The organism is Modestobacter sp. VKM Ac-2983 (assembly GCF_026967885.1).
In the GTDB taxonomy this organism is placed as follows: domain Bacteria; phylum Actinomycetota; class Actinomycetes; order Mycobacteriales; family Geodermatophilaceae; genus Modestobacter.
Window position 1 is genome coordinate 55691 of record NZ_JAPVBK010000001.1, and the last position, 113973, is coordinate 169663.

Annotated in this window: 101 protein-coding genes, 1 tRNA gene, 1 pseudogene and 1 riboswitch (3 of these 104 cut by a window edge); of the genes and pseudogenes, 59 read left to right on the top strand and 44 right to left on the bottom strand. The window is 74.2% G+C overall.

The features are described 5' to 3' along the window. Positions 1 to 72, top strand: partial view of an aldehyde dehydrogenase family protein gene (locus O2W18_RS00275; protein ID WP_269185587.1) — the final stretch only. It extends 1395 nt beyond the left edge of the window; only the last 72 of its 1467 coding nucleotides appear in the window; its start codon lies beyond the left edge, outside the window; it ends in the stop codon at positions 70 to 72. Here O2W18_RS00275 and O2W18_RS00280 read toward each other — a convergent pair. From O2W18_RS00280 to O2W18_RS00290, 3 genes are all read right to left on the bottom strand, one after another. Then, positions 1 to 1027, bottom strand: partial view of an NAD(P)-binding domain-containing protein gene (locus O2W18_RS00280; protein ID WP_269185588.1) — the 5' portion only. 8 nt of this gene lie to the left of the window's left edge; 1027 of the gene's 1035 nt are visible here — the first part of the coding sequence; its start codon is at positions 1025 to 1027; its stop codon lies beyond the left edge, outside the window. The genes O2W18_RS00275 and O2W18_RS00280 overlap by 80 nt on opposite strands. 52 nt (positions 1028 to 1079) lie before the next feature. Next, positions 1080 to 1721, bottom strand: a complete 642-nt coding sequence (locus tag O2W18_RS00285; RefSeq protein ID WP_269185589.1) for an O-methyltransferase — start codon at positions 1719 to 1721, stop codon at positions 1080 to 1082. A gap of 109 nt (positions 1722 to 1830) precedes the next feature. Next, positions 1831 to 2421, bottom strand: a complete 591-nt coding sequence (locus tag O2W18_RS00290; RefSeq protein ID WP_269185590.1) for a hypothetical protein — start codon at positions 2419 to 2421, stop codon at positions 1831 to 1833. Positions 2422 to 2600: 179 nt separating this feature from the next. On the opposite strand from O2W18_RS00290, the gene O2W18_RS00295 reads away from it, so the two are divergent. The 13 genes from O2W18_RS00295 (at position 2601) to araA (ending at position 18634) form a co-directional block, all read left to right on the top strand. After that, positions 2601 to 4205 carry an AMP-binding protein gene (locus O2W18_RS00295; RefSeq protein ID WP_269185591.1) on the top strand — a complete coding sequence of 535 codons (1605 nt, stop codon included), beginning with the start codon at positions 2601 to 2603 and terminating at the stop codon, positions 4203 to 4205. Then, positions 4202 to 4729: a PaaI family thioesterase gene (locus tag O2W18_RS00300; RefSeq protein ID WP_269185592.1), complete on the top strand. Its 528-nt coding sequence runs from the start codon at positions 4202 to 4204 to the stop codon at positions 4727 to 4729. The genes O2W18_RS00295 and O2W18_RS00300 overlap by 4 nt, the downstream gene beginning before the upstream one ends. Next, positions 4723 to 6093, top strand: a complete 1371-nt coding sequence (locus O2W18_RS00305; RefSeq protein ID WP_269185593.1) for a condensation domain-containing protein — start codon at positions 4723 to 4725, stop codon at positions 6091 to 6093. Before O2W18_RS00300 ends, O2W18_RS00305 begins: the two co-directional genes overlap by 7 nt. Next, positions 6090 to 7307, top strand: coding sequence for a cytochrome P450 (locus tag O2W18_RS00310; protein ID WP_269185594.1), 1218 nt, complete (start codon positions 6090 to 6092; stop codon positions 7305 to 7307). Before O2W18_RS00305 ends, O2W18_RS00310 begins: the two co-directional genes overlap by 4 nt. A 78-nt stretch (positions 7308 to 7385) precedes the next feature. Then, positions 7386 to 8927, top strand: a complete 1542-nt coding sequence (locus O2W18_RS00315) for a class I adenylate-forming enzyme family protein (protein ID WP_269185595.1) — start codon at positions 7386 to 7388, stop codon at positions 8925 to 8927. Then, entirely contained in the window at positions 8924 to 9175 is a 252-nt protein-coding gene (locus tag O2W18_RS00320; protein WP_269185596.1) for an acyl carrier protein, read from the top strand. Before O2W18_RS00315 ends, O2W18_RS00320 begins: the two co-directional genes overlap by 4 nt. Positions 9176 to 9446: 271 nt before the next feature. Continuing rightward, positions 9447 to 10598: a multiple monosaccharide ABC transporter substrate-binding protein gene (chvE, locus tag O2W18_RS00325; protein WP_269185597.1), complete on the top strand. Its 1152-nt coding sequence runs from the start codon at positions 9447 to 9449 to the stop codon at positions 10596 to 10598. Between the two features lie 163 nt (positions 10599 to 10761). Beyond that, on the top strand, positions 10762 to 12300 hold the full coding sequence (mmsA, locus tag O2W18_RS00330; protein ID WP_269185598.1) for a multiple monosaccharide ABC transporter ATP-binding protein: 1539 nt from the start codon (positions 10762 to 10764) through the stop codon (positions 12298 to 12300). Then, the gene (gene mmsB, locus O2W18_RS00335) at positions 12297 to 13550 is read left to right on the top strand and encodes a multiple monosaccharide ABC transporter permease (RefSeq protein WP_269185599.1); all 1254 of its coding nucleotides are present in this window, start codon (positions 12297 to 12299) and stop codon (positions 13548 to 13550) included. Before mmsA ends, mmsB begins: the two co-directional genes overlap by 4 nt. Before the next feature lie 120 nt (positions 13551 to 13670). Beyond that, on the top strand, positions 13671 to 14675 hold the full coding sequence (locus tag O2W18_RS00340) for a LacI family DNA-binding transcriptional regulator (protein ID WP_269185600.1): 1005 nt from the start codon (positions 13671 to 13673) through the stop codon (positions 14673 to 14675). A 103-nt stretch (positions 14676 to 14778) separates the two neighbouring features. After that, complete coding sequence (locus O2W18_RS00345; RefSeq protein ID WP_269185601.1) at positions 14779 to 16434, top strand: xylulokinase; 1656 nt, start codon at positions 14779 to 14781, stop codon at positions 16432 to 16434. Continuing rightward, the gene (locus tag O2W18_RS00350; RefSeq protein ID WP_269185602.1) at positions 16431 to 17114 is read left to right on the top strand and encodes an L-ribulose-5-phosphate 4-epimerase; all 684 of its coding nucleotides are present in this window, start codon (positions 16431 to 16433) and stop codon (positions 17112 to 17114) included. Before O2W18_RS00345 ends, O2W18_RS00350 begins: the two co-directional genes overlap by 4 nt. Continuing rightward, positions 17111 to 18634 (top strand): L-arabinose isomerase, encoded by a 1524-nt coding sequence (araA, locus tag O2W18_RS00355; RefSeq protein WP_269185603.1) that lies wholly within the window; start codon positions 17111 to 17113, stop codon positions 18632 to 18634. The genes O2W18_RS00350 and araA overlap by 4 nt, the downstream gene beginning before the upstream one ends. 51 nt (positions 18635 to 18685) lie before the next feature. Here araA and O2W18_RS00360 read toward each other — a convergent pair whose 3' ends face one another. The 4 genes from O2W18_RS00360 to O2W18_RS00375 all read right to left on the bottom strand — a co-directional run bounded on the left by O2W18_RS00360 (position 18686) and on the right by O2W18_RS00375 (position 22931). Further along, on the bottom strand, positions 18686 to 19651 hold the full coding sequence (locus O2W18_RS00360; RefSeq protein ID WP_269185604.1) for a hypothetical protein: 966 nt from the start codon (positions 19649 to 19651) through the stop codon (positions 18686 to 18688). Continuing rightward, positions 19648 to 20208 carry a SigE family RNA polymerase sigma factor gene (locus O2W18_RS00365; RefSeq protein WP_269185605.1) on the bottom strand — a complete coding sequence of 187 codons (561 nt, stop codon included), beginning with the start codon at positions 20206 to 20208 and terminating at the stop codon, positions 19648 to 19650. Before O2W18_RS00365 ends, O2W18_RS00360 begins: the two co-directional genes overlap by 4 nt. Before the next feature lie 262 nt (positions 20209 to 20470). Beyond that, positions 20471 to 21235: a LysM peptidoglycan-binding domain-containing protein gene (locus O2W18_RS00370; RefSeq protein WP_269185606.1), complete on the bottom strand. Its 765-nt coding sequence runs from the start codon at positions 21233 to 21235 to the stop codon at positions 20471 to 20473. A 123-nt stretch (positions 21236 to 21358) separates the two neighbouring features. Beyond that, positions 21359 to 21457, bottom strand: a riboswitch (cyclic di-AMP (ydaO/yuaA leader). A 262-nt stretch (positions 21458 to 21719) separates the two neighbouring features. Beyond that, a complete protein-coding gene (locus O2W18_RS00375; protein WP_269185607.1) occupies positions 21720 to 22931 on the bottom strand; it encodes a cytochrome P450 in 1212 nt (403 codons plus the stop codon). Positions 22932 to 23052: 121 nt separating this feature from the next. Between O2W18_RS00375 and O2W18_RS00380 the strand changes: the two genes are divergently transcribed. Together O2W18_RS00380 and O2W18_RS00385 are read left to right on the top strand one after the other, a co-directional pair. Then, positions 23053 to 23988 carry a DUF5926 family protein gene (locus tag O2W18_RS00380; protein ID WP_269185608.1) on the top strand — a complete coding sequence of 312 codons (936 nt, stop codon included), beginning with the start codon at positions 23053 to 23055 and terminating at the stop codon, positions 23986 to 23988. A 91-nt stretch (positions 23989 to 24079) separates the two neighbouring features. Next, positions 24080 to 25066: a cytochrome c oxidase assembly protein gene (locus O2W18_RS00385; protein WP_269185609.1), complete on the top strand. Its 987-nt coding sequence runs from the start codon at positions 24080 to 24082 to the stop codon at positions 25064 to 25066. Between the two features lie 46 nt (positions 25067 to 25112). On the opposite strand, the gene O2W18_RS00390 is transcribed toward O2W18_RS00385, so the two are convergent. Then, positions 25113 to 25667, bottom strand: coding sequence for a sigma-70 family RNA polymerase sigma factor (locus tag O2W18_RS00390; RefSeq protein ID WP_269185610.1), 555 nt, complete (start codon positions 25665 to 25667; stop codon positions 25113 to 25115). A 47-nt stretch (positions 25668 to 25714) separates the two neighbouring features. On the opposite strand from O2W18_RS00390, the gene O2W18_RS00395 reads away from it, so the two are divergent. Both O2W18_RS00395 and O2W18_RS00400 read left to right on the top strand, forming a co-directional pair. Next, the gene (locus O2W18_RS00395; RefSeq protein ID WP_269185611.1) at positions 25715 to 26485 is read left to right on the top strand and encodes a zf-HC2 domain-containing protein; all 771 of its coding nucleotides are present in this window, start codon (positions 25715 to 25717) and stop codon (positions 26483 to 26485) included. A gap of 69 nt (positions 26486 to 26554) precedes the next feature. After that, positions 26555 to 28492, top strand: a complete 1938-nt coding sequence (locus O2W18_RS00400) for an alpha/beta hydrolase (protein WP_269185612.1) — start codon at positions 26555 to 26557, stop codon at positions 28490 to 28492. Positions 28493 to 28518: 26 nt separating this feature from the next. Here O2W18_RS00400 and O2W18_RS00405 read toward each other — a convergent pair whose 3' ends face one another. Then, a complete protein-coding gene (locus tag O2W18_RS00405; RefSeq protein ID WP_269185613.1) occupies positions 28519 to 29745 on the bottom strand; it encodes an arginine deiminase in 1227 nt (408 codons plus the stop codon). Between the two features lie 102 nt (positions 29746 to 29847). On the opposite strand from O2W18_RS00405, the gene O2W18_RS00410 reads away from it, so the two are divergent. Both O2W18_RS00410 and O2W18_RS00415 read left to right on the top strand, forming a co-directional pair. Further along, positions 29848 to 30102, top strand: a complete 255-nt coding sequence (locus tag O2W18_RS00410) for a hypothetical protein (RefSeq protein WP_269185614.1) — start codon at positions 29848 to 29850, stop codon at positions 30100 to 30102. 109 nt (positions 30103 to 30211) lie between these two features. After that, entirely contained in the window at positions 30212 to 30502 is a 291-nt protein-coding gene (locus tag O2W18_RS00415) for a DUF1540 domain-containing protein (RefSeq protein WP_269185615.1), read from the top strand. A 31-nt stretch (positions 30503 to 30533) separates the two neighbouring features. Here the strand turns inward: O2W18_RS00415 and O2W18_RS00420 are convergent, their stop codons facing one another. Continuing rightward, positions 30534 to 30962, bottom strand: a complete 429-nt coding sequence (locus O2W18_RS00420; protein WP_269185616.1) for a hypothetical protein — start codon at positions 30960 to 30962, stop codon at positions 30534 to 30536. A gap of 75 nt (positions 30963 to 31037) precedes the next feature. Continuing rightward, positions 31038 to 31412 (bottom strand): STAS domain-containing protein, encoded by a 375-nt coding sequence (locus O2W18_RS00425; RefSeq protein ID WP_269185617.1) that lies wholly within the window; start codon positions 31410 to 31412, stop codon positions 31038 to 31040. A gap of 142 nt (positions 31413 to 31554) precedes the next feature. Here O2W18_RS00425 and O2W18_RS00430 point away from each other — a divergent pair, with 142 nt between their 5' ends. After that, the gene (locus O2W18_RS00430) at positions 31555 to 32349 is read left to right on the top strand and encodes a methyltransferase domain-containing protein (protein ID WP_269185618.1); all 795 of its coding nucleotides are present in this window, start codon (positions 31555 to 31557) and stop codon (positions 32347 to 32349) included. Positions 32350 to 32365: 16 nt separating this feature from the next. On the opposite strand, the gene O2W18_RS00435 is transcribed toward O2W18_RS00430, so the two are convergent. The 4 genes from O2W18_RS00435 to O2W18_RS00450 form a co-directional block, all read right to left on the bottom strand. Further along, positions 32366 to 33613, bottom strand: coding sequence for an MFS transporter (locus tag O2W18_RS00435; RefSeq protein ID WP_269185619.1), 1248 nt, complete (start codon positions 33611 to 33613; stop codon positions 32366 to 32368). Positions 33614 to 33670: 57 nt separating this feature from the next. Then, complete coding sequence (locus O2W18_RS00440) at positions 33671 to 34762, bottom strand: FUSC family protein (RefSeq protein WP_269185620.1); 1092 nt, start codon at positions 34760 to 34762, stop codon at positions 33671 to 33673. Between the two features lie 512 nt (positions 34763 to 35274). Beyond that, the gene (locus tag O2W18_RS00445) at positions 35275 to 35424 is read right to left on the bottom strand and encodes a hypothetical protein (protein ID WP_269185621.1); all 150 of its coding nucleotides are present in this window, start codon (positions 35422 to 35424) and stop codon (positions 35275 to 35277) included. Between the two features lie 475 nt (positions 35425 to 35899). Next, positions 35900 to 36271 carry a peptidase inhibitor family I36 protein gene (locus O2W18_RS00450; protein ID WP_269185622.1) on the bottom strand — a complete coding sequence of 124 codons (372 nt, stop codon included), beginning with the start codon at positions 36269 to 36271 and terminating at the stop codon, positions 35900 to 35902. A 683-nt stretch (positions 36272 to 36954) separates the two neighbouring features. Here O2W18_RS00450 and O2W18_RS00455 point away from each other — a divergent pair. From O2W18_RS00455 to O2W18_RS00465, 3 genes are all read left to right on the top strand, one after another. Beyond that, positions 36955 to 37494, top strand: coding sequence for an RNA polymerase sigma factor (locus tag O2W18_RS00455; RefSeq protein ID WP_269186723.1), 540 nt, complete (start codon positions 36955 to 36957; stop codon positions 37492 to 37494). Then, positions 37491 to 38531 carry a CU044_5270 family protein gene (locus O2W18_RS00460; protein ID WP_269185623.1) on the top strand — a complete coding sequence of 347 codons (1041 nt, stop codon included), beginning with the start codon at positions 37491 to 37493 and terminating at the stop codon, positions 38529 to 38531. The genes O2W18_RS00455 and O2W18_RS00460 overlap by 4 nt, the downstream gene beginning before the upstream one ends. A 142-nt stretch (positions 38532 to 38673) precedes the next feature. After that, on the top strand, positions 38674 to 39024 hold the full coding sequence (locus O2W18_RS00465) for a hypothetical protein (RefSeq protein ID WP_269185624.1): 351 nt from the start codon (positions 38674 to 38676) through the stop codon (positions 39022 to 39024). A 369-nt stretch (positions 39025 to 39393) separates the two neighbouring features. On the opposite strand, the gene O2W18_RS00470 is transcribed toward O2W18_RS00465, so the two are convergent. After that, positions 39394 to 39714 (bottom strand): hypothetical protein, encoded by a 321-nt coding sequence (locus O2W18_RS00470; RefSeq protein ID WP_269185625.1) that lies wholly within the window; start codon positions 39712 to 39714, stop codon positions 39394 to 39396. 487 nt (positions 39715 to 40201) lie between these two features. Next, entirely contained in the window at positions 40202 to 40960 is a 759-nt protein-coding gene (locus O2W18_RS00475) for a MerR family transcriptional regulator (protein ID WP_269185626.1), read from the bottom strand. A gap of 135 nt (positions 40961 to 41095) precedes the next feature. On the opposite strand from O2W18_RS00475, the gene O2W18_RS00480 reads away from it, so the two are divergent. Beyond that, on the top strand, positions 41096 to 41995 hold the full coding sequence (locus O2W18_RS00480) for a haloalkane dehalogenase (RefSeq protein WP_269185627.1): 900 nt from the start codon (positions 41096 to 41098) through the stop codon (positions 41993 to 41995). A gap of 14 nt (positions 41996 to 42009) precedes the next feature. Here O2W18_RS00480 and O2W18_RS00485 read toward each other — a convergent pair whose 3' ends face one another. Beyond that, a complete protein-coding gene (locus O2W18_RS00485; protein WP_269185628.1) occupies positions 42010 to 42597 on the bottom strand; it encodes a GGDEF domain-containing protein in 588 nt (195 codons plus the stop codon). A 155-nt stretch (positions 42598 to 42752) separates the two neighbouring features. Between O2W18_RS00485 and O2W18_RS00490 the strand changes: the two genes are divergently transcribed. Next, positions 42753 to 42962 (top strand): hypothetical protein, encoded by a 210-nt coding sequence (locus tag O2W18_RS00490; protein WP_269185629.1) that lies wholly within the window; start codon positions 42753 to 42755, stop codon positions 42960 to 42962. Positions 42963 to 42972: 10 nt separating this feature from the next. Here O2W18_RS00490 and O2W18_RS00495 read toward each other — a convergent pair whose 3' ends face one another. The 4 genes from O2W18_RS00495 to O2W18_RS00510 all read right to left on the bottom strand — a co-directional run bounded on the left by O2W18_RS00495 (position 42973) and on the right by O2W18_RS00510 (position 49641). Further along, a complete protein-coding gene (locus tag O2W18_RS00495) occupies positions 42973 to 43572 on the bottom strand; it encodes a TMEM165/GDT1 family protein (protein WP_269185630.1) in 600 nt (199 codons plus the stop codon). Between the two features lie 164 nt (positions 43573 to 43736). Next, complete coding sequence (gene larC, locus O2W18_RS00500; protein WP_269185631.1) at positions 43737 to 44939, bottom strand: nickel pincer cofactor biosynthesis protein LarC; 1203 nt, start codon at positions 44937 to 44939, stop codon at positions 43737 to 43739. 80 nt (positions 44940 to 45019) lie between these two features. Further along, entirely contained in the window at positions 45020 to 47740 is a 2721-nt protein-coding gene (locus O2W18_RS00505; protein WP_269185632.1) for a diguanylate cyclase domain-containing protein, read from the bottom strand. A 122-nt stretch (positions 47741 to 47862) separates the two neighbouring features. Then, positions 47863 to 49641: a GGDEF domain-containing protein gene (locus O2W18_RS00510; protein WP_269185633.1), complete on the bottom strand. Its 1779-nt coding sequence runs from the start codon at positions 49639 to 49641 to the stop codon at positions 47863 to 47865. Positions 49642 to 49766: 125 nt separating this feature from the next. Between O2W18_RS00510 and pheA the strand changes: the two genes are divergently transcribed. The 4 genes from pheA (at position 49767) to O2W18_RS00530 (ending at position 53206) form a co-directional block, all read left to right on the top strand. Next, positions 49767 to 50720 carry a prephenate dehydratase gene (gene pheA / locus O2W18_RS00515; RefSeq protein WP_269185634.1) on the top strand — a complete coding sequence of 318 codons (954 nt, stop codon included), beginning with the start codon at positions 49767 to 49769 and terminating at the stop codon, positions 50718 to 50720. A 143-nt stretch (positions 50721 to 50863) separates the two neighbouring features. Beyond that, on the top strand, positions 50864 to 51892 hold the full coding sequence (locus O2W18_RS00520; protein WP_269185635.1) for an NAD(P)-dependent alcohol dehydrogenase: 1029 nt from the start codon (positions 50864 to 50866) through the stop codon (positions 51890 to 51892). Further along, the gene (locus tag O2W18_RS00525; protein ID WP_269185636.1) at positions 51889 to 52719 is read left to right on the top strand and encodes an SDR family NAD(P)-dependent oxidoreductase; all 831 of its coding nucleotides are present in this window, start codon (positions 51889 to 51891) and stop codon (positions 52717 to 52719) included. The genes O2W18_RS00520 and O2W18_RS00525 overlap by 4 nt, the downstream gene beginning before the upstream one ends. Before the next feature lie 10 nt (positions 52720 to 52729). Beyond that, positions 52730 to 53206, top strand: coding sequence for a MerR family transcriptional regulator (locus O2W18_RS00530; protein ID WP_269172539.1), 477 nt, complete (start codon positions 52730 to 52732; stop codon positions 53204 to 53206). Here O2W18_RS00530 and O2W18_RS00535 read toward each other — a convergent pair. The 7 genes and pseudogenes from O2W18_RS00535 to O2W18_RS00565 form a co-directional block, all read right to left on the bottom strand. Further along, positions 53203 to 53538 (bottom strand): GroES family chaperonin, encoded by a 336-nt coding sequence (locus tag O2W18_RS00535; protein WP_269185637.1) that lies wholly within the window; start codon positions 53536 to 53538, stop codon positions 53203 to 53205. The two genes, O2W18_RS00530 and O2W18_RS00535, sit on opposite strands and share 4 nt — an antisense overlap. 23 nt (positions 53539 to 53561) lie before the next feature. Next, positions 53562 to 53909: a metallopeptidase family protein gene (locus O2W18_RS00540; RefSeq protein ID WP_269185638.1), complete on the bottom strand. Its 348-nt coding sequence runs from the start codon at positions 53907 to 53909 to the stop codon at positions 53562 to 53564. Positions 53910 to 53919: 10 nt separating this feature from the next. Next, a complete protein-coding gene (locus O2W18_RS00545; RefSeq protein ID WP_269185639.1) occupies positions 53920 to 55353 on the bottom strand; it encodes a GuaB1 family IMP dehydrogenase-related protein in 1434 nt (477 codons plus the stop codon). A 56-nt stretch (positions 55354 to 55409) separates the two neighbouring features. After that, positions 55410 to 55586, bottom strand: a pseudogene (locus O2W18_RS00550) (hypothetical protein); the annotation flags it as partial. Between the two features lie 227 nt (positions 55587 to 55813). Further along, complete coding sequence (locus O2W18_RS00555) at positions 55814 to 57289, bottom strand: glycosyltransferase family 2 protein (RefSeq protein WP_269185640.1); 1476 nt, start codon at positions 57287 to 57289, stop codon at positions 55814 to 55816. Next, complete coding sequence (locus O2W18_RS00560; protein WP_269185641.1) at positions 57286 to 58365, bottom strand: HEAT repeat domain-containing protein; 1080 nt, start codon at positions 58363 to 58365, stop codon at positions 57286 to 57288. Before O2W18_RS00560 ends, O2W18_RS00555 begins: the two co-directional genes overlap by 4 nt. Next, positions 58362 to 58748 carry a response regulator transcription factor gene (locus tag O2W18_RS00565; RefSeq protein ID WP_269185642.1) on the bottom strand — a complete coding sequence of 129 codons (387 nt, stop codon included), beginning with the start codon at positions 58746 to 58748 and terminating at the stop codon, positions 58362 to 58364. Before O2W18_RS00565 ends, O2W18_RS00560 begins: the two co-directional genes overlap by 4 nt. Before the next feature lie 159 nt (positions 58749 to 58907). On the opposite strand from O2W18_RS00565, the gene O2W18_RS00570 reads away from it, so the two are divergent. The 7 genes from O2W18_RS00570 (at position 58908) to O2W18_RS00600 (ending at position 68759) form a co-directional block, all read left to right on the top strand. Then, positions 58908 to 61658, top strand: coding sequence for a hybrid sensor histidine kinase/response regulator (locus O2W18_RS00570; protein WP_269185643.1), 2751 nt, complete (start codon positions 58908 to 58910; stop codon positions 61656 to 61658). Between the two features lie 46 nt (positions 61659 to 61704). Next, a complete protein-coding gene (gene serS / locus O2W18_RS00575) occupies positions 61705 to 63009 on the top strand; it encodes a serine--tRNA ligase (RefSeq protein ID WP_269185644.1) in 1305 nt (434 codons plus the stop codon). Beyond that, positions 63006 to 63959, top strand: coding sequence for an HAD family hydrolase (locus O2W18_RS00580; protein WP_269185645.1), 954 nt, complete (start codon positions 63006 to 63008; stop codon positions 63957 to 63959). The genes serS and O2W18_RS00580 overlap by 4 nt, the downstream gene beginning before the upstream one ends. Next, positions 63952 to 64761, top strand: coding sequence for an HAD family hydrolase (locus O2W18_RS00585; protein ID WP_269185646.1), 810 nt, complete (start codon positions 63952 to 63954; stop codon positions 64759 to 64761). The genes O2W18_RS00580 and O2W18_RS00585 overlap by 8 nt, the downstream gene beginning before the upstream one ends. Before the next feature lie 119 nt (positions 64762 to 64880). Beyond that, positions 64881 to 66524, top strand: a complete 1644-nt coding sequence (locus O2W18_RS00590; RefSeq protein ID WP_269185647.1) for a methyl-accepting chemotaxis protein — start codon at positions 64881 to 64883, stop codon at positions 66522 to 66524. Positions 66525 to 66744: 220 nt separating this feature from the next. Further along, entirely contained in the window at positions 66745 to 68337 is a 1593-nt protein-coding gene (locus O2W18_RS00595) for a methyl-accepting chemotaxis protein (protein ID WP_269185648.1), read from the top strand. A gap of 134 nt (positions 68338 to 68471) precedes the next feature. Next, positions 68472 to 68759, top strand: coding sequence for a hypothetical protein (locus tag O2W18_RS00600; protein WP_269185649.1), 288 nt, complete (start codon positions 68472 to 68474; stop codon positions 68757 to 68759). A 64-nt stretch (positions 68760 to 68823) separates the two neighbouring features. Here O2W18_RS00600 and O2W18_RS00605 read toward each other — a convergent pair whose 3' ends face one another. Continuing rightward, positions 68824 to 69354 carry a bacterial proteasome activator family protein gene (locus O2W18_RS00605; protein WP_269181392.1) on the bottom strand — a complete coding sequence of 177 codons (531 nt, stop codon included), beginning with the start codon at positions 69352 to 69354 and terminating at the stop codon, positions 68824 to 68826. Between the two features lie 86 nt (positions 69355 to 69440). Here O2W18_RS00605 and O2W18_RS00610 point away from each other — a divergent pair, with 86 nt between their 5' ends. Next, on the top strand, positions 69441 to 70658 hold the full coding sequence (locus O2W18_RS00610) for a cysteine desulfurase-like protein (RefSeq protein WP_269185650.1): 1218 nt from the start codon (positions 69441 to 69443) through the stop codon (positions 70656 to 70658). A 3-nt stretch (positions 70659 to 70661) separates the two neighbouring features. Here the strand turns inward: O2W18_RS00610 and O2W18_RS00615 are convergent, their stop codons facing one another. The 4 genes from O2W18_RS00615 to folP form a co-directional block, all read right to left on the bottom strand. Next, complete coding sequence (locus O2W18_RS00615; RefSeq protein ID WP_269185651.1) at positions 70662 to 71651, bottom strand: NAD(P)H-quinone oxidoreductase; 990 nt, start codon at positions 71649 to 71651, stop codon at positions 70662 to 70664. 123 nt (positions 71652 to 71774) lie between these two features. Next, positions 71775 to 73370, bottom strand: a complete 1596-nt coding sequence (locus O2W18_RS00620) for a 4-coumarate--CoA ligase family protein (RefSeq protein ID WP_269185652.1) — start codon at positions 73368 to 73370, stop codon at positions 71775 to 71777. A gap of 115 nt (positions 73371 to 73485) precedes the next feature. Then, entirely contained in the window at positions 73486 to 73911 is a 426-nt protein-coding gene (locus O2W18_RS00625) for a PaaI family thioesterase (protein ID WP_269185653.1), read from the bottom strand. A gap of 96 nt (positions 73912 to 74007) precedes the next feature. Continuing rightward, positions 74008 to 74889, bottom strand: a complete 882-nt coding sequence (gene folP, locus O2W18_RS00630) for a dihydropteroate synthase (RefSeq protein ID WP_269185654.1) — start codon at positions 74887 to 74889, stop codon at positions 74008 to 74010. An 11-nt stretch (positions 74890 to 74900) separates the two neighbouring features. Here folP and O2W18_RS00635 point away from each other — a divergent pair, with 11 nt between their 5' ends. After that, on the top strand, positions 74901 to 75446 hold the full coding sequence (locus O2W18_RS00635; protein ID WP_269185655.1) for a DinB family protein: 546 nt from the start codon (positions 74901 to 74903) through the stop codon (positions 75444 to 75446). 21 nt (positions 75447 to 75467) lie between these two features. Next, a complete protein-coding gene (locus tag O2W18_RS00640) occupies positions 75468 to 76007 on the top strand; it encodes a DinB family protein (protein ID WP_269185656.1) in 540 nt (179 codons plus the stop codon). Positions 76008 to 76078: 71 nt separating this feature from the next. Here O2W18_RS00640 and O2W18_RS00645 read toward each other — a convergent pair whose 3' ends face one another. The 3 genes from O2W18_RS00645 to O2W18_RS00655 all read right to left on the bottom strand — a co-directional run bounded on the left by O2W18_RS00645 (position 76079) and on the right by O2W18_RS00655 (position 78747). Continuing rightward, a complete protein-coding gene (locus O2W18_RS00645) occupies positions 76079 to 77032 on the bottom strand; it encodes an acetamidase/formamidase family protein (protein ID WP_269185657.1) in 954 nt (317 codons plus the stop codon). A gap of 47 nt (positions 77033 to 77079) precedes the next feature. Next, on the bottom strand, positions 77080 to 78327 hold the full coding sequence (locus O2W18_RS00650) for a serine hydrolase domain-containing protein (protein ID WP_269185658.1): 1248 nt from the start codon (positions 78325 to 78327) through the stop codon (positions 77080 to 77082). A gap of 132 nt (positions 78328 to 78459) precedes the next feature. Beyond that, positions 78460 to 78747, bottom strand: coding sequence for an HU family DNA-binding protein (locus O2W18_RS00655; protein ID WP_269172508.1), 288 nt, complete (start codon positions 78745 to 78747; stop codon positions 78460 to 78462). A 371-nt stretch (positions 78748 to 79118) separates the two neighbouring features. On the opposite strand from O2W18_RS00655, the gene O2W18_RS00660 reads away from it, so the two are divergent. After that, positions 79119 to 80042 (top strand): aldo/keto reductase, encoded by a 924-nt coding sequence (locus tag O2W18_RS00660; protein ID WP_269185659.1) that lies wholly within the window; start codon positions 79119 to 79121, stop codon positions 80040 to 80042. A gap of 41 nt (positions 80043 to 80083) precedes the next feature. Here O2W18_RS00660 and O2W18_RS00665 read toward each other — a convergent pair whose 3' ends face one another. Together O2W18_RS00665 and O2W18_RS00670 are read right to left on the bottom strand one after the other, a co-directional pair. Next, the gene (locus O2W18_RS00665) at positions 80084 to 80257 is read right to left on the bottom strand and encodes a DUF1059 domain-containing protein (protein ID WP_269185660.1); all 174 of its coding nucleotides are present in this window, start codon (positions 80255 to 80257) and stop codon (positions 80084 to 80086) included. A gap of 91 nt (positions 80258 to 80348) precedes the next feature. Beyond that, positions 80349 to 81437 (bottom strand): EAL domain-containing protein, encoded by a 1089-nt coding sequence (locus tag O2W18_RS00670; protein ID WP_269185661.1) that lies wholly within the window; start codon positions 81435 to 81437, stop codon positions 80349 to 80351. Between the two features lie 193 nt (positions 81438 to 81630). Between O2W18_RS00670 and O2W18_RS00675 the strand changes: the two genes are divergently transcribed. Then, entirely contained in the window at positions 81631 to 84456 is a 2826-nt protein-coding gene (locus O2W18_RS00675; protein WP_269185662.1) for a SpoIIE family protein phosphatase, read from the top strand. Here the strand turns inward: O2W18_RS00675 and O2W18_RS00680 are convergent, their stop codons facing one another. Together O2W18_RS00680 and O2W18_RS00685 are read right to left on the bottom strand one after the other, a co-directional pair. Next, positions 84457 to 86499, bottom strand: coding sequence for an acyl-CoA dehydrogenase family protein (locus O2W18_RS00680; protein ID WP_269185663.1), 2043 nt, complete (start codon positions 86497 to 86499; stop codon positions 84457 to 84459). It abuts the gene before it with no gap. After that, complete coding sequence (locus O2W18_RS00685; protein WP_269186724.1) at positions 86496 to 87170, bottom strand: TetR family transcriptional regulator; 675 nt, start codon at positions 87168 to 87170, stop codon at positions 86496 to 86498. The genes O2W18_RS00680 and O2W18_RS00685 overlap by 4 nt, the downstream gene beginning before the upstream one ends. Positions 87171 to 87275: 105 nt before the next feature. Between O2W18_RS00685 and O2W18_RS00690 the strand changes: the two genes are divergently transcribed. Genes O2W18_RS00690 through O2W18_RS00710 form a run of 5 tightly spaced genes read left to right on the top strand, consistent with a single transcriptional unit; the run spans position 87276 to position 91896 of the window. Continuing rightward, complete coding sequence (locus O2W18_RS00690) at positions 87276 to 88559, top strand: acetyl-CoA C-acetyltransferase (RefSeq protein WP_269185664.1); 1284 nt, start codon at positions 87276 to 87278, stop codon at positions 88557 to 88559. Positions 88560 to 88591: 32 nt separating this feature from the next. After that, positions 88592 to 89947 carry a 3-oxoacyl-ACP reductase gene (locus tag O2W18_RS00695; protein WP_269185665.1) on the top strand — a complete coding sequence of 452 codons (1356 nt, stop codon included), beginning with the start codon at positions 88592 to 88594 and terminating at the stop codon, positions 89945 to 89947. 1 nt (position 89948) lies between these two features. Then, the gene (locus tag O2W18_RS00700; RefSeq protein ID WP_269185666.1) at positions 89949 to 90803 is read left to right on the top strand and encodes a MaoC family dehydratase; all 855 of its coding nucleotides are present in this window, start codon (positions 89949 to 89951) and stop codon (positions 90801 to 90803) included. A 53-nt stretch (positions 90804 to 90856) separates the two neighbouring features. Beyond that, positions 90857 to 91738: a class E sortase gene (locus tag O2W18_RS00705; protein WP_269185667.1), complete on the top strand. Its 882-nt coding sequence runs from the start codon at positions 90857 to 90859 to the stop codon at positions 91736 to 91738. Continuing rightward, entirely contained in the window at positions 91738 to 91896 is a 159-nt protein-coding gene (locus O2W18_RS00710; protein ID WP_269185668.1) for a hypothetical protein, read from the top strand. The genes O2W18_RS00705 and O2W18_RS00710 overlap by 1 nt, the downstream gene beginning before the upstream one ends. Positions 91897 to 92080: 184 nt before the next feature. Here O2W18_RS00710 and O2W18_RS00715 read toward each other — a convergent pair whose 3' ends face one another. After that, the gene (locus tag O2W18_RS00715; protein WP_269185669.1) at positions 92081 to 94732 is read right to left on the bottom strand and encodes a phosphatase domain-containing protein; all 2652 of its coding nucleotides are present in this window, start codon (positions 94730 to 94732) and stop codon (positions 92081 to 92083) included. A gap of 245 nt (positions 94733 to 94977) precedes the next feature. Here O2W18_RS00715 and O2W18_RS00720 point away from each other — a divergent pair, with 245 nt between their 5' ends. Together O2W18_RS00720 and O2W18_RS00725 are read left to right on the top strand one after the other, a co-directional pair. After that, on the top strand, positions 94978 to 96369 hold the full coding sequence (locus O2W18_RS00720) for a hemolysin family protein (RefSeq protein WP_269185670.1): 1392 nt from the start codon (positions 94978 to 94980) through the stop codon (positions 96367 to 96369). Then, positions 96366 to 97421: a hemolysin family protein gene (locus tag O2W18_RS00725; protein WP_269185671.1), complete on the top strand. Its 1056-nt coding sequence runs from the start codon at positions 96366 to 96368 to the stop codon at positions 97419 to 97421. Before O2W18_RS00720 ends, O2W18_RS00725 begins: the two co-directional genes overlap by 4 nt. 14 nt (positions 97422 to 97435) lie before the next feature. On the opposite strand, the gene O2W18_RS00730 is transcribed toward O2W18_RS00725, so the two are convergent. Both O2W18_RS00730 and O2W18_RS00735 read right to left on the bottom strand, forming a co-directional pair. Next, the gene (locus tag O2W18_RS00730) at positions 97436 to 99250 is read right to left on the bottom strand and encodes a helicase-related protein (protein ID WP_269185672.1); all 1815 of its coding nucleotides are present in this window, start codon (positions 99248 to 99250) and stop codon (positions 97436 to 97438) included. Positions 99251 to 99537: 287 nt separating this feature from the next. Then, positions 99538 to 99795 (bottom strand): hypothetical protein, encoded by a 258-nt coding sequence (locus O2W18_RS00735; protein WP_269185673.1) that lies wholly within the window; start codon positions 99793 to 99795, stop codon positions 99538 to 99540. Positions 99796 to 99820: 25 nt separating this feature from the next. On the opposite strand from O2W18_RS00735, the gene O2W18_RS00740 reads away from it, so the two are divergent. From O2W18_RS00740 to O2W18_RS00785, 10 genes are all read left to right on the top strand, one after another. Further along, positions 99821 to 101314, top strand: a complete 1494-nt coding sequence (locus O2W18_RS00740) for a fibronectin type III domain-containing protein (RefSeq protein ID WP_269185674.1) — start codon at positions 99821 to 99823, stop codon at positions 101312 to 101314. An 86-nt stretch (positions 101315 to 101400) separates the two neighbouring features. Further along, a tRNA-Ser gene (locus O2W18_RS00745) sits at positions 101401 to 101488 on the top strand. A gap of 120 nt (positions 101489 to 101608) precedes the next feature. Then, positions 101609 to 102787, top strand: coding sequence for an ROK family transcriptional regulator (locus O2W18_RS00750; protein WP_269185675.1), 1179 nt, complete (start codon positions 101609 to 101611; stop codon positions 102785 to 102787). Between the two features lie 138 nt (positions 102788 to 102925). Continuing rightward, positions 102926 to 104263 carry an extracellular solute-binding protein gene (locus O2W18_RS00755; protein WP_269185676.1) on the top strand — a complete coding sequence of 446 codons (1338 nt, stop codon included), beginning with the start codon at positions 102926 to 102928 and terminating at the stop codon, positions 104261 to 104263. Between the two features lie 310 nt (positions 104264 to 104573). Beyond that, the gene (locus tag O2W18_RS00760; RefSeq protein ID WP_269185677.1) at positions 104574 to 105365 is read left to right on the top strand and encodes a carbohydrate ABC transporter permease; all 792 of its coding nucleotides are present in this window, start codon (positions 104574 to 104576) and stop codon (positions 105363 to 105365) included. Continuing rightward, on the top strand, positions 105362 to 106270 hold the full coding sequence (locus O2W18_RS00765) for a carbohydrate ABC transporter permease (protein WP_269185678.1): 909 nt from the start codon (positions 105362 to 105364) through the stop codon (positions 106268 to 106270). Before O2W18_RS00760 ends, O2W18_RS00765 begins: the two co-directional genes overlap by 4 nt. Continuing rightward, positions 106267 to 107247, top strand: a complete 981-nt coding sequence (locus O2W18_RS00770; RefSeq protein WP_269185679.1) for an ROK family protein — start codon at positions 106267 to 106269, stop codon at positions 107245 to 107247. Before O2W18_RS00765 ends, O2W18_RS00770 begins: the two co-directional genes overlap by 4 nt. 44 nt (positions 107248 to 107291) lie before the next feature. Further along, a complete protein-coding gene (locus O2W18_RS00775) occupies positions 107292 to 108779 on the top strand; it encodes a glycoside hydrolase family 3 protein (RefSeq protein WP_269185680.1) in 1488 nt (495 codons plus the stop codon). A 179-nt stretch (positions 108780 to 108958) separates the two neighbouring features. Next, positions 108959 to 113203 (top strand): ExeM/NucH family extracellular endonuclease, encoded by a 4245-nt coding sequence (locus O2W18_RS00780; RefSeq protein ID WP_269185681.1) that lies wholly within the window; start codon positions 108959 to 108961, stop codon positions 113201 to 113203. Positions 113204 to 113462: 259 nt separating this feature from the next. Next, a protein-coding gene (locus O2W18_RS00785) for a GGDEF domain-containing protein (protein ID WP_269185682.1) crosses the window boundary here: on the top strand, positions 113463 to 113973 show its 5' portion. The gene runs 452 nt beyond the window's last position; 511 of the gene's 963 nt are visible here — the first part of the coding sequence; its start codon is at positions 113463 to 113465; the stop codon falls past the right edge of the window.

The window sequence follows — 113973 nt, forward strand, 5'->3', positions numbered from 1 at the left end:
GCTCGGCTGCTGTACGGCCGGCCACGTCGGGCTCCCCGAGCTCCTTCCGGACCCGCTGCTCAGCGGCCGTGAGCGGGTTGTCGCTGTCGGTGACCGCGTTGATCAGCTCGACGATCGGGTAGCCCTGGGCCTCCTCCTCCTGGAGCTTCTGCGCGAACCCGCCGGACCGGATCTGCGCCAGGACGTCACGGAAGTGGCGCTCCATCCCCTCGGCGTCCTGGCCCATCGTGCCCAGGAAGCCGCCGTACATCGCCACCAGACCGTGCGAGCGGACCGACTCGAAGAACCCCGCGCTCGCCATCGTGCTGATCACCCGCGACATCTCCCCGGACAGGTAGAGCTCGCTGACCAGGGCCTCGGCCGGGAGCCCGGCCTCCAGGCCCAGCCGGAACGCCAGCTGGAAGGTGGTGCCGAGGTAGGAGCCGACGCTCTGCTCGATGAACAGGTCCAGGGTGGCCTCCTGCTCGGCGCTCAGCTGGATCGCACCCCGCCGCAGCGAGCCGATCGCCGAGGCCAGCGCGAGCAGCCGCTCCTGGGCTCGGCCGGTGGCGTCCTGCTCCACGTTGACGTAGCTGAGGAAGCCGCTGCCCTCGACGAACGTCGTCCGGACCTCCTCGCCGAGCATCCGGGGCGCCAGCAGCAGGACGTCGACCCCGGCCGGTGGCTGCACCAGCCCGAAGGCGAGCACGTAGCCCGACGCGAAGCAGATCGCCGACCCGGGGGTGAGCCGAGGCGCGACCTGCTCGCGGAAGACCTGGGGGATCGCCTCGTCGGGCAGCAGCAGGTAGACGACGTCGGCGCCGACCACGGCCTCGCCGAGGTCGAGGACCTCGAACCCCTCGGCGACCGCGCGCCGGCGGTGGTCGTCGTCGATGTTGCCGACGGTCACCGTCAGCCCCCGGTCGCGCAGGTTCAGCGCCACCGACCGGCCCAGGTTGCCGTAGCCGAGCACCGTCACCGCGGCGCCGGCCAGCGCCGCGGGGTCGGCGTCGGCCTCGCGGTAGAACACCGTCTCCTGCTGAGTCATGCGGTCGGCTCCGTCTCTGGTCGTGTCATCTCGGTCGGGCGTCGCCCGGCGGTCACCGCTTGCGGGCCAGGGTGAGGCCGTCGGCCATCGGCAGCACGACCACCTCCACCCGGTCGTCGGCCACCAGCCGGCTGTTGAAGGCCCGGAGCGCCGCGGCGTCCCCGGACGCGGCCGGGTCCAGCACCCGGCCGCCCAGCAGCGTGTTGTCGTACACCAGCAGCCCACCCGGCCGGGTCCGGGGGAGCAGCTCGTCGTGGTAGGCGGCGTAGCCGGCCTTGTCCGCGTCGACGAAGGCCAGCTCGAAGCGCTCCTCCCGGGGGAGCGATCGGAGGGTGTCCGCAGCCGGGCCGAGCCGGAGCTCGATCCGGTCGGTGAGCCCCGCCTCGGCCCAGGCGTGGGCGGCCGTGGTGGTCGCCGCCGCGCTGATGTCGCAGCACAGCAGCCGCCCTCCCGGTGGCAGGGCGCGGGCGATCGAGATCGACGAGTACCCGGTGAACGTGCCGACCTCCACCGCCTGCCGGGCGCCCACCAGGTGGGTCAGCAGGGTGAGCAGCGGGCCCTGCTCGGGGGCGATCTGCATGGTCGCGTGCCGCGGGTACTGCTGGCGGGTCCGCGCGACCAGCCGCTCCTGCACCGGGTGGGCCGGGGTGCTGTGCGCGAGGACGTAGTCGACCACGCCCGGGGTCGGGGCCACCCGGCGTGGCTCCCCGGGGGCCCGGGTCACCGCACCGGCCGTGGCCGGTCCGGACGGCGTCGGGGGCCGGTCGTGGTCCCCGACGCCCCCCGGTGCGCTCACCGGCAGGTCAGCGGCGGAAGCGGGACTTGTGCGACGTCTCCCGCATGTCCTGCTTGAGGTGGGAGAACATCAGCGCCCCGACCGCCGCGGGCACGACGACGTGCCAGGCGTGCCCGATCCGCTCGAGGCGTTCGGCCCGCTCCCTCTCCTCGGGGGTGAGCGTCACCACCGTGCCGGTCGCGGTGCCGGCGGGGCCGCCGACCGCGGTCACCGTCGCGGCGCGCTTCGCATAGATCTTGTTGCCCTTGGTGCGGGCCTTCATGGCGGCCACGGAGGCGCCGAGCGCCACCCCGGTCAGGGTGGCCCGCATCGCGTCCTCGGGGCCGTCGTTGATCCACTTCGGCACGCCGTTGTCGAACGGGGCGCCGTCGTAGCGCACCATGCTGGTGCCCCACACGTAGGCGGTCACGGCGCCGGCCGTCAGGCCGCGGGACGCCTTCCAGCCGGCGTCGAGCACCCGGGCGCGATCGGCCGGGTCGTCGATCGCCCCGCCGACCCCGCGGAGCAGGGAGCCCAGCGCGGCGAGCGAACTGCCCCACCAGGCTGCCAGACCCATGTCCCGGATCGCCCGGTAGTTCCTGTCGGACCTCTCGCTCACGTTTCCTCCTGGGATGGCTGTCGGGTCGGCCGGGGCCTCGTCGGCCGTGGCCTCGTCGGCCGGTGACCCTGGAGCGGACGCCGGGCCGGCTCTGTCTCCGAGTGCGACCGCTACCGGGGCTGGGTACGGTGGGACCTACGGATGTGAGGATCGTCTCAATTCGGGGTGGGGTGCGCATCTTGAGCTCGTCCCGGGACCGGGCCGTCCGCACACCCGGGGGCGAGCGGGCCGTCGCCCTCCGGGGCCTCTACGAGGACGTCCTGGGTGTCGTCGGGGTCGGTGCCGACGACGGGTTCTTCGTGGTCGGCGGGTCGTCCCTGCTCGTCGAGGTGCTGCTGGAGCGGGTGGTGGGCGAGTTCGGCGTGACCGTGCCCGTGGAGGACTTCTACGCCGAGCCGACGCTGGCCGGCCTGCAGACACTGGTGTTCCCCGCGACAGGTGGTGATCCGGGGCGAGGTGAACCCGCCGCGGAGGCGGACCTGCTGGCACTGCTGACCGAGGCGGCCGGCGACGACCCGGCGCGCGCGGCGGTCACCGGCCCGGACGGCACCCTCACCTACGCCGACGTGCTGGCCGTGGTGGCCGAGGCGCGTGCTGCCGCCACGGACCGACCGGCGGGCCCACGGGTGGTCCGGCTGCCGACGACGGCGGCGGGTGCCCGGGTCGCCCTCGCCGCACTGGCCGGGCAGGAGCCGGTGCTGCTGCTGGACCCCGCCGCGACCGGGGCCGAGGAGCAGCAGGCCTGGACGGCGCTGGTCGGTGAGCTCGCCGCGGGGCGCCGGCTGCCGGCGGTCCACGCCGTCACGACGTCCGGGTCCACCGGGCGGGCGAAGGTCGTGCTCACCCCGAACGACGGCACCGTGCGCCTCCGGCTGAGCCAGGCCCGGGACCTCGGCGTGCACCCGGGGGACCGCTACCTGGTGACCGCACCGCTGCACTACGGCTACGGGCTCGGTGCCGGCCTGCTCGCCGGCCTGCTCGGCGGGGCCACCGTGCTGCTCCCGCCGCAGCCGCCGACGCCGGAGGCGCTGCGGACCTGGGCGGAGCAGCACGCGATCACCCTGCTGATGGGCGTCGGGCTGCCCTACCGCTTCCTGCTGGCCGCCGGGGCGTCCCTGCCCTCCCTCCGGCTGGCGATGGTCGGCGGTGAGCCGCTGGCGCCGGCGCTGGCCGACGCGTGGCGGGAGCGCACCGGCGTCCCGCTCGCCGACGCCTACGGCACCAGCGAGACCGGGCACGTCAGCACGAACGTCGCGGGGGTCCCCGGCTCGGTGGGCCGGGCGCTGCCGGGCGTGGAGCTCCGGGTGCTGCCCGAGGGCGGGGTGCCGCAGCCGACGGGCACGGGGGAGCTGCTGGTCCGGTCCCCCGCGCTGGCACTGGGCTACGCCGGTGACCCGGAGCTGACCGCCGACCGGTTCCGGGACGGCTGGTACCACACCGGCGACCTCGCGGAGGTGCGCCCCGACGGGCAGCTGTTCCTGCACGGCCGCCTGGACGACCAGCTCAACGTGGGCGGCGCGAAGGTCGACCCGCGCGAGGTGGAGGCGGCGTGCCGCGAGGCGCTGGAGCTGCGGGACTGCGCCGTCGTCGGGCAGCCGCTCCCGTCGGGCCGCACGGAGATCTGCGCCTACGTCGTCGCCGATCGGCCGGTGAGCCGGGCCGACCTGGTGCAGGCGCTCGGCGACCGGCTCAGCAGCTACAAGATCCCCACGCGGGTGGTGCAGCTGGACGCACTGCCCCGCGGCAGCAACGGCAAGCTCGCCCGCCAGGAGCTGCCCCGATGACCGTCACCGGTGGGCGGCCGGACCCGTCGCCGGCCGGCGATCCCGCGGTGGCGGCCCGGCTGGCCGAGGGCTCGCTGGCCGACGTGCCGCTGGCGGTGCTGCAGGCGGGGCTGCGGCTGCCGCTGCACGACCACCTGGGGCTGGAGCTGACCGGGCTGCGGCCGGTGGTGGTCGAGCTGCCGCTGACCGACCGCTGCCGCACCCAGGCCGGCCCGCTCCACGGCGGTGCGCTCGCCACGCTCGTCGACGTGGCCGGCAACGTCGCGGTCGCCACCAGCGGTGCGGTCGACGTCTCCCGCTACGGCCTGGTCACCGTCCGGGCCGAGATCGACTTCCGGGCCCAGCCGACCGGGGAGCGGGTCCGGGCCGAGGCCGAGGTGGTCGAGGTCGGCCGGCGGTCGGCGCGGACCGAGTGCGTCGTGCGGGACGACGCCGGGCGGGTCGTCGGCCGGGCCACGCTGACCACCCGGATGCTGCCGCGCGCGGGGCTGCCCGGGACCGGCCTCGCGGGCGCCGGGTGCTGACCGCGACGGGGCCGGCGAGTGGACCCACGGCCGGGGGCCCACCGCTGTCCTGGCCGCAGGAGGTGCTGTGGCTGGCCGAGCGGATGCGCCCGGGCACCGTGCTGGACCCGCGCTGCGCGGTGCACCGGGCCTTCTCCTTCCCGAAGCCGCCGGACCTGGAACTGCTCGGGCGGGCGCTCACCGCGGTGGTGGCGCGGCACGACGCCGTCCGCACCGTGCCGGTCCCGGAGGACGACGGGGTGCGCCTGGTGGTGTGCCCCCCCTCGGCGGTGACGGTCGAGATCGCGGCGCTGCCCCCGGGCGCCGGGGACGACGAGGTCCGCCGCGGCGTCCTCGCCGCCGCCACCGCCCCCTACGACCTGGTGGCCGGTCCGCTGCTGCGGGCGGCCTGGCTGCCCCGCGAGCGCGGCGGGATCCTGGTCCTGGCCCTGCACCACTGGGCCGGCGACGTGGCCGCGCTCGACGCGCTGCAGCAGGAGGCCGCCGAGCTGTACGCGTGCCTCCGCGACGGCCGCCCGGCACCCCCGGCGCCACCCGGCTACGCCGCCCTGGCCGCGGCCCGGCGGGCGGCGGACCCGGCCGGGCACGAGGAGCTCGCGGCCTGGTGGCGGACGGAGCTGGCCGGGGCCCGCCGGGGCGCCCTGCCGGGCAGCGGGGCGGGCCGGACCGGCGGTGCGACCGGGATGCTGGCCCGGCCACTCGGCGGCCCGGCGTCGACCGCGCTGCTGGAGCTCACCGCGGCCCACCGGGCCTCGCCGTACATGGTGCTGCTCGCCGCGATCGGCGCGTTGCTGGACGACGGCCGGGGCGACCCGGACCGCCTGGACGCCACCGTCTTCACCGTCGACGGCGGCCGGTCGGGGGCCGAGCGCCGGGTGGTCGGCTTCCTGTCCGAACCGCTGCCGCTGCGGCTGCGGCTGGATCGCACCCAGCCTTTCGGTGTCGCGGTCGCCGCCGCCCGGACCACGGTCCTGGCCGCGATGGGGCACCGCGGCGTCCCGTTCGTCCGGCTGCTGCAGACCGCGCCCCGCCTGGCGGTCGCCCTGCTCCGCGGGCGGCGGCCGGCCACGCTGGTGCAGTACTTCTCGCCGGCCGACCTCGAGCTCGGCGGCCGGCGGGGACACGTCCTGCCGACCTTCCCGGCCACCGGCGCGGTGGAGGCCCACCCGTGGGCGGTGCCGGTGGACCTGGACGTCACCGTGGAGCGGCGGGGCGCCGAGCACAGCGTGGCGATCCTCTTCGACCCCGGGCTCTGGGACCGGGCCGACCTCGAGTCGACCCTGGACCGGCTGGAGGCCGTGCTCACCGGTGGCCTGGCCCACCCGGAACGGCCACTGGCCCGGCTCGCCGACGGGCCACGATGACCACCGGCGAGGCCGCGGTGGCCACCGGCCCGACGGCGCCGGGCCCGGTGGACTGGTTCCCGCTCCAGCTGCCCGGCGTGCCGGCCGGCCCGGCGGCCGCCCGTGCGGCCGCCCTGGCGGGCAAGCGTGCCCGGACCCCCGTCGAGCCGATGGCCGCCTTCGGCGAGGACGGGGCGGTGTGGACGGTCTACCGGTACGACGACGCCGCCGCCGTCCTGGCCGACGACGCCCGGTTCTCCCTCGGGGTGGTCGAGGAGCGGTACGGCGCCGTCCTCGGCCGGTCGGTGCTCACCGTGGCGCCGCGGGCCCGGCGGGCGCTGCGCCGGGTGCTCGCCACGCACCTGCACCCGGACGACCCGGCGGTGGCGGAACTGGTCGAGTCGGTCGTCACCGAGCGGGTCGCGGCGCTGGCGCCGGCCGCGGACGGCCCGGTCGACCTGGTGCCGCTGCTGGCCGCCCAGGTGCCGGCGCGGGTGCTCGTCCGGCTGCTGGGGCTCCCGGGGGAGGAGTGGGCGGCGGTCGCCGGGCTGGCGTCCGCCGCGGCCGGGTTCCTGTCCGATCCGCGGGGCGCGATCCGCGCGGCCCGGGCGCTGCGCCGGTCCTTCGCCGGGCGGCTGCACGCCACCGGCCCCGGAGACGACGTGGTCACCGCCCTGGCGCGGGTCGAGGTCGACGGGGAGCGGCTGGCCGAGGCCGAGGTGGTGGCGTCCCTGCTCCTGCTGGCCTGGGCCGGCACCGAGACCGCGCACCCGGCGGTCCTGACCTGCCTGTACGCCGTCCTGGCCCACCCCGGGGTGGCGTCGGCGGTCCGCGCCGACCCGGCACTGGCCCTGGCGGCGGTCGACGAGGCGCTGCGCTGGGAAGCGCCGGTCCAGGTGACCTCCCGCCGGGCGGAGCGGGCGACCCGGATCGGGGACACCGTCGTCCCGGCGGGCGCCACGGTCCTGGTGCACCTGGGCTCGGCCAACCGGGACGAACGCCGGTTCGCCGACCCGGACCGCTTCGACCTGGCCCGCAGCGGCAGCCCCGGCCACCTGGCCTTCGGCACCGGCGTGCACCGCTGCCTCGGCTGGCAGCTGGCCCGCACCGAGGTCGCGGCGTGCGTCCGGGTCCTGCTCGACCGCTGGCCGGACCTGCGGCTGGCCGAGGACTCTCCGCCCCCGGAGGGCGCGGTGCTGCGCAGCCCCCGCCGGCTGCTCGTGCACCTGCGCTGAGACCGCGCCCCATCCGCCCACCGAGCCCCATCTCCAGCCACCGGAGGACACGTGCGACAGGTCCCGCTCCGTCCCAGCATGACCCTCGGCGAGGTCCTCGCCACGGCCGCCGCAGCGGCCGGGGACGCCCGGCTGGTCGCCGACGGCACGCAGGTGACCCTGCGGGAGCTCGCCGACCGGGCGGCGGACCGGGCGGCGGAGTTGCGCGGCGCCGGCCTCGGGCCGGGGGACGCGGTGGGCCTGCTGCTGCCCAACGGGATCCGGTACGCCGAGGCGTTCTTCGCCACGGTCCTGCTCGGAGGGGTGGTCGTCCCGCTGGACAGCCAGTCGACCGACCGGGAGCTGGCCGAGGTCGGCCAGGCGGTCGACCTGCGGGCGACGGTCGGCGAGCGGGACCGTCCGCCGGCGGCCGGCCGGGTCGACGTCCTCGTCACCGGCGAGGGCTGGCAGGTCCCCGGCGACCCACCGCCGGTGCCCGGGCCGCCGGTGGTGCGCCGGCGGGACGACACCGCCGCCGTCTTCTTCACCTCCGGGACCACCGGGGCCCCCAAACCGGTGCCGCTGACCCACCACGCCGTCGTGCGTCCGCTGATCGCCCTGCAACGGCTGCACGCCGCCTTCTTCGGCGGCTCCCCGGTCACCCGGGTGCGGAAGGTGGCGACGGTGACCGCACGGCACGGGACCAAGCTGCTGAAGGCCAGCGGCCGGCAGACCTGGCTGACCGCCAGCCCGTTCCGGGCGATGGCGGGACACCAGGTGCTGACCGGGTCGCTGCTGCTGGGGCACGACCTGGTGACGACCCCCAGCTTCGTCCCCCGCCGCGTCCTGGAGCTGGTCGACGCACACGGGGTCAACGTGCTGGCCGGGACGCCGGCCATGCTGGAGCTGCTGCTCCGCGTCGAGGACCTCTCGCCCTACGACCTGTCCTCGCTGCTGGTGATCGGGCTGGGCGGCGGGCCGGCGGCCCCCGACCTCGTGGAGCGGGCGCGCAGCCGGTTCGGTTGCGCGGTGACGGTGGGCTACGGCTCCACCGAGCTGGGCGGTGGGGTGCTGGCGACCCGCCTGGAGGACCCGCTCCGGGCCCAGGCGGAGACCGTCGGCCGGCCGTTCCCGGGCACGGAGGTGCGGATCGTCGACGAGTCGGGTGCCGAGGTGCCCGCCGGCACCCCGGGGGAGCTGCTGTGCCGGCCGCCGGGCGCGGCCGGGGACTCACCCTGGCTGCACACCCGTGACCTCGGGGTCCAGGACGACGCCGGCAACATCCGGATCCTCGGGCGGGTCGACGACCTGATCGTGCGTGGCGGGCAGAACGTGCACCCCTCGGAGGTCGAACGGGTGGTCGCCGAGCTGCCGGGCGTGGACCGGTGCGCGGCCGTCGGCGTGCCGGTGCACGGCGACCAGCAGGTGTGGCTGTTCGTCGTCCCCGCCGGGGAGCAGGAGCTGGCTGCCCAGGACGTCCGCCGGCACTGCCGCGCGCAGCTCGCCCCGGCCAAGCAGCCGGACCGGGTCCGTTTCGTGGCAGAGGTCCCGGTGAACGAGTACGGCGAGGTGCGGCGGAACCGACTGCGGGAACAGGCGGTTGCAGAGCTGACGGGCGACCGGGAAGGGGCCACGCAGTGACCGACGGACGACTGTCCCTGGAGGAGTTCCGGGACCGGCTGGCCGAGGAGCTCGAGGTGGACCTCGTCGACGCCGGACCCGGCAGCCGGCTGGGTGACGACCTGGAGCTGGACTCGGTCCAACGACTGGAGGCCCTCGTGGCCGTGGAGGACCTGGGGGTCCACCTCCCCGACGACAGCGTCGGGCCCGAGCAGACCCTCGGGGGCCTGCACGAGCTCTACCTCCGAGGTCGACCCGCCGAGCCCTGAGACGTCGCCCCGGCCCTGCGCCCGCGGCCGGGCCAGGGTGCGCACGCACCGACGGTGACCCGTGGATCGCCCAGCGCAACCGCAGTCCCGCGGTGTGTCGCCGCCGCGTCACCTGGTCGAGCGACGGATGAACGCGTCGTTACGCGACCGTGACGCTCAACTTGGTCGACGGGCTTGACGGACCGGGGTTGTTAACGCTCACACTGTCTCAGCCCGCAGCGGCGGGCCTGCGCCATCAAGGGGGCAGATGTCTCGAAGGAGAGATGTGGCAGTGAACAAGAAGCTCGGTCTGACCGCCCTGGGCGCCTCGCTGGCGCTCACCCTCACCGCATGTGGCGGAGAGGGCGCCGGCAGCACCAACGACACCGAGAACGCAGCTCCTGAGGACCTCACGATCGGCGTCTCGATGCCGACCGAGACCTCCGAGCGCTGGATCGCCGACGGCGCCAACGTCGAGGACCAGCTCGAGGGCGCCGGGTACGACGTCGAGCTGCTGTACGCCGGTGACGACATCCCGACCCAGTCGCAGCAGATCGACCAGATGATCGCCCAGGGCGTCGACGCACTGATCGTCGCGGCGATCGACGGCACCGCGCTCAGCGCGCAGCTGCAGAACGCGGCCGACCAGGGCATCCCGGTGATCAGCTACGACCGGCTGATCCGGGAGACCGAGAACGTCGACTTCTACGTCAGCTTCGACAACTTCAAGGTCGGCGTCGCGCAGGGCACCGCCCTGCTGACCGGCCTGGGCATCACCGACGAAGAGGGCAACCCGACCGGGGCCACCGGGCCGTTCAACATCGAGCTGTTCGCCGGCTCGCTGGACGACAACAACGCCGGGTTCTTCTTCGAAGGCGCGATGTCGGTGCTGCAGCCCTACATCGACAACGGCACGCTCGTCGTCAAGTCCGGCCAGACGAGCATCGAGCAGGCCGCCACGCTGCGCTGGTCGCAGGAGACCGCCCAGCGGCGCATGGAGGACCTGCTCACCTCCAGCTACAACGACGGCTCGGTCGTCAACGGCGTCCTGTCGCCCTACGACGGCATCTCCCGCGGCATCATCACCGCGCTGCAGAACGCCGGGTACGGCCCGACGCAGGACGCGCAGCCCAAGCCGATGCCGGCGATCACCGGCCAGGACGCCGAGATCGCCTCGGTCAAGCTGATCGCCGACAACGTCCAGGACTCCACGGTCTTCAAGGACACCCGGCTGCTGGCCGAGCAGGCCGTCGCCGCCGCCACCGCCTACCTCGAGGGCGAGGAGCCGGAGGCCAACGACACCGAGACCTACGACAACGGTGTCAAGGTCGTCCCGTCCTACCTGCTCCCGATCGAGACGGTCTACCAGGACGACATCCAGTCGGTCCTGATCGACTCCGGCTACTACACCGCCGAAGAGGTCGCCGCAGGTCAGACGGACTGACGTCCACCCACGAGGAAGGCGATCTTCAGCCGGAATGCTGCCGGACCCGGCCGGGTCCACCCCACCTGCCGGACACCGGCCGGTGGGGTGACCGCAACTGCACACCCGAGTGACCCGTACTCGGTCCATCCATCCCTTGTGAGTGACGAGGACGACGGAGTCCATGGACGACAACATCCTGGAGATGCGCTCCATCACCAAGACCTTCCCCGGGGTCAAGGCCCTGGAGGACGTGTCGCTGACCGTGCGACGCGGCGAGGTCCACGCGATCTGTGGTGAGAACGGCGCGGGCAAGTCGACGCTGATGAAGGTGCTCTCCGGCGTCTACCCGGCCGGCAGCTACGACGGCGAGATCGTCTTCGACGGCGACGTGTGCCGGTTCTCCGGCATCCGCGACAGCGAGCACGTGGGGATCGCGATCATCCACCAGGAGCTCGCGCTGGTGCCCTACCTCTCCATCGCGGAGAACATCTTCCTGGGCAACGAGCGCCGCGGCCGCGGCGGCCTGATCAACTGGCACAAGGTCAACGCCGAGGCCAGCGAGCTGCTCGAGTCCGTGGGCCTGCACGAGAACGCGATCACCCCCGTCGGGCAGCTCGGCGTCGGCAAGCAGCAGCTCGTGGAGATCGCGAAGGCGCTGTCCAAGGACGTGAAGCTGCTCATCCTGGACGAGCCCACCGCGGCGCTCAACGACACCGACTCCGCGCACCTGCTCGGTCTGATCCGCAAGCTCCAGGAGCGCGGGATCACCTCGATCATCATCTCGCACAAGCTGAACGAGATCACCGCGATCGCCGACAACGTGACGATCATCCGGGACGGGCAGACCGTCGAGACGCTGAGCCTGCGCGCCGGCGAGGTCACCCAGGACCGGATCATCCGCGGCATGGTCGGCCGCGACCTGGAGTCCTACTACCCCGAGCGCGAGTCGCACCCGGGCGAGGAGGTCCTCCGCGTCGAGGACTGGACGGTCAAGCACCCGACCCAGGATCGTCTGGTGGTCGACCACGCCGACTTCTCGGTGCGCGCCGGTGAGGTCGTCGGGATCGCCGGGCTGATGGGCGCCGGGCGCACCGAGCTCGCGATGAGCATCTTCGGCCGCTCCTACGGCCGGCTGGTCTCCGGCAAGGTCTTCATGCACGGCAAGGAGGTGAAGACGCGCTCGGTCACCGAGGCGATCGACAACGGCATCGCCTACGCGACCGAGGACCGCAAGAAGTACGGCCTCAACCTGATCGAGGACATCCGGCGGAACATCTCCGCCGCCGGCCTCGGCAAGCTCTCCCGCCGTGGCTGGGTGAACAGCAACGAGGAGACGAAGGTCGCCGAGGCCAGCCGGAAGAGCATGAACATCAAGGCGCCCAGCGTCTCGTCGATCGTGGGCAAGCTCTCCGGCGGCAACCAGCAGAAGGTCGTCCTGTCCAAGTGGCTCTACACGGACCCGGACGTGCTCATCCTCGACGAGCCCACCCGCGGCATCGACGTGGGCGCCAAGTACGAGATCTACACGATCATCAACGACCTCGTGGCGGCCGGGAAGGCCGTCGTCGTCATCTCGTCCGAGCTGCCCGAGCTGCTCGGCACCTGCGACCGCGTCTACACGCTGTCCGCCGGCCGGATCACCGGTGAGGTGCCGGTGCGTGAGGCCACCCAGGAGAGCCTGATGGCGCTCATGACCAAGGAGAGGGAGCTCGCAGCATGACCAGGACCGTTCCCCCAGAGGCGGGTCAGACCCCACCGAACGCCGACTTCACGCCCAAGCCCGCCGGGCAGAGCGGTTCGGGCAGCATGCGCGAGTTCCTCCGCAGCAACCTGCGCCAGAGTGGCATCTACGTCGCCTTCATCGCGATCGTCGCGCTCTTCACGTTCCTGACCGACGGCACCCTCCTCAGCGCCGGGAACGTCACCAACCTGGTCCTGCAGTACTCCTACATCCTGGTGCTCGCCATCGGCATGGTCATCGTGATCATCGCCGGGCACATCGACCTCTCCGTGGGGTCGGTCGTCGCGCTCACCGGAGCCGTCTCCGCTGTGCTGGTCATCGACCGGGGCCTGCCGTGGTGGGTCGGCATCCTGGCCGCCATCGCGGTGGGCCTGCTGGTCGGCGCCTGGCACGGCTTCTGGGTCGCCTACGTCGGCATCCCGGCGTTCATCGTGACCCTCGCCGGCATGCTGCTGTTCCGCGGGCTGACGCTGCAGGTGCTGGACAACGTCTCACTGTCCCCGTTCCCGGCGGAGTACCGCGAGGTGGCCAGCGGGTTCCTCAACGGCCTGCTCGGTGGCTACGGCTACGACGCCTTCACCCTGCTGATCGGCGGCGTGGCGGTGGCCGGCTACGCGGTCAGCGGGTGGCGCTCCCGGGCTGCCCGGACGCGCTACGGGCAGCCGGTGGAGTCCCTGGCGCTGTTCATCGTCAAGGTCGTCGCCGTCGGCGCGGTCGTGATGGCCTTCGCCTGGCAGCTGGCCAACGCGCGCGGCCTCCCCATCGTGCTGATCATCCTCGGTGTGCTGGCGATCACCTACGGCCTGATCACCAAGAACACGGTGTTCGGGCGCCAGGTCTACGCCATCGGCGGCAACCTCTCGGCGGCGACGCTGTCCGGCGTCAAGGTCAAGGCCGTCAACTTCTGGATCTTCGTCAACATGGGCTTCCTGTCCGCGGTGGCCGGGGTCATCTACTCCTCCCGGTCCAACGGGGCCCAGCCTGCCGCCGGCGAGATGTTCGAGCTGGACGCCATCGCCGCCGCCTTCATCGGTGGTGCGGCGGTCACCGGCGGTGTCGGCACCGTGGTCGGGGCCATGGTCGGTGGTCTGATCATGGCGGTCATGAGCAACGGCATGTCGCTCCTGGGCGTCGACCAGTCGATCCAGTCGGTGGTCAAGGGCCTCGTCCTGCTGCTGGCCGTCGCCTTCGACGTCTACAACAAGCGGCGCGCCGGAGCCTCCCGCTGACGTAGGTCGCGGAGCCACCAAGTCGAGGGCGGCACCGGCGCCGTCCTCACCTCGAGGACGGCATCGGCGCCGCCCTCTGCTGAAGGGGGAACCGTGCTGCCCGATGGAGCGCCGCGCGCGTTGGCACTCTCCGACGTCGCCGTGCACGCCGGCGTCTCGCACCAGACGGTGTCCCGGGTCGTCAACGGGCACCCGAACGTGGCGCCGGCGACCAGGGAACGCGTCCAGCGGGCCATCACCGAGCTCGGCTACCGGCCGAACGCGGCGGCCCGCGCCCTGGTCACCGGATCCACCCGCTCGTTCGGGCTGGTGGTCTCGCACATCAACCAGTACGGGCCGGCGCAGACGCTGCTCGGGCTCGAGAAGGCCGCCCGCGCGGCCGGCTACTCCCTCGGGGTCGCCATCCTCGACGACGACAGCGAGGCGGCGATGCGCGAGGCGGTCGACCGCTTCGTGGCCCAGTCCGTCGACGCGGTGGTGGCGCTGTCCACCTACGGCCAGGCGGTGGACGCGCTCCGGCGGTTCGAGGCGCCGGTGCCGCTGATCGCGGTGCAGGTGGGCCGCGACGAGTCCCGGCCCACGGTCTGGGTCGCGCAGGAGGTGGGGGCCGAGCTGGCCACCCGGCACCTGCTCGAGCTCGGGCACCGCACGGTCCACCACGTCACCGGGCCACCGGACTCGCTGGAGGCCCGCGGGCGCGTGGTCGGCTGGCGCCGTGCCCTGGAGGACGCCGACGCGCCCGTGCCCGAGCCGCTGCACGGGGACTGGTGGCCGTCCTCGGGGCACGCGGCCGGCCGGGCGCTCGCCGCGCGGGCGCGGGCCGGGGAGGACGTCACTGCCGTGTTCGTGGCCAACGACCAGATGGCGCTGGGCCTGCTCAGCGCCCTGGCCGACGAGGGGCTGTCTGTGCCCGGGGACATCAGCGTGGTGGGCTTCGACGACGTGCCCGAGTGCGGCTACTTCAGCCCGCCGCTCACCACGGTGCGGCAGGACTTCGCCGAGCTGGGCCGCCGGGGCGTCGAGCTGGTGCTCTCCCGGCTGCGCGGGGAACCCCTGGAGTCCCAGCCGGTGCTGCCGCAGTTGATCGTGCGGCGGTCCACCGGACCGGCCCGCCGGACGGTTTGACTGAGGTGTTGTTAACGCTAACAATCGAGCACCGTGCCGCGGCCCACAGCCGTCCGGCTCCTTGCGACCACGCCCGGCACGGTGGGCGGAGAGGGCTCCTGAGATGACGATGGACGCAGGCACCGCGATCACCTCCGGTCGCACCGCCCTGGGGATCGAGTTCGGTTCGACCCGGATCAAGGCCGTGCTGATCGGCCCGGACCACGCGCCGCTCGCCGTCGGCAGCCACGACTGGGAGAACCAGCTGGTCGACCGGCTCTGGACGTACTCCCTGGAGGACGTGTGGTCCGGGGTGCAGCAGAGCGTCGCAGCCCTGGCCGAGGACGTGCGGCGACGCCACGGGGTGGAGCTGGCCGGCGTCGGTGCGCTCGGCGTCTCCGCGATGATGCACGGCTACCTGGCCTTCGACGCCGACGGCGAGCTGCTCGCGCCGTTCCGCACCTGGCGCAACACGAACACCGGTCGCGCAGCCGAGCGGCTCAGCGCCGAGTTCGGGTGCAACATCCCGCACCGGTGGAGCGTCGCGCACCTCTACCAGGCCGTCCTGGACCGCGAGGAGCACGTCAGCCGGGTCGACCACCTGACCACGCTCGCCGGGTACGTGCACTGGCAGCTCACCGGCGAGAAGGTCCTCGGCGTCGGGGACGCCAGCGGCATCTTCCCGATCGGCGCCGACGGCGGGTACGACGCCACGATGCTGGCCCGGTTCGACCAGCTGGCCGCCGAGGCCGGGGTCGAGCTGACCCTGGCCGAGCTGCTGCCGACCATCGCCGTCGCCGGCCAGCCGGCCGGCACGCTCACCGAGGCGGGCGCGCGGCTGCTCGACCCCACCGGCGTGCTGCGCCCCGGCGTGCCGCTCTGCCCCCCGGAGGGTGACGCAGGCACCGGGATGGTCGCCACCAACTCGGTCGCCCCCCGCACCGGCAACGTCTCCGCCGGGACGTCGGTGTTCGCCATGGTGGTGCTCGAGCGCGAGCTCGCCCAGGTGCACCGTGAGCTGGACCTGGTGACCACGCCGGCCGGTGACCCGGTGGCGATGGTGCACTGCAACAACGGGGCCAGCGAGCTCAACGCCTGGGCCGGGCTGTTCGCCGAGTTCGCCCGGGCGCTGGGCGCCGAGGCGGATGCCTCCCAGGTCTTCGAGACCCTCTTCACCGCCGCGCTGGGCGGGGCGAGCGACTGCGGCGGCATGCTCGCCTACAACTACCTCTCCGGCGAGCCGATCACCGAGTTCGAGGAGGGCCGGCCGCTCTTCCTGCGCTCGCCGGACAGCCCGCTGGACCTCGGCACCTTCATGCGGACGCACCTGTTCTCGTCCCTGGCCACGCTGCGGATCGGCATGGACGTCCTGCAGAAGGCGGAGGGCGTGCGGCTGGACCGGATGTTCGCCCACGGCGGCATGTTCAAGACCGAGGGGGTGGCGCAGCGCTTCCTGGCTGCCGCGATCGACACCCCGGTCTCCGTCGGGGACGTCGCCGCGGAGGGGGGCGCCTGGGGCATCGCCGTCCTGGCTGCCTTCGCCACCCGGCGCGAGCCGGACCAGAGCCTGGCGGACTACCTGGACGGGACCGTCTTCACCGACGCCAGCCTGACCACCGCCGAGCCCGACCCCGCCGACGTCGCGGGCTTCGACGCGTTCATGGCGCGGTACGTCGCCGCCCTCCCGGTCGAGCGGGCCGCCGTGGCGCACGTGGCCGTCGGCGACCGGCAGACCGACCCGACCCCGTCCGCCGCCATCACCGAGGAGCAGCCGGCATGACCGCCACCCCCACCCGCACCGAGCAGGGGACGTTGCGCGCGCAGCGCGAGCACGTCGCCCACCTGCACTCCTATCTCACTCGCTACGAGCTGGTCACCTGGACCTCGGGCAACGTCTCCGAGCGGGTCCCCGGCGAGGACCTGTTCGTCATCAAGGGCAGCGGCGTCGAGTACGACGAGCTGACCTGGGAGGGCATCACCGTCTGCGACCTGGACGGCAACGCCGTCGACGGCGTCAAGGCGCCGTCCTCGGACACCGACGCGCACGCCTACGTCTACCGGAACATGCCCGAGGTCAACGGCCAGGTGCACACGCACAGCACCTACGCCGCGGCCTGGGCGGCCCGGCACGAGGAGATCCCCTGCGTGCTCACGGCGATGGCCGACGAGTTCGGCGGGCCCATCCCGGTCGGGCCGTTCGCGCTCATCGGCGACGACTCCATCGGCCAGGGCATCGTCGAGACCCTGCAGGGGCACCGCTCGCCGGCGGTGCTGATGAAGAACCACGGCGTCTTCACCATCGGGGCCTCGGCGAAGGCCGCGGTCAAGGCCGCCGTCATGACCGAGGACGTCGCCCGCACGGTGCACCTCTCCCGGCAGCTCGGTGAGCCGGTCCCGATCGCGCAGGCGGACATCGACTCGCTGTACGCGCGCTACCAGAACGTCTACGGACAACGATGAGCACGAAGGAGCAGCAGGTGGCATTCGAGGGTTCGGAGATCTGGTTCCTCACCGGCAGCCAGGGGCTGTACGGCGAGGAGACCCTCCAGCAGGTCGCCGAGCAGTCGCAGCAGGTCGCCGCGATGCTGGACGGCGCCGACGCCGTGCCGGTCCGGGTGGTCTGGAAGCCGGTGCTCACCGACGCCGGCGCGATCCGCCGGATGATGGGGGAGGCGAACGAGGACCCGAACTGCCTCGGCGTCATCACCTGGATGCACACCTTCTCCCCGGCGAAGATGTGGATCTCCGGGCTGGACGCGCTGCGCAAGCCACTGCTCCACCTGCACACCCAGGCCGACGCCGCCCTGCCGTGGGCGACGATCGACATGGACTTCATGAACCTCAACCAGGCCGCCCACGGCGACCGGGAGTACGGGTTCATGCTGACCCGGTTGCGCACCCCGCGGACCACCGTCTCCGGGTACGCGGGCAACTCCCGGGTGCAGGCCCGGGTGGGCTCCTGGGCCCGCGCCGCCGCCGGTGCCGCTGCCGCCCGCGGCCTGAAGCTGGCCCGGTTCGGCGACAACATGCGGAACGTCGCGGTCACCGAGGGCGACAAGGTCGAGGCGGAGATCCGCTTCGGCATGTCGGTCAACACCTGGGGCGTCAACGACCTGGTCGCGGTCGTCGAGCGGGTGCCCGAGTCGGCCGTCGACGCGGTCGTCGCCGAGTACGGCGACCTCTACGAGATGGACGCCGACCTGCGTCCCGGCGGCGACCGGCACCACAGCGTCCGCTACCAGGCCCGGATCGAGGTGGCCTTGCGCTCGTTCCTGGAGGACGGCGGCTTCGGCGCCTTCACCACCAACTTCGAGGACCTCGGCGGCCTGCGGCAGCTCCCCGGCCTGGCCGTGCAGCGGCTGATGGCCGACGGCTACGGCTTCGGCGGCGAGGGCGACTGGAAGACCTCCGCGCTGCTGCGGGTGCTCAAGGTCGCGGCCCAGGGCCTGCCCGGTGGCACCTCCTTCATGGAGGACTACACCTACGACCTGGCCTCGGAGACCCCGAAGATCCTGGGCGCGCACATGCTCGAGGTGTGCCCGACGATCGCCGGGGACAAGCCGCGGCTGGAGGTGCACCCGCTCGGCATCGGCGGCCGCGAGGACCCGGCCCGGCTGGTGTTCACCGCAGCCCCCGCCGCCGGCATCACGCTGGGCTGGTGCGACCTGGGCGACCGGTTCCGCTGGGTGGCCAACGAGATCGACGTCGTCGACCCGTCCGAGCCGCTGCCGAACCTGCCGGTCGCCCGGGCGGTCTGGGAACCCCGGCCGGACTTCGAGACGGCGACCGAGGGCTGGCTGACGGCCGGCGGGCCGCACCACACGGTGCTGTCGACCCAGCTGGGAGCCGAGGAGCTGACCGACCTGGCCGAGGTCTTCGACACCGAGCTGGTGCTCATCGACGCCGACACCACCCGGCGCAGCCTGGCCAAGGAGCTGCGCTGGAGCGCCGCCTACCACCGGCTCAACCAGCGCCTCTGAACGCCTGACGCGCGACGCCCCGCCCGGTTCTGCGGGCGGGGCGTCGTCGTCTCACCCGTAGTTCCGGGCGACGCCGTCGAGCAGCGCGGTGAACGCCTCGGCGGCGGTGACCTCGCCGTCCTGGTCGGCCGTGGCGTCGAGCACCCAGGTGCCCTTGCCGCGGGCGTCGGGGACGGCCAGCTGGAACGACGCCTGGTCGACCGAGCTGCACCGGATCAGCACGCCGCCGTCGACCACGTCGGCCCGGGGGCAGGGGGTCGGATCGCCCTGGGGCACCCAGTCGAACGCATCGCGGGCGACGTCGGCGGGCGTCGTCCCGTCGCCCAGGAAGCCCACGCGCACCGTGAACGGGTAGTCGATGGTGTCGTACAGCAGCGGTACTGGCGCCCAGGTGCACGCGCCGGGCAGCGTGCCGGTCCAGTAGCTCATCCGGGACCCCAGAGCAGCGGAGAGGCCGTCGGACAGCACCGGACAGGTGGAGAGGTCGTCCGCGGTGTCCCGGCCCGGGTACGGCTTGGGCTCCGGCAGCCACCGGTCCCACTCGGTGGGCGAGGGGAACGCCAGGGACGGCGGCAGGGCGTCGACCACCCGGTCCAGGTCGGCCTGCGCCTCGGCGGTCAGCCGTGCCTTCTCCGCCGCGGACACCGCCGGGATCGGTTCCTTGCCGTAGGCCTCGGTCGCACCGCCGGTGACCGGGCTGTCGTCGGGCACCGGTGTCCCGGACGGCGTGGATTCTCCGGGCGGCGGCGGCGTCGGTGCCGTGGCCGGCGCCGACGACGTGACCGTCGGCCGCGCGGTGCCCCCGGGGAGCGGTGCGGAGGACGGTGGGCCGACGGCGACCACGCCTCCGACGGCCACCGCGGCCACGCCGACGGCGACCGCCGTCAACGTCCGCCGGGTCCGGCGCCGGTGGCGCCAGCGGGCCACCGCGTCGGCGGCATCGCCGCCTCCGCCGGCGGTCAGCTCGTCGGCCAGACCGTGCAGCCGGCCCGCGAGGTCGCGCTCGTGGGGGTTCACGCGTGCCTCCGGGTGGTCCGTGCCGGGTCGGGGGACGGTTCGGGGGAGGGGTGGAAGGACGGCCCGGGGGAACGGTCCAGGACGGTGCGCAGCACGGCGAGGCCGCGGGAGACGTGCTTGCCTACCGTGCTCACCGAGCAGCCCATCAGGCGTGCGGTGTCGGCCTCGCTGAGGTCGTCGAGGTGGCGCAGCACCACCGCGGTGCGCACCCGCGGGCTCAGCTCGCGCAGCGCGGTGCGCAGCTCGTCGGCCTCGGCGTGCAGCGCCTGCAGGTCCACCCGGTCCGGGGAGTCGGGGAACCACTCGACCACCTGTTCGGTGTTGCTGAGCCGGCGCAGCCAGCTCAGGTGGCCGTTGACCAGCATCTTGCGCACGTAGGCGACGGGGTCGTCGGCGCGGCGGACCGTGCTCCACCGGCCGTACGCGCGGGCCAGCGCGGTCTGCAGCAGGTCCTCGCCGCGGCCGCGGTCACCGGTCAGCAGCACGGCGGTGCGCAGCAGCCGTGGGCCGTGCGCACCGACGAAGTCGGTGAACTCCTCGTCCTGCTCCTTCGCCACCGCATCCCTTCCGCTGGTCCCACTGAGGAGACGCATCGGCAGTCCGGCTGGCCCCCAGGTCCCCCGGTCACGATCCGGTAACGGCTCAGCGGGCGCGGTGAGTGGGCCTCTGGCAGGGGCCGGAGGATCTCGTCCGGAACGGACGACGCCCCGGCCGGTTGCCCGGCCGGGGCGTCGTCGTGCCGATGGTCCGGTCGGCCCGGATCACCGGTGCGGGCCGGTCAGCGCGTGACCGCGCCGACCGACCCGTCGCGCTCGTGGATCAGTACCAGTTGTTGGCCTGGGAGTGCGCCCACGCGGCGCACGGGGTGCCGTAGCGGTCGCTGATGTAACCCAGACCCCAGGTGATCTGGGTCGCCGGGTTGGTGCGCCAGTCCGGGCCGGCCGAGGCCATCTTCGAGCCGGGCAGCGCCTGCGGGATGCCGTAGGCGCTGGAGTTCGGGTTGTCGGCCGTGGGGTTCCAGTTGCTCTCCTTGGTCCACAGGCTGTCCAGGCAGGTGAACTCGCCGGCCCCCCAGCCGCGCTCGGCCACCATGGTCCGGCCGATGCTGCGGGGGTCACCGGTGGCGGTCCGGTCGGCGCTGCGGCTGGCGGCCTGCTGGGCCGGCCGGCTGGGCGCCGGGGCCGCGGGTGCTGCCCCGCCGCCGAGGGTGAGGGCCTGCCCGACGCGGAGCACGTTCGGGTTGCCGCCGATGGTGTCGCGATTGGCGGCGTAGATGCTCTGCCAGGTGGTGCCGTGCGCCGCGGCGATCTTGCTCAGCGTGTCGCCGGCGCGGACGACGTAGCTGCCGGAGGCCGCTGCCGGTGCGGCCGCCGGTGCAGCCGCGGGGGCCGAGCCGCCGCCGATGGAGAGCACCTGGCCGACGCGCAGCACGTTCGGGTTGCCGCCGATGGTGCCCTGGTTGGCCGCGTAGACGGTCTGCCAGGTCGTGCCGTGGCTGCTGGCCAGCTTGCTGAGGGTGTCCCCGGGGCTGACGGTGTGGCTGCCGGTGTGGGCCTGGGCGGGCGCGATGACCCCGAAGGACATCGCTGCAGCTGCCGCGACGACCATGGCCGGGCGCGCCGCGGAAGCGAAGGCGGATCGCCCGGAGGAGCGGTCGCGCCGTGCCGTGAAGCGATTGAGCATGGGTGTGTGTGCCTCTCGCCGCCTGCGGAGTTAGCTGTCGGGTTCGGGCGAGAGCTGCCCGGCCGCGTGCTGCGGCTTCACCCCAAGGCCCGGAGGCCTGGTCTTGCGAGGTGGGTCCCCCGCGCCTGCCCGTGGTCTCGTGACGTCCGGGCCGACGGTGGGCAGGTTCGGCGGTGTCGTCGTCCGGAGCCCGCCGTGTGGCGGACGGACCAACGGTAGGCAGGCCGTCGGCCGGCGGAGCCGGTCGGCGGTGAGCTTTCCCGGGCTCCCCGACGCGGTCAGCACGAGCTGTGACGGATCATGGACGCGCCGTGGACTGGTGCCCCCGGGTCGTTTCCCGACGCAACGGCATGTGGTCCGCTGCACCGGGGCCGGGGCTGGGGGCTCAGCGGCCGGTGAGCACGACCGGCAGGTCCTGGAGCCCGCGGATGACGAACTCCGGGCGGCGTCGGGCCGGGCGGGCCAGCTCCAGCCGGGAGGTGCGGCTCAGCAGCGCACCGAAGGAGGCCTGCAGCTCGACCCGCGCCAGCGGGGCGCCGATGCAGAAGTGCACCCCCGCGCCGAAGGAGATGTGCGGGTTGTCGGTGCGCCCCACGTCGAGGGTGTCGGGGTCGGTGAAGACGGCCGGGTCCCGGTTCGCGCTGCCCAGCAGGGCGGCGACCTTCTGCCCCTGGGCGACGGTCACCCCGCCGATCTCGACGTCGGAGGTGGCGGTGCGCTCGAACAGCTGCAGCGGCGAGTCGAAGCGCATCAGCTCCTCGATCGCCGTCGGGAGCAGGTCCGGGTCCGCGCGCAGCCGATCCAGCTGGTCCGGGTGCTCCAGCAGCGCCAGCAGGCCGTTGCCGCTCACGTTGACCGTCGCCTCGTGCCCGGCGTTGAGCAGCAGGATGCAGGTGGTGACCAGCTCGTCCTCGGTGAGCCGGTCGCCCTCGGAGTCGCGCACCGTGACCAGGTGGGTGAGCAGGTCCTCCCCCGGGGCGGTCCGCCGCTCGGCGGCCAGCTCGCGGAGGTAGGCGACGAACTCGGCGGCGGCCCGCTCGGCGTCGGCCTCGACCTCCGTCGTCCGGCCGTACTCGTACATCTTGACGATGGCGTTCGACCACGGGCGCAGCAGCGGCCGGTCGGCTGCCGGCACGCCCAGCAGCTCGGCGATGACGGCGACCGGCAGCTCCTCCGCCATCCCGGACAGCACGTCGACGCCGGTGTCCCCGGCGGAGCGCTCGACGAGGGAGTCGACGAGGGAGTCGGCCAGCTCCTGCACCCAGGGTCGCAGCCGCTCGACGTGTCCGCGGGCGAACGCGGCGCTGATCAGCCGGCGCAGCCGGGTGTGGGTGGGCGGCTCCATCTCCAGGATCGCGTTGCGGTGGATCAGGTTGAAGCTCTCGAACCGCTCCGCCGGCGCCTTGTCCGACCAGATCCGGCCCAGCCGCCGGTCCCGCAGGACGGCGTTGGCCTCGGCGTGGCCGAGGGCCAGCCACATGCCCTGCTGCTCGTTCCACTGCACCGGCGCCGCGGCGCGGGCCACGGCGAAGGCCGGGTAGGGGTCGGCGACCAGAACGGGGTCGGTCAGGTCGAGCGGAGCAGGGGCCGGCGTCACCGGCAGCAGCGTACTGAGGGGAGCGGCGCGGCACGGCAGTGCGGGCGGCCCCCTCGCAGGGTCCCGCCGCGAGCGTGCGAGGGGCGGGGGGCGAGGGGGTCCTTTGACTACCCTCGCATGCATGGCCCGCACTACGACCCGCCGTCCCGCCGCCCCGGCTGCGACAGCCGGTGAGACCAACCCGAAGGCGCCCTGCCCCTGCGGCTCCGGCCGCCGCTACAAGCACTGCCACGGCTCCGGCTACGGCCAGCCGGTGCTCCGCCCGTTCGAGGGCCTGCCCGGCGAGGTCGACTGGGTGGCGCTGCGCGAGCTCGTGCCGGCCGCCACCGCGAAGCTGACCACCACGGACGGCCGGTCGGTCACGCTGGCCAGCGTCCTGCCCGGCGGCACCCCCGCCCTGGTGCGCGCCAACGGGGAGATCCTGCTCGGCGTCCAGCTGCAGACCTCCTCCGACGACGTCAGCCGCGACCTCGGCACCGCGCTCGCCGCCGCGCTCGAGGCCCCGGCCGGCGCTCCCGTCGACCCGGGCCCGATCGGTGCCGCCGGCTCGGCCGGGCCGCGGCTGCAGGAGCTGCTGGACCTCTCGGCGCCGTTCGAGGTCACCGTGCACGACGACTTCGGCTTCTGGCTCGAGGGCGCCGACGTCGACGCGACCGCCCGGGCCAGCCTGCAGCAGGCCAACGAGATGGTGATGCCCACGGTGCGGCTGGCCGGCCTGGAGGCCGCGTACTGGTGCCGGCCGACCACCGAGCGCGGGCACGTGCGCTGGGTGCGCCCCGAGCCGGAGGAGGCGCTGCTGGACGCCCTCGCCCGGCTCGGCGCGGCCGAGCAGCTCAGTCTGGGGGACGGCACCCGCTACGCCGGTGCCTTCCGTGCGCTGGGCCTCGCCGTCCCGGTGTGGGACGTGCCGGGTGAGGTGCCGGGCGCCGAGTGGGCAGGTCCCTCAGCGGAGCTGCACTCCCGGCTGGAGGCCGCGCTGGCGGTCACCGAGCCGCTGAACGCCGACGAGCGTCGGGCCCGCGCCGGGCTGCTGTCCCGTCAGGTCACCCTGCGCTGAGCCGAGGGCCCGTCCCCCTCGCCGACTGCGGCGAGGGGGACGGGCCAGGCCTACCGTGGGGGCCGCACAGCGGAGTTGAGAGAGGACTGACGTGGGCCACGAGCACGGCGGCATGGGCGGGATGCACGTCCCGGAGCTGCCGCCGACGACCGGGCGGGTGCTGGGCCTGGACCTGGCCGCCGCCTCGCCGGTGGCCTGGCTGGCCGTGCTGCTGGCCGTCGGCTACCTGGTCGGGCTGTGGCGGCTGCACCGGCGGGGGGTGCGCTGGGCGCCGACCCGCACCGTGGCCTGGCTGATCGGCTGCGCCAGCCTCTTCCACGTCACCGCCAGTGGCCTGCAGAGCTACGGCATGGCGCTCTTCAGCCTGCACATGGTGCAGCACATGGTGCTGAGCATGATCACGCCGCTGCTCCTGCTGCTCGGCGCCCCGGTCACCCTGATGCTGCGCGCCCTGCCCGCGGCGCAGGGACCCGCGGGGGTGCCGCGGCGCGCGCTGCTCGGCGCCCTGCACAGCCGGCTGGGCCAGCTGGTCGCCTCGCCGTTCTTCACCGTGCCGCTGTTCATCGCCAGCCTCTACGGCGTCTACTTCACCCCGCTGTTCGACGACCTCATGTCGACGACGGTCGGGCACACGTTCATGCTGCTGCACTTCCTGGTCACCGGGCTGCTGTTCTTCGGCCCGATCATGGCCATCGACCCGTGGCCCCGGCGCTCCGGGCACGGCGCCCGGATGCTCGAGCTGCTGCTGCCCGCCCCGTTCCACGCCTTCTTCGGCGTGATCGTGATGATGAGCAGCTCCGTGCTGCTGACGAGCTACGCCACCCCGCCGGAGTCCTGGGGCATCGACCCGCTCTACGACCAGGGGGCGGCCGGCGGCATCGCCTGGTCGTTCGGTGAGTTCCCCACCGTGCTGGTGCTGGCGGTGGTCTTCTTCCAGTGGACCCGCTCGGAGGAACGGTCCAACCGGGCCGCCGACCGGACCCGGGACCGGGCGATCGCCCGCGGCGAGAGCGGCGAGGACCCCGAGCTGACCGCGTACAACGAGCGCCTGCGCCGGCTGGCGGCCCAGCACCCCTGACCGGTGGGGCGGACGTCGGGACCTCGGCCCCGGGAGGGGCGGTGCGCTAGGAGGGACGGCGGCTGCGGGGGTGGTCGGCGGCGACCAGCGCCTCGACCAGGTCGGCCCGGGCCCGGGCCACGCGCGAGCGGATCGTGCCGATCGGGCAGCCCGCCACCTCGGCGGCCTCGGCGTAGGGCAACCCGATCAGCTGGGTGAGCACGAAGGCCTCCCGGCGCTCGGGCTCCAGTCGGTCCAGCACATCCTGCGCGGCGACCGACCCGCCCACCTCGTCCTCCGGCACGTCGCGGACCAGGTCGGCCAGGTCGGTGTCGTCGGAGACCAGCACCAGGCCGCGGCGCTTCCGGGACCGCAGGTGGTCGGCGCAGACCCGCCGGGCGATCGACAGCAGCCAGGTGCGCAGCGACGACCGGCCCTCGAAGCCCGGCAACGCCGGGAGCGCACGCAGGAACGTCTCCTGGGTGAGGTCCTCGGCGACCTGGCGGTCGGCCAGGTGCGCGCACAGCCGCCACACGTCGGTCTGCGTCTCCCGGATCAGCGCGGCCTGAGCCAGGCTGTCGCCCTCGGCTGCGCGGGCAGCGAGACGTTCCAGCTGCCCCACGTGGACCCTCCGGGAACTCTGCGGTCGTCGGCGGCGACTATGCCACCGTGAGCTGTGCAGCCTGTCGTGAGGCGGTCTCCGCCGACCTGGACGGCGAGTCGCCGGGCCTCCCGCAGACCTGGGTCGACGAGCACCTGGGCAGGTGCCCGGCCTGCCGCGGGTGGGCCGAGGCCGCGGCGGAGGTCACCCGGCGGGCCCGGCTGACCCCGGTCGCGGCGGTGCCCGACGTGACCGCCGCAGTGCTGGGGCGGCTGCCTGCGGTGCAGCCGGCGGTCCGCTCCCGGGCGTGGCTGGACGCCGCCCTCCGGCTCACCCTGCTGGCCGTCGGCGCCGGTCAGCTGGCGGTCAGCCTGCCGGCGCTGCTGGGCACCGGTGCTGCGGCGGCCGCCCCGGTGCACCTGGCGCACGAGACTGGGGCCTGGAACCTGGGACTGGCCGCCTGCTTCCTCGGCGTCGCCGTGCTGCCGCGGCTGGCGGCCGGGGCCCTGCCCTTCCTGCTGCCCTTCGCCGCGGTGCTCGCCTGGGTCACCGTCGGGGACCTGGGGGCCGGTCACGTGCACACCGGCCGGGCGGTCGGCCACCTGCTGCTGCTCGGTGGGGCCGTGCTGGTCAGCTGGCTCGCGCTGCGGAATCGCGGCGTCCGCACCGGGCCGACCGGGGAGCGGGTCGCCCGGCCGGTGACGCGGTGGGCCGCCGCCCGGGGAGCGGAGCCCGGGCGGTGGACCGAGCGTCCTGCGGCGCCCGGCTGGCGGGGCGCCGGCCCGGCCGCGCGTGCCGTGGTCCGGGCCGAAGGCGGCGGCGAGCGCGCGGCCGCCTGACCGCGTGCCCCTGGTTCACTGGCCGCGGTGACCAGCCGGTGCGACCGGCAGCTGACACGGAGGAGACCCATGGACCGTCGCCTGGCCCTGGTGCCGCTCGCCGTCCTCGTCCTGGCCGGCTGTACCGGTGACGGCGAGGACGACAGCGCGGAGGCAGGGGGGACGACGGCGACCGCCGCCCCCGGCGAGGTCGAGTGGGGCGCCTGCGGGTTCGACGTCCCGGCCGGGGTCGACATCGAGTGCGGCACCCTCGAGGTGCCGGCCGACCGCGACGACCCGGGCGCCGGCACGGTCAGCCTGGCCTTCGGCGTGGTCGCCGCGGCCGCCGAGGACCCGGCGGAGGAACCGCTCGTCTACCTCTCCGGCGGGCCGGGCCAGGGTGCGCTGGAGATCGTGCCGCTGGCGTTCGGTGAGCTGTACGAGCCGCTCGCCCAGGAGCGGGACCTGATCCTGCTCGACCAGCGGGGGACCGGGCTGACCGAGCCCTCGCTGGCCTGCGAGGAGTACAGCTCGTGGGTGCGGGAGTCGCTGGGCTCCGACGAGCCGGTCGAGGAGCTGGCGGCCCAGGCCACCGCCGCGCTGGACGAGTGCCGGCAGCGGCTGGTCGACGAGGGCGTCGACTTCGACGACTACGACAGCGCCGCCTCCGCCGCCGACCTCGAGGACCTGCGCCGGGCGCTGGGCCACGAGGAGTGGGACCTCTACGGGATCTCCTACGGCACGCGGCTGGCACAGACCGCCATGCGCGACCACCCCGAGGGCATCCGGGCGGTGGTGCTCGACGCCTCGTACCCGATCGACGCCGACCTCTACGAGGAGACGCCGGGCAACGCCGCCCGGGCCCTGGAGGGGCTGTTCGCCGCCTGCGCCGCCGACGCCGGGTGCGCCGAGCAGTACCCCGGCCTGGAGCAGACCGTCACCGACCTCGTCGCGGAGCTGGACGCCGAGCCGGCGACGGTCACGGTGCTCGACCCGATGACGGGCGAGCGGGTGGAGGGCCCGCTGGACGGCGCCGGCCTCGTCGGGTTCCTGTTCCAGAGCATGTACTCGACCGAGCTGATCCCGTTCCTCCCGGAGATCGTCGAGGCGGCGGCGAACGACGACTTCGGCACGATCGGCCTGCTGCTCGGCGCCTTCGCCCAGCAGCTGGACCTGGTCAGCGTCGGCCAGCAGCTGGCCGTGCAGTGCGAGGAGGAGATCAGCTTCAGCGACCGGGAGCTGGTGGCGGCGGCGGCCGCCGAGCACCCCCTCGTCGAGAGCTTCTTCGCCAACGCGCCCACGATGGGACCGGCCATCTTCGACGTCTGCGCCGACTGGGACGCCGGCGAGCCCGGCCCGGCGGAGAACGAGGCGCTGACCAGCGACATCCCCACCCTCGTGCTGGCCGGAGAGCTCGACCCGATCACCCCACCGCGGTGGGGCGCGCAGCTGGCCGCGGACCTCGACGACAGCGTCTTCGTCGAGTTCCCGTCGACCGGGCACGGCTCGGTGGGGACCCACGAGTGTGCCGTTCAGCTGACCCGCGACTTCCTCGCCGACCCGGACAGCGAGCCGGACGCCTCCTGCGTCGACGACGTCGAGCTCCCCGCCTTCACCCCGGAGGCCGTGCAGGTGGAGATGACGGCCTGGGAGAGCGAGGAGCTGGGCGTCGCCGGTCTCCGGCCGGAGGGGTGGTCCGAGGTGCTCCCCGGGGCGTTCCAGCAGTCGCCGCTGGTCTCGCTGGTGCAGCAGGTGGTGCCCGGGGCGACGGCCGACCAGGTGCTCCAGCAGGTGGCCGGGCAGCTGGGCACCGGTCAGCCCCTCGAGCCGGTGGACCAGCGTGAGACCGGGGCGGCCACCTGGGACGTCTACCGGCTCGACGACCTCGGACAGCGGGTCGACCTGGCCCTGGCCGACACCCCGGCCGGGCTCGCCGTGGTGCAGCTGGCCGCGAGCCCGGCGCGCAGCGACGTCTACCGGGACCAGGTCTTCGACCCCGCGGTGGAGGCCTTCGACCCCGGCGCCTGACCGACCCCGCCGCCTGACCGACCGGGCTACGCCGGGACGGCGTCGCGCAGCACCGGGCAGCTCATGCACCGCGGGCCGCCCCGGCCGCTGCCCAGCTCCGACCCCGCGATCGCGATGACCTCGATCCCGGCGGCCTCCAGGGCGGCGTTGGTGACCGTGTTCCGCTCGTAGGCGACGGCGAGCCGCGGGGCCAGCGCGAGGGTGTTGTTGCCGTCGTCCCACTGCTCCCGCTCGGCGGTCACCGGGTCGAGCCCGGTGTCGATCACCCGCAACCGGTCGATCCCCATCGCCTGCGCGGCGGCGATCAGGAACGGCTGCGGGCCCTCGACCGACAGCTCGGCCGTGTCGGGGGACGCGTCCCCGGCCGTCACGGTCCAGGCCTGCAGGTGGTCGGCGATCGCCGGGTACATGACCATCGCGTCGACGTCGACCATGGTGGCGACGGTGTCCAGGTGCATGGTGGCCCGCTGCTGGGCGATCGGGACGACGAGCACCGTGTGGGCCAGCCCGCGGGCGAACACCCGCCGGGCCAGTCGCTCCGCGCCGCCGGGCGTGGTCCGCTCGCCCACCCCGACGGCGACGACGCCCGGGGACAGCAGCAGCACGTCGCCGCCCTCCAGGTGCTCCAGGTGCGGGCCGTAGAGCTGCTCGACACCGGCGAACCGAGGGTGGTGGGTGTACAGCGCCGCGGTCAGCGCGCTCTCCCGGTCGCGGGCCGGCATGGCCAGCGAGGTGACGGCCACCTGCCCGCCGACCCACACCGAGGAGTCGCGGGTGAACATCAGGTTGGGCAGCGGCGGGACGACGAAGTCCCCGCGCCCCATCAGCTCGTAGGCCAGCCCGCGGCCGCCGCGCAGCTCGTCGTGCGCGACCCCGGTGATCAGCGCCGTGGCGAGGTCCTCGGGCGCCAGGCCGTCCAGGTGGGCGGTCGTGGCGTGCTGCAGGGTGGCGCCCAGCCGCGGGTCGTCGACGGCGGCGGCGATGACCTCCGCGCGGGCGGCCGGCAGCGCCATCACCTCGGCCAGCAGTCGGTCCAGGTGCAGCACCTCCACCCCGCGCTCGGTGAGCGCCGCGGCGAACGCGTCGTGCTCCTCCTGCGCGCGCGCCACCCAGGGGACGCCGTCGAAGAGCAGCTCGTCGTTGTTGCGCGGGGTGAGCCGGCGCAGCTCGGCGCCGGGGCGGTGCAGGAGCACGGTGCGGAGCCGGCCGACCTCGCTGGTCACGCCGGGGGTCACGGGGATCGGGGCGGGCATGGCCCGAGCCTGCTGGATCTTGCTCGGGTCGGCCAGCCCGGAACGGGTGAGTCCGCCGGTGCGGTCCCGCCGGGGAGCCGGCGGTCGTGGTGGACTGCGGCGGTGACACCTGCCGACCACCCCCCTCCGTCGGCCGCCGGGGGCGGGCAGCCGCGCTGGCTCGTCGTGCTGCTGTCCGCGGGCCTGTCGCTGCTCGTGGCCGCCCTGGTGCTGTTCCTGCTGGGCGTCTTCCAGGTGGAGCAGATCGGATCGGCCGGGCTGCTGCTGGTGCTCGTCGCGGCTGCCGTCGTGGGGGGCTTCGCCGCCCGTGCCCTGGCGGCCAGGCTCCCGCCACCCGGCCGGCGCCCGCGGGGCTGACCGGCGTGTCGGGCCGCTGATCGGAGCGCGCCTGGTCAGGGCCGCGCCCCCCGATCAGGGCAGCCTCTCCTGGCTGGCGGGCGTCCCGCGGAGCTGTCAACCTCGGGTCATGACCCAGATGCTGGACATGCCCCAGGTGCAGGACTGCTCGGTCGACAGCTGTTCGTACAACGCCGACCACGCCTGCCACGCCGGCGCCATCACCGTCGGCGGCGACCACGCCCACTGCGGCACCTTCGTCGAGATCTCGTTCCGTGCCGGGCTCGAGCGGACCGGCGTCGTCGGCGCCTGCCACCGCTCGGACTGCGTGCACAACGAGGCCCTCGAGTGCCGCGCGTCCGCCGTGCAGGTCGGCTCGGGCACTGACGCGGCAGACTGCCTCACCTACAGCACCCGCTGACCCCCGCCGGCGTCCCCGCGGGGGTGCCGGCTCACGCGACCAGCTGCTCCAGCTCGTCGGCGCCGGCCACCGGCTCCAGGGCCAGCGCGGGCGTGCGCAGCACGGTGTCGGAGACCGAGAGCGCCGCGATCGGGTCGCCGTCGTCCACGAGGACGGCGCGGCCCGCGGCCGCGACCGGCCGCAGCGCGGCGAGCACGGTGCGTCGGTCGTCGGCGGCCAGGCCATCGGTCAGGTGGTCGACCAGGACGACGGACGCCGGCCCGGTGCGCGCGCCCTCGACGTCGTCCAGCCGCTGCTGCACGCTGTCGCCGGGGGCGGCGGTCAGCCGGGTCACGGCGAGGGAGGCGTGCCCTCCGGCGCACCGGGCGCTGCCCGGGTCCAGGGCGGCCATGGTCGCCGCCCGTGCCCCAGCGGGACCCAGCAGCACCGTCACGCCGCCGACCGGCAGTCGCAGACCCATCACACCATCCTCGCGTCGAGTGAGGCGAGGCTAACCTGACCGGGTCGCCCGGCGCCAGTCACCCGCCGAGGGCGGTCAGGAGCGCGCTGGCCGGTCCGGGTCCGTGGCGGCTTCGGCGGCGGGGGAGGCGGCGCCGTCCCGGGGCAGCAGCCGGGACAGCCCGGCTCGCGTCAGCGCCGGCTGCAGCTCGGCGGGCACGGCCAGCAGCCGCAGTCGTCCCCCGCGGCGCTCCGGCTTGCGGCTCAGGTGCACCAGCAGCTGCAGCCCCGCCGCGTCGATCGCGGTGACCGCGGCGAGGTCTGCCCGGTCCGGCCAGTCCGACGGTGGGACCAGCAACCGGAAGCGGCGCACCACCTCCCGGTCGATGCGGCCGGAGAGCCGCAGCAGCGGACCGGTCTCGTCCTCGCCCGGGACCACCTCGCCGGCGGCAGGATCGAGGCCGCTGGACACACAGCACCGGTACCCCTGTCGAGCTGCCGAAACGTGCTCGGTCGGTGCCGACGGCCTGGTGGCGGTGCGCGCGCCACCCCGATCCTGTCCACGCAGCGGGAAGGGTTTTCCACTCTCTGGTCCGACGGTGCAGGGTGACGGGGTGGACACGTACACGCACGGGCACGCCGAGCCGGTCCTGCAGGCACACCGGTGGCGGACGGCGGAGAACTCGGCGGGGTACCTGCTGCCCTGGCTCCGCCCGGGGCTCGACGTCCTCGACGTGGGCTGCGGCCCGGGCACGATCACCGTCGACCTCGCGGCCCGGGTGATGCCGGGGCGGGTGGTCGGGCTCGACGTGTCGCCCGCGCCGCTCGCGGAGGCGCGGGCGCTGGCCGAGCGGGCCGGCGTGGCGGTGGAGTTCGGGGTGGGCGACGGCTACGCGCTGGCCGCCGCCGACGACTCCTTCGACGTCGTGCACGCCCACCAGGTGCTCCAGCACCTGACCGACCCGGTCGCCGCGCTGCGCGAGATGGGCCGGGTCTGCCGGCCCGGTGGGCTGATCGCCGTCCGCGACGTCGACTACGCCGCCACCACCTGGTTCCCGGCGTCCGCGGGGCTGGACCGTTGGCTGGACCTCTACCAGCAGGTGGCCCGGGCCAACGGGGCCGAGCCGGACGCCGGCCGGCGGCTGCGGTCCTGGGCGCACGCCGCCGGGCTGCGGGAGACCGTGGCCACGACGTCGGCCTGGTGCTTCGCGACCCCCGACGAGCGGGCCTGGTGGGCGCGGTCCTGGGCCGGGCGGGCGACCGCCTCGGCCTTCGCCGAACAGGCCGTGGGCGCCGGGCTCGCCACCCCGGGCGAGCTGGAGACGATCGCGGCGGCCTGGCTGCACTGGGCGGAGGCCGACGACGGCTGGCTGGGCATGCTGCACGGGGAGCTGCTCATCCGGGTGTGACGCCCCTCGGCACGGGTCAGATCGGCGCGGGCACCGGCTGCTCGTCGGCGTGGGCGATGTGCCGCAGCGAGCGCCAGATGAGCACCACGAACACGGCCGACCCGGCGAAGGCGAACCAGAACGGGGCGGTCACGCCCCAGTGCTGGGCGAGCACCCCGCCGAGGCCCGAGCCGACCACCAGCCCGCCGTAGACGCCCACCACGTTGACGCTGCCCACCCGGCCCTGCAGCGCCGCCGGCACCGCCCGCTGCCGGACGGCGACCGACGTCGTCCCCCAGATGAAGGCGTGCGCCCCGAACACGAAGAAGACCGGCAGGGCGACCCACGCACTCGTGGTCAGGGCCAGCGCGAGGTGGGTCAGCGTCTCCACGACCAGGCCGATCCGCATCAGGTCCCCCAGGCTGACCCGGCGGGTGATCCAGCCGTACGTCAGGCCGCCGACGATGCCCCCGACCGCACCGACGGTGGTCACCAGCCCGAAGCCGATCTCACCCAGCCCGATCCGCTCGGTGGCGTAGAGCACCAGCACCGACCAGGCGGCGCCGAAGGTGACGTTGAAGATGGTGATGGTCAGCACCAGGGTGCGGACGGCGGCGTGGTGCCGCGCCCAGCGCAGCCCCTCGGCGATGTCGTGCCGCATCGCCGTCCGTCGGTCCGCGACGCGCTCCCGGGCGGGCAGCAGGACCCGGGTGACCAGCACCGCCCCGAGGGCCACCAGCACCGCCTGCACACCCAGCGCCCACGCCGCACCGACGGTGAACAGCGCGGCCCCCAACGGTGGGCCGGCGAGCTGGTTCACCGTGATGAACCCGGTCTGCAGCCGCCCGTTGGCGACCGCCAGGTCCTCCCGGGCCACCAGCATGGGCACCAGCGTCTGCGAGCTGTTGTCGGCGAACACCTCGGCGGTGGCGAGCAGGAACAGCGCTGCCAGCACCGCGGCGATGGACACCCGGTCGGTGGCCACCGCCAGGGTCAGCACGGTGAGGACGACGGCGCGGGCGAGGTCGACGGTCAGCACGATCAGCCGCCGGTCCAGCCGGTCGGTCAGCGCCCCGGCGACGAGGCCGAACAGCAGCGGCGGCAGCCACTGCACCGTCGCGGCCAGCGCCACCAGGAACGCGTCCCGGGTGAGCGAGGCGACCAGCAGGGGCCCGGCGGCCAGCGCGACCCCGTCCCCGAGGTTCGTCGTCCAGGAGGAGGCCAGCAGCCAGCGGAAGCTGGTGCCGAGCCGCGCCGGGACCAGGACCTGACCGATGCGGCTCACGAACGCCAGACCTTAGCCGTGCTCAGGGACGGCGTCGTCCGGTTTCCGCTCCGGGCGTCAGGCAGGCGCGGGGAAGCGGACGTGCGCCTCGAGCGTCTGCAGCGACCGGTGCATCCCGACGGTGACCGCGCCGAGGGCGAAGAAGCCCTCGTCGTCGGCGATCTCGGAGCTGCGCAGCAGCGCGGTCAGCCGGTTCGACGCCGACACCGCGGTGGCGATCGCGGCGTCCCGGTCGTCGGGCTGGTCCTCGGCGGCGTGGAAGGGGAGCCGCACCACACCGGCCAGGCCCTCCAGTGCGTCGGCGAGGACCCAGCCGGTGCCGTCGTCCACCCGGTCCAGCCCGCGCCGGTGCGGTTGGAACTCCACGACGAGCGTGGTGAGGTCGTCGACCAGGACGGCGACGCGGTCGAGCGCGCGGGACTGCGCCCGGACGCTGCCGGCTGTGCCCTGCCACCGGTTCGCCCGCGGGTTCGCCCGCCGGGCCCGCTCGACCTGTGTCTCGGCCCGGCGCATCTGCTCCAGGGCGGTGTCCAGCGCCTCGCCCTGCTCCTCCCACTCGTGCGGGGCCGGGAGCTGCCCGTTGCGCAGCGCCACGGCGATCGTCTCCAGGTGGGCGGCCAGCGTCTCCCGGGTCCGGGCGATCCGTTCGACGGCGGTGGTCAGCTGCAGCGGCGGGAACAGCGCCGTCGTCACCAGGACGCCGATCACGGCGCCCAGCAGGGTGAGCCCGGCGTAGCGGAGGGCGTACTCGGCCGGGTCCGACGTCCCGACCGTCAGCATCAGGACGGCGGCGAAGCTGACCCAGCTGGCCTGCTCGCGGAACAGCGACCGCCACTGCTCGACCACGATCGCCAGGGCGACGATCAGCGCGATGGTCAGCGCGTTCGGCACCGCCCGGGTGACCTCGTAGACCACGACGGCCAGGGCGAAGCCCACCAGGATGGCGGCGAGGCTGCGCCACGCCGCCGAGGCGGAGTCGGCGATCGTCGGGCTGACCGCGATGACCGCACCCAGCGGCGCGTAGTAGGCGTACTCCGACAGCATCGGCGGCAGCAGCACGGCCACCTGCCAGGACAGCCCGGCCGCCAGCGCCGCCCGGACCATCCGCTGCACCCAGGGCTGCTGTAGTCGCCCGATCACCGAACCCACCCGACCAGGATGCGGCCCACCGTCCGGACAGCGGCGCTGGGGGGACGTGACGTCCCTCGCCCGAGGGGCCGTCCCGCACCTAAGGGGCCGAAGTCGCGCCCTTGCCCGAGGTCGGGCATGGCTCGAAGTCGGACCCGGCACGGCTCGGCTGGCCGCGGACACCGCACGCACTGCCGGTGAGGGCCGCTCGCGTGCACCCGCCATCCATCGTGGCTGAGCTCGGCGGCCGCGCGGCCACCTTCGGGCAGGCCGTCAGCGGGACGACGGCGGATACAACATGACCTCCTTTGTGTTGTACCGAGCACGGTCGCCTCAATCGCCGGCGGCTCCACGGCGTTGCGGTGCCACGGTCGGGGGGGCGTCCTGCGGACGGAGCGATGGGCCTGCTGGCGCAGTAGCCGTCAGCTCTCTGCATCTGTCAGCAAGGCACATCGGCTTACGAATCGCCCTGGGCTTCAGATGCGGCGGCTCCGAGGTTCGAGCGCCGTCGTCCCTCTGCCGCCTTCCTCGGCCTACTTGCGCTGATCGTTGATCTTGCGGCCGACGGCGAAGCGCGAGACGGCGGGGATGATGAGCCCCAGACGCATCGGTGCGATGCCCGGTGCGGCCGCCCCGGCCGCCCAGAGGATGGCCCCGGAGATGGCCAGCGCGGCCGCGATCAACAGGACGCGGTCGAGACGCTGCCCTTCGCCTCGAACCCGGTGAGGCTGGCTTCGAGCTCGATGGCCGCACCGTCCTGAAGCCATCGTCGTCGGGCGGGGGCGGAGGGCCGCCGTACTCGCTCCTTCGCCACCGAGGCGCTGCGAAGCTGGGTGCTGCGCTGCAAGACGTTCAGGACGCTCTGGGTCGTGACCGCAGCCGGCACACTCGACCGTTCGCCCAACTACCTGCTTGCCTCCCCGCGCGCCTCCGGCGGTGAGGAGTAGGCATGCCTGCCAGAACGCGGGCGGCGCAGGTTCTCTGACTAGAGATGTTCCATAGCAGACTGATCCGCGATGCGATACCGCCAGTATTTGCGCAGCACGACCCGGGGAGATTGTAGAGCCACTCTCCCCGGATCGTGCTGCGTTGCCATTCAATTGCTCCAGTGGACGTTGACGGCGTCCACCTAGAGGCCAGTTCTAGCCTGGCAACGATTCAACCCCTCGTCCAGAAGCCGGACGCGCGGTCGTTCTGGTTGGCGGACATGGAGGTCGAAGAAGTGTGGGGGGGCGCAGTGAAGAGGGTTCGGATCTCGGCGTAGGGGGTGGTGAGGTAGTACACGTCGATGTACTTACCTCCACCGTTCACCCACGAGGACAACTGGTACTGGAAGCCGTAGTCCTGGAACTTCACCCCGGGGTAAGGGTAGGAGTCGGACCACTGCAGCCGGCGGCCGCCGTAGTTGCTGTTCTCGTAGAAGCAGTACCAGTCGTTGCCGAACGTCACCGTGGGGCAGTTTCCGACCGAGGCTGCGGCGACTGCTTGGACCGAAGCGGACTTCTCCGCGGCCGTGCCCGCCGGCACCATCCCGGCGGTCTCCTGGGCTGCGCGCTCATCGTGGGAGCTGTGCGTGCTCCCTTGGCGGGGAAGGAAACGAGGACCTGCCCGTTCTCCCAGCCGACCTCGTTGGCACTGATCTGGGTGCCACCGGGGGTCAGCTGGAGCTGGGCGTCGATGCGCGTCTGGACGGGCAGCGCCTCGTTGTGGACCGTGGCCATCAGGGCCGCTTGGGAGGGCGCTGCCGAGGCGGCAGTGGTGCCAGTGATCGTTGCGAATGCAACCGCGGCAATGACCACGGCGAGGGAGCGAAACCTACGCATGATTGGACCATTCCTGGCTTCGGGAACGGGAACTGTGCGCGCCCGGCAACACTGGCGGATTCGCCACCTAGGCGTCAACGGACCACTACTACGTGTGTACATCGTCGGCGCCGCTCGACAGGCCCCGAGCGACCGGGACTTGGGATCATTTCGCCCAGCGGTGTAACGCGTCGGTCCCATCCGGCCATGAGGGAGCGCGAGCCCGATGACGCCAGCACAAGAGCGGTTCAGTGCGCGTACGCCGCCCACTGCTACTAAGTGTGTACGTCGTCTATTGAGTGTGTACATCGTCGGCGCGCTCGACGGGCCCCGAGCGACCGGGACTTGGGATCATTTCGCCCAGCGGTGTAACGCGTCGGTCCCATTCGGCCATGAGGGAGTGTGAGCCCGATGACGCCAGCACAAGAGCGGTTCAGCGCGCTGTACGCCGCCCACTACGGCGAGGTGCTGGCCTACTGCCTGCGGCGCGCAGCGCCTGAGACCGCACGCGATGCCGCGGCCGAGACCTTCCTCGTGGCTTGGCGTCGGCCAGACAGCGTTCCTGACGACCCCATCGCCTACCTGATCAAGACGGCCAGCCTGGTTCTGCGCGGACAGGCCCGCTCCTCCCGCCGACAGGACCGCACCGCCGCCAAGCTTTCGACGGTCAGCGACCAGCTCTTCGCTGATCACGCCGACGTGGTGGCGGTATCGGCGGACATGACGCAGGCGCTGAGACGGCTTTCCGCCGGTGATCGTGAGCTGTTGATGCTCAGCGCATGGGAAGACCTAGATGCGGCCACGATCGCGAAGGTCATCGGGTGTTCGACGGCTACGGCGCGGGTCCGGCTCCACCGGGCTCGCCGGCGACTCGCCCAACACCTGCAGGAACCCAGTCCCGCGCACCAGTCGAACCCCAGCCCGGTGCATTCGTTCAAGGAGACGGCATGAACCAGCACAAGCTCCTCCACGACCAGCTCCGAGCGGAGAACCCAGTGACGATGACGCGCGAGCTGGACGCCCGGGCCGTAGGTGACCTCAAGGGCATCCTGGCCACTCCTCAGCAAGCCCCAGCCCCGCGCACTTTCCCAGCGCCGACGCTGGGGAGGGCGGCCCTTCCTCGTCCCCGATGGGCGATCGCCGGTCTCGTTGCGGCCGTCCTCGCCATCGCCGTGATCGCCTTGATGACCTTCTCTCCAGGAGGCGGGGGGCAGACTGCCTACGCGGCGACCCCAGACCAGCTCACCGTTCTGGGCGATGACGCCTTCGCCGCTGCTGGGCTGTCTGCATCCGCTAGTGCACCAGAGCTGCTGCGCACCATCGCCGAGCGGGCAGCAGGAGCACCGGATGACACCGGCCAAGGCATGTACGCCCGGATCCGCACCGAGAGCTGGAACCTCTTCACCCGCATCGATGGGGAGCGAGTGAGCAGCGAAGTCGTGCCCCAGACACTCACGTCGTGGACCGCACCTGATGGCAGCGGGAAGAGCGTCACCGCGCTTGCCTTCCCCGGCGGCAAGACCGACATCACGACGGTCGAAGGCGGCGCTGGGAGTCGGGCGCTGATGTGGCCCCTTGGTTCCCTGTCTTCTGACCCGGTGACCCTTGCCGACCAGCTGGGTGCCGAGCACCCCGCAAGCAACGGGCCGGCAGAGCGGCTTGTGGCCGTAGCCGACCTCACCCGAGAGCAGCCGATCAAGCCCCCGGTGCGAGCAGCGGTCCTGCGGTACCTGGCCGAGACCCCAGGCCTGAGCACTACCGGGATGGTCACCGACCGGGCGGGGCGCACTGGCCTGGCGGTCCACGTGGACAGCAGCATGGGTGGTCTCCCCGAGCGTCGAACCGTCATCATCGACCCCAGCGATGGCCGTGTGCTCGGCACGGAAACCATGCTCACCACGACAGCTGGCGAACTGAACGTCCGCGCTCCTTCAGTCATCAGCTACACCAGCTACCTGGAGGCGGCCTACGTCGGCTCCCTCGACTGAGAAGCGCCACACGCCTACTCCGGAGCACGTCATCCGCTGGGAGTGAGGTATCAACTGCCCAGTGCCGATGACATTCATCGGCACTGGGCGGTCCGCATGAGGGGCTGGGCCACCAACAAGCGAACGGCGGTGACATGAAGCTGTGACGACGGCCGACAACGAGGTCGTTTCGGCCAGTCCCGCCACCGCTGGAGATCTGCGCCCGGTCGACGGCCTGCTCATGGCGGCCCGGGGCTCCTGGTGGCGGGCTCGGGCGTTCTGCGGCCGGCCACTGAGCATCGACCCCGTGGACATGGACACCGGCAAGCCGGCCACCCCAAGCTGGGGCACCCTGTGGCTCCGCGCAGCGTGGCGCGTCTGGGAGCCGCTGGCGTGGCCCGGCTACTGGCTGCTGCACCTGGGTGTCGTCGGTGCCGAGGGGCCCGCGGTCGTCGTCGTTGGCCGGGCCGCCGGCGTGGTCCCCAACCCGGTCAGCCGCAGCCGCCGCAACTAGCGCTCAGTTCTTGCCGTCGAGACGACGCCCCTCCGTCTCAACCCGCAGCTACCGTTCCAGGCGGTTCAGCAGCTCCACCCGTGGCTGCCCCCCCGGCTACGAGGGCCAGACCCCAGGGAGCGGGCGGGCTTCTCCCCTTCGGCGATCTGCCGTCGCAGAAGCTGCTGCGGCCTTCGACACCGTCCGCCTGGGCAGTGCGAGGCTGTGAGGGGTCCCCAACTATTGCCCAACCGACCGACCGCGTCAGGGTCGTGTCCTAGCGTTCTAGCCGAGGACGATCTCAGCTCGCCCTCCACGGGAGGCTCGCTTGCTGCGACGTCGATCGCTCGTCTTCGAGGGAGAGGGCGAGGTCGTGCCAGGAGGTGACCGTCACGTGGTCGGGCACCGGCAGCTGCCGCGGTGGCCGACCAGGATCGCGTGGTGACGCCACTCCACTATCGGCCCACCGCCGCTGCCGTGCGTCAGGCGCACCACCGACGTCCTGGCAACCAGCCGGAGGACCTGCCCGCCGAGGGCTTCGATGAGGTCGACGTAGTCCGGCCGCAGGTCCCCGAGCACCATCGGCTGCACGCCGTAGCCGGCCAGCCCCAGGGCCATCCGGCGGACGATGGTCGACTCGCCCAGCCCAGGCCGGCCGAGGACGGACATCGAGGGCTGGGAGATCAGGTTCCCGCGCTGGAACCACGACACCCAGCAGGTGCCTGCAGATAGCTGGCCGGTCCGCGGTCGCGGCCGACCCAGCCACGCGGGCCGGCCGCGAACTCGGAGCGGTGGTCGATGTGCTCGTCGACGTCGTCTTGGTGGTCTTGCTGCGGCCGATCATGGGGACTCCCGGATCTCGGCCGGCACCCGCAGGTGGCGGGGCAGCACGAACCGATGGGCAGTACGGCGGCGAACGCGGAGGCCTGGGAGCCGTAGACGGGGCGCAGCAGCAACGCCGCGGCGGCGGAGAGGTTCTCGATGGCGGCGCGGGCGTCGGGGAGCCGGCCGGCGCTGGTGACGCCGGCGGTGGTGACCAGCACAAGTTCACCAAGCCGGCGCCGCGGGCCTCTTCCTCATCACCAGGATGCGGCCCACTGCCCCGACGACGGCACAGGGGGCAACGTGTCGTCGCTCGCCCGAGGGGCCGTCCCGCACCCGAGGGGCCAAGATCGCGACTTTGGCCCCTCGGGCGGGTTCAGCTCTGGCGGGCGGCGTTGGCCTGGACGGCGGTGCTCACGTACTGCGCCAGGCCCGGGGCGATCCGCTCGTAGTACGCGGTGAACCGCTCGTCCTCGACGTACATCCGGCCGAGCCCGGCGTGCACCTCCGGCGAGCAGTCGTAGAAGTGCCGGCTGATCTGCTGCCGGTGCTCCTCGGCCAGGTCCAGCGCCGCGGTGGAGTCGGCCGGCACGCCGGCGACCAGCGCGGCGGCGAACCGGCGCTCGACGTCGTCGGACTCGGCCTTGACCCGCAGCCAGTCCTCCTTGCTCATCGCCGCCGTCCGGCGCTGGGACTGTGCCCAGGCGTCGGTGTCGCCCCACCTCTCCTCGGCCTCGGCGGCGTACTCCTCCGGGAGCCAGTCGCCGAACACCTCGAACCGTTCCTCCGGGGTCAGGGAGATCCCCATCTGCCGTGCCTCCATCTCCTTCTCCACGGCCGCGACCATCGCCTGCGTGCGCTCGAGCCGGTCCCGCAGCAGCCGGTGCTGCCGGCGCAGGTGCACCGCGGGGTCGGCGTCGGGGTCGTCCAGCAGGGTCGCGACCTCGTCGAGGGGGAACCCGAGCTCGCGGTAGAAGAGCACCTGGTGCAGCCGGTCCAGGTCCCGCACGTCGTAGCTGCGGTGGCCCGCCGACGTGCGTTCGCTCGGCCGGACCAGCCCGATCCGGTCGTAGTGGTGCAGCGTGCGCACCGTGACCCCGGCCAGCCGGGCCAGCTCGCCCACCGTCCAGCTCATCGCCCCTCCTCTCTCGTTGACGGAGACCACGCAACAGCCTGACGTCGCGTCAGGCGCAACCCCCGAGCCACCAAGATGGCCATCTTTGTGGTGGTGGGTGGTTCGGACGGGGGGACGGGGGGGAGACCTCAGGGCATGGCCGATGACGTCCGCACGCCCGTGTCCGCCGACGACCCGTTCCCGCGCTCGCGGGTGCAGGTCGCCGACCAGGAGATGGCCTACGTCGACGTGGGGGAGGGCGACCCGATCGTCTTCCTGCACGGCAACCCGACGTCGTCCTACCTGTGGCGCAACGTGATCCCGCACGTGCGGCAGCTGGGCCGCTGTCTCGCCCCCGACCTGATCGGCATGGGGGAGTCGAGCAAGCTGGCCGACCCGGGGCCGGGCAGCTACTCCTTCGACCGGCACGCGCAGTTCCTGGCCGAGTTCCTGGACACCGTCGGCGCCACCGAGCGGGTCACCCTGGTGCTGCACGACTGGGGCTCGGGACTGGGCTTCGACTGGGCCGCGCAGCACCCCGACGCCGTGCGCGGCATCGCCTTCATGGAGGCGATCGTCACCCCGATGATCTGGGCGGACTGGCCACGGGCGGCGAAGCCGGTGTTCCAGGCGATGCGCGGGGCGGACGGCGAGCGCAAGGTCCTCGACCAGAACGTGTTCGTGGAGAAGATCCTCGCCGCCGAGGTGCGGCGCGGGCTGTCCGCGGAGGCGCACGACCGGTACCGGGCGCCGTTCCGGGAGCGCGCCGACCGCTGGCCGACGCTGGAGTGGCCGCGGCAGCTCCCGATCGAGCACGTGCCGCCGGGCGTGCACGACGTCGTCGACCGCTACGGCCAGTGGCTGGCGCACAGCGACGTGCCCAAGCTGTTCGTCAACGTCGAGCCGGGGTCGATCCTGGTCGGCCGCCAGCGCGAGAAGGTCCGGCGGTGGCCGGCGCTGACCGAGGTCACCGTGCCGGGTGGGCACTTCGTGCCCGAGGACTCACCGGAGGAGATCGGCCGCGCGCTGGCGGAGTGGATCCCGACGCTGCGCTGAGCTGCGGCGGCGGGTCAGCCGTGCTGGCCGGTGCCCTGGCGGTCGTGCTGGATCGAGGTCATCGCCTCGTTGGCCGAGGCGACCAGCGACTCCGGCGTCGAGGCCCGGCCGGAGAGTGCCACCCCGACGCTGAGTCGCACGTGGTGCTCGACGCCCGGCCGTGGCCGCAGCGGCGCGTCGAACGCGGCCGCGACGCGCAGGGCGATGCCCTGCGCGTCCTCGGCGATCTGGAGGCCAGGGCACAGCAGCACGAACGTCTGGGCGCTGATCCGGGCGACGACGTCCCCTTGCCGCACGGCGCCGACCAGCCGGCCCGCCGCCTCGGCGCGGGCGGCGTCGGCGACGGCGGAGCCGTGGGTGTCCTCCAGGACGGCGATGCCTTCCAGGTCGCAGGAGAGGACGGCGAGCCGGCCGGTGGTCGGGCCGGCGGCGGCCAGGGCGAGCTCCAGCCGGTCGATCAGCAGGCTGCGCACCGGGAGGCCGGTGAGCGGGTCGGCCACGGTCCGCTGCCGCAGCCGCTGCGCGAACTGGCGCTGGGCGGCGACGACCGCCGCCGTCTGCACCAGCACGTCCTGCGACTCCTCGAGCCTGATCGTCTGCATGACCTCTCCCTGCTCCGTTCCCGGCCGCGCGCCGGGCGTACAGGAGGAGTCGACGCGATCCCGCCGGCGCTTGACCGTCCCGGCCGAGGTCTGCCCCCTCCGGGTGCCGCCGCGGAGCAGCCGCGAGCAGCGCCCGGCCGTCCTAGGCTGCTGGCATGGGTGAGGTCCTGCTGCTGGTGGTCATCGGGGTGCTGCTGCTCGCGATCGTCGGACTGGGGGTCCGGGCCTCCAGCCGCGGCAACGCGGCCGGGCGCAACGGCAACGACCCGGCGCGCCCCGACGACCCAGCTGCCCCGGACGCCCGCGGCGCCGTCAACCGGAGCAGCTGGATGCTCGGCGGCGGTGGGGGAGGGGGCGGCGGCTGACCGGCGGGGCTCAGCCGGTCAGGGCCCGGACGGTCTCCACCACCGCGATGACGGCGAACACCAGGAACAGGCCGGCGGCGATCCGGTGCAGCAAGGCCACCGGGAGACGGTCGGCGAGCCTGCGGCCCAGGAACGCGGCCAGCCCGGAGATCACCAGCAGCGCGGCCCACGCCCCGACGAAGACCGAGAGCGGCTCCTCGTAGCGGGCGGCCAGCCCGGCGGTGGCCAGCTGGGAGAGGTCACCCCACTCGGCGGCGAACAGCACGCCGAAGGAGATCGCCGCCGCCCGCACGAACGAGGTCTGCTCGCGCGCCTGGACGGTGGCGTCGTCCTCGTCGCCGCCCTTGCGGGACTCCCGCCACAGCAGCACCGCGCCGGTCAGGAAGAGCACCGCGACCACGCCGCTGACCACCGCCTCGGGAAGCAGGGAGAGCAGGCTGCCGGCGGTCACCGCGATCGCCACCTGCAGGCCGAAGGCCAGGCCGACGCCGACGAACACCGGCAGCGGCGGGAAGCGGGTGGCCAGGACCAGGGTGGCGAACAGCGTCTTGTCGGGCAGCTCGACGGGGAGGATCAGCACGAAGGCAGCCAGGACGACGGACAGGACCACGAGTTCTCTCTCTGCTCGCGCCGACCGGCGGGGCTGAGGGGCGCCTCCGTCCGGCAGCGCACCGATGGGTGGACTGCGGGCGGAAGGTCTCGCCCACCCGCGGCGACGCGGGCCCGCTGACCGGGCGCGCGAACGCGCCAGCATGTCGACCAGCGGTCGGGGGGCTACTCCCCTTCTCGGTCCAGGAGCGTAGCCGACGTCCCCGGGTGGGCCCGGTGTGCGGCTGCGGTCGCCGCCCGCAGCACCTCCTTGGCCGGCAGGCCGAGCGAGCGGGCCAGGGCGGCCACGTCCTCGAACTCCACGCTCACGTTCACGACCCGGCCGTCGAGGCGCGCGACCTTCACGCCGACCGAGCCGCCGAGGACCGCGACACGGTGCTCGGCCCGCGGTAGCGCGACCTTCTGCACCGGCTGCACGCGCAGCCCGATGGTCGAGGTCGCGGCCACGACGACGTCCTGCACCGAGGCGCGCACCGAGGGCCGGCACAGCACCGACAGGGTGTGCGCCGGGCGGCCCTTCTTCATCAGGATCGGGGTGAGCCAGGCGTCCGAGGCGCCCGCGGCCAGCAGGTCGGCGAGGACCCCGGGCCACAGCCGGGGGTCCAGGTCGTCGACGTTGGCCTCCAGCAGCAGCCCGGTGGCCGGCTCGTCCACCGGCTCGCCGAGCACCAGCCGCACCAGGTTGGGCAGCTGCTCCGGGTCCCGGCCACCGGCGCCCGACCCGACCCGGGCCACTCGCATCGGCGGCAGCGTCGTCCACTCCTGGACGTGCGCCGCCACCAGTGCCGCGCCCGTCGGGGTGCACATCTCGGCCGGCACCGGCCCGGCGACCACCGGCACCCCGCGCAGCAGCTCCAGGACCGCGGGACCGGGCACCGGCACCACGCCGTGCGCCCCGCGGGCCGACCCGCTGCCCAGCGCGACCGGGGAGGCGCTGAGCCGGTCGAGCGCGAGGTGGGCGAACCCGGCCACCACACCCACCACGTCGGCCAGCGCGTCCAGCGCCCCCACCTCGTGGAAGTGCACCTCGTCGGCGGGCACCCGGTGCACCCGGCCCTCGGCGACCGCCAGCCGCTCGAAGACGGCCAGGGCACCGTCCCGCACCGCGGGGGGCAGCGCGGCGTCGGCCAGGACCGACCGGACGTCGGCCCAGGTCCGGTGGACGTCGCTGGCCGGGGCGTGCACGTGCACCCGGGTGGCCCCCAGCCCGTGCCGGGTCGTCGGCTCGGCGGTCAGCGTGACCGGCTCGACCGGCAGGCTCGACACGGCCGACGCGAGCACCTCCAGCGGCACCCCGGCGTCGACCAGCGCCCCGAGCAGCATGTCCCCGGAGGCGCCCGCGGCGAGGTCCAGCCACCCGATCGTCACGCGCCGATCATGACCTGACGGAGTCGATCATCGGCAGGTGGTCGCCCGACACACCGGGCAGGGCAGCCGGACGCCGATGATCAACTCGGTGGGAGGGTGGCGGTGCGGCGGGCGATGCGGGCGGCGAAGACGCCGGCGGACCAGCCGTTGTCGATGTTGCTCACCACGACGCCGGGCGCGGCGGAGTTCAGCATGGTGAGCAGCGCGCTGAACCCGCCGAAGGAGCTGGCGCCCTGGCCGGCCGACGTCGGGACGGCGACCACCGGCACCTCGGTCAGCCCGCTCACCACGCTGGCCAGCGCCGCGTCCAGACCCGCCACCACAACGAGGCAGTCGACGTCGGTGAGCAGCGACCGGTCGGTCAGCAGCGGGTGGATCCGGCTGCCGCCGACGTCGTCGACCCGCACCACCTCGGTGCCGGTGACCCGGGCGACGAAGGCCGCCTCGGCGGCGATCGGGGTGTCGCCGCTGCTGGCGCACAGCACGCCGACCCGGCCGATCGGCTCGGGCACCGGGCCGACCGCGGCGGACATCGCCGCAGCGTCCATCGTCGTGTAGGCGTCGTGCTCGGTGGCCAGTGCGACCAGGGTGTCGGCGCTGGCCCGCACCACCACCGCCGGGTGGGCGGGGTGTTCCCGGCGGGCCTCGCGCACGAGAGCGAGCACCTGCTCGGTGCTGCGCCCGGTGCCCCAGATGACGTCCGGGCCGGTGGCCGGGACCGGCGCGGCGACCGTCGTCACCGCCGGCGGCGGCACCGGCGCCGGGGCGGGCGCGGGGCTGACCACCGGACCGGCCGCCGGTTGGGCTGCCGGGCGGGTCGAGGGGCCGCCGAACAGCTCGTCCAGCGGGCTGCGCAGCCGGGCCGGCGGCTCGACGTCGGCCGGCTCCACCAGCAGCGGGGCGAAGCCGCCGGTGGCGTCCTCGGCCTGCTCGTCGCGGTCCTCGGGGATCGGGGAGGTCACCTCACCGACGGTGGACGAGGTCGGGACGCCCACCGACGCCGTGTCCGCCGCGGCCGGGTCGGCCTCGGCCACGGGGCCGTCGATGGCGTCCGGGGCGGTGTCGACGGCCCGCGTCTGGGTGACGCCGGACAGCCGGACGACCCGGTCCCGCCCGGCGCGCTTGGCGTCGTAGAGCACCCCGTCGGCGGCGGCGAACAGCGTGCGCCGGTCGTCGCCGCGGGCCGCCTGGGCGATGCCGACGCTGATCCGCACCGGGACCTCGACGCCCAGCGCGGACCAGTGGTGCGTGGCGATCGAGCGGCGGATGCGCTCCATCGCCCGCTCGGCCTGCTCGGAGGTGGTGTCCGGCAGCAGGATGACGAACTCGTCACCGGCCCAGCGGCACACCTCGTCGGTGTCCCGGCAGCCGTCGACCAGCAGCTGGCCGACCGCCCGGAGCACGGCGTCGCCGGTCGGGTGCCCGGCCGCGTCGTTGATCGCCTTGAACCGGTCGATGTCGACCACGGCCAGCGCCGGCACCGCCCCCGCCGACAGCAGCCCGTCGAGCCGGGCCTCCGCGTAGCGGCGGTTGGGCAGGTGGGTGAGCGGGTCCTCGTAGGCCTGGCGGCGCAGCTGACCGGCGGCCCGCTCGGTCTCCAGCAGGCTCTTGCGCCGGCCGAACAACTCGACCCAGCGGGTGCGCCGCTCGTCGACCCGGTCCAGCTCGTCGGCGAGGTAGGCCTGCAGGTAGGGCAGTGCCCGAGCCGCGTCGTCCAGCTCGGCGTGCAGCGTGCAGAGCTCGCGCAGCGCGGCCCGGCGCAACCGCGGCAGCCCGTGCTCGGTGGCGGTGGCCAGCGCGGTGGCCAGGTGGTCGTCGGCGGCCCGCGGGTCACCCGCGCGGCGGAGCGCCCGGCCCAGGCCCAGCTCCGCGGAGGCCAGGAGCGCGAGGTCCTCCGCGCCCTTCGCGGCGGAGACGACGCTGGTCAGCAGCGACCGGGCGGCGGCGTGCTCACCCAGGCCGACCAGCGCCCAGCCGTGCACGACCTGGGCGTCCAGCAGCCCGGGGACGCCGGGGTGCAGCTGCCCCAGCGCGCGGACGGCGAGGTCGTGGGCCTCGGCGAAGTGCGGGGCCGCGGCGTCGGCGCCGCCGTCGTCGAGCAGCCCCTCGCCGACCTCGGCGCAGAGCGCGGCCAGCCGGGTCGCGGCCTCGGCGGCGAGCGCGTCGACGGCGTCGTCCTCGGAGTCGGTGCCGGCCGCGTTGATCGCGTCGGCGGTCAGGTCCGCGGCTCGGCGCTGGTAGTCCAGCGCCAGCGGCATGAGCTCCAGGTCGGCGAGCACGGCGGCCAGCGAGCTCAGCGTGTGCACCAGCAGCGGGCTCGGCGGCAGGGCCGGGTCCAGCAGGCTGGCCGCCTCGACCGCCTCGTCCATCGCCGCGTCGACCCGGCGGGACAGCAGCTCGATCCGGGCGTGCCGGACCAGCCCTGCGGCCCGCTGCAGGTCGTCGTCCTGGGCGTCGAAGGCCGCGCGCGCCGAGCGGACCAGCGAGATGGCCAGCGCCGCGTGCGTGGCCGACTCGGAGCGGCTGTCGCGGTCGACGGCCTCGTCCGGGGCGTGCAGGTCCAGCGGGCCCTCCTGCTCGGGGCCGCCCTCGACCAGGGGGTCGCCCAGCAGGGAGTAGCCGGCCCGCCGGAGGCGCCGGACCAGCAGCTCGGCGCGGAGGGTGTCGGCCCAGGCGCGGGCGAGCGAGGTGAGCGGCGCCGCCGAGTGGTCGTCGACCGGGGCGGCCGGCAGCTCGCCGTCGATCTCGCGCAGCAACGCCTCGGCCGTGTCCAGCTGCCAGTTCATGAGCGCTGAGCTCACTCGCTGGTGCAGGAGACCCGGTGGCACCAGGGCACTGTCCCCCGCAGTCGGCGGCGTGTCACGCACCGGCGCGTCGGCCGGTCCCTCCTGTCCCACGGACCTCTCACGGACCCGCCACGACCTCACGAGGCGACCTCTGCGCTGTCGTCGAAGGCCCAGCCGGGCCGTCGCGGGGTCGTGCCGAGCACCTCCGCCACCAGGTCGTCGACCGAGGCGTCGGCCGGCAGTGGACCGGACCGCGCGGTGGACGCGGAGCCCTGCTGCAGCCCACCGGACGCCCGCACCCGGTTGCGGCCGCCCCGCTTGGCGCCGAACAGGTTCAGGTCGGCCCGGTCGAACAGCTCCCGCCAGGACCTCGGCCCCGGGGCGCCGGCCGGCCCGGTGGTGGCCACGCCGATGCTGACGGTCACCGGTGCGGGCATCTGCAGGTCGCCCCACTCGGCGCACGCGACGGCGCTGCGCAGCCGTTCCGTGGCGACCAGGGCCTGCGCCTCGGTGGTGCTCGGCAGCACGACCACGAACTCGTCGCCGGCCCAGCGGAAGACCTCGTCGCCGGTGCGGCTGTGCTGGTGGAGCAGCTCGGCGACCCGGCGCAGCACCGCGTCGCCGTGCAGGTGCGAGTTCTGGTCGTTGACGGCCTTGAAGCCGTCGACGTCCACGACGGCCAGCGACACCGGGTCGCCGTCCAGCGGCAGCTCGGCCAGCCGCCGCTCGGCGCTGCGCCGGTTGCCCAGGCCGGTCAGGGCGTCCTCGAGGGCGTGCCGGCGGAGCACGGCGGTCTGCCGCTCCGCCTCGCGCAACCGGCTGCGGCGCACGAACATCTCCGCCCAGAGCTCCCGCCCGCGCCGGTGCGCCCGGGTGGTCTCGGCCCGGTAGGCCTCCAACCAGTGCAGCGCCTCGGTCGTCGACCCCATCGCCGCGGTGGTCTGCCCCAGTTCCAGCAGGCACTGCCGGTACCGGCGGCGGTCGTTGACGGCAGCGAAGGCGCCGGAGGCGTCCACCAGCAGGCCGACGGCCTCCTCGCCCGCACCACGGTCGGCGCCGGGCCGGCCGGCGCACGACCGGCTGAGCAGCCTGGCCAGGACCAGGTCGGTGTACCCGACCAGCCACATCGCGCCGTCGCCGGCGGCCAGGTGCCGACGCACCCGGCGCAGCGGCGGGAGCGCGTCCTCGAGCTGACCGGCCAGGGTCAGGGCCCAGGCCTGGACGACGTCGAGCAGGTCGGCGTCGGCGTCGCTCGGGTCCCACGGCAGCGCGCGGGCGCTGGTCGCACACTCCAGCGCGGCCCGGGCCAGCTGGTGCGAGCGGTCGGACTGGCCGCGCCGGTGCACCGTCTGGGCGAGCTCGGCGTGCTGCTGGGCGCACAGCCGGAGCAGCTGCCACTGGTCGCCGAGGTCGGGGAGGGCGGCAGCGACCCGGGCGCCGCGGAGCGACTGGGCCACGGCGAGCTCCTCGAGGTCGAGCCGGGTCAGCGCGAGGGACAGCCAGTGGTGGGCCTGGTGCAGCGGACGGCTGGGTGGCTCCCCGAACAGCTGGTCGGCGAGCAGGCTGGCGTCCACGGCCAGGTGAATCGCCGCGTCGAACCGGTCGGCGGCCACCTCCAAGTGCGCCAGGTAGGCCAGGGTCAGGGCGTGCTCGGCGGACGGGAGGCACTCCCCGAGCGTGGCCCGGGCCGCCCCCACGGCGTCCGCAGCGCCGTCCAGGTCGTCGTCGAAGAGGGCGGCGCGCGCGGTGAAGGCGGCCGACCACGCGTCCCAGCAGGGGTCGCCGGTGGCGCTCAGGTCGTCCGCCGCCCGGGCGAACTCGTCGGCGAACACCCGGGCGTCCTCGGCGGCGCTGGCGGTCAGCAGCCGCCAGCGGGCGGTCTGCAGCCGCTCGTCGGCGGGGAGCCCTGGGTTCACGCGTCCCTCCACTCAGCTGTCGGGGCACGCGAGGCGCACGTGTCCGGCCGGTGGCGAGGCAGCTCCCCCCGTACCGGGGACCCGACGGGAGTCGGGGTCCGACACGGCCGCACTACCCTCGCCGGATGCCGACTGCACCACGCAGCACAGCCCCGACGGAGTTCGCCTATCTGGGTCCCGAGGGTACCTTCGCCGAGGCCGCGCTCGGCACGGTCACCGGGGCGCTGGGACTGGTCGGCACCCGGCCGGAGGCCAGCGTCGCGGCCGCGCTGACGGCCGTGCGGACGGGGGAGTGCGCAGCCGCCCTGGTGCCGCTGGAGAACTCCGTCGAGGGCTCCGTGCCGGCCACGATGGACGGGCTGGTGGCCGGCGACCCGCTGGTGATCACCCGCGAGGTCTTCCTCGAGGTGGCCTTCGTGCTCGCCGTCCGGCCGGGGAGCACCGCCGCCGACGTGCGCACCGTGGCGAGCCACCCGCACGCGCTGGCCCAGTGCCGCAGCCGGCTCGCCGAGTCCCTGCCGGGGGCCGACGTCGTCCCGGCCGCCTCCACGGCCGACGCCGCCCGCCGGGTCGCCGAGGGCGAGTTCGACGCCGCGGTCTGCGCGGCGATCGCCGCCGACCGCTACGGGCTGGACACGCTCGTCCCCGACCTGGCCGACCACCCCGGCGCCGTGACCCGCTTCGTGCTGGTGGAGCCGCCCGGTGGGCTGCCGGCCCCGACGGGGGCGGACAAGACCACGATCACGGCCGTGGTGCACGACCGCACCGGCGCACTGCTGGACCTGCTGGCCGAGTTCGCGGTGCGTGGGATCAGCCTGGCCCGCATCGAGTCCCGGCCGACCCGGGAGCGGCTCGGCGTCTACTCGTTCTCCATCGACGTCGAGGGTCACGTCACCGACCGGCGGGTGGGCGACGCACTGGCCGCGCTGCACCGGATCTGCGCCGAGGTGCGCTTCCTCGGCTCCTACCCCCGGGCCGACGACCAGCCGGGCAAGCCGGTGGAGGAGCGGGTGGGCGACCAGGCCTTCGCCGCAGCGGAGGAGTGGGTGGCCCGGGTGCGCGCCGGGACGGCGGTCTGACCGTCGTCCCGCACCCGTCCCCATGATCACCGAGTGTGCCCTCTCGGGCACCCGCTGCACATTCCTTGGGCGGGACCGTCTCGTCACATCCGCCCGGGGCAGGGCTTGCGCTGGAGTCCACTCCAGCTCCTAGCGTCCCCGGCATGAGAACAGTCACCGGTCTCGCCGCCCACGGCCCGCACGAGCCACTGCGGCCGATCGAGTTCACCCGCCGCGAGCTGCGGCCCGACGACGTCGCCGTCCGGGTCACCCACGTCGGCGTCTGCCACAGCGACCTGCACGCCGCCGAGTCGCTCGCGGCCGGCGCCCCGCCGCTGGTGCCCGGCCACGAGTTCACCGGCGAGGTGACCGCGATCGGGGCCGAGGTCACCCGCTTCCGGGTCGGCGACGCGGTCGCCGTGGGCAACATCGTCGACTCGTGCGGGCGGTGCGACAACTGCCTGGCCCACCGGGAGCCCTACTGCCGCGAGTTCCCTGCGACGACGTACGGCGGCCGGGACCTGCACGACGGCAGCCCCACCCAGGGCGCGTACTCGACCGAGTACGTCGTCCGGGACGCCTTCGTCTACGCCCTGCCCGCCGGGCTCGACCCGGCCGCGGTCGCGCCGTTGATGTGCGCCGGGGTCACCACCTGGTCGCCGCTGAACCGCGCGGGCGTCGGGCTGGGCACGCAGGTCGGCGTCGTCGGCCTCGGCGGGCTGGGCCACCTGGCGGTCAAGTTCGCCGTCGCGCTCGGCGCCCGGGTCACCGTGTTCACCACCTCGGCGGCCAAGGCGGACGCCGCCCGGGCCCTCGGCGCGCATGATGTCGTCCTGTCCACCGACGCCGCGGCGATGGCCGCCGTCGCCGGCCGGCTGGACTTCGTGCTGGACACCGCCTCCACCGCGCACGACCTCGGCCCCTACCTGGGCACGCTCCGTCTCGACGGCACGCTCTGCGTGCTCGGCCTCCCGGAGCAGTACGTGGTGTCGCCGATGAGCCTGCTGGGCCGCAGGCTGACCGTCTCGGGCTCCGGGGGCACCGTGGAGACGCAGGAGATGCTCGACTTCTGCGGCGCGCACGGCCTCACCGCCGACGTCGAGGTGCTGCCGCTGGACCAGGTCGACACGGCGTGGGCGCGGCTGGCCCGGGGCGACGTCCGCCACCGCTTCGTGCTGGCGGTCGCCCCGTGAGCCGGGTGGACTGGCGCGGGCAGACGACGCTGGTCACCGGTGCCAGTGCGGGGATCGGTGCGGAGTTCGCCCGCCAGCTGGCCGCCCGGGGCTCGCACCTGGTGCTGGTCGCCCGTCGTGCCGACCGGCTGGAGGGCCTGGCCGCCGAGCTGACCGCGGCCCACGGGGTGACCGCACGCGTCGTCCCGCTGGACCTGGCCCGGCCGGCGGCCGGGCGGGCGCTCGCCGCCGAGGTCGACCGGCAGGGCATCGCGGTCACCAGCGTGGTCAACTGCGCCGGGTTCGGCACGCACGGGCCCTTCGCCGGAGAGGACGCCGACCGGCTGGCCGAGGAGATCGCCGTCGACGTCACCGCGCTGGTCGACGTCAGCCGCGCCTTCATCGGCCGGCTGCGGGCGGCAGGCAACGGCGTGCTGGTCAACGTGGCCAGCATGGCGGCGTACGTGCCGAGCCCGGACATGGCGGTCTACGCGGCCAGCAAGGCGTTCGTGCTCAGCTTCACCGAGGCGCTGTGGCAGGAGTCGCTGGACAGCGGGCTGCGGGTGCTCGCCCTGTCGCCGGGCGCCACCGACACCGAGTTCTTCGACGTCCTGGGCAACGACGCCGCCGACGGCGGCCGGGGCCGGCAGTCGCCGCAGGAGGTGGTGGCCACTGCGTTCCGGGCGCTCGACCGGCGCGACCCGCCGCCCAGCGTGGCGGTCGGCCGGGCCAACCGGGCCTCGGTCCGGGCCGTGCGGCTGCTGACCCGGCGGCGCGCGGTGCTGCTGATGGCCGCGATCACCGGTCGGGCGGCCGAGGACGGGGTGGCCCGCCGTGCCGCCGCCTAGCCTGGCGGTCATGACCGCGGTCACCCGGGAGACGTCCCTCGGCATCCGGCAGGTCTCCGAGGAGACCGGCCTGAGCATCGACACGCTGCGCTGGTACGAGCGGGAGGGGCTGCTGCCGCTCGTGGAGCGGAGCGCCGACGGCCGGCGGCGCTACCCGCCGGGGGCGCTGCGGTTCATCCGGCTCGTGCAGGCGCTCCGCCGCACCGGGATGCCGGTGGCCGACGTCCGGCGCTTCGTCACCCTCGGCGGCGGGGAGCTGGCGAACCACCCGGAGCGGATGGCGCTGCTGGAGCAGCAGTGCGCCCAGATCGAGCAGCGGATGGTCGAGCTGCGCGACGACCTGACCGTGGTGCAGGCCAAGATCGCCCAGTACCGGGAGCTGATCGCCCGCGGGGTGGACTGCGAGGACGAGCTGCCCGACGACCTGCTGGCGCAGATCTCCGCCGACCCGCGGCTGCGCGGGGTCGTGCCGGGGTTGCCCGCCTAGAGGTAGAGGCCGGTCGACTCCTCGATCCGCTCGGCGGCGACGGCGTGCACGTCGCGCTCGCGCAGGATGATCAGGTCCTCGCCGTGCACCTCGACCTCGTGCTGGTCCTCCGGGGAGAACAGCACCTGGTCGCCGACCTTGACCTGGCGCACGCTCGGACCGATGCCCTTCGCCTCGCCCCAGACCAGCCGCTTGGCGACCTGGGCGGTCGCCGGGATGAGGATGCCGCCGCTGGACCGTCGGTCACCGTCCTCCTTGCGGAGGGAGACCAGCAGCCGGTCGTGCAGCATCTTGATCGGCAACCCGCCGGTGTTCGCGTCGTCCTCAGGCACGTCATCGAACGCTACCCGGAGGCTCACCCCCAGCCGAGGGCGTGCAGCTTCTCCTCGTCGATGCCGAAGTGGTGGGCGATCTCGTGGACGACGGTGATCGTGACCTCCTCGGCCACCTGCTCCTCGTCCTCGCAGATGTCGCAGATCGCCTGGCGGTAGATCATGATCCGGTCCGGCAGCGCCCCCGAGTGGTCCCAGCCGCGCTCGGTGAGTGCGTATCCCTCGTAGATCCCCAGCAGGTCCGGTTCCTCGGGGTTCCGGTCCTCGACCAGCACGACGACGTTGTCCAGCAGCGCCATCAGCTCCTCGGGCACCTCGTCCAGGGCGTCGGCGACGAGCTCCTCGAAGCGGCGGAGCGGGATCGCGTCCATCAGCGCCGGCTCACCAGCTGGTCGGCAGCGGGCGGCCCTCCTCGTAGCCCGCTGCGCTCTGCACACCCAGCACCGCCCGCTCGTGCAGCTCGTCGACCGTGCGGGCACCGGCGTACGTGCACGACGAGCGGACGCCGGCCACGACCTGGTCGATCAGGTCCTCGACGCCGGGCCGGGCCGGGTCCAGGTACATCCGCGAGGAGCTGATGCCCTCCTCGAACAGCCCGGCGCGGGCCCGGTCGAAACCGCTCTGCGTCGACGTCCGGGCCTTCACCGCCCGGGCCGAGGCCATCCCGAAGCTCTCCTTGTACCGGCGGCCGGCGCCGTCGTCGTAGAGGTCCCCGGCGCTCTCGTAGGTGCCGGCGAACCAGGAGCCGACCATCACGTTCGCCGCACCGGCGGCCAGCGCCAGGGCGACGTCGCGCGGGTGCCGCACGCCGCCGTCGGCCCAGACGTGCTTGCCGAGCTCGCGGGCGGCGGCGGCGCACTCCTCGACCGCGGAGAACTGCGGGCGGCCGACGCCGGTCATCATCCGGGTGGTGCACATGGCGCCCGGGCCGACGCCGACCTTGACGACGTCCGCCCCGGCCTCGATCAGGTCGCGGGTGCCCTGCGCGGTCACCACGTTGCCGGCGACGACGGGGGTCGAGCCCGCCACGGCGCGCACCGCGGCCACCGCCTCCAGCGCCTTCTCCTGGTGCCCGTGCGCGGTGTCGACGACCAGCACGTCGACCCCGGCGGCCAGGAGGGCGTCCGCCTTGCCGGCGACGTCGCCGTTGATGCCCACCGCCGCGGAGGTGAGCAGGTGGCCGTCGGGCCCGGTCGCCGGGGTGTAGATCGCCGAGCGCAGGGCGCCCTTGCGGGTGACGACGCCGACCAGTCGGTCGCCCTCGACCACCGGTGCCGCGCTCACCCGTTCCCCGGAGAGGACGTCGAAGACCTTGGGCAGGTCGGTGCCGGCCGGGATGGTCAGCGGGTCGCGGGTCATCACCTCGGCCAGCTGGGTGAACCGGTCGACGCCCTGGCACTGCCCGTCGGTGACCACGCCGACCGGGGCGCCGGCCTCGACGACCACGACGATCCCGTGCGCCCGCTTGGTCAGCAGCGACAGCGCCTCGCCCACGGTGGAGGTGGGCAGGAGGGTGATCGGGGTGTCGTACACCGGGTGCCGGTGCTTCACCCAGGAGACGACCTCGCCGACGACGTCGACCGGGATGTCCTGCGGCAGGACGGCGAGCCCACCCCGCCGGGCCACCGTCTCGGCCATCCGCCGTCCGGAGATCGCGGTCATGTTGGCGACGACGATCGGGATCGTCGTCCCCACCCGGTCCGGCGTGGTCAGGTCGACCTCCAGCCGGGAGCCGACCGTCGAGTGCGCCGGCACCATGAAGACGTCGGCGTAGGTCAGGTCGTGGGCCGGGCGGGCGTCACCGAGGAACCGCATGGCCCCAGTGTCCCAGGCCGGGTGCCCAACCTCAGTGCCCGTCCCGGGCGTCGGCATCACCCGCGCCAGCGGTGCAGCAGGGGCAGGCCGAACCAGTTGACGACCAGGATGACGAAGACCGCGGTCGACACCGGCACCGATGCCCACGGGCCGAACAGGACGTCGGTGACCAGGAACACGACCGAGACCAGCGCGACACCGAGCAGCGCCAGTGCGGCCACCATCTGCCTGGTCGCCGTCTGCGCAGTTCCGACGTCAGCTCGGCGAGTTCCCGGTCCAGCCTCTCCTCGTCGGGCTGCTGCGGATCTCCTGCACCATCACGATCGCTCCCCTGCCCATGCGCGACCGCTACCCCACCGGCGTGGCCCGGCACGCGCCCGTGTACTGGAGCGGGTCCGTGCAGGTGCTGACGACGGACTCCGGCGGATCAGCGCCGCCGGCTGTCCGGTGGGTCACCGCGTCAGGTCCGGACGGTGACGAGCTGGTCACCGGAGACAGGTGCGTCCGGAAGGGGAGTCCCGCCGGCGAAGCCGACCCGGGGCATCGCCGTCCACACCGGTGCCCGGCGGGTGAGGGCGGCGACCAGGCCGCGCAGCCGGAACCAGGCGTGCACCTGGCGGTAGCCCACGTTCTCCAACACCCCGGCGACCAGCAGGGCGAGCAGGTCCCGGCCCCGGCGGTAGCGGTGGAAGGTGAACTCCTCGACCGCGATCGTGGTCGTCGACAGCAGCGTCCCCAGCGCCAGCGCCAGACCGACCATCACCAGCATCGTGCCCGGGTCGAGCAGGCCCAGGCCCGCCGACAGGGCCACCGAGGCCAGCCCCACGACCTCGACCACCGGGCCGAGCAGCTCGAAGAGCAGGAAGAACGGCAGCGCGACCGTCCCCACGACGCCGTAGCGGGGGTTGCCGATCATCCGGCGGTGCTTCCACAGCAGCTGCCCCAGGCCGTGCGCCCAGCGCGTGCGCTGCCGGCCCAGCACCTGCCACGTCTCGGGCACCTCGGTCCAGCAGACCGGCTCCGGCACGAAGACGACGCGGTGCGGACGGCGCTCGCGGCGGAGCTTCTCCTGCAGGGTGACGACCAGTTCGGCGTCCTCGGCCAGCGACCGCGGGTCCAGGCCGCCGATCTCGATCAGCAGGTCACGTCGGAACAGCCCGAAGGCCCCGGAGATGATCAGCAGCGCGTTGGCGTCGGCCCAGCCGGTGCGCCCCAGCAGGAACGAGCGCAGGTACTCCACGGCCTGGATCCGCACCAGCCAGTTCCGCGACAGCCGCGGTTCCAGCACGGTGCCCCGGTCGGTGAGCGCCCCGTTGGCGGTCCGGATCACGCCACCGGTGGCGACGACCTGGCCGGGGTCCTCCACGAACGGCCGGGCCACCCGCAGCAGGGCGTCGGACTCGAGCAGGGAATCGCCGTCGACCATGCACACCAGCGGGTGCCGGGCCAGGTTGAGGGCGGCGTTGACGGCGTCGGACCGCCGCCCGACGCTGGTCTTGCGGATCACCGTCAGCGGGTCGCCGGTGGTGGCGCGGTGCACGGAGAGGACCTCGCCGTCCACCCGCAGCGCCGCCGTCGGGTGGGGGACCACCTCGCGGAGGGCGTACCGGTCGGCCACCAGCTGGAAGGTCCGGTCGGTCGAGCCGTCGTCTACCAGCACCACCTCCAGGGCGGGGTAGCGCTGCCCGAGCGCGGCGGCGAGGGTGTCCAGGACGCCGGCCTCCTCGTCGTGCGCGGGCACCAGCACGGAGACGGCCGGGGTCAGCGGGCTGGCGAAGATCTCGTCGTGCCCCTCGGCGCCCTTCCAGCGGCGGCCGGCCGCCACCCGCCGGGCACCGGCGAGCACGAGCAGCAGCATCGTGAGGTCGAGGACGACGACGTAGCCGAAGACCGTCCAGTTCAGGGCCAGGACGACGTCGGTGGCCAGCTCTCTCATCGGGACGTCACCGGCCGGCGCCACTGCCGTGCGGTCGCGACCGCGTCGAGCGCGGCCAGCGCGGCCCGGCCGGCCGGGCTGGTCCCGACGGCCAGCACGCGGAGCCGGCCGCGGCCCTCGTCGCCGATCGCGGCCAGGGCGTCGGCGCAGGCCGCCCGCACCCCGGGGTCGGTGGCGTGCAGCCCGGAGACCAGTGTGGAGATCCCGGCCGGGTCGCCGATCCGGCCGAGGGCCTCGGCCGCGACGCGCTGTAGTGCGGGCACCGGTCCCGTCGCGAGCAGCCGGGTGAGCTCCGCGGTGGCCTGTGGGGAGCCGATCCGGCCCAGGGCGGCGGCGGCCGCCCGCCGCACCTCGGTGGGCTGCCCGCGGTCCTCGAGCAGGGTCAGCAGGCCGGGCGTCGCGAGGGGGTCGCCGTGCACGCCCAGGACCTCGGCGGCCAGCGCCCGGGCGGGTGCGCTGCCCTCGGTGAGGGCGGTGCGCAGCGCGGGCAGGACGGGGGTGCCGAGGTCCAGCAAGGCCATGCCGACGACGCCGACCGGCAGGGCCCGGGGACCGGCCAGGGAGACGAGCAGCGGGGTCACCGACGCCGGGTCACCGGCCTTGCCGAGGGCGCGGGCAGCGGCGCTGCGGACGTCTGCCGACCGGTCGGTCAGGCACGCCGCCAGGGCCGGGGTGTGGTCGGTGGCGGCGGCCGAGCCCAGGAGCGTCGCGGCCCGTCCCCGCCGCCAGGCGGCGCGTGCGGTGAGGTCGGCGGCGGCGCGGTCGACCACCCCGCGGGCGCCCAGCACCCGCTGCAGGGCGCGCCGGTCGCTGCCGCGCAGCTGCGGCAGCAGGTCGAGCACGAGCTCGTCGAGGAGGGCGGGGGCGGAGGTGACGTGCGGGCCGTGCGCCGGGTCGTCCCCGTCGTCGTCCAGCAGCGCGTGCACGGTGGGCATCAGCTCGGCCCGGCGCCGGGCGTCGCGGGCCTGGGTGCGGGTCCGCTGCCGGTGCTGGAGCCCGACGGCGAGCAGGAGCACGACGACCAGCCCGGCCAGCACCACGCCCAGCGCCAGGGCGACGCCGGCGGCGGTGGTCACACCGGGACGCTGCCCGCGGGCAGGGCGGCGGTGACCCGGCTGACCAGCTCCCGGGTGCTGAACGGCTTGGTGACGAAGTCGGTGGCGCCGGCGGCGAAACCGCGCTCCAGGTCGGGTTCCTGTGCCTTGGCGGTCAGCAGCAGGACCGGGGTGCCGGCCAGCGCGGGGTCCGGGTCCTCGCGGACGGCCCGGCAGACCTCCAGCCCGTTCCTCCGCGGCATCATCCAGTCGAGCACGACCAGGTCCGGGCGGAGCTCCCGGATCGCGGCCAGGCCCGCCTCGCCGTCGGTCTCGACGGTGATGCGCAGGCCGAGCCGGCTCAGCCGGAAGGCCACGAGGTCGGCGATGACGGGGTCGTCGTCGACGACCAGGACGTGGGTCATGGGGCTCCGATCAGCAGGGGAGGGTGCGTCGCTCCATCGGCAGGTCGGCCGACCGGCTGAAGCCCCACCGCCCGCCTCAAGGAACGGACGCCGCCGGTCGATCTCAGGAGGGTGACCGCCGAGCAGCACCCTCCGACGTCCCCGGGTCGACCCCTGCGCGTGCTGCTGCGGCGCCCGCTGCTGGTCGGGCTGGCCGCACTGACCACGGTGGCGCTGACGACCCTGGGCCTGGCCGTGCTCTCGGTGGTGCTGCTCGGCGGCCGGGTGGACCGGGCCAACACGGTGCTCAGCGCCCTGCAGGACAGCCACAGCGCGATGATCAACCAGGAGACCGGCCTCCGTGGCTACCTGGTCACCCGGGAGGACCGGTTCCTGCAGCCCTACTTCCAGGGCGTCGCCGACCTGGCAGAGCTGGACGCCGAGCTCGCCGGCCTGGCGGCGGAGGACGACGGGCTGCAGGAGGAGCTGGCCGGCCTGCAGGCCGCCGAGGCCCGCTGGATCGACAGCTGGGTCACCCCGATGCTGGCCAGCCCGCCGGGGATGGCCGACGTCACGGCGCTCAGTGACCTGCTCAGCCGGGACAAGCGGTTGTTCGACGCTTACCGGGAGGTCCAGGCGGACGTGCGGACCGCGGTGGAGGGCCGCCGCGACGAGGCGATCAGTCTCCAGCGCAACGTGCTGCTCGGCGGTGCCGCACTCGGGCTGGTGGTCGCCGGGGCCGTGGCCGTCGCCGTCCGGCGGGCGAACCGACGACTGGCCGAGGAGCTCCTGCCGCCCACCCGGGAGGTCCGGGACACGCTGGCCGCCCTGGCCGACGGCGACGTCGGCCGGCGGGCGACCGAGAGCGGGCCGACCGAGTTCCGTGAGATCAGCCAGGACGTGAACGCCCTGGGCCAGGCGCTCGAGGACCGCAACGCCCTGGTGGCCGAGCGGGAGCGCGAGCTGACGGACGCCCGCGACCAGGCCGAGCGGGCCGGCCAGGCGAAGACGGCCTTCCTGGCCACCATGAGCCACGAGATCAGGACGCCGCTCAACGCCGTCCTGGGGCTGACCGACCTGCTGCTGACCACGGGCCTGACCCCGGAACAGCGCGGGCACCTGGAGACGATCGCCGGCAGCGGCGACAGCCTCCTGACGCTGATCAACGACATCCTCGACTTCTCCAAGATCGAGGCCGGCGAGCTGGACCTGGAGACCGCGCCGTTCGACCTGCACGACCTGGTCTACGACGTGGCCCAGCTGCTCGCCCCGCAGGCCGCCGGGAAGGGGCTGGACCTGCTCGTGGACGTCCCGGCCGACCGGTCCTGGCGGTTCGCCGGGGACGGGCCGCGGCTCCGGCAGGTGGTGATGAACCTGGTCGGGAACGCGCTCAAGTTCACCACCTCCGGCCAGGTCCTCATCGGCGTCACCGCGACGCCCACCGGCCGCGGTGACGAGGTGGCCTGCGCGATCTCGGTCTCCGACACGGGCATCGGGATCCCCGCCGCCCAGCGTCACCGGCTCTTCCGGTCCTTCAGCCAGGTCGACACCTCCACCACCCGCTCCTACGGCGGAACCGGCCTGGGGCTGGCGATCAGCCAGCGCATCGCCCGCGCCATGGACGGGGACATCGACGTCGCCAGCGAGCCCGGGCGTGGCTCCACGTTCACCGTGCGCGTCCGGCTGGGCGCCCTCGCGGACCAGCAGCCGCCCTGCGCGGCGAACCTGGCCGGCCGCCGGGTGCTGGTCGTCGACGACAACCCGACCAACCTGCGCATCCTGGACCACCAGCTGGCCCAGTACGGGGCGCACTGCGTGCTCGCCGCCGACGGTGTCGAGGCGCTCCGCGAGCTGGCCGCGGGTGACCCGTTCGACCTCGCCGTGCTCGACCTGCACATGCCGGGTATGGACGGCGTCGCCCTCGCCGCCGCGGTGCACGGGCGTCCGGAGACGGCGACGCTCCCGCTCGTGCTGCTCAGCAGCTCCGCCGGCGTCCACGCCGGGGAGCTCGCCGAGTTCGCCGCCCGGCTGCACAAGCCGGTCCGCCCCGACCGCCTGCTGAACACCCTCTGCACGGTCCTGACGGCAGCGCCGACGAGCCCGGCCGGCCCCGCCCGTGCGGCGGCGTCCGGGCGGCCGGCCTCCTCCGGGACGACCGGCAGGCTGCGGGTCCTGGTGGCCGAGGACCACGCGGTCAACGCCCGGCTGATGAGCCTGTACCTGGACCAGCTCGGCCACGACTGCGACCACGTCGAGAACGGCGAGCAGGCGGTGGCGGCCGTACTGGAGGGCGTCTACGACGTCGTGCTGATGGACGCCCAGATGCCGGTCATGGGCGGGGTGGACGCCACCGCGGCCATCCGCGCCCTGCCGGGTCCCCAGCCGGTGATCATGGCGGTCACCGCCAGCGTGCTGGCCAGCGACCGGGCGGCCTTCCTCGCGGCCGGCGCCGACCTGTTCCTCACCAAGCCGGTGCGCCTCGCCGTCCTCGAACAGGCGCTGACCCCCTACGCCACCGGCGGCAGCACGTCGGTGCCGGCGGTGCCGGTCGCAGAGGTGGCCGTCCCGGGCGAGCCGTCGCCGCTGGACGCCGAGACGGTCGAGGAGCTGCGCGACCTCGGCGACGACGGGTTCCGGCACCTCTACGGGCAGTACGTGGCGAGCCTGGAGTCCACGGTCGCCGCGCTCCTGGCCGCGGCCGGGGGCCCGGCGCAGGCGGCGGACGACGAGGGGTCCATGGACCGGCTCGCCCACCGCCTGAAGGGCAGCAGCGCGGCGCTCGGCGCGCTCCGGCTCGCCGACCTGTGCCAGCGCCTGGAGGACCTGGGCAGCGACCTGTCCCCGGCGCACGGGGACCTGCTGTCCACCCTGGATGAGGAGAGCACCCGGGTGCGGTCGGCGGTGCGGACGCTGCTCGAGGTCCCGCAGTGACCTCGGGCGGTCCGGAGCCGCGGTCCACGGCACCTACGATCAGGACGTGATCGACCTGCGCCTCGTCCGCGAGAACCCCGACCTCGTCCGCGCCAGTCAGCGTGCCCGGGGTGCCGACGAGTCGCTGGTCGACGCGCTGCTGGCCGCCGACGCCGAGCGCCGGGCCGCGGTCAAGGCCGCCGACGACCTGCGCGGGGAGCAGAAGGCGGCCTCCCAGGCGGTCAAGAAGGCGAGCCCGGAGGAGCGTCCCGCCGTCCTGGAGCGGGCGAAGGCGCTGGCCGCCCAGGTGAAGGAGGCCGAGGAGGCCGAGCGCACCGCCGACGCGGCGCTGCACGCGCTGCACCTGCGGATCCCCAACGTCGTCCACCCCGACGTGCCCCCGGGCGGCGAGGACGACGCCGTGGAGATCCGGACCGTCGGGGAACTGCCCGCCTACGACTTCGAGGTGCGCGATCACCTGCAGATCGGCGAGGCCCTCGGCGCCATCGACATGGAGCGGGGCGCGAAGGTCTCCGGAGCCCGCTTCTACTTCCTCACCGGCCCCGGCGCGCTGCTGGAGTTCGCCCTCGCCCAGCTGGCGATCACCCGGGCGGTGGCCGCCGGGTTCATCCCGGTGATCGCCCCGGCCCTGGTCAAGCCCGAGGCCATGGAGGGCACCGGCTTCACCGGCGAGCACGACGAGGAGATCTACCGGGTCGAGCGCGACGACCTGTACCTCGTCGGGACGTCGGAGGTCGCGCTGGCCGGGATGCACGCGCGCGAGGTGCTCGACCTCTCCGCCGGGCCCCGCCGCTACGCCGGCTGGTCGTCCTGCTTCCGCCGCGAGGCCGGCTCCTACGGCAAGGACACCCGCGGCATCATCCGGGTGCACTGGTTCGACAAGGTCGAGATGTTCAGCTTCTGCGCCCCCGAGGACGCCGCCGCCGAGCACCGCCGGCTGCTGCAGTGGGAGGAGGAGTTCCTCCAGCTCCTCGAGCTGCCCTACCGGGTGGTCGACATCGCCGCCGGCGACCTGGGCACCAGCGCCGCCCGCAAGTTCGACATCGAGGCGTGGTTCCCCAGCCAGGGCGCCTACCGCGAGCTGACCAGCACCTCGGACTGCACCACCTTCCAGTCCCGGCGGCTGGCCATCCGCAGCCGGGACGCCGACGGGAAGCCGCAGCCGGTGGCCACGCTGAACGGCACGCTCTGCGCGATCGCCCGCACCATCGCCTGCCTGCTCGAGGTCCACCAGCGGGCCGACGGCTCGGTGCACGTGCCCGCGGCGCTGCGCCCCTGGCTGGGCGGCCACGAGGTGCTCACCCCGGGCATGTCCCTGACCGCCGTCACGGCGCCCGGCCTCCCCGCATGACCGTCCACCAGCCGACCGGGGGCGGCCTGACCGCCCCGGCCGCGGCCGTCCACGCGGCCGAGGTCGTCGACCTGGGCGACCTGGGCGCGCGGCTGGGCGGCTGGCGGCCGAAGCTGGTGGTCAGCGACCTGGACGGCACGCTGCTCGGCTCGGCCGGGGAGGTCAGTCCTCGCACCGCTGCGGCCATCGCCGCCTGCCGGGGCGCGGGCGTCCCGGTCGTCGGCGCCACCGGCCGCGGCCCGCGCCTGCTGGAGAGCGTTCGCGCCGCGCTGGGCGGCCAGGGCATCGCCGTCCTGGCGCAGGGCGGGTACGTCGTCCGGTTCGGCCGGGACGGCGCCGCGGACGAGGTGCTGCGCACCGTCGGCATGCCCCGCGACGTCGCCACCGAGGTCATCGCCGCGATCGAGGAGGTGGCCGGCGAGCTGATCGTGGCGGTGGAGGACGCGGCCGAGCAGGCCGAGGCGCTGCGCCCGCTGCGCGTCCAGCACGGCTTCGACTGGCCCTATCCCGAACCGGCGCACCTGCTGCCCCGGCACCAGGTGCTGCCGGTCGGTGCGGTGCTCAAGGTCTTCCTGCGCTCCTCCCGGCTGGGCGAGGACGAACTGGTCGCGCTGGCCCGCTCGGTCGTCGACCCGGCGGTCGCCGAGCTCACCCACGCCGGCCTGGGGTTCATCGAGGTGCTGCCGCCGGGGGTCACCAAGGCCACCGGGCTGGCCGTCGTCCTGGACCAGGTGGGCGTCGGGTTCGGCGACGTCCTCGTGTTCGGCGACATGCCCAACGACCTGCCGATGATCGAGGCGGTCACCGCAGCCGGGGGTCGGGCGGTCGCCGTGGCCAACGCCCACCCCGCCGTCCGGGCCGCCGCCGGGGACCGCACGAGCGGGCACGACGCCGACGGCGTCGCCCGCTACCTCGAGGCCGTGCTCGCACTGGGGGACACCGATGTCTGACTGGCGCCCGAAGCTCATCGTCAGTGATCTCGACGGCACGCTGCTGCGCAGCGACGAGACGATCAGCGACGCGACCCTGGCCGAGCTGCGGCGCTGGTCCGACGAGGGGGTGCCGCTGGTGCTGGCCACCGGCCGCCCACCCCGGTGGATGCTCGGGGTGCGGGACCGTCTCGGCGGCGGCACGGCGATCTGCTGCAACGGTGCGGTGCTGTTGGACCTGGGGGAGTTCCAGGTGCTCGAGGAGCACCCGGTGCAGCCGGAGGTGCTCCGGCAGATCACCGAGCGGCTCCGCGAGCACCAGCCCGACACCTGGTTCGCGGTCGAGTACGGCGACCAGTTCCGGCACGAGCCCATCTACCAGCCGCGCTGGGACCGGGACGCGCCCGGGGTCGCCGTGGCCACCCTGGCCGAGATGGTGGCCCAGCCGGTGGCCAAGCTGCTGGCCCGGCACGAGCGGATGGGCCGCGACGAGTTCGTCGCCCTGGTCGCCGAGATCGTGGGGGACACCGCCACGGTCACCAACTCCTCGTCCGATGCGATGGCCGAGATCTCCGCCGTCGGGATCACGAAGGCCACCGGCCTGGCCCGGCTCGCGGCCGAACGGGGGCTGACGGCGGCCGACGTCGTCTACTTCGGCGACATGCCCAACGACCTGGCCGCCTTCGACTGGGTCCGGGAGGGCGGCGGTCGGGCCGTGGCGATGGCGCACGCCCACCCGGACGTGCTGGCGGCGGCCACGGACGTGACCGACTCGAACGACGCCGAGGGCGTGGCGGTCCTGCTGGCCTCCCTGCGCGCCTGACCGGTCCGTCAACGGACTGAGCCGTTCCGTTACCGGATCTCAGGTGGAGTCGTCCGTCCATGGTGCCGATCCCATGGGCGAGGGGCGCGCTGGTGCGCCCGAGCGACGAGAGGCACGGCATGGACGCGATGAACGACCACGAACCCACCACGCACGCCCCTGACCCGGCGGACGAACCCGGGCGCAACCCGCTGGCCCGGCTCGGGCTGCGCGGCAGGCTGCTCGCGGCCTTCCTCACCGTCGCCCTGATGACCCTCCTCGTCGGCGGCCTCGGCATCTCGCGGATGTCGGCGCTGAGCCACCAGGCCGAGGTGGTCTACGAGGAGGGCGCCGTCCCGCTCCGGGACATCCTGCTGCTCCGGTCCACCTACTGGCAGTACCAGGCGACCATCTCCCGGTCCACGGGTGCGGGCCTCTCGCCGGAGATCGTGCAGGCGCTGCAGGAGCAGACGGTGACCATCCGGGAGACGCTGGACGGGCTGCGCGCCGACCTGGAGGAGGTGGCCCTCCGCCCGGCCACCGAGGCCGCTTTCCAGGACTTCCAGGCCGCGATCACGCTGTTCGACGACACCAGCGCGCAGATGGCCGAGATCGGGGCTGCCGGCGGCGACCCGATGTCCGTGCTGCCCACGCTGATCGAGGCCGAGACCAACGCCATCGATGCGCTCACGGCAGCCAGCGACGCGCAGATCACCGCCACCGAGGCCACCGTGCAGGAGGCTCGCGACGCGTACAGCGCGGCTCGCACGCTGACGCTGCTCGGCGTGGCGATCGGCTTCGCGGTCTCCGTTTCGCTGGCCGTCCTGATGGCCCGCAGCGTCACCCGCCCGGTGCAGCGCATCCGCGAGACCCTCGAGCAGGTCGCCGGCGGCGACCTGCGGGTGCGCGCCGGCCGGACCGGTGGTGCCGAGCTGGGTCAGGTCGCGGAGTCCCTCGACGAGACGCTCGACGCGCTCGGCAGCGTTCTCACGCTGGTCAACGACTCGGCCGGGCGGCTGGCCACGGCGTCGCTGCAGCTGAACGCGGGTGCGGAGGCGATGGCCAGCAACGCGCGGAGCGCGGCGGGTCAGGCCGACGTGGTGGTGGCATCGGCCGGGGAGGTGGCCTCCAGCGTGGACACGGTGTCGACCGGGTCGCAGCAGATGGAGGCGGCGATCCGGGAGATCTCGCAGAACGCCAGCGAGGCGTCCCGGGTGGCCGGTCAGGCGGTGAACGTCGCGGAGAACACGACGCGGACGGTGGGGAAGCTGGGTGACTCCTCGCAGGAGATCGCCACGGTGGTGAAGCTGATCAACGGGATCGCGGAGCAGACGAACCTGCTGGCGCTGAACGCCACGATCGAGGCGGCGCGGGCGGGTGAGGCGGGCAAGGGCTTCGCGGTGGTGGCCAGTGAGGTCAAGGAGCTGGCGCAGGAGACAGCGCGGGCGACCGAGGACATCTCCCGTCGGGTGGAGGCGATCCAGGGGGACACCGCCGGTGCGGTGGAGGCGATCGGTGAGATCAGCAACGTGATCGGTCAGATCAACGACTTCCAGGCCACCATCGCCGCGGCGGTGGAGGAGCAGACGGCGACCACCAACGAGATGAACCGCAACGTGGCGGAGGCGGCGGGCAGCTCGCGGAGCATCGCCACCGCGATCTCCGGGCTGGCGGCCGGCACCGCGGAGACCAACCAGCGGGTCGCGGAGGCCCAGCAGTCGGCGGCCGAGCTCTCCCGGATGAGCGACGAGCTGCAGGAGGCCGTCAGTCGGTTCACCGTCTGAGGCAGTCCCGACCCCGGCGGCGCCGGTCACCGCAGTCGCGGTGGCCGGCGCCGTCGTCGTCCCACCCCGTGACGGCAGTCGCGCGGCACGCGGGTCAAGAACTCCCCACGGGTGCCGATCTCATCGGTGGTGGGCCGCACGGGCGCGCCCGTGGGCAGAAGAGGGACAGATGGACGTCAGCGCGCAGGGACCGGCAACCGCCACCGAGTCGAGGGCAGGCGTGACCTCGGGGCTCGCCGGCCGGGTGGGGCTGCGCGGGCGGCTCCTGCTGGCGATCCTGCTGGTGGCGCTGACCACCCTGACCGTCGGTCTGGTGGGGATCCAGCGGATGTCGGTGCTCAGTGACAAGGCCGAGCAGGTGTACTCCGAGGGTGCCGTGCCGCTGGACGCCCTGCGCCAGCTGCAGGCCGGGTGGTGGCAGTTCTCCGCCAGCAACGCCCGGGCCAGCATCGCCTCGCTCCCGGCGGAGACCCGGGCGGCCTTCGCCCAGACCTCCACCGAGAACCTCACGACGCTGACCGAGGACACCGCCGCCGCCGGTGAGCTGCCACTGTCGGCCGCCGCGCGGGTGGGCTACGACCAGTTCGCCGCGGCGTCCCAGCAGTACCTCGGGCTGCTGCAGCAGCTGTCGGCCGGCCAGGGTGCCCGCACCCCGCAGGAGACCATGGCCCTGATCGCCCAGATGAACGACACCGAGACGACCATCTCCGCGGCGCTCGTGGAGGCCACCGACGCGGCCGCCGCCGATGCGGTGAGCACCGCAGCGGAGGCGCGGGACGCCTACACCAGCGCACGCACCCTCACGGTGGCGATCATCGTCATCGGGCTGTTCGTCTCCGTGGTGCTGGCCCTGCTCGTCGTCCGGTCGGTGATGGGCCCCGTGCAGCGTGTGCGGGAGGTCCTCGACCAGGTCGCCGACGGCGACCTCAGCGTCCGGGCCGGCGCCACCGGTGGTGCCGAGATCGGTGAGGTCGCCCGCTCGCTCGACTCGACCCTGGAGTCGCTGAGCGGCGTGCTGCGGCTGGTCAACGACTCCGCCGGCCGGCTGGCGGTGGCGTCGCAGGCGCTGAACACCGGCGCCGCCGGCATGGCCCGCAGCGCGCAGGCGGCGACCGGTCAGGCCGACGTCGTCGTCAGCTCCGCCGGGGAGGTCGCCGCCAGCGTCGACACCGTGGCCACCGGCTCCCAGCAGATGGAGGCCGCGATCCGGGAGATCAGCCGGAACGCCAGCGAGGCGTCCCGGGTGGCCGGGCAGGCCGTCGCGGTCGCGGAGAACACGACGCGGACGGTCGGCAAGCTGGGTGACAGCTCGCAGGAGATCGCGACGGTGGTGAAGCTGATCAACGGGATCGCGGAGCAGACGAACCTGCTGGCGCTCAACGCCACGATCGAGGCCGCCCGTGCGGGTGAGGCGGGCAAGGGCTTCGCGGTGGTCGCCAGTGAGGTCAAGGAGCTGGCGCAGGAGACCGCCCGGGCGACCGAGGACATCTCGCAGCGCGTGGAGGCGATCCAGGCCGACACCGCCGGGGCGGTCTCGGCGATCGGCGAGATCAGCTCGGTGATCGGTGAGATCAACGACTACCAGGCCACCATCGCCGCTGCGGTGGAGGAGCAGACGGCGACCACGAACGAGATGAACCGCAACGTCGCCGAGGCGGCGGGCAGCTCACGGAGCATCGCGACCGCCATCTCCGGGCTGGCCGCGGGCACCCAGCAGACCAACGAGGGCGTCGCCGAGGCGCAGCGCTCCGCCGCGGACCTGGCCCGGATGAGCGACGAGCTCCAGGACGCCGTCCGACGGTTCACCGTCTAGGGGACCGGCACGAGCGGCCCCGGTGCAGTACGCGCCGGGGCCGTTCGCGTTGCTCGGCACCGGATGGTGGCCGACCGGGCCACGCAGCACCCGCGGACTGCCGATGAGGCCTCCACCGTCTGCCGCAGCTGGAGGTGACGGCGTCCAGCTGCCTGCTGCTGGTGGACGTCGGCGAGCCGGTGGCGTTCGCCGTCGATGCGTTGCGCAGCATCGATCCGCTGGCCTGGCGGGACCCCGACCAGCCCCGGCGGGGCGCGGATCGGCTGGACCGGCTGTTGCAAGGCTCCCCTCTGGTGCAGGTCGGGGCGGACACCCGGCTGCTGCCCTGCCTGGACCTGCAGCAGGTGTCCCGCACGCTGCACGGCCACGCCGGGCCGCCGGCTCCCCGGTCGGCCCCTGCCGAGGAGCTCCTCGTCCGCTGACCGTGGTCCCGGGGCCGGACGACGGCCGGATCGTCGAGGGACTGCCGCCAGGCTGAGCCCGGCTCTAGAGGTACTGACCCCCGCCGGGGCGGTGCTCCTGGGCCGGCGCGCCGGGTGGGAGGGCCTTGCGGCGCATCTCCTCCAGCTGTGCCCGGGCGGCCATCTGCTGGGCGAACAGCGCGGTCTGGATGCCGTGGAAGACGCCCTCCAGCCAGCCGACCAGCTGCGCCTGGGCGATCCGCAGCTCGGCGTCCGAGGGGGTCTCGCCCTCGGTGAACGGCAGCGTGATCCGGTCCAGCTCCTCGCGCAGCTCGGGGGCCAGCCCCTGCTCCAGCTCGCGGATCGAGGAGGCGTGGATGTCACGCAGCCGGTTGCGGCTGGCGTCGTCCAGGGGCGCCGCCCGGACCTCCTCGAGCAGCTGCTTGATCATCGTGCCGATCCGCATGACCTTGGCGGGCTGCTCGACCAGGTCGCCGACCCCGGCCATGCCGCCGTCCTCGCCCTCGGGCAGGTGCATGCCCCCGACCGGCTGCCCGTCCGGCCCCACGACGAGGACCTGCTGGGGGTGTGGTCCACCGGTGCCTGGTGCTGTCATGCCCCCATCTTCCCCCGGCGCCGCGAGGCACCGCCGGGGTGCCGGTCGCGGGCGGCACCGACCGGGCGACTGACTACGCTCCCCGCATGTCGTCGGGGGAGGGCCAGCTGGACGTGGCCCGCATCCGGGGACTGTTCCCCGGGCTGTCCGACGGCCTGGTGCACGCCGACGGGCCCGGGGGCGCGCTGGTTCCGGAGAGCGTGGTGCGCGCCGTCTCGCAGGCGATGCGGGTGCCGATCGCCGGCCGGGGCGCGGTCTTCGCCTCCTCCGCCCGGTCCGAGCAGCTGGTCGCCGGTGCCCGGTCCGCGGTGGCCGACCTGGTGGGCGGGGTGCCCACCGGGGTGGTCCTCGGGCCGAACATGACCACGCTGACCTACTCGGTGGCCCGGGCGCTGGCCAAGCACTGGCGCCGCGGTGACGAGATCGTGGTCAGCCGGCTGGACCACGACGCCAACGTCCGCCCGTGGCTGCAGGTCGCCGACGAGGTCGGCCTGGGCGTGCGGTGGGCGGAGGTGGACATCGAGACCGGGGAGCTGCCGGACTGGCAGTACGACGAGCTGCTCACCGACCGCACCCGGCTGGTCGCCGTCACCGCAGCCAGCAGCGCGATCGGCACCCGGCCGCACGTCGCCTCGATCGCCGAGCGGGCACACCGGGTCGGGGCGCTGGTCTTCGTCGACGCCGCGCACGCCGCGCCGCACGCCCCCCTGGACGTCGACGAGCTCGGTGCCGACTTCCTCGCGCTCTCGGCCTACAAGTGGTGCGGTCCGCACGTCGGCGCGGTGGTCGCCCACCCGGGGCTGCTCGAGGAGCTGTGGCCGGACAAGCTGCTGCCCGCGTCGGAGCGGGTGCCCGACCGGTTCGAGACGGGCGCCCCGCCGTTCGAGCTCTACGCCGGGGTGGCGGCCTCGGTGGACCACCTGGCGGCGCTCTGTCCCGAGGCCGCCGGCACCCGGCGGGAGCGGCTGCGCGCCTCGATGACCGCGGTCAGCCGCTACGAGGAGGAGCTCTTCACCCGGCTGGACGCGGCGCTGCGGGCGATGCCCCACCTCCAGGTGCTCGGCGACCCGGGGTGGACCACGCCGACGCTGTCGTTCAGCGTCGACCGGATGCGGCCCCGCCAGGCGGCCACGGAGCTGGCCCGGCGTGGCGTCTGCGCCTGGGACGGCGACTTCTACTCCCGGGAGCTGTTCGACGCCATCGGGGTGAACGAGACCGGCGGTGCGGTGCGGCTGGGGCTGATGCACTACAACACCGCCGAGGAGGTCGACCGCCTCATCGAGGCCGTCGCCGACCTGCGCTGACGCTCAGCCGGGCAGGAGCAGGACCTTGCCGATGTGGGTGCTGGACTCCAGCAGGGCGTGCGCCTCGCCGGCCCGGGACATCGGCAGCCGCCGGTCCACGATCGGCCGGACGACGCCCCGCTCGACGTCGGGCCACACGTCGTGCCGCACCGCCGCCACGATCTCGGCCTTGCCGCCGGGCCCGGTCGCCGGCCGCGAACGCAGCGTCGTGGCGTGCACCGAGCCGCGCTTGCGCATCAGCTTGCCGAGGTCGATCTCGGCCTTGGTGCCGCCCTGCATGCCGATGCCCACCAGCCGGCCGCCGGTGGCGAGCAGGTCGAGGTTCCGGGCCAGGTACTTGGCCCCGATGATGTCCAGGACGACGTCGGCCCCGTGCCCGTCGGTGGCCTCCCGGACGACCTCGACGAAGTCCTGCTCGCGGTGGTTGACCACGATCTCGGCGCCCAGCTCGCGGCAGAAGGCCAGCTTCTCCGCGCTGCCGGCCGTCGTCGCCACCCGGGCACCGGCGCGCGCGGCCAGCTGGATCGCCATCGTGCCGATGCCGCTCGAGCCACCGTGCACCAGGAAGACGTCGCCGGCCCGCAGCCCGGCGAGCATGAAGACGTTGGACCAGACGGTGCAGACCACCTCGGGCAGCGCCGCGGCGGTCGCCAGCTCGACGCCGGCCGGCCGGGGGAGCAGCTGACCGGCGGGGACGGCGACCCGTTCGGCGTACCCGCCACCGGAGAGCAGCGCGCACACCTCGTCGCCCACCGACCAGCCGGTCACCTCGGCGCCGACCTCGCTGATCACGCCACTGCACTCCAGGCCCAGCACCTCGCTGGCGCCCGGCGGGGACGGGTAGTGCCCCTGGCGCTGCAGCGTGTCGGCGCGGTTCACCGCGGTGGCGGCCACGTCGACCAGCACCTCACCGGGCCCGCACACCGGGTCGGGCACCTCACCCCAGCCGAGCACCTCGGGGCCGCCAGGGGAGGAGATCGTCACCGCACGCATGCCCCGACCTTAGGGCCGCCCGGGCCCCCCGGCCCGCGACGATCATGGGCTGCCGGTGGCGACGCGCCGCCGCTCAGCGGCGTGTCGCCCCGCCCGCTCCATGATCGTCGCGGGGGTGGTGCCTCAGCGGTTCTTGAGGTCCTTGCGGAGGATCTTGCCGGCCATCGACTTCGGCACCTGGTCGATGAACTCGACCAGTCGGATCTTCTTGTGCGGGGCGACGTGCTCGGCCATGTAGGCCTTGACGTCGTCCTCGCTGATCTCCGAGCCGGGGGCGCGGACGACGAAGGCCTTGGGCAGCTCGTCGCCGGTCTCCTTGTCCAGCACCCCGATGACCGCGGCGTCGGCGATCTGCGGGTTGTTCAGCAGCACGGCCTCCAGCTCGGCCGGCGCCACCTGGTAGCCCTTGTACTTGATCAGCTCCTTGACCCGGTCGACCACCGTGTAGCGGCCCTCGTCGTCGACGATCGCCACGTCACCGGTGTGCAGCCAGCCCTCGGCGTCCAGCGTCTCCGCGGTGGCCTGCGGGTTGTTCAGGTAGCCCTTCATCACCTGCGGCCCACGCACCCACAGCTCGCCGCGCTCGCCGGGGCCGGTGTCCTCGCCGGTGGCCGGGTCGATGAGCCGGCACTCGGTGTTGGGCAGCGCGTAGCCGACCGTGCCCTTGGGGGTCTCCCCGGCGCCGGCCGGCTCGAGCCCTGCCTCGGGGGTGGTGTGCGAGACGGGGGAGAGCTCGGTCATCCCGTAGCCCTGGCCGACCGCGGTGCCCTCGACGGCGCCCTTGCGGAGCCGGTCCTGGGCGGCCTGGGCCAGCGACTCGTCCAGCGGGGCCGCGCCGGAGGTGACGCTGCGCAGCGAGGAGAGGTCGAACTGGTCGACCATCGGGTGCTTGGCCAGCGCGAGCACGATCGGCGGGGCGACGAACGCCCGGGTGATCTTGTGGTCCTGGATGGTGCGGAGGAAATGCTCGAGGTCGAACCGCGGCAGGGTGACGACGGCGCCGCCCCACTGCAGGCCCTGGTTCATCAGCACGGTCAGGCCGTAGATGTGGAAGAACGGCAGGACGGCGATGATCCGCTCGTTGCCCTCCTCGACGCCGGCCAGCGGGCGGGACTGGCTGACGTTCGCCACCAGGTTGCGGTGGGTCAGCATGACGCCCTTGGGCAGCCCGGTGGTGCCGCTGGAGTACGGCAGCGTCACCAGGTCCTCGGCCGGGTCGATGTCCACCTGCACGGCGGGGGCGCCGCTGGTGAGCAGGTCGCGCAGCGAGGCGTGACCCTCGGCGCCGTCCATCACGATGACCTCGTCGACCGGCGAGCGCTCGGCGGCGGCCAGCGCCCGGTCCAGGAACGGCGAGACGGTGACCAGCACCTTCGCCTCGGAGTCCTTCAGCTGGAAGGCGATCTCCTCGGGCGTGTAGAGCGCGTTGACCGGGCTGATGACGCAGCCGGCGGCGGCGATCCCGTGGAAGACCACGGGGTACCAGATGGTGTTGGGGCTGAAGACGGCGACGACGTCACCCTTGCGCAGCCCGCGGGCGTGCAGCGCCGCAGCGAGCCGCTCGACGTAGAAGGCGAGCTCACCGTGGGTGATCGTCTCGCCGGAGAGGCCGTCGATCAGGGCCGGGCGATCAGCCCGCTCTGCGGCTCCGGCCAGCACGAACTGCGGTACCGACAGCTCGGGGATCTCGACATCGGGATAGCGACTGGCGAACGCCACGGGGTCCTCCTCGACTCAGGTGCGGTGACGCCAGTCTCACATTCGGCGTGTCGCGCGCCACACCCGGGCTACCCGCCGGTAGCTCCGAGGGGTCGTCCCCGCCGGAGGCGAGAGGTCATCGAGGCCAGAGGACCGACTGCGTGCAGCGGAAGAGCGCCAGCGTCTTCCCGGTGGCCTCGGCGGTCACGACCGCGTCCCAGACCTGCGTCGTCCGGCCGGCGTGCACGTTGGTGGCGACGGCGGAGATGCGGCCCTCCCGGGCGGTGCTCAGGTGGTTGCTCTTCAGCTCGATGGTGGTGAAGCCGCTGGACCCCTCGGGCAGCAGCGCCCGGGTGGGCAGGCCGCAGCTGGTGTCGGCGAGGGTGACCACGGTGCCGGCGTGCAGGTAGCCGTTGGGCGCCAGCAGCTCGGGCCGGACGTCCAGGTGGGCAGTGAGCCGGCCGGGCTCGTGGGTGTCGACGACGATGCCGAGCAGGCCGGGGAAGGTGCCCGGCAGCAGGTCGTTGAGCTCGTCGGCGGTGTGGAACCCGGTGGCGGCCATGCCCGGCAACCTATCCGTGCAGTTCTCCGCGGTGTCGGCCTCCCTGCAGGGGCCCGCGCCGAGCCTGCGAGGAGCGGGGGGCAGGGAGGTCCTTCTTCAGGCCAGGCCGCGGGTGGTGCGGACCGGCGGCCGGTCGCCGCGGATCGAGGCGACCATGTCCAGCGTCTGCCGGGTCGCCGCCACGTCGTGCACCCGGAACACCCGGGCTCCCAGCCAGGCGCTGACCGAGGTCGCCGCCAGGGTGCCGGTCAGCCGCTGGTCCACCGGCAGGTCGAGGGTCTCCCCGACGAAGTCCTTGTTCGACAGCGCCACCAGCACCGGCCAGCCGGTCGAGACCAGCTCGTCCAGCCGCCGGGTCGCCTCCAGCGAGTGCCGGGTGTTCTTGCCGAAGTCGTGCCCGGGGTCGATGAGCACCCGCTCGGGGTCCACGCCCGCGGCCACCGCGGCCTCGGCGAGCGCCGTCGTCCGCCGGACGATGTCGGCCAGCACGTCGTCGTAGGTGACCCGGTGCGGGCGGGTGCGCGGCGGCAGCCCGCCGGCGTGGGTACAGACGATCCCCGCACCGGCCCCGGCGGCGACCACCGCCAGCTCCGGGTCCACCCCGCCCCAGGCGTCGTTCACCACGTCGGCGCCGGCGGCGAGCGCCTCCCGCGCCACCTCGGCCCGCCACGTGTCGATCGAGATCGGCAGCCGCGGGTGCGCGGCGCGGATCGCCGCGACCAGGTCCACGGTCCGGCGGATCTCCTCGGCCGGGTCCACCTCCGCACCCGGCGCGGCCTTCACCCCGCCGACGTCCACCATGTCCGCGCCCTCGGCGACCACCTGGTCGACCCGGGCCAGCGCGGCATCCAGCGCGAAGGTCGCACCGCCGTCGTAGAACGAGTCCGGGGTGCGGTTGACGATGGCCATGACGACCAGCCCGCCGTCGGGGACGTCGAGGGCACCGATGCGCAGCACCGAGACAGCCAACCACGCCATGATCTGCGGTCATGACCGACTTCGTGCAGGCCCCCGAGCGCGTCGAGCCGCCGTACCGGGACGCCGAGCGCCCCGCGGTGCAGGCCTGGCTGGAGTACCAGCGGGGCACGCTGCTGACCAAGTGCGCCGGCCTCACCCCCGAGCAGCTGGGGGAGCGGTCGGTGCCGCCGTCCGCGCTCAGCCTGCGCGGGCTGGTGCGGCACATGACCGAGGTCGAGCAGGGCTGGTTCCGCCACGTGCTGGACGGGCAGGACGTGCCCGACCTCTACAGCTCGCCCGACGACTGGGACGGGGACTTCGACGGCGTGGGCCGGGACGCCGACGAACCGGACACGGTGGCCCGGGAGTTCGCCCGGTTCGCCGAGGAGTGCCAGGTCAGCCGGGAGATCGCCGACGGGTTCGGCTCACTGGACGACCTGGGCCGGGGCCGCACCAGCCGCAGCGGAGAGCAGGTGTCGGTGCGCTGGGTGTACCTGCACATGATCGAGGAGTACGCCCGGCACAACGGCCACGCCGACCTGCTGCGCGAGCGCATCGACGGCGCCACCGGCGACTGAGGACGACGGCAGACTGGGCGGGTGACCGTGTTCCCGCCTGCCCCCACCCGCGTCGTCCCGCCGTTCTCCGGCGGAGAGCGGGCCGCGGTGGAGGCCTGGCTGGAGTTCCACCGGGCGACCTTGCTCGCGAAGTGCGCCGGCCTGACGCCCGGGCAGCTGGGCGAGCGCGCCCTGCCGGAGTCGGCCCTGAGCCTGCGCGGGCTGCTCCGGCACCTGACCGACGTCGAGCGGTACTGGTTCACCCGGGTGGTCGCCGGCCGCGAGGCGCCGACGGTCTACTGGACCGACGAGGAGGACGCGGAGTTCGCCGGGGTGGGGGCCGAGGGCGACGACCCGGTGAGCGCCGTCCCGGCGGAGCTGGCCGCGTTCACCGCCGAGGTCGAGGCCAGCCGGGCGATCGCCGCCGGGCAGGGCTCGCTGGACGACCTCAGTGCCGGGGTGCGGTACGGCGAGCAGGTGACGCTGCGCTGGGTGTACCTGCACATGATCGAGGAGTACGCCCGGCACAACGGCCACGCCGACCTGCTGCGCGAGCGCATCGACGGCGCCACCGGCGACTGACGCAGCTCACCACCGAAATGGCCATTGTGGTGATTGCGGAGGGGCCGAAGTCGCGACTTCGGCCCCTCGGGTCAGCGGACGGCGCCCCAGGGGAGGACGGCGTGCACCCCGACGACCTGGTTGACCACCTGGGTGACCCGCAGGTCGACCACCACGCTGGCCAGGGCGAGCGCGTCGGAGCGGCCGATGCCGTGCAGGGCGGCCATGACGTCGAGCATCGCGTCCAGCGCGATCGTCATCGCCTCGTCCAGGTCGTCGGCCACGCCCATCGTCACCCAGCCGGCGGGGGTCTTCGCGACCGGCGTGGTCACCGGGGCGCCGAAGAGGTCCGGCAGCACGTCCAGGGTCAGGTCGACGGCGTCCATCGGGCACTCGATCGCCGTCCCGGCCACCTCGCCGTCGCCCTGCGCGGCGTGCCCGTCGCCCACCGACAGCAGCCCGCCGGACACGGTCACCGGCAGGTAGAGCGTCGCCCCGGCGACCAGCTCGCGGCAGTCGATGTTCCCGCCGTGCCAGTACGGCGGGATCGTCGAGTGCTGGCCGGGTTCCGCCGGCGGCACGCCCATCACGCCGAGGAACGGCCGCAGCGCGACCGAGTGCCCGGCCTGGTTGCGGCCGGTCCCGGCGGTGCCGTCCAGGGTCCAGCGGTGGACGACGGGCGCCGCCGTCACCCCGAGCCGCTCGTTCAGCGCGGTCGGCCGCAGCCCGCAGTACGTCGTCCCGAACGCGCCCGGGACGACGTCGTCGATGCGGACGGCGAGCACCTGCCCCGGCTCGGCACCCTGGACGCAGACCGGGCCGGTGAGCGCGTGCCCGGCGGCCGGGTCGTACGACGGGTGCCGGGGCCGCACGGCCAGGTCGGCCGCGGTGTCCGCGCCGGTGTACGGCCCGGTCGACCAGCCGGAGTCCAGCGTGCCGATGCGCACCGTCGTCCCGGGTTCGACGGTCAGCGCCGGCGGGAGCGCAGGGTCCCAGTACCCGTGCAGCGTGCGCTCGTCGGGCAACAGCACGTGACGGGACTCCATGCCCCCATCCTGCGCGACAGAAATGGCCATTTCTGTCGCGGGGTGGGTCAGACCAACGCCTGCTGGACCAGGGGGCGGAGGTGGGCGCGCACCGGGAGGGTGCTCGAGGGCAGCAGCTGCGTGTAGAAGGTGACCGTCAGGTCCTCCACCGGGTCGACGTAGAACTCCGTGGAGGCCGCCCCGCCCCAGCTGTAGGTGCCCACGCTGGACACCCCGCCGTAGCGCACCGGGTCCAGCACCATGGAGAACCCCAGCCCGAAGCCGACGCCGCGCAACGGGGTCTCCGCGTAGAGCGGCCGGCCGGCGGACTCCAGGTCCAGCCCGCCGGGGAGGTGGTTGCGCACCATGTGCGCGACGGTGCGCGAGCCCAGCACCCGGCCGGCGTCCGGGTCGTCCCCGACCTGTCCGCCGCGGCGCAGCATCTCGACGAACCTCAGGTAGTCACCGGCGGTGGAGACCAGCCCGGCGCCGCCGGCGAGGAAGGTGGGCTTGCGCAGGGCGGCCTGTGCGAACGGGGCCGGCAGCGGCGTGAGCCCGGGCCCGTACAACTGGGCGAGGGAGTCGACGTCGTCCTCCGGCCGCAGCCCGAAGGAGGTCTGGGTCATGCCCAGCGGCTCGAACACCCGCTCGGCGAACACCTCGTCCAGCGGCTTGCCGGCGATGACCTCGAGCAGCCGGCCCAGCACGTCGGTGGAGACGCCGTAGTTCCACTCGGTGCCCGGCTGGAACAGCAGCGGCATCTCCGCGAACTGGCGCACGACCTCGGCGGAGTCGGCCCCGGGCGGAGAGCCCCACTCGTGGCCGCGCAGCCGGTAGAGCGCATCGACCGGGTGGGCGTGGTGGAAGCCGTAGGTCAGCCCGGAGGTGTGCGTCAGCAGGTGCCAGACCCGGATCGGCTCCAGCAGCGGCACGGTCACCGGCTTCTGCGCCGGGCCGGCGGTCCAGACCCGGGTCTCGGCGAACTCGGGCAGCCAGCGGCTGATCGGGTCGGTGAGCTCGAAGGCCCCCTCCTCGTACAGCGACATCGCCGCGACCGAGGTGACCGGTTTGGTCATCGAGTAGATCCGCCAGCGGGTGTCCTCGGTGACCGGGCGGCCGGCCTCGACGTCGCGCTGACCGTGCCGGCCGACGTGCACCAGCCGGCCGTGCCGGGCGACGGTGACCAGGAACCCGGGCAGCTGGCCCTCGTCCACGTAGCGGGCCAGCCGGCGGTCCAGCCGCTGCAGCCGGCCGGCGTCCAGCCCGACCTCGGCCGGGTCGGTGGTCACGGACAGGTCGGTCTGCACAGCCGTCACGCGGGCACTCCGCTCGTCGCGGGCCCGCTCCCCGATGAGCGACGCCCCCGCCGGGCATCCTGGCACGGGGTGCCAGGAGCGCGACGGGGGCGTGGGGTCGTGCTCGGTGCGGCCCCGGGACGGGGCCTCAGCTCACTGCACCGGGACGGCGGCAGCAGCCTTCTTCAGGTTGGAGCCGGCGGTCACCTTGGCGGTGTGCGCAGCGGCGATCTCGATCGACTCACCGGTCTGGGGGTTGCGGCCGGTGCGGGCGGAGCGCTGTGCGCGCTCGACGGTCAGCAGACCGGGCACGGCGACCTTGTCGCCCCGGGTGATGGCCTCGACGAGCTCCTCCTGGAGCCCGTTGATCACCGAGTCGACGGTCGACGCGGGGACGTCGACGCGCTTGGAGATGGCAGAGACGAGTTCGGCCTTGTTCATGGTGTTCCTCTCGCGGTGGTGGAGCAGCCCATCCCGGTGCGGGATGGGCGCAGTCGTGGCGTCGTGCCTGGTCGGGCCGGGGGCGTTCCCCCGTCGTCCAGGTGGACCTCCGGGTCTCCAGCGTGCCAACTCGCTGGACACCAGGTGTGCAGCGGGGGTCCGGTGGGCGGAGCTGGCCGACCCCGTCGTCGACCAGGAACGGCGGGCACGTTGCCATGCCGACCAGGGTGTTGGCGAGCTGTGACCCCGGATTTCCGGGGTTTTCCTGCTCGCTCGTCACAGTGGCCACGCTCTGTGGCCCTTCTGCAGGGGCCCGCCCCGAGCTTGCGAGCGGTGGGGGGCAGGAGGGTCCTTCAACTAGCGTTGGGGTCATGCCTCAGCTCCCCGGGACCGATCTGACCGTCAGCGACCTCTGCCTGGGTGGCAACGTCTTCGGCTGGACGGCCGACGAGCCGACGTCCTTCGCCCTGCTCGACCGCTTCTACGACGCCGTCCCCAGCACCCAGTCGCCGTTCGTCGACACCGCCGAGATGTACGGCGACGGCGTCTCCGAGACGATCCTCGGCAACTGGATGGCCGAGCGCGGCATGCGCGACCGGATGGTCGTGGCCACCAAGGCCTCGCCCGGGGACAAGGAGCACCCGCTCTCGGCCCCGGAGATCCGGGCGGCGGCCGAGCGCTCGCTGCGCAACCTGCAGGTCGACACCATCGACCTGTACTACGCCCACTACGACGACGAGACGACGCCGCTGGAGGAGACGCTCACCGCCTTCGACGAGCTGGTGCAGGCCGGCAAGGTCCGGTACGCGGCGGCGTCCAACTACTCGGCGAAGCGACTGACCGAGGCGCTGGACACCGCCCGGCAGCTGGGCGTCACCGGCTACGTCGCACTGCAGCCGCACTACAACCTGATGGAGCGCGAGGCGTACGAGGCCGAGCTGGCCGGCGTGGTGACCGAGCGCGGCCTGGGGTCGATGCCCTACTTCGGGCTGGCGCGCGGCTTCCTGACCGGCAAGTACCGGGCGGGGGAGGTCATCGACTCACCGCGGGCCAAGGGCGCCGCGCAGTACGTGGGGGAGAAGGGTGACCGGGTGCTGGCCGCGCTGGCCGAGGTCGCCGAGGCCCACACCGTCACCAGCGCCGCGGTCGCGCTGCGCTGGCTGGCCGACCAGCCGTCGGTCACCGCACCGATCGCCAGCGGCCGCTCGGTCGAGCAGCTGGCCGACCTGCTGCCGATGCTCGACCTGGTGCTCACCGACGAGCAGCGGCAGCGCCTCACCGACGCCAGCCGCTGACGACGGGACCCCGGCCCCGTGGGGGGGGGCGGGGCGCGTCGTCAGACCGAGACGATGTGGGCGCGGACCTGGTCGACGAGTCCCGGCGGCACGGTGCCCAGTCCGTGGTCGGCGGTCGCGTGGGCGGCGACCTGACCGAGGACGGCGTCCTCGTCGGAGCCGGTGAACGTGACGGTGCAGCCGGGGACGACGTCCCCGCAGGCGAAGGCCTTCATGTGGGCTCCCGTGCGCGGGTGGTGCGGGACCCGTCCGCCGGGTGGCGGTCCGGGGTGGTGCACCGGGGGCGGGGTCAGGGCCCCCGGTGGTTCAGGTGGCGGCGGCGGACGCCAGGTCCTCGATCCGCAGCAGGCCGAGGACGGCGCCGCTGCGGTCGGTGCACAGCACCGGGTCGAACCGGTGCGCGGGCGGGCGGGTGAGCGCGCGCCGCAGGGTCTCGGTGACCCCGGCCGACGGGTGCACACGCAGCGACACCGGCGCCCGGTACGGCGCACCGGTCCGCGGGTCGGCGAGCACCAGCTCGGTGGGCACCTCGGCGCGGTCCAGCACGACGTAGGGCGGCGGGCCGTCGTCGCCGTCGAACTCCTCCCGCTGGCGGAGGGGGCGCAGCAGGCTGGCCACGCTCTCGGTCAGCTGGGCGCGGGCCACCTGGGTGCGCACCAGCTGGGTGACCTCGGGGGAGAGCGGGGCGAAGTGCGCTGCGGGGCGGCCGAACAACCAGCCCTGGGCCAGCGGGACACCGAGCCGGGCGAAGAGGGCGAGCTCACCCACGGTCTCCACGCCCTCGGCGAGCAGCCAGGCGTCGATCCGGCTGGTGAAGGTGCCCACCATCTCCGCCAGCGCGGCCTTCACCGGGTCGGTGTCCGCGCCGGCGACCAGGGCCCGGTCGAGCTTGACCAGCTGCGGGCGGACCTCGGCGAGCTGCTGCAGCCCGGCGTATCCGGAGCCGGCGTCGTCGATGGCGATGAGCGCGCCGCGGCCGCGCAGCGCGGCGGTCTGCTCCCGCAGCGCCCTCAGGTCCGGGGTGGGCATGTGCTCGGTCAGCTCGACGACCACCCGGCGCAGCGTGGCCGGCTGGGCCAGGGCGGCGGCGACCGGGGCGGTGCCCAGCAGGTGGGGGCTGACGTTGACGGTCAGGAAGGTGTTGGGCGGCAGGTCCGGCAGGGCGGCCAGCGCCTTCCGCAGGGCGAGCGCCTCCAGCTCGGCGCCCAGGCCGGCCTCGGCGGCGGCGGCGAACCACACGTCCGGGGAGGCGGTGCCCGGGAACCGCGCGAGCGCCTCGTACCCGGCGACCGAGGCCGAGGCCAGGTCGACGATCGGCTGGAAGACGACGGTCAGGTCCTCCTCGCCCGCGAGCAGCGGGCGGCAGTCCCAGCGGTCCGGGAGGGTCGACGTCACCTCTCCTGGATCGGCCGCACCACCGACCTGCTTGAGCCCGCCCCACCCCAGCGGGGGACACCGCATGAGCCGCCGGTGCCGGACCTGGTGTGCCGGACGTGCCAGCATGGGGCAGCCCGCGCGAGCAGGGCGTGCCGGCGGCCGCCGGCACCCGTGTCCGGCCTGGCCGGCGCCAGCAGGGAGGCTGCCAGCCGTGCCCGCACCGAGCACGCCTGCCGTACCCGACCCGCTCGGCGACCCGGCCCGGGTAGCGGTGGCCCGACGACTGCTCGCCGAGCTGCCCGGGAGTGCGCCGTTCGACCGGCTGGCACACCTGGCCAGCCGGCTGCTGGCCGTCCCGACGGCGCAGGTCGTGCTGCTGACGGACGTCGCGGTGCGGGTCGGCGGCTGCGGCCGACCGACGGCGCAGGGCTCGGCCACCCCGCTGGACCAGGTGCCCGGCAGCGTCGCCGCACGCCTGCGGGCACCGCTGGTGGTGCCCGATGCCGCCGCTGACCCGCGGGTCGCCGGGCAGTCGGCGGTGGCCTCCGGCGAGGTCCGCAGCTGCCTCTCCCTGCCGCTGGTGCTCGCCGCCGGTGACGTGGTCGGTGCGCTGACCCTGCTCTCCCCGGAGCCCCGGCCCTGGAGCGAGGACGACGTCGTCCTCGCCGGCGAGGTGGCCGCCACCGTCGTCACCGAGCTCGAGCTGGTCGCCGCCTCGATCGCGGTGCGCTCCTCGCTGAGCCGGCTGGAGCTGACGCTGGAGGCCAGCGAGGTCGGCAGCTGGGAGCGCGACCTGCGCACCGGGGTGACCACCTGGGACGAGCGCAACGCCGCGATCTTCGGCCTCCCGGGCCCGGTCGAGCTCAGCGGTGAGGAGGAGGTGGCGCAGCGGATCCACCCCGGCGACCACGGTGCGCTGCAGCAGGCGATGGACGCGGCCCTGGCCGGCACGGGTGACTTCGTCGTCGAGATGCGCGTGCTGCGGACCGACGGCGAGGTGCGCTGGACGGTCTCCCGGGGTCGGGTGGGCCGCGACCAGTCGGGTGAGCCGGTGCGCCTGCTCGGCACCACCGTCGACGTCACCGAGGCGCGGCAGCAGGCGCGGCTGCGGCTGGCTGCGGTGCAGCGGGCCGCGGTGATCGCCGAGGTCGCTGCCGACCTGGCCAACGCCGACCGGATGTCGGAGCTGGCCGAGGCAGCCCTGCGCGGCGCGGCCGTGCTCGGCGCCGACGCCAGCGCGCTGGCCGTCTTCGCCGTCGGCCGTGGCCCGCTCCGGCTGCACATGACCCGCCGCCTCGTCGACGCCGTCGAGTCGGGAACCGACGCCGTCCTGTCCGAGGAGGGCGTGGAGCTCCCGCTCGACGACGAGCTCCCCACCCAGTACGTGGCCCGGCACGGTGAACCGGTCCTGCTGGGCGACCGGGCGGCGGCGGTGGCCCGCTTCCCGCGGATGGCCGAGGTCGGTGACCTGGTCGGGGTCCGGGCTCTCGCCGCGCTGCCGCTGCGGCTGGAGGGCCGGCTGCTGGGCAGCTTCACCGCGGTGTGGGCCGAGGACCACGTCTTCACCCCCGAGGACCTCGAGCTGCTCCAGGCGCTCACCGCCCAGATCGGGCTGAGCGTCTCCCGGCTGCACGCAGACGCCCAGCGGGACGCCGCCCTCGCGGCGATGGCCGCGGCCAACGTTCGGCTGGAGCTGCTGGCCGAGACCGGCCGGGTGCTCTCGGGGACCCTCGAGATCACCGAGCAGCTGGGCCGGCTGGCCGAGCTGGTGGTCCCCGCGCTCGGCGACTGGTGCTGGGTCGTCGTCGCCGACGAGCACGGCCGGATGCGCCAGCTGGCCTCGGCCCACCGCGACCGGTCCAGGTCGGCGGAGCTGGCCGACTACGTGCGCGCGATGGTCGGCGGGATGACCGAGCACGCCGCCGCCCGGGTGGTCACCCGCACCGGACGGCCGCTGCGGGTGCCCGGCCTGAACGCTGCCTACGTCACCCGGGCGCTGCCCGACGCCGTGGCCCGCGAGCAGCTGGCCCGGTTGCACCCCGACTCCGGCATCGTCGTCCCGCTGGTCAGCCGCGGGCGCACCCTCGGGGCGCTGGGCCTGTACGTGACCGCCGAGCGGGGCCGGCACACCGACGTCGAGCTGGACACCGCCCTGGAGCTCGGGCGGCGGGCCGGGGTGGCGCTGCAGCAGGCCCGGCTGTTCGGTCAGCAGCGGCAGCTCGCCGAGACCCTGCAGCGCAGCATGCTGACCGCGCCGCCGGCACCGGACCACTGCGAGATCGCCGTCCGGTACGTGCCGGCGGCGGCCGGGGCCGAGGTCGGCGGCGACTGGTACGACGCCTTCGTCCAGCCCGACGGGGCGACCATGCTGGTGATCGGGGACGTCGTCGGGCACGACAGCCGGGCGGCGGCGGCGATGGGCCAGCTGCGCGGGCTGCTGCGCGGCATCGGGCACCACACCGGCGGCACCCCGGCGGAGGTGTTGACCGGCCTCGACCGGGCCAGCTCCGGGCTGGACCTCGACGTGATGGCCACCGCGCTGATCGCCCGGCTGGAGCAGGACCCCCCGGAGGTGTCGGCAGCCGAGACCCGCATCCGCTGGGCGACCGCCGGGCACCCCCCACCGGTGCTGATCAGCGCGGACGGCGAGGTGACCGTCCTGGACGGCGACGACCCCGACCTGCTGCTCGGGGTCGACCCGGGCACCGTGCGCAGCGATCGGGTCGCGGTCATCGGCCGCGGCGGCACCCTGCTGCTCTACACCGACGGGCTGGTGGAGCGGCGTGACCGGGACCTCGACGCCGGGATCGCGGAGCTGTGCCGGGTGCTGGCCGGGCTCACCGAGCTGCCGCTGCAGCAGCTGTGCGACCGGCTGCTGCAGCGGATGTACCTGCCCGACACCGAGGACGACGTCGCGTTGCTGGCGGTCCGGCTGCACCGGCAGGACCGGCCACGCCCGGCCGAAGCCGGCCTGCAGCACGTGCCGCCCGGGATGGAGCCGGCCCCGGCGGTGCACCCGGAGGCCGGCCGCAGCTGATCACTGGGCGGGGGCCATCTCCAGGTCGGTCGCGGTGGCGGCCTGCTGCGGCTGGACCCCGCCGGCGCGCAGCGCGGCGTCGTGCGCGGCCATCGCCTCCTGCCGGCCGGGCTCCTCGGCCACGATCGCGCAGTTGAGCCAGGCCTCGGGGACGGCGAAGGCGTCGACCAGGGTGCGCATGTGCGGCCGCAGCTCCTTGAGCAGGTCGTTCACCACCCCGGTCAGCGCCTTGGCCCGGGTGGGGGTGAGCCGGCCGTGCTCGAGGAACCACCCCTTGTCGGCCTCGATGGTGCTCAGCGCGTAGAGGTCGCAGACCCGGGCCAGCAGCGCCTTCGCGGCCGGGTCGGGAGTGCGCTCGATGCCGGCGACGAAGGCCTCCAGCACCACCCGGTCGATGTGCGCCTGGGCGGCGGCGAGCACGTGGTCCTGTACGTCGTTGAAGATCTCGAACGGCCGGTCCTTCTTGGCCGCGGCGCCGCCGCGCAGCCGCCGGATCGCGCTCTCCAGGACGTGCTTCTCGCGGTCCTCGAACGTGGCCAGCTGCCAGCCCCGGTCCAGCATCGAGACGTCCTCGTCCCGGCCGGGTACGGCGTCGACCAGCCGCTGGATCAGCCCGCGGGCCGCCGTCCGCTCCAGCACCGTCTCGCGCACCTGCTCGGCGACGAACGCGGCCCGGCCCCAGCCGTCCAGTGAGCCGAACGCGTCCCGGTAGCCGGTGAGCAGGCCCTTGGCGACCAACTGCATCAGCACGGTGTTGTCGCCCTCGAAGGTGGTGAAGACGTCGGTGTCGGCCTTGAGCGTGGGCAGCCGGTTCTCCGCCAGGTAGCCCGCCCCGCCGCAGGCCTCGCGGCACAGCTGGATGGTCCGGGTCGCGTGCCAGGTGGTCACCGCCTTCAGCCCGGCCGCCCGGGACTCCAGCTCACGCTGCGCGGCCTCGTCGACGTCGGCGCTCCCCAGCACGTCGTGCATGGTGGAGGTCAGCTCCTCCTGCGCGAAGTTCAGGGCGTAGGTCTTCGCCAGCGCCGGCAGCAGCTTGCGCTGGTGCACCAGGTAGTCGTTGATCACGACCTCCCGGTCCTCACCGGGGGCGGAGAACTGGCGGCGGACGTCGCCGTAACGGACGGCGATCTCCAGGGCCACCTTGGTCGCCGACCCGGCCGAGCCGCCGACGCTGACCCGCCCGCGCACCAGGGTGCCGAGCATGGTGAAGAAGCGCCGGGTCTCGTTCTCGATCGAGCTGGTGTACGTGCCGTCGGCGGCCACCTGGCCGTAGCGGTCCAGCAGCATGTCGCGCGGCACGGTGACGTGGTGGAAGGTCAGCCGCCCGTTGTCCACGCCGAGCAGCCCCGCCTTCGGCCCGTCGTCGCCGATCGTCACGCCGGGCACCGGGGCGCCGTCGGCGTCCCGGATCGGGACCAGGAACGCGTGTACGCCCCGTCCCTCGCCCTGGGTGACCAGCTGGGCGAAGACGACGGCCATCCGGCCGTCCTTCGCGGCGTTGCCGATGTAGTCCTTGCGCGCGGCCTCGTGCGGGGTGTGCAGGTCGAAGGTCTGCGTGGCCGGGTCGTAGGTGCAGGTGGTGCGCAGCTGCTGGACGTCGGAGCCGTGGCCGGTCTCGGTCATCGCGAAGCAGCCGGGCAGCGCGAAGCTCATGATGTCGGGGAGGTACCGGTCGTGCTGGCGCTTGGTGCCCAGCGCCTGGACCGCGCCGCCGAACAGCCCCCACTGCACGCCGGCCTTGACCATCAGCGACAGGTCGGCCTGGGCGAGCATCTCGATGGCGGTGACCGAGCCGCCGGCGTCGTCCGCGCCGCCGTACTCGACGGGGAAGCCGAGGGAGACCCGGCCGGTGGTGGCCAGCTCCGACGCCAGTGCGGTGATCCGTTCCCGCGCCTCGGTCATCGACTCGCCGTACACCGGGGCGTACCGGGAGTGGCCGAGCTGCTCGCGGCTGTCCCGGCGCACCTGCGCCCAGCGGCCGTCGAGGACCTCGGTGAGCCGAGCGGCGTCGACCGGCGTCAGGGGGGTGGGGGTGCTGGTCATGCTTCCTCCATCGGACTCGCGGGGGTCTGGGTTGAGGGGTCCGGGGTGACGACGCCGCGCAGGCCCAGCCAGGCCAGGTCGGTGAGGTGGGTCGCCAGCTCGGCGCGGGGCATGGGGCGGTCGGCGCGCAACCACCAGTCGGCGGCGGCTCGGACCAGGCCGATCAGGCCGTGCCCCCAGGGAGCGGCCGCGGCGGTGTCCTGCCCGGCACTGGTCAGCGCCGCGCCGACCAGCGCCCCGACCTCGTCACCGACCAGGTCGGACAGGCTGCTGATCGGGTCGGCATCGACCGGGCGGTCGACCAGGGCCTGCCCGACGACGAAGCGGTAGACCTCGGGGTCGGCCTCGATGAACGCGAGGTACGTCTCCACGGCGGCGGTCACCATCTGCCGCGGGTGGTCGCTGCTGCCCATCGCCTCGCGCAGCTTGCGGGTGAGCTGCGCCGCCACGCGCGCGCAGACGGCGACGTACAGCTCGCTGCGGTCGGCGAAGTGCCGGTAGACGACGGTCTTGCTGGTGCCGGCCTCTGCCGCGATCTCCTCCATGCCCACGCCGGCGCCGTGCTTGCCGACCGCGGCCAGGGTGGCGTCGACCAGCTGCTCGCGGCGTGCCCGGCGGTGCTCGTCCCAGCGGGAGTCGCGCCGGTCGCGGGGGCTGGCCGCCGTCTCCATGTTCACGACACCAACGGTACCTGATACTCTCGGTATCGGAATTGTGACTGGAACACCCTCCACCAGAATGGCCATTTTGGTGGTGACCACCTCCTGGAGGTCCTCATGGCACCGCAGACCCGGAAGGCCGCGATCGTCGGCGGCAACCGCATCCCGTTCGCCCGCTCCAACGGCGCCTACGCCCGGGCGAGCAACCAGGACATGCTCACCGCCACCCTCGACGGGCTCGTCGCCCGCTTCGGCTTGCAGGGTCAGCAGGTGGGCGAGGTCGTCGCCGGCGCCGTCCTCAAGCACGCCCGCGACTTCAACCTCACCCGGGAGAGCGTGCTGGGCTCCCGGCTGTCGGCCGCGACGCCGGCCTACGACGTCCAGCAGGCCTGTGGCACCGGTCTGGAGGCGGCCGTCCTGGTCGCCAACAAGATCGCCCTGGGGCAGCTCGAGTCCGGCATCGCCGGGGGCGTCGACACCACCTCCGACGCGCCGATGGCGCTCAACGAGGACATGCGGCGGGTGCTGCTGGCGGTCAACAACGCCAAGACGCTGCAGCAGCGGCTCTCCGCGCTGGCGGGGATCCGGCCCGGTCAGCTGGTCCCCGAGGTCCCCCGCAACGCCGAGCCGCGCACCGGCCTGGCGATGGGCGACCACGCAGCGATCACCGCCGCGGAGTGGGAGATCGGCCGGGAGGAGCAGGACGAGCTGACCGTCCGCTCGCACCAGGCCCTCGCCGCCGCCTACGACCGCGGCTTCTTCGACGACCTGGTGACGTCGTTCCTCGGCCTCACCCGCGACCAGAACCTGCGCCCGGACACCTCGCTGGAGAAGCTGGCGAAGCTGAAGCCGGTGTTCGGGCAGGGCGAGGGCGCCACGATGACGGCGGGCAACTCGACCCCGCTGACCGACGGGGCCTCCGCCGTCCTGCTCGCCTCCGACGAGTGGGCCGCCGAGCACGACCTGCCGGTGCTGGCCCACCTGGTCGACGCGCAGACCGCCGCGGTCGACTACGTGCACGGCGGCGAGGGGCTGCTGATGGCCCCGGCCTACGCGGTGCCGGTGCTGCTGGCCCGCAACGGGCTGACCCTGCAGGACTTCGACTTCTACGAGGTCCACGAGGCGTTCGCCTCCACGGTGCTCGCGACGCTGAAGGCCTGGGAGAGCCCCGAGTACTGCAAGGAGAAGCTCGGGCTGGACGCGCCGCTGGGCTCGATCGACCGGGGCAAGCTGAACGTGCACGGCTCGTCGCTGGCGGCCGGGCACCCCTTCGCCGCGACCGGTGGCCGGATCGTCGCGACGCTGGCCAAGACGCTGCACGAGGCGGGGCCGGGCAAGCGAGGCCTGATCTCCATCTGCGCCGCCGGCGGCCAGGGCGTCGTCGCGATCCTCGAGTCCTGACCACCCGCGCCCCCGTCCCTGAGGAGAACCCCATGAGCGACTGGTACCGCGACTTCGCCAACTCCGGCCTCGGCACCACCATCACCAAGCAGCTGGGCCTGCCCCGGCCGGCGGAGCTGCGCCGGTACGAGCCCGGGCAGCCGCTGCTCCCGGGCCCGGCGGTGGTCGGGTCGGCCGGCGAGGGCCGGCTGCGCGAGGAGGTCACCGGGCTGCTGCGCGACGCCGGGGTGACCGTCGTGTCCCCGGTGGCCGCCGACGGCTCGACCGACGGGGAGCGGCTCGCCGCCGTCCTGCTGGACGCCACCGGGCTGACCGGCCCGGCCGACCTGGCCGCGGCCCACGACTTCCTCGCCCCCGCGCTCAAGCGGCTGCGGCCGTCGGGTCGGGTCCTCGTGCTGGCCGACCCGCCGGCGGAGACGTCCTCCCCGGCCCAGGCCGCCGCCCGGCAGGCGCTGGAGGGGCTGGTCCGGTCGCTGGCCAAGGAGCTGCGCAGCGGGTCGACGGCGAACCTGGTGCACGTGCCCCTCGGGGCCGAGCGCTCGCTGGCGAGCCCGCTGCGGTTCTTCCTCTCCGGCCGGTCGGCCTACGTCGACGGCCAGGTGCTCGCCGTCACGACCGCCGACCTGCCCACCGGGGAGGACGCCGACCGGCCGCTGGCGGGGAAGGTCGCCGTGGTGACCGGTGCCGCGCGCGGGATCGGTGCGGCCATCGCCCGGGTGCTGGCCCGGGACGGCGCCCACGTGGTCGCCGTCGACGTGCCGGCGGCCGGGGAGCAGCTGGCCGAGGTCGCCAACGAGGTGGGTGGGACGGCGGTGGCGCTGGACATCACCGGCGCCGACGCCGGTCCGCGGCTGGCCGCCCAGCTGGTGGCCCGGCACGGTGGCGTGGACGTCGTCGTGCACAACGCCGGCATCACCCGGGACAAGCTGCTGGTCAACATGGACGCCGCCCGCTGGAACTCGGTGATGGCGGTGAACCTGCAGGCGCAGCTGGACATCACCCAGGCGCTGCTGGACACCGAGGGAGCGCTCAAGCCGGGTGCCCGGGTGGTCAGCGTGAGCTCGCAGTCCGGGATCGCCGGCAACCGCGGGCAGACGAACTACGCGGCGTCCAAGGCCGGGGTCATCGGCATGGTGCGCAGCTGGGCGCCGGAGTTCGCCGAGCGCGGGGCCACGATCAACGCCGTCGCACCGGGCTTCATCGTCACCGAGATGACCGCGAAGATGCCGCTGGGCACCCGTGAGGTCGGCTCCCGGCTCAACTCGCTGCAGCAGGGTGGGCTGCCGGTCGACGTCGCCGAGACGATCGCCTGGCTGGCCCAGCCGGGCAGCGCCGGGGTCAACGGCCAGGTCGTCCGGGTCTGCGGCCAGTCGCTGCTGGGGGCCTGACGTGACCCGCACCGTGCTCGACACCCCGCCGGCGATGCCGGCCCTGTTCGCCCGGGCCGCGCTCACCGCGCGCGGCCGGGGCGGCGACCTGCCCGACACCCGGCTGGCCCGGCTCGGCGTCGAGGTCGACCCGGCGCACCTGGCGGACTACGCCCGGGTCTCCCGGTTCCCGCTCGCCGACACCCTGCCGGTGACCTACCCGCACCTGCTCGCCTTCCCGCTGCAGGTGGCGCTGATGACCGACCGGGCGTTCCCGCTCGCGCTGCCCGGTCTCGTGCACGTGCGCAACCAGATCGAGCAGTTGGCGCCGATCGGCACCGGCGCAGCGCTGGACGTTGAGGTGTGGGCCGAGCGGTTCGCCGGGCACGTGCGCGGGGCGACCGTCGACCTCTGCGCCACGGTCTCCGCCGGGGGTGCGGAGGTCTGGCGCAGCCGGTCGACGTACCTGGCCCGCGGGGCGACGGCGCCCGACGGCGCGCCGGACGCCGACGTCTCAATGTCGGTGGGGGAGCTGGAGCGCGTCAACGCCCAGTGGCAGGTGCCCGCCGACACCGGTCGCCGCTATGCGGCGGTCTCCGGCGACGTGAACCCCATCCACCTCTCCGGGGTCACCGCCAAGGCCTTCGGCTTCAAGCGGGCGATCGCGCACGGCATGTGGGTGAAGAGCTGCACGCTGGCGGCGCTGGCCGGCCGGCTGCCCGAGGCCCTGTCGGTGGACGTGGCGTTCCGGAAGCCGCTGCTGCTCCCGGCGACGGTCACGCTCTCGACCGAGCAGGCCGGGGGCGGCTGGGACGTCGCCGTCCGCAACGCGAAGGCGGGCACCGAGCACCTGCTGGGAAGGATCCGTCCGTCCTGAGCTCCCGCGCGGCGCACGATGACGGGTCGTTGCTCACCTAGCATCGCACCGTCATGGACACGCAGCCGATGCAGCAGGTGAGCCCCGGCCGAGCGCTGCCCCTCCTGTCGGAGGAGCCCGCCCGGGACCCGGGCTTCCTGTCGGATCAGCTCACCCGGGAGCCGGACCCCCCGTCGGAGCAGCGCACGCGGGAGCCGGTCTGGGTGGTGCTGACCCGCGGCGCCGGCGAGCTGATGGTCACCGTGGGGCTGGTGCTGCTGCTGTTCGTCGTCTACGAGGTCTACGTCACCGACCTGCTCAACGACCGCCGGCAGGACCAGCTGACCGAGGAGATCCGCGACGTCTGGGCGGACGCTCCGGAGCCCACGGCCGTGCTCCCGGTGCTGGTCGAGCCGGCGGCCGGTGAGCCGCTCGCGGTGCTGCGCATCCCGCGGCTGGGAGAGGACTACCAGCAGGTCGTGCTGCAGGGCACCGACGAGGCCCAGCTGTCGCAGGGGCCGGGGCACTACGCCGGGACGGCGATGCCCGGGCAGCCCGGCAACCTGGCCATGGCCGGGCACCGGGTGGGCAAGGGATCACCGTTCATGGACCTGGACCAGCTCCGGCCGGGCGACCCGATCGTGGTGGAGACCGCGGACGCGTGGTTCGTGTACCGGGTCCTCGGCGACCCGGCCACCGGCGACTTCACCACCGATCCCAGCGGGATCCCCGGCCAGCAGATCGTCCGGCCGTCCGACGTCGACGTCATCGCCCCCATGCCCGGCGTTGCCGGTGCGGCGCCGTCGGGCACGTACCTGACCATGACCACCTGCCACCCGAAGTACTCCGCGCGGCAGCGCCTGATCGTGCACGCCGGCCTGGACGGCGCCCCGGTCGCCAAGGTCGATGCGCCCGACGGCCCGCCCGCCCTGCTCGAGGGCGGAGAGGACTCCTGATGTACGGCTGGATCTGGCGGACGCTCCCGGGCGGACGGACGAGCAAGGCGCTGCTCTCCCTGCTGCTGGCGCTCGCCGCCTGCGCGCTGCTGCTGCTCGTCGTCTTCCCGTGGGTCGAGCCGATGCTCCCGTTCAACGACGTGACCATCGACCAGTGAGCCGCCTGACGGGGTGGCGGGCCCGCGCCGCCGGTGTCAGCCCAGCGCCTCCGGCACCGCGTCCAGCAGCCAGTCGGGACTGACGCGGGCCACGTCGTCGGCGACCAGGCCGGCCTCCGTCGCCGCGGCGGTGACCGCAGCGCGCGTCGTCGTCGGAGAGCCCCGGGGCGCCCACCTGAAGGGCTCACATGCTGCGGCGCGCCTTGAGCAGCGGCGGGCGGCCGTCGGGGTCGATGACGTAGCGGTAGAGGGGCGCGGCCAGCAGCCGCTCCCGCAGGGGCGGGCGCTCGACGTGGTGGGCCCGCAGCCGGCCGGGGGGGCGGGGGCCCTGACGCCCGCCGGCGTGCCAGGCGTCCAGGGCGGCGGCGCACTCCCGGAACACCGCCACCGCCCGCTCCGGGTCCAGCAGCTCACCGTCGGCGTCGGCCCGGCCGAGGTGTTCGCGCATCAGCTCCAGCCGCAGCTCCCGGGCGAAGCGGCGGGCCCCGTCCCCGTGCCCACCCGGGTCGGTCGGTTCCCGCGGGTCCCGCTCGCCGTCGAGCACGGCGGCGGTGAGCTCCGAGTCGTGCGTCCAGGACCGGCGGTTGAAGTTGTCGCTGCCGACGGTGGCCCACACGTCGTCGACCACGCAGACCTTGGCGTGCACGTAGACCGGGTTGCCCCGCACGTTCTCCACGTCGAAGACCTGCACCCGGTCCCCACCGGCGGCCCGCACCATGTCCAGGGCCCGGTCCTGCCCGACGGCCGCCGGCAGGATGCTGACCGGGCTGCTCTTGTCCGGGTGCCGGGGCACGACGACCACCAGGTGCAGTCGGGGCCGGGCACGCAGGGCCTCGGCGAACACCCGGGCGACGTCGGTGGACCACATGTACTGGTCCTCCACGTAGACCAGGCGCTCGGCCCGGGCCAGCGCCTTGGCGTACCCGCGGGCCACGCTCCGCTCGCCGTCGGGGGCGAACGGGTACCCGGGCCAGCGGTTGGGGTAGGTCCGCAGCAGCTGCACCGCGCAGGACCCCTCACCCGATGGCGCCGGCAGCGCCTCGGGCAGGGACGACGGCGTCCGGTCCTGCCCGCGCAGCAGGTCCGGCAGCACGTGCCACGGCATCCGGGACAGCGCCGCGGGGTCCTCCCACCGCTCCCGGAACACCGTCTCGACCTCGCGGACGACCGGCCCGCGCAGCTCCACCTGCACGTCGTGCCACGCCGGGGTGTCGCCGTAGGCGTCGGCGAACGGCCGGGACTGCGGGTCGCCCCCGTGGGCGGCGTCGTCCCGGCGGCTGTGCGCCACGTCGATCCCGCCGACGAACGCGACGTCGTCGGCCGGGCGGTCGCGGTGCCGGACGACGACGAACTTCTGGTGGTGGCTGCCCATCGGCCGGACCCGCTGGTCCAGCAGCACCTCGCCGCCGGTCTCGTTGACGTCCCGGGACAGGCCCCGGTTCTCCTCCGCGGAGTAGCTCAGCGCCTCCACGTGCGACCGCCAGATCAGCCCCTTGACCAGGGCGCCGCGGCGGACGGCGTCGGACAGCGCCTTCCCCACCGTCAGCCCGTCGTCGGTGAGCAGTTCGTCGGTGTCGCCCCGCCAGCCGGCGAGGAACACCACGTCGCCGCGCCCGGCGCCGGCGAGCGCCTCGGCCAGGGCAGGGAAGTAGGCGCGGCCGTGCACGATCGGCCGCACCCGGTTGTCCTCGGTCCACGGCCGCAGCCGGGTGGCGGCGTTGCCGCGCTCGTCAGCGGTGAGGAACCAGGCCTCCGGGCCGGCCGGGGCCGCGGGTGGCAGGTCGAGCGCGGCATCCAGGCGGGCAGCCAGCTCGGCGCCGTCCGGAGCCCGGACGACCGGGACCTCGCCGACGGCACCGCTCGGCTCACCGCGGTCCTGCTCACCCCCGACCGGCAGGACCTGCCGCAGCGCGATCGCCTCCACCCGGTCCGGGTGCTGGCGGGCGAAGTCCTGGTAGATCTCCGGGTCGTGCTCGCCGTCGTCCCCCACGAGCACCCAGCGGATCCCGGGCAGGTCGGTGGACAGCCGCTCCAGCGAGCTCCGCTTGTGGGCCCGGCCGTCCCGGAACCAGGCGCGTGGCGTGATGCCCCAGTCGGTCATCAGCAGGGCCCCCGCCGGGAACCGGTTCCGGTCCAGGAAGCGGGCCACCGGGCCGGCCAGGTTCCACGGCCCGTTGCTGAGGTAGACCACGGGGGCGTCCGGGTGCTCCTGGACGAGCCGGGTGAGCAAGAGCGCCATGCCCGGCACCACGGTGCGCCCGCTGCTGGACCGGGCGAAGGTCCGCCAGGCGGCCCGGAGCGGGTGCCGCAGCCCGGTCACCCAGATCGTGTCGTCGACGTCGCACACCACGCCGCGGCGGACGTCCGGCGCGGCGACGTGCACGGTCGCCCGCGCGGGCTCGCGCCCGGGCACCCGCAGCTCGACCTGCGCCGGTCCGGGCGGGAGGGCCACGTCCAGGGTGACGTCGACGAGCCCGGCTGCATCGGACCGGGCGGTCTGCCGCACGTCGCCCAGCGCGATCTCCACCTCACCGCCGGGCTCCTCGAGGGTGAGGAACCGCCGCCAGCCCGGGATGTCCCGCCGGGCCCCCGGGTCGGTGCCCACCGGCGCCAGCAGCACCCGGCCCAGCACCCGGGCGCGACCGCTGGCGCCGTAGCCGGGGAAGGTCAGCGCCGCAGGATGCCAGCCCCGGCGTCGGGCCACCCGGGCCAGCTGGTCCCGCAGGCCGTTCTCCAGCCGGTAGGCGATCCCGATCAGCCGGCTGGGGGCGTCGGCGGTGGGATCGGCCGGGTCTGCTGCCGGACCGCTCCGCCGGCGGTGGGTCTGTGCGGTCATCCTGGCGGCTCCGTGGGTGGTGGCGTCGGTGCGTGGTGGCGTGGCCCCGGCCGTGCAGCGCAGCACTGCGCGGGCGGGGCGGGCGAGTCCTCAGTCCTATCGTGGAACCACCCGGTCCGCTCGGGCGTTGCGCCTGGCAGCGGTGCAGCCGGGTGCGGACGCCGGATCGACGACGAGGAACAGGGGACCACGGTGAGCACGCGCTGCCCAGGGCCGCGCCATGACCGGACACGGTGGGGACGCCGGTGACCGAGTGGTTGCTGCTCCTGGCGGCCGTTCTCCTGGTCGCCGCCAACGCGCTGTTCGTCGCGGCCGAGTTCTCCCTCATCGCCGCCGACCGGGTCACCCTGGAACGTGAGGCGGCGGCGGGCGACCGCCGGGCGGCCGGTGTGGTCGCGGCGATGCGCTCGCTGTCCACCCAGCTGTCCGGCGCGCAGCTGGGCATCACCGTGACCAGCCTGGTCGTCGGGTTCATCGCCGAGCCGTCGCTGGCGACGTTGCTGCGTGGGCCGCTGGGGCTGACCGGGCTGGGCGACGGGGCGGTGACCGCGATCTCGGTCGGGCTCGCGCTCGCGGTGGCGACCGGGGTGCAGATGGTCTTCGGCGAGCTCGTGCCCAAGAACTGGGCGATCGCCGAGCCGACCCGGGTGGGGAAGTTCGTGGCCGGGCCACAGCGAGCCTTCACGACCGCGACCCGGCCGTTGATCACCTTCCTCAACGGGTCGGCGAACCGGTTGCTGCGCCTGATGGGCATCACCCCGACCGAGGAGCTCGCCTCGGCGCGGGCCCCGCAGGAGCTGGCGTCGCTGGTCAACCGGTCGGGGCAGGCCGGGACGCTGGACGTGGGCACGGCCGACCTCGTTGCCCGGTCCATCCAGTTCGGCGACCGGACGGCGGCCGACGTGATGACCCCCCGTCCGCGGGTCCGGTTCCTCCGCGCGGACCAGCCGGTCGCCGACCTGCTGGAGCTGGCTGCGTCGAGCGGGCACGCGCGATTCCCGGTCGAGGGGGAGAGCGTCGACGACGTCGTCGGGGTCGTGCACTTCAAGCACGCGATGGCGGTGCCGGCGGCACAGCGGGCGACCCGCACGGTGGGCGAGGTGATGGTGCCGGTGCGCGCAGTGCCGGAGACCGTCGAGCTCGACCCGTTGCTGGAGACCCTCCGCGAGCCGGGCCTGCAGGTGGCCGTGGTGGTCGACGAGTACGGCGGCACCGCCGGCATCGTGACCCTGGAGGACCTCATCGAGGAGATCGTCGGCGAGATCGACGACGAGCAGGACGCTCCCGTCCACCGGCAGCGCCAGGCACCGGACGGGTCCTGGGTCCTCTCCGGCCTGCTTCGGCCCGACGAGGCCGGCGAGGCCGTCGGGCTGGAACTGCCCGAGGGCGAGGGCACGGACACGCTCGGCGGGCTGCTGACCGAGCGGCTGGGCCGGCTGCCCCGGGTCGGCGACCGCGTCGTCCTGCCGGCCCGCGACGTCGCCCACCCGGACCCCGACGGCGTCCCCGTGCCGACCGAGGTGGCGGTGACGGTGACCCGGCTGGACGGCCACCGGGTCGACCGGGTGCGGATGCGGCGCACCGGGGGCGCGACCGCGGCCTCGGCACGACGGACCGAGAGGGAGACCGCCCGATGAGCGACAGCGTGGCCATCCTGCTCGCGGTGCTGCTGCTGGCCGGGAACGCCTTCTTCGTGGGAGCCGAGTTCGCCCTGGTCTCCGCCCGGCGGACGCAGATCGAGCCGCGCGCGGCCGAGGGCGTGCGCGGCGCCCGGACGACGTTGAAGGCCATCGAGAACGTCTCGCTGATGATGGCCGGCGCCCAGCTCGGCATCACGGTCTGCTCACTGGGCCTGGGTGCGGTGGGTGAGCCGGCCGTGGCGCACCTGCTCGAGGGGCCCTTCGCCGCAGCGGGTCTGCCCGAGGCGCTGGTGCACCCGATCGCATTCGCCATCGCGCTCGCCGTCGTGGTCTTCCTGCACATGGTGCTGGGGGAGATGGTGCCCAAGAACATCTCGCTCGCGGGCCCGGAGCGGGCAGCGCTGCTCCTCGGGCCGCCGCTGTACTGGGTCGTCCGGGGCCTGCACCCGCTGATCTGGCTGCTCAACCAGGTGGCCAACCTGGTGCTGCGGGCACTGCGGGTCACGCCGCAGGACGAGGTCAGCTCGACGTACACCCGCGACCAGGTGACCGGCCTGATCGGGGAGTCGCACCGTGAGGGGCTGATCGACGAGCGGGAGCACCAGCTGCTCACCGGTGCGCTGCAGTTCGACGAGCAGCGCACCGCCGACGTGGCGATCCCGACGGCGGACCTGGTCACCGTGCCGTCCGGGATCACCGTCGGCGAGCTCGAGGAGGTGTGTGCGGCCACCGGCTACTCCCGCTTCCCGGTGGTGGACGGCGACGGCGACCTCGAGGGCTACGTGCACCTCAAGGACTTCCTCGCCGTCCCGGTGGCGGAGCGGGACTCCCCGGTCGACCCGGCGCTCATCCGGCCCCTGGCCGGCGCGACGACCGACCAGGGGCTGCGCGACGTGCTGGCCACCATGCAGCGGGAGGGCGCTCACCTGGCCGTCGTCCGGGACAAGGGCGGTCGGACGGTGGGCGTGGTGGCCCTGGAGGACGTGCTCGAGGAGCTGGTCGGCGAGGTGCGGGACGCCGCGCAGACGGTGGCGGCCGGCCGTCGGTGACGGCGGCCGGCCGCTCAGCTCCGGCGCGACCCCCGGGAGGAGCGGTTGCGCCGGCCGGCGCCCCCGCCGGTGTTCGCGGTCGGCGCCGGGCGATCGCCCGCCCGGCCGCGGCCGCCGCCGGCCGGACGGGAGCGCTCGGCGGCGCCCCGCCCGGCGCGCGGGCCGCTGCACGGGCGGCAGGTGGTGAACCACGGGGCGATCGAGGTACCGCACTCGGTGCACGTGCCCGAGCGGCCGATGGCGATCGCGTCGGGCAGCAGCTCGGTGATCGTCTCGGCGCACGCCTCCTCGAGCTCGGCGGCGTCGTCGCTGTCCAGCCCGGCCACGCCGGGGAACTGGCGGAGCAGGGTCTGGGCGTCCCGCGCGGCGGCAGCGGCCTGCTCGTACTCCTCGACCGAGCCCTTGACGGGGTACTCGGGGAGCACGGTCTCGACCGGCACGGGCAGGCCGACCGCGTGCTGCAGGGCGGCCCGGGCCAGCACCAGCCAGCGGGTGCGCCGCGGCGGGTTGTAGTCGATGGCGAGGTTGATCAGCCGCCACACCGTCTGCAGGTCGCCGGCCTCGCCGAGCGGCCCGCGCAGCATCGGCAGCAGGGCGTGCACCCGCAGCACCAGGCCGGTGACGTCGTCGGCGGTCATGCCCTCGTCCTGGGTCGCGACCCGTGCCCAGGCCATCCATCGGGTCAGCGCCTCGGGCAGGTCGACCGCCTCGTACGCGCCGAGGTCCTCCAGCTCCGGGCGGAGGCGGGGCCGGCGCTTGGGCAGGTCGCTCATCTCGTCGCCGCGGGCGACCGCAGCGCCGGCACCGACCAGCGCGCCGACCGGCTTGAGCCCGGCGACGCCGATCAGGATGCCGGTCTGGCCGTGCCCGGTGAGCCCGTACCGCCCGGCGCGCCCGGCGATCTGGGCGACCTCCCAGGTGCGCAGCGGGCGCAGCTCCTGGCCGTCGAACTTGGTGGTCTCGGCGAACAGCACCGTGGTGGCCGGCACGTTGATGCCGTGGCCGATGACGTCGGTGGTCACCAGCACGTCGAACTCGCCCCGGGTGAACCGGTCGATGACCTGGCGGCGGGTGGCCGGCGGCAGCGCGCCGTAGAGCACGCCGACCTTGCCGGGCCGGTGCTGGTCCAGCTCGGCGGCGACGGCGTAGACGGCCTTGCGGGAGAAGGCAACGACCAGGGTCTGCGGGCGGACGGCGTCGGTGCGCACCGGTGCCTTGAGGACGTCGAGGCGCGAGAGCCGCTTGTGGTTGACGACCTGCACCTGCTGGGCGTCGGTGACCAGCGGCTTGAGCACCAGGTAGGCCTCGGCAGCGGAGATGAGGTGCATCTCGCGGTACTCGCCGGTCAGCAGCAGCCGCGCCCAGTGGTGGCCGCGGTCCGGGTCGGTGACCCAGTGCGACTCGTCCAGGACGAGCAGCTCGCCGCGGTCGGGGGCCTTCTCCACGGTGCAGCAGACGATCGCCGCGTTCGGGTCGATCTCCTCCTCGCCGGTGGACAGGCCCACGGTGCCCGGCGGGAGCTGGGCGGAGAGCTTGGCGTAGGCCTCGTGGGCCAGCTGGCGCAGCGGGGCGGCGTAGACGCCGGAGCCGGTGGCGGCCAGCGCCTGCAGCGACTCGTAGGTCTTGCCGGAGTTGGTCGGGCCGAGGTGGAAGACCACCTTCTCCGGGCGGGTGGCCCGGGAGGGGAGCTCGGGAGCAGCGCCGTCCACCCAGATCTGCTGGGCGCGCTTCTCGTCGCGCGCGGCGATCCGGTCGGCGTCACGGGCGGCGTTCTCGCGGGAGGCGCTGCGCTCACGGCGACGGGTGGGGGACTGCGGGGGGACGGTCACAGACAGGGAGTGTCCTTCGGTGAGGGATCAGACGGTGGGAGGTCGACGCGCGCGTGCGCGGACCATCAGTAGGTGGAACACCGCCAGCGGTCTCATCATGCCCCATCGGGCTTTCCACGACGATCCATTGATCGCTCGTGCTGTTCTGCCAAGGCCACGTGGAATAGCTCGAGGGCTCCTCTGCGGGCGGTTGTCGGTAGTTGCCCAACAAACGGCTCATCCAGGACAGGTTACGGTTTGATAACGCGACGTACCAACGGCTCGGCGGCGCACGGTCGGCACCCAGGTCAGTGCCAGGTTCCGTGCAGCACCCGGACCTCCGGGTAGACGCGCCCGGCGTTCCGGGCACCCTTCCCCTGGGAGATCGACGTGCGTCTCACGTCCCCGTCCCGTCGTGCAGCCGGCTTGCTGGCCGTCACCGCGATCGGCCTGTCCACCGCAGTCCTCAGCGTCACCGGCATCGCCTCGGCCGGTACCACCACGAACACCTTTTCCACCGAATCGGGCGGCGGCGAGACCATCACCAGCGCGACCGAGCTGGTCATGGAGGGTTCCTGCACGATCGACTGGGTGCTCGATGGCGCGGCCGGTGGCAGCAGCGACACCAGTGGGACCCCCGGCGTGGGCGCCTCCGGCAGCCGCGTCGCGACGTCGACGACGGCGGTGGACGGCGATGTCTTCCGGCTCTACGCAGGCAACCAGGGCGGGGACGCCGACGGGACCGTCCCGCAGGTGGGCACCGGTGGCACGAACGCCTCCGGCGTCGCGAACACCGCGGGGCTGGACGGCGTCGAGACCCTCGACCCGAACGATTCGACGGTCGTGACCTATGGCGGCGGCGGTGGCTCGGCGTCCGTGGTCACCGGTGCCAACGGCTTCCTGGTGAGCGCGAAGGGTGGCGCCGGCGCCGGCTCCGCGGGTACCGGCGGAGGGACCGACTCCGCGGCGGCCACCGTATCGACGGTGACCGGCGCAGGTGTCATCAGCGGTTCGTACACCTGCACCACGGTCGACCCGCCGTCGGGGAACGTGCCGGCGGCCCCGGAGGCCCCCTACGAGCTGTCCGCCCGGAGCGGTGACGGGGCGCTGACCCTGCGCTTCTTCCCCGGCTCGGACAACGGCAGCAACACCGCGGCCACCTGGGAGTACAGCGTCGACGACGGCGCCACCTGGAAGCCCTTCGCCTCCACGGCCACGGAGCAGTACAGTGCGGCCCTCACCGGCTCGGTCACCGGCCTGACGAACGGCACCGACTACGTCGTCCGGGTCCGCGGCGTGAACACCGTCGGCAACGGCACCGCGAGCTCGTCGACGGTGGGCACCCCGGTGTCCCCGGTCGGCCTCCCGGCCAACCTGGCCGTGGCCACCCGGCCCGGCTCGCTGCTGGTCACCTGGGACCCGTCCCCCGCCGGCACCCTCCCGGTCGGCGGCTACGAGGTCTACTACAGCGACCTGGACAGCGGTGATGGCGGCCACGCGCCGTGCAGCCCGACCGTCACCGACCGCACCTGCCTGATCGGCGTGGAGACCGGCAAGAGCTACGCGATCACCGTGCTGGCCCACGACACCGCCGGCAACTCCGGTCCGAACGCGTCCGTGCGCACTGGTGCGGTCCCCGCGCTGACCGTGCCCGCCACGCTGCCCAAGTCCGACGGCACGCTGGTCAGCGACGCCGTCGACGGCAAGGTCGTGGCCGGCGAGAAGGTCACCATCACCGGCAAGGACTTCCTGCCCGGCTCCACGGTCGACGTCATCGTCTACTCCAGCCCGGTGAAGCTCGGCTCGGCCGTCGTCCTCTTCGACGGCACGTTCAGCTTCACGGCGACGCTGCCCAAGGACCTGGTCAACGGCACGCACCACCTGGTCGCTGCCGGTGTCGACGCCAACGGCAACGCCCGCAACATGGTCATCGAGATCACCGTGTCCGGTGGTGTCGCGACGGTCACCGACTCCGGTGGCCTGGCCTACACCGGCTTCTCGCCGCTGCCGTTCATCGGTGCCGGCGTGCTGGCCCTCGGGGCCGGAGGCGGCCTGCTCGTCGCCTCGCGCCGCCGCGCGCAGTAGTCCCGCTTCACCACTCCGGCCCCGTCCCGCATCTGCGGGGCGGGGCCGGACCCGTTCCAGGCCGGGGCGCTAGCCTCGGACCGCCAGGAGGGCTCGCCTAGTGGCCGATGGCGGCGGTCTTGAAAACCGCTAAGAGGTAATCCCTCTTCGTGGGTTCGAATCCCACGCCCTCCGCACATCGCCGGTCCGCCCGTGCGCACGGACGGCTGCCCCCAGGTCACCGGGACGTTGCGTTCCGCTCACCCGTGCGCCACCCTCTTGACAGTTGTTTGTAAGGACGGTTGCCTAACAAATGTGACCGCCGTCGCAGACCCCCCGCAGCCCAGGCGAGCCCTGCGCTCCACCGCCAAGGTGCTGCCCGAGCATGCCCGGGCGAGCAACCGCTCGATGGTGCTCCAGCTGCTCTTCCACGCCGGGCCGCGATCGAGGGCGGAGCTGGCCCGCGCGACCGGGCTGACCCGGGTGACGATCTCCGACCTCGTCGCCTCCCTGCTCGCCCAGGGCCTGGTGACCGAGCTGGGCCAGCAGGCCGACGGCAAGGTCGGCAAGCCCGGCACGCTGGTCGGCCTGGACGCCGAGGCCTTCCAGATCGTCGCCGTCGACCTGGCCGACGACGAGCGGGTGCACGGTGCGGTGCTCGACCTCTCCGGCGCCGTCCGGGAGCGCCGGACGGCGCCGGTCGGCGGCTGCACCGGCGCCGCGGCCGTCGAGGTGCTGCTGGGGCTCTGCCGGGAGCTCGTGGCGGCGACCACCCGCCCGGTGCTCGGGGTGGGCGTGGGCTCCCCGGGCGTCATCGACCTCTCCGGCCGGGTGCTGCAGGCCCCGAACCGCGGCTGGTACGACCTGCCGCTGGCCGAGCAGCTGAGCGCGGCGCTCGAGCTGCCGGTGCACGTGGCCAACGACGCGGACACCGCCGCGCTGGGGGAGTTCACCTGGGGCGGCGCCTCCGGCAACGGCCTGCTGGTGCTCACCGTCGGCGGTGGCGTGGGCGCCGGCATCGTGCTGGACGGCGCCCTCGTCCAGGGCAACGAGCACGCCGCCGGTGAACTCGGGCACGTGACCGCGCTGGACGAGCGCGACGAGCACGACCGGGCTCCGCTCGGCCGCCCCGAGCTCTGCGCCTGCGGGCGCCTCGGCTGCCTGGAGACGGTGCTGTCCGTGCCGGCGATGCGCCGGCGGATCGCCGGGCTCGACGCAGCCGGCCGGGACGCCGCGCTGGCCTCGGTCGGGCGCCGGCTGGGCATCGTGCTGGCCCCGGTGGTCAGCGCCCTGAACCTCTCCGAGGTCGTGCTCTGCGGCCCGGAGGAGCTGCTGGGTGGACCGCTGCGCGACGCGGCGCTGGCCACCCTGCGCGAACGCACCATCCCGGTCGTCAGCAGCCACGTCCAGCTGCGGATGACCTCGCTCGGCGAGCACGGTGCCCTGTCCGGGGCTGCCGTGCTCGTGCTGTCCGGTCAGCTCGGGGTCACGTGACCTCGCGAACGCGGTCACGCGACCTGGGTGGTGGTGCACCCAGGCGACGACCCCGAGCCGACCTCCTGCACGTCGGGAGAGCACGCCCCTGGAACGGCGCTGTCCGGCACCGTCCCCGCATCGGGAAGGAACCCCAACATGAAGAGCGTACGCACGAGCGGCCTGGCCGCTCTGGCCATCGGGATGCTGGCGCTGTCCGCCTGCGGCGGCGGGGACGCCGCGGGTGACGAGGGTGGTGGCGGTGGAGGAGAGGTGCGGCTGTGGCTCGCCGGCTCCGACACCCCGCAGGAGCTGCGGGACCACCTGGTCGAGACCTTCGAGGCCCAGCACCCCGACTCGACCCTGGTGATCGAGGAGCAGGACTGGAACGGGCTCGTCCCGCGGCTGCAGACGGCGCTGACGTCGGAGAGCCAGACGCCGGACCTGGTGGAGCTCGGCAACACCCAGAGCCCGACGTTCACCTACGCCGGTGCCTTCAGCGACATCAGTGACATGTACGACGAGCTCGGCGGTGACGACCTGCTGCAGGGCTTCGTCGATGCCGGCACGGTCGACGACACGCTGTACGCGGTGCCCTACTACTCCGGCGCCCGCGCGGTCTTCTACAACAAGGAGCTCTTCGCCGCCGCAGGGGTCGAGGTGCCCACCACGCTGGCCGAGTTCACCGAGGTCGCGCAGACCCTCCAGCAGGCCAACCCGACCGGGGCACCGAGCTTCTCCGGCTTCTGGCTGCCCGGCCAGGACTGGTACAACGGCGTCGCCTGGCTGAACAGCCACGGCGGCGAACTGGCCGTCGAGGAGGACGGCGAGTGGGCGGGGGCGCTGTCCAGCCCCGAGTCGCAGGAGGGGCTGGCCGCAGTCCAGGAGCTGTTCGCCACCGCCACCAGCGCACCGCGGGACGCCGACTCCGACGAGCCGTGGATCGCCTTCAACAACGGTGAGGCGGCGATGTTCTCCGCCCCGACCTGGGCCCGCTGGAGCATCGACCTGCCCGAGTGCAACAAGGGCGTGGCCGCCGACGACGAGTCCGCGGCGGCGAAGGCGCTGCTGGACGAGCAGCAAGCGTGCAACGAGGAGAAGACCGGCATCTTCGCCCTCCCGGGTCTGGAGGAGGGCTCGGTGGCGCCGGTGTTCTCCGGTGGCTCGAACATCGGCATCCCGGCCAAGTCGGGCAACCAGGAGCTGGCCCGCGACCTGCTGCGGATCATCTTCACCCCCGAGTACCAGACGATGCTCGCCGAGAACGGGCTGATCCCGGGCAACACCGAGTACGCCGACGCGCTCGGCGACGACGTCTACGCCCAGGCGGCACTGGCCGCGGCGGTCGACGCCGAGCTGACGCCGCCGGCGGAGAAGTGGGCCGAGGTCGAGGGCGCCCGGATCCTGGAGGACCTCTTCCAGGAGATCGCCAGCGGCACCGACCCGGCCACGGCCGCGGCGAAGACGGACCAGCTGATCACCGACACGCTCAACTGACCGCCTGACCTCGTCCGCCGGGGGACGCGACCGCGCCCGCCCGCCGTCCGGCGCCCACGCGCCGCGATCGCGTCCCCCTGCCCGGCCCGGTCCTGCCCGGATCCAGGAGCCCCCCATGCCCGCGCCACCCGCACCTGCGACGATCGCACCCGCCCCTCCCCGCACCCCGCACCCGGCGACCGGGAGCAGCCCTGCGGCCCCACGGCATCGGCAGAGACCGCTCCGCTCCCGCCTGGGGCCCTACCTCCTGCTCGTCCCGGCCCTCGTCCCGCTCGCAGTGGGCCTGGGCTACCCGCTGGTCCGCCAGTTCGTGTTCTCGTTCCAGGAGTACGGCCTGGCCCAGCAGTTCGGCCGCCCCGCGGAGTGGGTGGGCCTGGACAACTACGCCACCCTGCTGTCCGACCCCTACGTCTGGGGGGTGATCGCCCGGTCGATCGCCTTCTGCCTGGTCAACGCGGCGCTGACCATGACGCTGGGCATCGCCCTGGCGGTGCTGATGACCAAGGTCGGCCGGGGCGCCCGGATCACCCTGCAGGTCGGGATGCTGCTGGCCTGGGGCACCCCGGTGCTGGCCACGATGACCGTCTGGCAGTGGCTGTTCGACTCCCAGTACGGCGTCGTCAACTGGGTGCTGGCCGGGCCGCTGGGGATGGAGGGGCAGCGCGGCCACTCGTGGCTGATCGAGCCGCTGTCCTTCTACGCCGTGGCCACGGTGATCGTGGTCTGGATGAGCGTCCCGTTCGTCGTCTTCACCGTGTACGCGGGGCTGCTCCAGGTGCCCGAGGAGTGCCTGGAGGCCGCGCAGCTCGACGGGGCGAGCAGCTGGCAGCGGCTGTGGCGGCTGGCGCTCCCGATGATCAAGCCGGTGCTGTTCGTGGTGGCCCTGTTGCAGGTGATCTGGGACCTGCGGGTGTTCACCCAGATCCACGTCCTGCAGCGGGCCGGCGCGCCGACCCGGGAGACCCACCTGCTGGGCACCTACATCTACTCGCTGTCCAAGGAGTTCTCGATGGCCGGGGCGATGGCCACGATCATGCTGGTGATCACGCTCCTGCTGACCACCGCCTACATCCGCCGGATGCTGCGCGAGGAGGAGGCGTGACCTCCGTCGTCCCGCCGCCCGCCACGGCCGTGCCGGCCAGGGCCCGGGAGGTGCCCGCCCGGCGTCGGCCGCGTCGCCGGGGCACGGCGGCCCGCCGGCTGCTCGGCGTGCTGGCGGTGCTGACCGCGCTGGTCTGGGTCTTCCCGGTCTACTGGATGATCAACAGCGCCTTCCTGCCGACCAACCGGCTGCGCACCCCGGAGCCGTCGTTCCTGCCCTTCGGCGGCACCCTGTCGAACTTCCGCCGGGTGCTCACCGACCCGTCGTTCTACGACGCCTTCAGGGTCTCCCTGGCCGTCACCGGGCTGACCCTGGCCGCCGCGATCCTCTTCGCGTTCGTCGCGGCGCTGGCGATCAGCCGGTTCCGGTTCCGCGGCCGCAAGAGCTTCATCGTGACGGTGCTCGTCGTGCAGATGATCCCGGCCGAGGGGCTGTTCATCTCCCAGTACCAGATGCTGGACACCTGGCAGCTGGTCAACTCGGTGGTGGGCCTGTCGATCGTCTACGTCGCCGCCGTCCTGCCGTTCACGATCTGGATGCTGCGCGGCTTCGTCAGCGGCGTGCCGATCGAGCTGGAGGAGGCCGCGATGATGGACGGGCTGTCGCGGACCGGGGCCTTCTTCCGGATCACCTTCCCGCTGCTCGCCCCCGGGCTGGTCGCCTCCGGCGTCTACGGGTTCCTGCAGGCCTGGAACGAGTACACCCTCGCGCTGGTGGTGATGACCGACCCGGCCGAGCGCACCCTGCCGCTGTGGCTGCAGGGCCTGGTCGAGGCCAACCGGGCCACCGACTGGGGGGTGGTCATGGCCGGGGCGGCGGTGATCACCGTGCCGGTCATCCTGTTCTTCCTGTTCGTCCAGCGACGGATGAGCTCCGGTCTGGTGGCCGGGGCGGTGAAGGGGTGACCGCGCTCTCGGCAGGTGAGGGCGGGTGCACGGTCGGGCTGGACATCGGCGGCACCAAGGTGCTCGGGGTGCTGCTGGACGACGCCGCGACGGTCCGGGCCAGCGTGCGGGTGCCCAGCCGGCCCGGCACCGAGGGGGTGGTCGGTGCCGCGGCCGAGGTCGTGGGGCAGCTGTGCCACACCGCCGGGATCGCACCGGCCGAGCTGGCCGGGGTCGGTGCCGGGGTGCCCGGCCTGGTCGCCCCGCTGACCGGCGAGGTCTCCCACGCGGTCAACCTGGGGATCTCCGAGCAGCCGGTCGCACTGGCCCTGCTGCTGGCCGACCGGCTGGGGGGTGTGCCGGTGACCGTGGAGAACGACCTGAACGTCGCCGCGGTCGGCGCGGCACGGGTGCTCGGCCTGCGGGGCGACCTCGCCTTCCTCTCCCTGGGCACCGGGGTGGCCGCCGGGCTGCTGCTCGGCGGGGAGCTGCGGCGCGGCCATCGCGGCGGCGCGGGGGAGATCGGGCACATCCCGCACGACCCGGCGGGCCCGCGCTGCCCGTGCGGCCAGCGTGGGTGCCTGGAGCTCTACGCCTCCGGGGCGGCGCTGGGCGCGGCCTGGCCGAGCCGCACCGGTCGGCCCGCCGCGGTGGAGGTGTTCGAGGCGGCGGCCGCCGGGGACCCCGCCGCCGTGCGGGTCCGGGACGCCTTCGCCGGGGCGGTCGCCGCCGCCGTCCGGCTGCTGGTGCTCACCTGCGACGTCGAGCACGTGGTGCTCGGGGGTGGGGTCGCCGAGGTGGGCGTCCCGCTGCTGGCTGCGGTGGCGCAGCAGTCCCGGCGGCAGGCCTCAGGCTCGCCGTTCCTGGACAGCCTGCGGATCGCCGACCGGGTCCAGCTGGTGCCGGACGGGGTGCCGGTGGCCCCGATCGGGGCCGCGCTCGCCGTGCGGGACCGGGTCGCGGCGAACGGGCACCGCCGGGTGCCCACCCCGTCGTGACCGGCACGGCCGCACCCCCTTCCCCCGACGAGGAGCTCCGCAGGATGGCCACCGAGCCCCGCAGCACGCCCGACCTGGACCGGCTGGTCAACGCCTGCCTGATGCCGGGCTTCACCGGTCCGACGCTCCCGGCCTGGGTCGCCGACGCCCTGGACGACGGCCTCGCCGGCATCTGCCTGTACGGGCAGAACCTCACCGGCGAGGGCCCGCCGGTGACCGAGCGGATCGCGGCGATCACCGCGGCGGCCCGGGCGGTGCGCGGCGACGTGCTGGTGGCGCTGGACGAGGAGGGCGGGGACGTGACCCGCCTGGAGTACACGGTGGGCAGCAGCTGGCCGGGCAACGCCGCGCTCGGCGTGGTGGACGACGAGGCGCTGACCACCGCGGTGGCCACCGGGATCGGCGCGCAGCTGCGCCGGGTGGGGGTGGACGTCGACCTCGCGCCGTCGGTCGACGTCAACAGCGACGTGCGCAACCCGGTCATCGGCGTCCGCTCGTTCGGTGCCGACCCGGCGCTGGTCGCCCGGCACGGGGTGGCCTTCGTCCGCGGGCTGCAGGCCGCCGGCGTCGCCGCTGCCGCCAAGCACTTCCCCGGGCACGGGTCGACCACGGTCGACTCGCACCTGGGCCTGCCGGTCATCGACGCCGACGAGGCCACGTTCCGGGCGCGGGAGCTGCCGCCCTTCGCCGCCGCCATCCGCGCCGGGGTCGACCTGGTGATGACCGCGCACGTCGTCTTCCCGGCGCTGGACGCGGCGCCGGCGACGCTCAGCCGCCGGCTGCTGGTCGACCTGCTCCGGGAGGAGCTCGGCTTCACCGGTGTCGTGGTCACCGACGCGCTCGACATGGCCGGGGTCCGGGCCGCGCACGGACTGGCCGGGGCAGCCGTCCTCTCCCTGGCCGCCGGCGCCGACCTGCTGCTGCTGGGCGCCGAGGACGGCGAGGAGCACTGCGCGGCGATCCGGGCGGCGGTGCGGGCCGCCGTCGCCGACCGCACGCTGTCCGAGGACCGGCTGCGGGACGCCGCGGCCCGGGTCACCGCGCTGCGGCAGCGGCTCGCCGCTGTGGCCCGATCCGCGGCGCCGGTGACCGCGCCGGGCACCGGGCGGGCCGCCGCGCGGGCCGCCCTCCGTGCGCGGGAGGTCGCCCCGCTGACCGGGCCGGCGGTCGTGGCCGAGCTGCGGGCCGGCACGAACCTGGCGGTCGGGGACGCGGCCTGGAGCCTGGCCGGGCCGCTGGCGGAGCACGGCCTGCTGGCCGGGCTGCAGACGGTGACCGAGGACGGCGTCTCGGCCGACGACGTGGTCACCGCGGCGGCCGGCCGGCCGGTGGTGGTCGCCGTGCGGGACGCGTACCGCAGCCCCTGGCAGACGGCGTGGCTGGACCGGCTCCACCGGGCCCGGCCCGACGCGGTCCTCGTCGCGCTGGGCATGTCGGTCGACGCCGAGCGGGCGCCGGGGCCGGCGGTCGCGGCGCACGGTGCCGCCCGGGCGGTCACCCAGGCGGTCGCCGACCTGCTCCACGGCGACTGAGTCGGTCGGTCCGCCCCGGGGGCGGGCGGTCCGGAGCAGACGGACATGAACAGGACCTGTCCGTATCGACGACTGCCTGCTTTCATGTCGACACGTCGCGTTCACACGGATGAGTGACAGTCCACGGCGTCGTACCGATCCGTCGCACCCGGAGGCCACACGTGCCCTTTGCCCACTCGATGACAGCGCGCAGGGTCGCTGCCGTCACCGCCGTCGCCGTCGGGGGTGCGCTGCTCGGCGCGTCCCCCGCACTGGCGCTCGAGCCGCCCGCGGGCAGCCCGTTCATCAGCGAGTTCCACTACGACAACGACGGAGCCGACGCCAACGAGCGCGTCGAGGTCACCGCCGCACCGGGCACCGACCTCACCGGCTGGACCCTGGTCGGCGTCAACGGCAGCAACGGCACGGTCTACGGCACGCAGACCCTCTCCGGCGCGGTCGGCGACTCCGGCGCGCTGGTCGTGGACTTCGAAGGGCTGCAGAACGGCTCCCCGGACGGCGTCGCCCTGGTGGCTCCCGACGGCACGGTCGTGCAGTTCCTCTCCTACGAGGGCACCCTGACCGGCACGTTCGGCGACCAGTCCGTCGAGTCCACCGACGTCGGCGTCAGCGAGGGCAGCGGGGTCACGGCCGAGGGCTCGATCCAGCTGATCGACGGCGTCTGGATGGTCACCGACACCAACACGTTCGGCGCGGCCAACGCGGTCGTCGAGCCCACGGACCCCGACCCCACCGACCCCGAGCCGGCCGACTGCGCCACCGACGGCCTCACCGCCATCACCGACGTGCAGGGCACCGGGGACGAGAGCCCGCTGGTGGGCGACTCGGTCACCGTCGCCGGCGTGGTGACGAGCAGCCCCGAGGGCTTCGGCAGCGTCTACGTGCAGGACCCGGCGGCGGCCCCGGGCGCGGCCTCGACCGCCGTCAACGTCTTCGGCGCCACCGACGGCCTGGAGATCGGCGACGCCGTCCAGGTCACCGGCGAGGTCGCCGAGTACCAGGGCCTCACCCAGATCACCGCGGACGCGGTCGCGGTCTGCGCCGAGGACGCCGCCCTGCCCGATCCGGTCGCCGTCGACTGGGCGGGCACCGACGCCGCCCAGCGCGAGGCGCTGGAGGGCGTGCGGATCTCCCTCAGCGGCCCCTTCACCGTCACCGAGGTCTACAACCTCAACCGGTTCGGCGAGATCATGCTGAACCCCGGCGACGAGCCGCTGCGCCAGGCCACCGACGTCGTCGAGCCGGGTGCCGAGGCCATCGCCTACGAGGCGGCGAACGCAGCCCGGGTCCTCCTGCTCGACGACGGCCGCAGCACCAACCTCGCCAACGCCGGCATCGAGCCGAGCTACGGCGCCCTCGAGAACGCCGTCCGGGTCGGCGACCAGGTCGCGTCCTTCGGCGAGGTGCCCTACGTCCTGGACTACCGGTACGACGCCTGGCGCGCCCAGCCGGCGACCGTCGTCACCGCCGAGACCACCGGCAAGGCGTCCTTCGACGACAGCAACCCCCGCACCGATGCCCCCGAGGTCGTCGGCGGGGACGTCCAGGTCGCGTCGTTCAACGTCCTCAACTACTTCACCACCTTCGGCGGCGAGGCACGCGGTGCCGAGAACGCCGCGGAGCTGGCGGAGCAGCAGGCCAAGATCGTCGCAGCCATCAACGCGCTGGGTGCCGAGGTGGTGGCCCTGGAGGAGATCGAGAACTCGATCAAGTTCGGGGAGGACCGCGACGAGGCCCTGGCCGCCCTCACCGCCGCGCTGAACGCCGGGGCCGGGGAGGAGCGCTGGGCGTTCGTCCCCTCGCCGGCGGTGCTGCCGCCGGTGGAGGACCAGGACGTCATCCGCAACGCCTTCATCTACCAGCCCGCCGCCGTCGAGTTGGTCGGTGAGTCGGTCGTCGACACCGACGACGTGTGGGCCGGGCTGGCCCGCCAGCCGCTGGCGCAGACGTTCCGTGCGGCCGGTGAGGAGTTCACCGTCGTGGTGAACCACTTCAAGTCCAAGGGCTCGGCGCCCGAGGGCGACGAGGACGCCGGCGACGGCCAGGGCAACGCCAACGCCACCCGCGTCGCCGAGGCCGAGCGGCTGGTCGCCTTCGTCGAGTCGCTGGAGAGCGCGCCCGACGCCACCCTGCTGATCGGTGACTTCAACAGCTACACGATGGAGGACCCGCTCGACGTCCTCGTCGAGGCCGGCTACACCAACCTCGGGGCGAAGACCGGCGAGAGCACCTACGTCTTCAGCGGCCGGGTCGGCTCCCTGGACCACGCGTTCGGCTCGCCGGCGCTGGTCACCGACGTCACCGGCGTCGACATCTGGAACATCAACTCCGTCGAGTCCTACGGCTACCAGTACGACGGCTACCCGGGCTGGTACGACGACGACCCGTTCCGGTCCTCCGACCACGACCCGATCATCGTGGGCCTGGACCTGGGTGAGCCGGGCACCGGCGGCGACACCGGCGGCGACGGAGACACCACCGAGCTGCAGCTGCTGGGGATCAACGACTTCCACGGCCGGCTCGGCGACGCGGTGGCCCTCGCGGGCACCATCGAGCAGCAGCGGGCCCGGGACGACGTCGACGCGACCGTCCTGCTGTCGGCCGGGGACAACATCGGCGCCTCGCCGTTCGTCTCCTCGAGCCAGCAGGACCGGCCGACGATCGAGGTGCTCAACGAGATGGGGCTCGACGCCTCGGCCGTGGGCAACCACGAGTTCGACCGCGGCTTCGCCGACCTGACCGGCCGGGTGGGGGTCGACGGCGAGAGCGGTCTGGCCGACTTCGACTACCTGGGCGCCAACGTCTACGGCGCCGGCGGTGAGCCGGTGCTGCCGGAGTACGCGCTGGTGGAGGCCGCCGGCGTCACCGTCGGGGTCATCGGCGTCGTCACCGAGGAGACGAGCTCGCTGGTCTCCCCGGCCGGCATCGAGGGCATCACGTTCGGCGACCCGGTCGAGGCCGCGAACCGGGTGACCGACGAGCTCACCGACGGGGCAGGCGACGAGGCCGAGGTCATCGTCCTGGTCGCCCACGAGGGCGCGCCGGAGGGTGAGGCCACCAGCACGCTGGAGGCCGAGCTCGCCGCGGACACCGCGTTCGCCGCCATCGTCAACGGCGTGGACGCCGACGTGGACGCGATCTTCACCGGGCACACGCACCAGACCTACGCCTGGCAGGCGCCGGTCCCGGGCACCGACGAGACCCGGCCGGTGATCCAGACCGGTTCCTACGCCGCGGACCTCGGGCGGATCGTGCTCAGCTACGACGAGTCGACCGACGAGGTCACCGCCTCGACGGTGGAGAACCTGGCCCTGACAGAGCTGCCCGAGGAGGAGCTGGTCGCCGCATACCCGCGCGTGGCCGAGGTCGCCGACACCGTCGCGGCCGCCCAGGCGATCGCCGAGGAGGTCGGCAGCCAGGTCGTCGGGACGGTCACGGCCGACATCACCCGCGCCTACAGCACCGGCCCGGAGGGCCAGCAGGTCGAGGACCGGGGTTCGTACTCGGCCCTCGGTGGCCTGGTCGCGGACAGCTACGTCGCCGGCGCTGCCGACAGTGCGATCGAGCCGGCCGACCTCGGTCTGGTCAACCCCGGCGGTCTGCGGGCCGACCTCCTCTACGGGGAGGACGGCGAGATCACGCTGGCCGAGGCGAACGAGGTCACCCCGTTCGCCAACGACCTGGTCGTCGTCTCGCTGACCGGGGCCCAGCTGGTGCAGGTGCTGGAGCAGCAGTGGCAGCCCGAGGGCAGCTCGCGGCCGTTCCTGGCGCTGGGCACCTCCGAGGAGCTGACCTGGTCCTACGACCCGGAGGCAGCCCCCGGTGAGCGGATCCTCGTCGACAGCATCCGGATCTCCGGCGAGCCGATCGACCTCGACGCCACCTACCGGGTGGCGACCAACAGCTTCCTGGCCTCCGGTGGGGACAACTTCACCACCTTCGCCGAGGGCACCACGGAGCAGACCGGCCTGATCGACTTCGACTCCTTCCAGGCCTACCTGGAGGAGAACTCCCCGCTCAGCCCGGAGGAGTTCACCGAGCGGGTCACCGTCGGGGACGCCTCCGAGCAGCCGCAGGAGCCGACGGCCGAGGTGGCGGTCTCGCCGTCGACCTTCAGCCGAGGCGACCTGGTGACCTTCTCGGTGAGCGGCTTCGGCCCCTCGGAGCGGGTCGAGGTCACCGTGGACGGCCGGCGGCTGGGTCGGGTCACGACCGACGCCGAGGGTGCTGCCTCGGTCCGGGTGCGCGTCCCGGCCTCCGTGGACACCGGCACCGTCGAGGTCACGGCCACCGGGGCCACCTCCGGATCGACCGCGACGGTCGAGGTGCAGGTCACCGAGGAGGCGAAGCCGGGCACCGGGGGCAGCCTGGCGGAGAAGCTCGCCGCGTGGCTGCGGCAGCTGCTCGGCACCTGGCTGCGGTGACCCGCGGTGCACCTGCTGGGGCGCGCGACCGGCCCGAGCTGAGGCACTGACCACGACAGCCGTACGACGACGGGCTCCCACTCCGGTGGGGGCCCGTCGCCGTCGTGGCGGGAGCCGCACTCACCCGTCCGGGGCGGGAGGCGCACAGCTGAGCGCCCGGGGTGCCGATCACCTGAGGGTGCAGATCAGCGAACGTCTGAGGGCACGCGCCCCTCGGACGGCGGCGCGGACAGCGGTCCCGGTGATCCTGGTGTGCGCGGTGACGTTGCTGGTCTTCTCGCTGTTCGGCCCCAACGCGGTGACGACGGGTGGCGTCCTCGCCTCCTGGCTGTGCGCAGCGCTGCTCGGCGGCCTGGCCGTGGCCTTCCGGCTGGGCGACCCGGCCTGGATCGACGCCCGGGGCGGTTACGTGCTGACCTCCCTGGTCGGCGTCCTGCTGTGCTGCGGGATGAACTGGATCACCCGCGACCCCTCCGCCGGCGGCCAGGCGTTCCTGGCCTTCCCGGTGCTCTGGGCCGGCGTCCAGCTCCGCCGTACCGCGGTGACCCTCGTGACCGCGACTGCGCTGGCCGGGGACGCCGTGGTGCTGTTCCACCTCCAGCCCGCCGGCCACGCGGTCAGCGACCTCAGCTTCTTCGGCGCCGTGCTGGTGGTCATGGCGACGATGCTCGTGCGCGCCGGGGAGACCCAGGACCGGCTGGTGGCCCAGCTGCAGCAGCAGGCCGCCACCGACTCGCTCACCGGGCTGGCCAACCGGCGGGTGCTCGACG

What these genes read in the sequence shown, in the direction of transcription:
- O2W18_RS00300 (WP_269185592.1), top strand. Translation starts at nt 4,202, where the DNA reads ATGACCGTCACCGGTGGGCGGCCGGACCCGTCGCCGGCCGGCGATCCC.
- O2W18_RS00310 (WP_269185594.1), top strand. Translation starts at nt 6,090, where the DNA reads ATGACCACCGGCGAGGCCGCGGTGGCCACCGGCCCGACGGCGCCGGGC.
- O2W18_RS00315 (WP_269185595.1), top strand. Translation starts at nt 7,386, where the DNA reads ATGACCCTCGGCGAGGTCCTCGCCACGGCCGCCGCAGCGGCCGGGGAC.
- mmsA (WP_269185598.1), top strand. Translation starts at nt 10,762, where the DNA reads ATGGACGACAACATCCTGGAGATGCGCTCCATCACCAAGACCTTCCCC.
- mmsB (WP_269185599.1), top strand. Translation starts at nt 12,297, where the DNA reads ATGACCAGGACCGTTCCCCCAGAGGCGGGTCAGACCCCACCGAACGCC.
- O2W18_RS00345 (WP_269185601.1), top strand. Translation starts at nt 14,779, where the DNA reads ATGACGATGGACGCAGGCACCGCGATCACCTCCGGTCGCACCGCCCTG.
- O2W18_RS00350 (WP_269185602.1), top strand. Translation starts at nt 16,431, where the DNA reads ATGACCGCCACCCCCACCCGCACCGAGCAGGGGACGTTGCGCGCGCAG.
- araA (WP_269185603.1), top strand. Translation starts at nt 17,111, where the DNA reads ATGAGCACGAAGGAGCAGCAGGTGGCATTCGAGGGTTCGGAGATCTGG.
- O2W18_RS00370 (WP_269185606.1), bottom strand. Translation starts at nt 21,235, where the DNA reads ATGTCCTTCGGGGTCATCGCGCCCGCCCAGGCCCACACCGGCAGCCAC.
- O2W18_RS00380 (WP_269185608.1), top strand. Translation starts at nt 23,053, where the DNA reads ATGGCCCGCACTACGACCCGCCGTCCCGCCGCCCCGGCTGCGACAGCC.
- O2W18_RS00400 (WP_269185612.1), top strand. Translation starts at nt 26,555, where the DNA reads ATGGACCGTCGCCTGGCCCTGGTGCCGCTCGCCGTCCTCGTCCTGGCC.
- O2W18_RS00405 (WP_269185613.1), bottom strand. Translation starts at nt 29,745, where the DNA reads ATGCCCGCCCCGATCCCCGTGACCCCCGGCGTGACCAGCGAGGTCGGC.
- O2W18_RS00415 (WP_269185615.1), top strand. Translation starts at nt 30,212, where the DNA reads ATGACCCAGATGCTGGACATGCCCCAGGTGCAGGACTGCTCGGTCGAC.
- O2W18_RS00420 (WP_269185616.1), bottom strand. Translation starts at nt 30,962, where the DNA reads ATGGGTCTGCGACTGCCGGTCGGCGGCGTGACGGTGCTGCTGGGTCCC.
- O2W18_RS00450 (WP_269185622.1), bottom strand. Translation starts at nt 36,271, where the DNA reads ATGGTGCCGGCGGGCACGGCCGCGGAGAAGTCCGCTTCGGTCCAAGCA.
- O2W18_RS00455 (WP_269186723.1), top strand. Translation starts at nt 36,955, where the DNA reads ATGACGCCAGCACAAGAGCGGTTCAGCGCGCTGTACGCCGCCCACTAC.
- O2W18_RS00460 (WP_269185623.1), top strand. Translation starts at nt 37,491, where the DNA reads ATGAACCAGCACAAGCTCCTCCACGACCAGCTCCGAGCGGAGAACCCA.
- O2W18_RS00475 (WP_269185626.1), bottom strand. Translation starts at nt 40,960, where the DNA reads ATGAGCTGGACGGTGGGCGAGCTGGCCCGGCTGGCCGGGGTCACGGTG.
- O2W18_RS00480 (WP_269185627.1), top strand. Translation starts at nt 41,096, where the DNA reads ATGGCCGATGACGTCCGCACGCCCGTGTCCGCCGACGACCCGTTCCCG.
- O2W18_RS00485 (WP_269185628.1), bottom strand. Translation starts at nt 42,597, where the DNA reads ATGCAGACGATCAGGCTCGAGGAGTCGCAGGACGTGCTGGTGCAGACG.
- O2W18_RS00490 (WP_269185629.1), top strand. Translation starts at nt 42,753, where the DNA reads ATGGGTGAGGTCCTGCTGCTGGTGGTCATCGGGGTGCTGCTGCTCGCG.
- pheA (WP_269185634.1), top strand. Translation starts at nt 49,767, where the DNA reads ATGCCGACTGCACCACGCAGCACAGCCCCGACGGAGTTCGCCTATCTG.
- O2W18_RS00520 (WP_269185635.1), top strand. Translation starts at nt 50,864, where the DNA reads ATGAGAACAGTCACCGGTCTCGCCGCCCACGGCCCGCACGAGCCACTG.
- O2W18_RS00530 (WP_269172539.1), top strand. Translation starts at nt 52,730, where the DNA reads ATGACCGCGGTCACCCGGGAGACGTCCCTCGGCATCCGGCAGGTCTCC.
- O2W18_RS00540 (WP_269185638.1), bottom strand. Translation starts at nt 53,909, where the DNA reads ATGGACGCGATCCCGCTCCGCCGCTTCGAGGAGCTCGTCGCCGACGCC.
- O2W18_RS00545 (WP_269185639.1), bottom strand. Translation starts at nt 55,353, where the DNA reads ATGCGGTTCCTCGGTGACGCCCGCCCGGCCCACGACCTGACCTACGCC.
- O2W18_RS00555 (WP_269185640.1), bottom strand. Translation starts at nt 57,289, where the DNA reads ATGAGAGAGCTGGCCACCGACGTCGTCCTGGCCCTGAACTGGACGGTC.
- O2W18_RS00565 (WP_269185642.1), bottom strand. Translation starts at nt 58,748, where the DNA reads ATGACCCACGTCCTGGTCGTCGACGACGACCCCGTCATCGCCGACCTC.
- O2W18_RS00580 (WP_269185645.1), top strand. Translation starts at nt 63,006, where the DNA reads ATGACCGTCCACCAGCCGACCGGGGGCGGCCTGACCGCCCCGGCCGCG.
- O2W18_RS00585 (WP_269185646.1), top strand. Translation starts at nt 63,952, where the DNA reads ATGTCTGACTGGCGCCCGAAGCTCATCGTCAGTGATCTCGACGGCACG.
- O2W18_RS00590 (WP_269185647.1), top strand. Translation starts at nt 64,881, where the DNA reads ATGGACGCGATGAACGACCACGAACCCACCACGCACGCCCCTGACCCG.
- O2W18_RS00605 (WP_269181392.1), bottom strand. Translation starts at nt 69,354, where the DNA reads ATGACAGCACCAGGCACCGGTGGACCACACCCCCAGCAGGTCCTCGTC.
- O2W18_RS00610 (WP_269185650.1), top strand. Translation starts at nt 69,441, where the DNA reads ATGTCGTCGGGGGAGGGCCAGCTGGACGTGGCCCGCATCCGGGGACTG.
- O2W18_RS00615 (WP_269185651.1), bottom strand. Translation starts at nt 71,651, where the DNA reads ATGCGTGCGGTGACGATCTCCTCCCCTGGCGGCCCCGAGGTGCTCGGC.
- O2W18_RS00625 (WP_269185653.1), bottom strand. Translation starts at nt 73,911, where the DNA reads ATGGCCGCCACCGGGTTCCACACCGCCGACGAGCTCAACGACCTGCTG.
- folP (WP_269185654.1), bottom strand. Translation starts at nt 74,889, where the DNA reads ATGGCGTGGTTGGCTGTCTCGGTGCTGCGCATCGGTGCCCTCGACGTC.
- O2W18_RS00635 (WP_269185655.1), top strand. Translation starts at nt 74,901, where the DNA reads ATGACCGACTTCGTGCAGGCCCCCGAGCGCGTCGAGCCGCCGTACCGG.
- O2W18_RS00645 (WP_269185657.1), bottom strand. Translation starts at nt 77,032, where the DNA reads ATGGAGTCCCGTCACGTGCTGTTGCCCGACGAGCGCACGCTGCACGGG.
- O2W18_RS00655 (WP_269172508.1), bottom strand. Translation starts at nt 78,747, where the DNA reads ATGAACAAGGCCGAACTCGTCTCTGCCATCTCCAAGCGCGTCGACGTC.
- O2W18_RS00660 (WP_269185659.1), top strand. Translation starts at nt 79,119, where the DNA reads ATGCCTCAGCTCCCCGGGACCGATCTGACCGTCAGCGACCTCTGCCTG.
- O2W18_RS00665 (WP_269185660.1), bottom strand. Translation starts at nt 80,257, where the DNA reads ATGAAGGCCTTCGCCTGCGGGGACGTCGTCCCCGGCTGCACCGTCACG.
- O2W18_RS00680 (WP_269185663.1), bottom strand. Translation starts at nt 86,499, where the DNA reads ATGACCAGCACCCCCACCCCCCTGACGCCGGTCGACGCCGCTCGGCTC.
- O2W18_RS00685 (WP_269186724.1), bottom strand. Translation starts at nt 87,170, where the DNA reads ATGGAGACGGCGGCCAGCCCCCGCGACCGGCGCGACTCCCGCTGGGAC.
- O2W18_RS00690 (WP_269185664.1), top strand. Translation starts at nt 87,276, where the DNA reads ATGGCACCGCAGACCCGGAAGGCCGCGATCGTCGGCGGCAACCGCATC.
- O2W18_RS00695 (WP_269185665.1), top strand. Translation starts at nt 88,592, where the DNA reads ATGAGCGACTGGTACCGCGACTTCGCCAACTCCGGCCTCGGCACCACC.
- O2W18_RS00705 (WP_269185667.1), top strand. Translation starts at nt 90,857, where the DNA reads ATGGACACGCAGCCGATGCAGCAGGTGAGCCCCGGCCGAGCGCTGCCC.
- O2W18_RS00710 (WP_269185668.1), top strand. Translation starts at nt 91,738, where the DNA reads ATGTACGGCTGGATCTGGCGGACGCTCCCGGGCGGACGGACGAGCAAG.
- O2W18_RS00715 (WP_269185669.1), bottom strand. Translation starts at nt 94,732, where the DNA reads ATGACCGCACAGACCCACCGCCGGCGGAGCGGTCCGGCAGCAGACCCG.
- O2W18_RS00725 (WP_269185671.1), top strand. Translation starts at nt 96,366, where the DNA reads ATGAGCGACAGCGTGGCCATCCTGCTCGCGGTGCTGCTGCTGGCCGGG.
- O2W18_RS00735 (WP_269185673.1), bottom strand. Translation starts at nt 99,795, where the DNA reads ATGACCAGCTCGGTCGCGCTGGTGATGGTCTCGCCGCCGCCCGATTCG.
- O2W18_RS00755 (WP_269185676.1), top strand. Translation starts at nt 102,926, where the DNA reads ATGAAGAGCGTACGCACGAGCGGCCTGGCCGCTCTGGCCATCGGGATG.
- O2W18_RS00775 (WP_269185680.1), top strand. Translation starts at nt 107,292, where the DNA reads ATGGCCACCGAGCCCCGCAGCACGCCCGACCTGGACCGGCTGGTCAAC.
- O2W18_RS00780 (WP_269185681.1), top strand. Translation starts at nt 108,959, where the DNA reads ATGACAGCGCGCAGGGTCGCTGCCGTCACCGCCGTCGCCGTCGGGGGT.